This is a genomic window from Streptomyces sp. NPDC047017 (genome assembly GCF_040644175.1).
GTDB lineage: Bacteria > Actinomycetota > Actinomycetes > Streptomycetales > Streptomycetaceae > Streptomyces.
On the sequence record NZ_JBEYVW010000014.1, the window covers coordinates 113,234 to 212,489 of the forward strand.

Below are 99,256 nucleotides of genomic sequence, written 5' to 3' on the forward strand. Positions count from 1 at the left end.
GCCTGGAGCGTGAACCGCCGGGCCAGCCGGGCCGGGTCGGTGACCGGCTGCGGCGCCAGGACCGCCCGGGCCTGCCGCACCACCGCCCGCACACGCGGGCGGAGTTCCACGGCGTAGGGGGTGGGGACCAGCCCGCGGCCGGCGCGTACCAGGACGGGGTCGCCGAGCACCCCGCGGATCCGGCCGAGCGTCCGGCTCACGGCGGGCGCCGACAGCCGCAGCCGCGCGGCGGCGCCGGTGACGCTCTCCTCCTCCAGCAGCGCGTCCAGCGTGACCAGCAGGTTCAGGTCGAGCGAGCCGGGGAGGGGCGGTTCGGCGGGTGAGCGGACGGTCGGTGTCACCATGTGACTCCCCTCACGGGACAGCCGACCGGGTTCCGCCCCCGCCAGCTCGTTTGCGTCTGACGCACACCATTCTTGCCTACCTTGCACTGGAGTCAATCGGCGTACCTTGCCAGGCTGCCGGTCATGACCAACACACCGAACGTCACCCGTTCTTCGGCCGCCCCGGCCGCCGCCCTCGCCGCCACCACCCGCTCACCGAGGACCGGTGACGTCCTCGCGGTGGTGAGCCAGGGCAGCTCCTCCGTCACCTTCTTCGACGCGGTCGGCCATGGCCGGCTGGGCGTGCTTCCCCTCCCCAGCCAGCCGCACGAGTTGTGCTTCGACCGGGCCAGGCGGCTGCTCTATGCCAGCATTACCTACCGCTCCGGCTACTACCACGCGAACTCGGGCCGGGCCCGCGAGCTGGTCGTCATCGACCCCGACGCCCGGCGGATCGTGGACACCGTGGACCTCGCCCCCGACCACGCCCCGCACGACATCCGACTGGACCCCGTGCGCGATCTGATCTGGATCAGCGTCGAGGCCACCGACGAGGAGACGGGCGGCTTGATCGCCCTGGACGCCACCACACGCGAACGGGTACGACGGGTCCCGGTGCACGCGCCGGGACCCCACTGGTTCGCACTCACCCCGGACGGCCGTCGGGCCTACTCCGCCAACAAGGAGGCCCCCTTCGTCTCCGTCGTGGACCTGGAGACGGGCGACCCGCGGGACCGTATCGAGGTCCCGGGCAGCGAGGGCATCGACATCTCGCCCGACGGCCGGTACGTGTACGTCGCCGCGCCCAAGGGGGACTACCGGCCGGGCACGGTCCCGGAGGCCGGCGTCCGGATCATCGACACGGCGACCGGCCGTACCGTGCGGACGCTCTCCACCGACAACGTGGTCTTCCCCGTCCACACGACGTCCCAGGGCCTGCTGCTGGCCGGCGAACTCCGGGTCAGCGGCGGGTCCGACGGCGCCTCCCTCGGCACTCAGCAGGGCGGGGTGCTGCACATCCACGACGCCCAGGGAGAGCCGCTCGGCCAGGTCCCGGTCGGCGCCTTCCCCCTCACCATCACCTCGTCGCCGGACGGCCGGCTCGGCTATGTCGCCGCCATCCTGGACAGCACGGTGACCGTGGTGGACCTCGTGGCCGCCAGGGTGGTCACGACCCTGGAGGTCGAGCAAGAGGGCGAATCGGGCGCCCACGGCCTGGCGTACATCACGGCACCCTGACAAGCGTCCCCCCGCTCGGAGATCCTCCCGCACCGACCTCCGCACCACCGTGCGCCCGGCCGGGGTCACCCGAAGCCGAACGGATCGCTTGGTTCGCGTGGTCCTGACAGACGTTGTTGATCACGTGGCTGTCGGCTCGGCCGCGCGTTGGTCGGGTCGTGGGGACGCATGAGTCGCGGCCGTGGACCGTGTCGGACCAACTGTGGTCGCTCATCGAGCCGTTGCTGCCGGACCCGGCTCCGAAGCTGGTGGCGGGCCGATCGCGCGTACCGGACCGGCAGGCCCTGTGCGGGGCCCTGTTCGTGCTGCACACCGGGATCCAGTGGGAGTAGCTACCACAGGAGCTGGGCTTCGGTTCGGGGATGACCTGCCGGCGGCGTCTGGCCGCCTGGAGCGAGGCCGGCGTGTGGGACCAGCTGCACCTGCTGCTGAGGAGGCTGCGGTCGGCGAGGCAGCTCGCCTGGTCGCGGGCGGTGATCGATTCCTCCCGCGTCCGGGCGGCCCGCCGGGGCCCGAAAGCGGGCCCAGCCCGGTCGGCCGTGCACGGCCGGGCAGCGAGCACCATGTCCTCACCGATGGCCGGGGCGCCCCGCTCGCAGTGTCGCTGGCCGGCGGAAACCGCAACGACGTCACCCAGCTGCTGCCTCTGCTCGACAAGATCCCGTCGGTTGCCGGCGTAGTCGGCCGCCCCGGACACCGGCCTGGCGCGCTGCTTGCCGATGCTGGTCAAGCACATGGTGCCGCTGGCCCCCGAGCCGGCGGTGTTCGAGGGGATGCTCGAAGGCTGGGCCCGTCAGCAGCGGCAGGTCAGTAGCCGCGGTGGCGTCGGGGGGAGTCGTGGATACGCCGGACCGACGACTGGTTGTCGGGGGCGTCGAAGGGGGCTTCGGCGATCATCCCGCCAGGACAATGAGGGTGTCGCCCAGGCTCGTTACCCGGTGGCACCCGCCGGCGTAGGGCGTCGATCGCCCGCTGCCGGAATCACCGGGCAACACCGGCCACTCAGGCCGCCGCCGAGCACTCGCCGGTGTGCACCGCGTCCACGTCGGCGCGGTCGAGGCCGCACCGGATCTGCCAGTTCGGTGGGGTCGGCCGCGTTTCCACGGCGCGGCGCTGCTCCGCCTCACGCTGTTCCTCGCCCGTGATCCGGCCGTCGTCCCGGGCCGCGAGGTCTGCTGTTCAGCGAACGCGCGATCTGTTGTCAGTGCCGTGCGCTTGGATGGGCCGCATGACTGTTCACGACATTGCCGAGGCGCTTCCTGACATCCCGACGCTGCGGGACCGGTGTCGATCGATGGCCATGCTGGAGGCCGTGCTGAACCCTGACGGTGAGCGCTACTACTCGTTCAACCGGGCGTGGTCCGAGACGGAGGAGATCGCCTCCATGCGTAACGGCTCGGGGGACGAGTTCGATATCATCTTCTCCCCGGCGGGCGCGTATGTCCGAGGCTTCGACCACGAGTCGGCGATGAGCCCATATGTCGACGACGCGCCCTGGCCAGGCGTAGTGGACTCGGTTCCCGAGGTGTTCCGCAACTGCGTCGAAGAGCCGGCCTTCACGGACGACGGGATGCCCAGGGTGACGGCCTGCATGTGGCGTGAGGCGGGTAGCGGGCACTGGCAGGCAGGAGAGATCGACTTCCCCGAGGGCAACGCCGACCCTGACGGCTCGGGTTGGCTGTTCCAGCTACTGGTCGACCCGTCGCCGGAGGCATTCCAGGAGTTCGCGCAGGACTACTACGAGATCCCGGTCGACATGCACGCGGTGCGGCAGGTGTATGCCCTTCGTCCACTGACCCAGGACGTGGTCACCGCGCTGAACGACAAGGTATCCCTGGCGAACATGGCCGACGCAGCCGCCGCGATCGGCTATGCCATCGCAACCGGCTCGGATTGCTGACCCGAGCCCTGTCGCCGCCGACGTCCGTACTCAAGTCCGTACTCAAGTCCGTACTCAAGAAGGCCCAGCTCGAAGGCTGACAGCGCGGCGTTCCCCCGCACGCGCCCCGGTTTTGAGGGCGGCGGCAAGTCCGGTGACCAGGTACTCGTGCGGCAGGTGCCGGTCGAGGGCGTGATCGTCCGGTTCGTCCGGCCGGTGGCGCCCCCTTTCTCGGCCGGTGGCGGCGGCGTGCTGGTGAGCCCGGACGATGGTGGAGTCGGTCTGCACCATCCAAGTCGATGTCACCCGCGGCGTCCGCCTGGGCCTGGATCTGCTGGAGAGCGCGGGTGAACGCGCCGTCGAGGGCGTAGCGGCGGAAGCGGGTGGAGACCGTCTGCCACGGCCCGTGGCGTTTCGGCAGGTCACGCCACGTGACTCCAGTACGGATCTTGTAAACCATCCCGTTGATCACCCGCCGGTCCTCCACCCGCGGCCGGCCCGTGGCGGCGCGAGGTATCAGCGGTGCGAGTAACTCCCACTCCCGGCCGGTGAGTTGATGACGACGTATCACCCCACCGTGATCGAACACTTGGTGATCTTTGAAGACGGAGCCCAAAGGCTGTCCCGTAACGGATCATTGGCGCACGAGAGTGGTCGGCTGAGATCGGATGCTGGGTCCCACCCTTTGAGAGGGGCGCCGACCTCGGTTCCCCTGTGACCGCAGGACACAGCAGGGGATGGCAGGGGCCGTCCTCCCGGCAACGTGTGGATCCACCCGCCCGTGGAGATGAGCAGGACCCCTGTTATCGTGCGCCGATGTCAACGATCAAGCAGTTCCAAGTGACCTTCGACTGCGCGGAACCTGCGCGCCTCGCCGCCTTCTGGTGCGAGGTGCTGGGGTACGTCGTACCGGCAGTCCCAAAGGGCTTTGCCACGTGGGAGGAGTACCACCACTCGCTGCCGTCTGAGGAGGAGATCTACTTCGCGTGCACTGATCCCTCGGGTGTGGGCCCGCGCGTGCTCTTCCAGCGAGTTCCCGAGGGCAAGGTCGTCAAGAACCGGGTGCATCTTGATGTGCGGGTCGGCACAGGGCTCGTGGGTGACGAGCGCCTGGCCACACTCGAGGCCGAATGCGCACGGCTGATGGCGCTCGGCGCGAAACACCTGCTGACGCAGCGCGCCGATGGCGTCAACGAGTCGTGCATCACGATGCAGGACATCGAGGGCAACGAGTTCTGCCTCGCCTGATTCTCCTCCGAGACTGCGAGAGGGGGGCCGTCTCCCGGGGACCGTCGCCCTTGAGACGGCAGCCGCGGAGGATCTCCCAGGTCCTCATGCGGGCGAAGACGTGCTCGACCCATGCCCGGCAGTCGTTGCGATCGCCGGGCAAAGGCTCACCGACCACAACGACCAGGCGGGTATCCGCGTCAAGGACGATCTGGTGGTTGGTGGAGTACCGGCAGTTCTTTGACTGTTCAGCGATGCTGTGGTCCGGGGTGGGCACCAGGGTGCCGTCGACTACAGCACGGTGTCCTTGGCGAACCGGCGCCGAGGCTGGAATGCGATGCGCGGGCCGAGCTGGTCGATGACGCGGTCGGCCGCCGACTTCGAGATGCCGAACAGTGGAGCTAGTTGGCGCGCCGTCAGATCCGTGCGCCGGTAAGGACTACCAACAGCACCCGGCCCTCCAGCGGCAGACCCCACGACCGCCCCTGACCCGGGGAGCTGGCGGCCTCGCGGCGAAGCGCGGTCACAACTTGCCGAAGACGCGCGGGCTCAGCCCGGTGAACGGGGCTGTCCAGGACGGTTCCGACGCCGTGATCACACCTGACACGATCAAGATCATTGCAGAGCGAGATCACTTACGGGACAACCCCGCGCGGACGAGTCGTCGTGGGGCGCTGGGCGGCCAGTCCTCCTGAGCCATGCAGACGGCTGAGTCACGTGAGTTACACCCGGGGCGCTCTGGATTTCTGGGCACTCTCGCGAGCCGAGCTGTCGGAGGCGGCTTGTACCCTGCACTCATTCGACGATCGGACGATCACGGGTACGGGCACGGGGGCACGGGGCCCGGGTGTCCAGGGGCGGGAGCGCGGGGACTTCAATGAGTGACGCACATCCGATACAGAGCCGCAGACCGAGCCTCTCGGTCGGTGCGCGCATCATTGCCGTGGTCGTCCTCGCCGTGATCGGGGTCGTCGGTGCCTGGCTCCAGCACGACGCTCCCGGCCGGAGCGCGGAGCCCCGTACGGAGTTCACCGCGAACAACCCGCCCGCCGGTCTGCCCACCGCGCTCACCACCGGTCAGCACCTCCACTGGTCCCGCTGCACCTCGCCGCCCACCGCGCGCACGGGCTACGACTGCGCCGTGATGAAGACCCCACTCGACTACCGGAAACCAGACGGCGGGACGATCGACGTCGCCCTGATCCGACGCAAGGCCACCGGCGCGAACGACCGGCGCATCGGCTCGCTCGTCCTCAACTTCGGCGGCCCCGGCGTGTCCGGCGTGAGCGGACTGCCTGAACTCCTCAACCAGTACGCGCCGCTCCTCGACCGCTACGACCTGGTCTCCTTCGACCCGCGCGGCGTGGGAGCGACCATCCCCGTGCGCTGCGGGAAGACCGCGGACGACACCGGCTACGACGGGGCCGCCGCCTGCGCCGAGCACTCCGGTGCGCTCCTCCCGTACATCGGCACCTCGCACACCGCACGCGACCTCGACCTGATGCGCTACCTCCTCGGCGACGAGCGGCTGCACTACTTCGGCGTCTCGTACGGAACGGCGCTCGGCGCGGTCTACGCCCACCTGTACCCGTCGCACGTCGGACGGCTCGTCCTCGAAGCGTCCGTCGATCCGACCGAGGACTTCGACGAGAAGCAGGTGTCGCAGGTCAAGGCGGTCCAGGCGGCGTTCGACCGGTTCGCCGCGTACTGCGCGGCCCGTATCCGCCACTGCCCGACCGGCGACGGGCCCAAGGAGGCCGCGCGACGCATGGCGCGCCTGGCCGACCGCCTGGAGAAGCAGCCCGCCCCGGCCGGCGGCGGAAGGAACCTCGATGCCGACGACCTCGCGTACGCCGTCAGCGACCATCTCGACCTCGGCACAGACGGCTGGTCGCCGCTCGCCAAGGCCCTCACCGCGCTGATCGAGAACAACGACGGCCGTCCGCTGAGCGAGGGCGCGGACGACATCGGCTCCGCCGACCACGCGGCGACCCCGCGCGACAGCAGCCGCGCCGCCCAGATCGCGATCACCTGCGCGGACTCCAGCCTGCGACCCGGCTTCGAACGCCTCGACAAGGACGAGGCCCGCGTCAAAGCCGCCTCACCCGTCTTCGGCGCGGCCTGGTCCACCGGCGTCTACCTCTGTTACGACTGGCCGTTCGGCGGCGAGCGCGCCACGCCCCAGGTGAACGCCGACGGCGCGGTCCCCGTCCTCGTGGTCGGCGGCACCGGCGACCCGACTACCCCATACCCCGGCGCCCGCCACATGGCCCGCGCCCTGGGCGACGGTGTCGGCGTGCTTCTGACGGCCGAGGAGGAGGGTCACGGCACATACCCGCAGAACCGCTGCGTCGCGGAGACGGTCGACCAGTACCTCCGCACGGGCCGCGCCCCGGCCCCGGGGACGGTGTGCCGGGGCAGCATGTCCTGAGACCCGTAGCTGACGACCTCAACCGCAGGTCATTCCGCAGGTTCTGACAGCCGGACTTACCAGCGGCCCCGCCCGGGTCCTGGTGGCGAACGGTCGGCCGGGCGATGCCGATGACGGCGCCGGCCGGCAGGTCGCGGCCGCGGACCGAGGCGGGCGACCATCGGCAGGCGCAGGGCGCGTCGAGCCCGTGATCGTTGATCACCGATGTGTGGTGGGGACGGGTCTCGCGCAGTGATCGTCACCGATTTGATCACCGGAGGGGGGACCCGTCTGCCCCGGTCCCGGCGCGGTCGGCGGCGCCGCAGGCCGGGCAAGTTCCATGGCGACAAGGGCTACGACTACGACCACCTGCGGCGCCGGCTACGCGGCCGCGGCAGCACGCCGCGCATCGCCCGCAAGGGTCAAGGGTACGGACTCCAGCCGGCGACTCGGCCGACACCGCTGGACCACCGAACGCACCATGGACTGGCTCGCGGGATGCCGGTGTCTGCACCGCCGCTACGAGCGTGGAGCCAGCCACTTCGCGGCCTCCACCAGCATCGCCTGCACCCTCATCTGCCACCGCGGACTCACCGATCGAGATGACTTCTCTGGGCTCACTGCGAGGGCGGCGCGATCGTGCGAATGGCGCGCATCAAGTTCTCGACCGACTCGACGCCGACTGTGTGGCCGGCCGGCGGGGATTCGCGCGAGTGGGGGAGGAAGACGACCCGCACTCGTGGTCGGTGCTGAAGCGACGCGAGAGCCCCGGCACCCGTGACAGCGCACCCGATGAGGCGAGTCTCGGGCACCGCTGTGAGGAGGCGGGCGGCGCCACTGCGTACGCGCAGTGTCCTTCCCCGGGAAAGAGTTCCTTCGGGAAACACGCAGACGCAGTGGCCGGCCCGGAGCGCCTCCACCGCCGCGTCCAGGCCGCCGCCCTCCCGTCCGCGTTCGATGGGGATCTGCTGGAGACGGTCGAGCACGGCGCCGAGAGGCGGCCGTTCCCACAAGGACCGCTTGGCCAGGAACCGGACCTGCCGGTGCCGGCGTGCCGCGACGCCGACCACCAGAGCGTCCAGGGGCGTGTCATGATTGGAGATGATCAAGGCGGGTCCGGAGCGCGGAATGTGGTCCGCCCCGTCGACACTCAGCGGTCCGCGCCCTTCCACCACGACTCGGGCCGCGGCCAGAGCAAGGCGGTACGAGAGTGTCACGTGCGTTCCTCCTGGGCGTGAGGTGAAGGGGCGAGGACGCGCAGGGCACGGGACACAGACGTGAACCGCAGGCAGACGCGGTGCCCCAGCGGATCGCCGTCGACATGTACGGGCACGGGTCGGTCGGACTGGACGGTGAACTGGTCGACGTCATGCGCGAGCAGCTCGCCGGAACAGGGCTTGTGCGGTGTCCGGCCCGCCATCCGGGCGACCGAGCGGATCAGAGCGAGTGGGTTCGTCGTCCGGCGTCCGCAGAGGTCGAGCCGTGTGTCGAAGGACGCGTGAGGCGTGGCGCGCAGCGGACGGTGGCCCACATAGGTCCAGGGATCGCTGTTGGCGACGATCAGCCACCGTAGGCCGTCGTACGGCGGGAAGCCCGCCCGTTGCAGCCGCAGGCCCGGTGACGGGCGAGCGAGGAGATGGCGTGCCGCCGTGCCCGCGGTGCGCGAGAGGCTCGACCGGCGCCCCCGCGCACGTTGCTCCTCCACGGCCGTGACGATCGCGGCATCCGGGCCCACTCCCGCGGCGAAGAGGAAGTACCGCTCGTCGACACTGCCGACCCCGATCGTGCGGTATTGCGCCGTGCTCAGATGCCACCGCAGGGCGTCGGTCGCGGCCCGGAAGTCCCGGGGGAGTCCCAGGGAACGGGCGAAGACGTTCGTCGCACCGGCCGGGACCACGCCCAGAGCCGGGATGTGGCCGTGGACCCCGTCGGTGAGGAGGCCGTTCGCGACCTCGTTCGCCGTGCCGTCGCCGCCCAGCGCGACCACCACATCCATCTCCCGCCCCCGCATCGCGTCCCTGGCGAGCGTGACGGCATGACCTCGGCCGGTCGTCTCCACCGTCTCGGTCCGCGTGACGCCGCGCAACGTTTCGAGGAGACAGTCGCGCCGGGCGCGGTCGACACCCGTCGCGTGGGGGTTCACCACCACCAGTGCTGTCATCGAGGCAGAGTACGGCGGGCCGAGGGCGGTTTGCCGGGTGAAAGCCGATAATCTTTCAAGGCAGGTTCTCACATCGGCATACCACTGTCCGTGGGTGTTCCCCGTGGGACATGATGGTTCGCTCCATGCGGCCGGTGCAACGGAGCCCCGTCCGCGCGTGCTCGGCGGGCGGCGATGGCGGAGCTGGCAAGGGATCACCTGGGGCGCATGACGTTCTCCAGCGCGAGGGCCGCTCTCTTCGTGAGTCTGCGGGCACCTCTCTACGCTTTCAACATCGTCTCCGCGGAGGGCTGGGTCGAGGACCGCCCACTCGTCCTCGCGATCACCCTTCTTGCCGCGGCGGTCGACGCGGAGGTCGCCCGGCGACTGCACCGTTCGGGGCGCGACCTCATGAAGGCGCGTGTTCCGCTCGACCTGGTCTACGCGTCCCTGGGAGCGCTCGCCGTGCCCCCGACATGGCCGTACTCCGGCGTGCTCCTCTTCCTGGTGCCGACTGCCATCGAGCTCATCGCCGTACGGGGACTGCCGCTCGGTGCGCTGTACGTCGCCACGGTGGACGGCGTCATGTACCTCACCCGGATCGCGGCCGGCGCCGACCCGTACGTATTCGAGCTTCTCTTCTACGGCGGGTGGATGCTGGTCATCGGGGCCGCCGCGTTCGCGGTGACCGAACTCGCCGGACGGCAGCACCAAAGACGTTTCCTGACGGAGCGGGAGGCCTTCCGTAACATGGTCACCCTACAGACGCGCAACGACCTTCTCCTCGGCCGTGGCGGAGCCGTGGTGGAGTCGCTCAACAGGATCTGGTACCAGCTTGAGTTGACGGTGGGGGACACGGCACGTCGAGCCCACCACGCGTTCCGCCGCGAACAGGAGCACCTGTCCGACAGCACCCGGAAGCAGGCCAGGTACCTCGCGGACATTCTCCTGGAGACGGCGGCGGCACAACGCCTCGGACGGCCCGCCGTCGCGGAGCACCTGCACTTCACGATGGACAGGGAACAACGCCTCCAAGTGCTGACACCCGCCCAGGCAGGGGCGTTGACGGTCCAGCTCACCGCCCTGGACCTGACGGGGCGGCACCGAGCGGAGGTCCTCTTCAGCGACCCCGTCACCGGTGAGGCCCGGCTCTCCGTGGGCGGCCGGACGCTGCATGTCCCGCCCGCGAAAGGACGCAAGCTGGCGCTCGTGCCCGCGGCCGTGATCTTCGGCTCCGGTTCACTGCTCGCCCTCGTCAACCCGATCTACGCGGACCTGCCCCTGGCTCCTGTCCTTCTCACCATGGCGACCACGGCTGCGCTGGGCCTCGTGGCCGAGCGACGCAGAAGACGCAGACGGGAGAGGGGCCTCGGGGCTGGGATACGCGCGCTCTGGCTCACCACGCTACTTCCTGCCCTCCTCGTCCTCGGTATGACGGCCGTGCTGCCCGTCCACTGGCAGCTTGCGGACGGCCGGATCATCGTCCCCGCGATCATCGGGCTGACGGGCACGCTCTACATGGTCGGCATCATCTGGCCCGAGCTGCCGTCCCGCCTGCGCTGGTGGACCGTCGCGTTCTGTCTGGTCTGGACGTTCGTCGCCGTCCAGATGAATCCGTACGGATCTCCACCCCTCCGGTCGGTCATCGGCGCTCTGATCATTCCCGCCAGTGTGGTCATGGCGGTCCTGGCCTTCGACAACAGGAACAGGGACTTGGGCCTGCGCCTCCACGAGCGGTGGGTGGAACAGCTCCAAGCCACCGCCGAGGACATCAGGGCTCGTTGCTTCAAGGAGGAAATCGATCTGATGCAGCGTCAGATCGCGCAAGCCGCAGTCATGGTGGGCCGTGCGGAAGGCGAGCACGATGTGGCGGTTCCCACCCGGCTGCTCGCGGAGGCACGGTCCTCCCTCGAAGTTCTGCGCCATCAGAGCGCGGTGCGTGCCGCCTAGGTCAGGAGCTCACTGATGGACCGCGTAGTCATTCTCGCCCTCGGATCCCGTGGGGACGTCGAGCCGTGCGTCGCTCTTGCCAAGGCGCTGCGCCAGGACGGCTACGACGTGGTGATCCACGCGCTGGACGACTTCCGGGACATCGTCGACCGCGGGGGCATCGACTTCGTGTCCATGCGGGCGAGCCTCCCCCGGCCGGGGCGGGCGTCCCGGCAGTTGGACTGGGCGATGAGGCACGCGCACCGCCATCCGTCCGTGGCCGTGGCGGGCGTGGGCCTGTGGTTACGGGGCGTCGCGACCGACATCGCGCGCTCGGTGACGCGCCAGGTCCGCCCCACCGACACGGTCATCAGTGGAATCCTGACCCTCGACACGGCGCTGGCGCTCCGCGCGGCACTCGGATGCCGCATCGCCCTGGCGCTGTTCGCCCCGTGCCTGCCCACGCGCGATGGGCCCAGTCTCATCCAACCGCTCAGGCCCGCGCGCGCCAGCGTCCTCAACCGGGCCGGAGGCACCCTGGCGTGGGCGGCGGGCGTGTGGTGGTCCCGACCGGTCGGGGCCGTCGCGCGGCGCGAACTGGGCCTGCCCGGGCGGCGTACCGAGCGTTCCTTCCTCGCTCCCCCCGACGTTCCGGTCCTCCTCGCCGTGAGCCCCCTCCTCGTCCCCGCGGCTGCGGACTGGGGTCCCGGGGTACGGTTGACCGGACCGTGGCACATGCCCGCGCCCGACGACCACAACGTGCCCGATGACCAGAACGTGCCCGAGGACCTTATGAGGTTCCTTGACGACGGCCCCGCGCCGGTCTTCGCGAGCTTCGGCAGCGTCGGCCTGCTCTCCGACATCCCGCTGTTCGTCGAAGCCGCCGCAGCTGCGGGGGTTCGCCTGGTCACCACCGTGCCCCGCGGCTTCGGCACCGCACCGGGCCGTATCGGCGCGACAGCCTACGCGGTGGACGAAGTTCCGCACGCCTGGTTGCTGCCCCGCACCGCCGGAGTCGTTCACCACGGCGGGGCCGGCACCACGACGACCGCGCTGCGCGCGGGCGTCCCCTCCACCGCTGTCCCGCACCAGTTCGACCAGCACTACTACGCCCGTCGGCTCGCCCTGCTCGGTGTCGGACCCGCCCCAGCGCCTCGACGGGAGCTGGACAGCGCCGGGCTCGCGCGGATGATGACGGCGATGACCCGCGCGCCCGAGGCGGCGGAATACCGGCAGCGGGCGATCCGGACCTCCGTGGAAGCCGCGAGGGAGCGGGGCACCGAGGAGGCAATGCGTGTGCTGAGAACCGCACGGCTGATCTGAACCCGGCGGGGGAGACCGGAGCCGAGGCCGGCCCCGGGCGCAGCGAGTGTCGCGGCCCGCCGTTCACCTCATCCACTCGTCGTGGCGTCGATGGACACGGGCAGTACGACGTGCGGGTAGGAGCGCAGGACGGGATAGAAGGCCCGGAAACGACGGGCCGATGAGGGGGCGGCTCCGCAGGACCGGAGGAACGCGACCCACTGTTCGACGTTCCGTGCGTGATGGGCGACCCCGATATCGTCGTGCGCGGCGTTGTTCAGCACGTAGTCCCAAGCCCGCCAGCACCATCGTCCCACACGTGTCTCGGGTGCGTCCTCGATGACGACGACCGTCGACCGCGTCACCCGCAAGACCTCGCGTACGAGAGCCTCGGGGCGCTCGGCGTGGTGCAGCACGAACACGAGCAGCGCCGCGTCGAACGACTTGTCGGGGAACGGCAGTCTTTCCCCGTCGTAGAGCCGCATCGGCACCTCGGTGACGTTGTGGTCGACGACGTCCACCGCTGTCACCGAGAACCGTCCGTCAGCACCCAGCAGCTCCGCGACGCGACATCCTCCTGCCCCGACATCGAGGACGTTGCCCCCGGCGGGCAGATGCGGCCTGATCCGGTCGACAAGGGGCTCCTCCCGCCAATAGACCCGGGAGAAGGCACGTCCCACCCAGCCGAGAACACGCATGAGGCCACTATGAGGTGGCTGATTCGACGACGGCAATGCCGCCTCGGCAGGCCGAACGCGGCCACCTGCACCGCTGCCCCGGACGGAGTCCCGTCTCCGTCCACGAGCGAGCACCTGCGGCTCACTGGTCGCTGTCACAGGTGCCGCGAGGATCGTCCGTCGCTCTGAGTCCGAGCAAGCGCCGCAGAAGAGGCCGCAGTTCCTTGCCGTGCGCGAGCCGGCGCCGCTCGCCCGTACGGAACAGCGCGACCGGCAGGAGTCCCCCCAGTGTCTCGCGCAGGCGCCGGCGTTCGTAGGGAGACACCCCCGCGGACGAAGCGCCGCCCGACACCAGCGGAGGCGTGGCCCTGCTGTTCTCCGCGGCGGCCAGCGCCTCCCCGATCCGCGGTGGCGCGACGAAACCGGCGGCACGCCAGTCGACCGGCTTCCGGGGGCCCATGTCCAGGGGGGACTCCACCGCGCGGACGAAGTGCGCTGAGGACGGCACATCGAGGTAGTCGAAGGCGTAGTCGACCCCGGCCTCCTGGCACCGCAGGGAGAGTTCGGGATGCGTACGCGCGTACGAACTCACCAGGATGATCACGGGCCGCTCCGCGCCCACCAGTTCACGGATGCGCTGCGCGACCCTGGGTCCGAGGAAGCGGTCGGGCAGTTCACCGTGGCCCATCAGCACCGGATACTCCCGGTCGTCCCGGCCGTCCAGTACGACAGTGTCGAACCGGTGCCAGTCCGTCTCCTCGAACGCCGCCTCGAAGCTGTAGCCCACAGCGGTGTGCCCGGCCGTGCGCAGCCAGCCGACACGGCCGTCCAGGACATCCTCCCGCTCGTCCACCACGGCGACCCGCACGCGTACCACCCCCCTGTCCCGCACTGTAGCGGCCGGCCCGCCGGCCGGAGTCCGGCGCGTGAGAAGCGGACGGTCACCGGTCGCAAAAACCACCCCTCTGTATTGCGAACGCCCAAGTCCAGTCTGACTCCAGACGCATCGCGCAGTCCCGCTCACGGGCTGGCGAAGCACCGTGCTCCGCCGGATCTGCCCACTCCGGCCGAACCGAAAGGATCTGTCCTATGACCGGCCCGCGCAACCAAGCCCTCCTCTCGCTCCGCGCCGCTCTGATCCTCCTGCTCAGCCTGTTGGCTGCCGCAGTGGCCGGAGGCCTGACCTATCTGAGTACACACCACGTTCCCGACGCCCTCATCGCCGCGGGCGCCGCGGCGGGAGGCGCGCTGGCTCTGTTCAGCACGATCATCGAGTAAGCCGGCACCTCACGACTTCCGGCACCCGGCCGGCGTGATCCCCGATCAGGCGGGCCGGATGCCTTTCCGGTCCGGTCCGGTGGATCAACGTCGGGTCGCGGCTGCGGTGGCTGTGCCGTGGAAGACATAGGCTCTCCTGTCGTAACGGGTGACGACCGCCCGGGAGTTCTTGAGCCGGTTGATGACCCGCTGGTCCCCCCCCGCTCCGGGACCGTGTGCTTGATCCCGCGTCTTCGCAGGTAACTGCGGTTGCGGCGGGAACGCGCGGGGGCGGTCCGGGCAGTCCGGGCCGTCCGGTCGCTCACGGCGCGCGGGTCGGACCCTGCGAGCCGCACGGCAGGGTGGAACTGGGTCCACCCCTGTGGGGGTGCTGGACCGCTCGCGGGCCGAACGGGCCGTTCATAGCGTTGTGTTCATGATGAATGACACGAACGAAGAACGAAAAGGTGCCACCCGGCGGACGGCGCTGCGTGGGCTGGGACTCGCGGTGGGAGGCATGGCGCTGGCCACCGGGCTCGGAACCTCCCCTGCCGCGGCGGCCCCGCGTCGCGGGCTCGGAACGTACGTGCTGGTGCACGGTACCCACAGCGCCGGCGCGTTCTGGATGCCGATTGCGCGGGAACTGGTGCTGCGCGGCCACCGCGTCGTCATGGTGGACCAGCCGCGGCACGGCGCGGAGGCTTTCGTGGCGGAGTCGTACCAGCGGCAGGACCTCACAGCGATGGCGGTCGAGCCCTCCCCGCTGAAGGGCCTCGGGCTGGACGACTACGAGGCGCGCGTCACGGGCATCGTGCGGCAGGCCGCACGGAACGGCCCGGTGGTGCTGGTCGGGCACAGCCTGGGTGGCGTGTCGGTCAGCCGTGTCGGCGACGCCGTCCCGCACCTGCTTCACCACATCTGCTACATGGCGGCCTTCTGTCCCAGCCGCGTCCTGCCCACGGCGGACGCCTGCACGGCGGCACCCGAGAACGCGAACGCCGTCAGCCCGGTGGAGCTGACGGTGGGTGACCCGGACCGGCTCGGGGTATTGCGGCTGAACTTCCGTACCGGTGTCAGCGCTGAGTTGGCCCTCCTGAAGGAGATGATCTGCGCGGACTACCCCGACGCCGACTTCCGCCGGATACTGGCCGGCATGCAGACCGACGAGCCCGTCGCCGCCTATGCGGACCGAGCGGTCGGCCGGGCCGGCCACTGGGGACGCATTCCCCGCACGTACCTGCGTTTCGGCAGGGACCGTACGATCGCCACCGCGCTCCAGGACAGAATGATCGCGGAAGCCGACGCGTCCACACCCGGCAACAGCTTCCGCGTGCACGATTTCCCCGGGGCGTCACACGTCGGCCCTCTGGATCCCACCCCGGTTGCGGACGTCCTGGACACGCTCGCAGGGCAGGGAGGCTAAGTTCTGTCCGGCGGATCATGTGACCGTCCGATTGGGCTCGGCTGCTGGAGCACATCCAGGTCCGCGACGACGCGGTCGGGGCGGTGGAGTGGACGGTCTCGGTCGACTCCACGATCAGCCGGGCCCACCAGCACGCTGCCGGTGCCGGCACAAAGGGGCGGGCGCCGGGGACGAACTGGAAGATCCGTCACGCTCACCAGGCTCACCAGGCGCTCGGGCGGTCCCGCGGCGGGCTGACGACCAAGGGCCAGCTCGCCGCCGGCGGACGGGACCTGCCCCTGGCCATCATGGTCACACCCGGAACGTCAACGACAAACTCGCCGACCACTACCTCGCCGGGCTCCGCCTCGCCTCACTCATCCTCTGGCTGCGACGATCATGATCATTCAGCAGACAGAACCTGGTGGTCCGAGTCAGAGATTCGTCGGCAGTGGGCGGCGACTTCGTCGAGGATCCCGTCGGCGGTCTTCGTCCAGACGAAGGGACTGGGGTGTTCGTTCCAGTCGGTCGCTCCACCGGGTTCAGCCAGGACGCGCCGGTGGGCGTGAAGTGCGGGTGGAACCGCGGGTGAGCCAACAACCACTTCTTGAAGTCGGGTGTCTTGTGGGTCGTGTGGTGGGCCGGGATCAGATGCACCAGCACATACGTCCGCCACACCGACGACCGGGGCATCCACCCGGAGCCGCGACACCGCTACACGCAGCGCCGCCACCCACACGGCCACCCGGCACGGCGACCACGGCGCCTTCGCCTCCCACCAGTCGGACACCGTCGCCCTGCTGGCCCTGCTGGCCCTGCTGGCCCTGCTCGCCGGGACGTGAGCCGCCCTCCCCGCCAACACGCCGACCACCGCGGGGCGACCGCGGCCATGTACGGGGGCCTCTCGTTTGGATCAGCGGTCGGACCAGAGGAAGATGCCGCCTGTGATCCTGTGATGTGGAGTCCGGCCAGGTGGTGGTCGCGGTCCTCCCGTAGCGGGTGGCACTACCACGCCAGCGCTTCAAGCGGTCGCTGCACCGCTCGACGATGTTGCGCTGTTCACAGGCCGCGCGGTCGAAGGCGGGCGGCCTGCCGCCGACCGGTCCGCGCCGGGCCGGTCGGCCCGCTGGCCGGCCAGGTGCCGTCGACCGCCCAAATCCGCAGCCGGTTGGAGACGCCCCCCATTGTCCTACTCCTCCAGCAGGCGCACATCCACCGGGTCCCGGTCCGAAACTCGCAGGCGGTCGCGCACCCCGAATTACGGACCGTCCTGAGCGAGAGCCAGCTGCTGGTCGATCCGATGGACGACGACGAACTCCGCGCCTCGATCGAGGAACCGGCGGCCACCGCGCAGCTGGAACTCGAGGACCAGCTCACCCCCCTCATCCTGAAGGACCTGGGCCGGGCGACCGGCGGACGGTCCCCCGCGGAGGCGATGCCCCTCCTGTCCCACGTGCTGCAGGAGACCTGGAAGGAGCGCGAGGGCCTGCGGCTCACCGTCTCCGGTTACCTCACCACCGGCGGTTTCACGAAGGCCGTCGCCACCACCGCGGAGAACGTCTACCGCCGGCTCGACACGGCCGGCCAGGAGGCCGTGCGTCTCATGCTGCCCCGGCTGGCCCGGGTGAGCGAGGACGCCGCCGATACCGCGCAGCCCGTCGAATGGCCCGTACTCCTGCACGGGGTGACCGACGAGACGGTCGCCCGGGACGCGATCGAACGGTTCGCCGACGCCCGGCTGCTCACGCTCGACCTCGACACCGTCAGAATCAGCCATGAGGCGCTGCTGGGCGCCTGGCCCCAGCTGTCGCGGTGGATCGACGAGGACCGTGATGTGCTGCGCGCCCGCCAGCAGCTCTCCTCCGACGCGGCATCGTGGGAGCGCTCCGAACGGGACCCCTCCCTGCTGTACCGGGGCAACCGGCTCGCCGCGATGCGGGAGCGCACCGCCGCCCCGGGTGCCCCGCCGCTCGGCCCGGTGTCCGCCGCGTTCATGGAGAACTCCTGGCGCCGGCACACGCGCGAAGGCCGACGTCGCCGTGCCGCGTTCACCTTCTTCGTCGTCCTGGCCCTGCTGGCGACGACCGGTCTGGTCGGCGCCGGGATCTACTGGCGGCGGGCCGACCAGGCCCAACAGCGCGACCTCGCACGGTACTTGGCCGCCGAGGCCGAGGGCCAGCGCGAGCTCCATCCCGGCCTGGCCAAGCAACTCAGCCTGCTCTCGTACCGGATCGACCACGAAGCCGGCCACAGCGCCCTCCTCAACAGCCAGCGCACCCCCGGCGTGATCAACGCCGACCAACCGGCCTACGACCTCTCCTACAGCGCGGACGGCCGGGTGCTCGCCATCTCCACCGGCGACTCGATCGTGCTCCGTACCCGCAACGGTGACGGAAGGATCAGCGCCATCCTGTCCGGCCCGATCGCGGTGACCGCCGACGGCACCGTGCTCGCCGCGGCCACCTACGACGACGAAGGCTCCACCTCGGCGACCGTACGGCTGTGGGACATCTCCCCTCCCGACCACCCGCGCGAGCTGGCCGCGCCCACGACGTCGGACACGGTCACCGCGCTGGTCTTCGGCACGGACCAGAACACCCTCTTCGCCGGCACATTGGCGGGCCGGGTCCTCCGCTGGGACACCGGTGACCCGGCGGCACCGCACGCCCTGTCCGCGCTGCGCGGCCACACCGAGCAGGTCGACTCCCTGGCCGTCTCCCCCCAGCGCGGACTGCTCGCGAGCGCGAGTGTCGACGGGCGGGTACGGCTGTGGAAGACGACCGGCACCACACCCGTCGCCACGCTGCGCGCGGCACCGTACAAGACCGGCTCCCTCGGACGCACCCGGCTCCCGCACCGCATCGCCTTCGACAGTGCGGGCGGACTGCTGGCGGCACCGGCCGAGGAACCGAAGGGCGAGGACACTCTCGCGTCCCATGGCGACCTGGCCCTGTGGACGCTCGACGACCCGCGGGCTCCCCGGCAGGTCGTGGCGGCGGACAAAGGCGTGTCGAGCGGCTCCACCAGATGCGTGGACAGCGTGACCTCGATGGCGTTCGCCTCGAAGAGCGAACGGATCGTGGCGAGTTGCCCCGGAAGCTGGAAGGTCTGGATCTACGCCTACGGAACCGACGCGGTCCTGCCGGGTGCGGAGGTCACCGACTCCCGCTCGGACGGCGGGGCGGCGGCCCTGTTCGTCCCCGGCAACGCCGAGCAGCTGCTCAAGGCCACCGACCGCGGTGTCCAGGTATGGGACCTCTCCAACGGTTCCCAGCCGGGGGCGGTGGGCTTCATCCCGCCGGCGCCCGGCACCGGAGGCCGGCTGTCCCTCGCGATGTCCGGGAAGAAGCTGCTCCTCGCCTACCAGGGCGTGGGCACGAACTGGCTGCGGGATCTCAGTCTGCAAACACGGCGATCCAACCCGTTGGTCAAGACGCCCTCCCCCGACATGTTCACGGGGCAGGACATCGCCCTCAGCCCGGACGGCAAGCTCCTCGCCGACGCCGAGGTCTACACCCAGGGCATGGACACCTACGTCCATCTCTTTCTGCGCAGCACCGCCGACCCGAAGCAGAAGACGGGCATGATCGAAGTGGACAACGGTGTGGGGGCACTGGCGTTCAGTCCGACCAAGCCCCTCCTCGCCGTCTCCGACTACAACGGCCTCGTGGCCGCCAACCACAAACTCCAGGTCGTCCGGCTCTACGACATCGCCGACCCCCGGCATCCGCGGCACCTCGCCACGATCGGGGCGATGGGATACGGACTCGGCTTCTCCCCGGACGGCAGATCGCTGGTCATGAGCGGGGACGCCGAAGACGGCCCGAAGGCGGGCCGCCCGTCCGCCGGTGCGGTGGTGCGCAGTTGGGACGTCACCGACCCCGCGCATCCGTCCCCGTCGTGGTCCGTGCGCCTGCCCCTCGGCACCGACTACGCCCATGCCGCGTTCCGCCCCGACGGGAAGCTCTTCGCGCTCTACGACGACTCCGGGACGCTCCGGCTGTGGAACGTCCGCCATGACCGCCTCGACGGTCCTCCCGTCAAGGCGTCCATCGGCAGGCTCGGAGGCCCGCTGGCCTTCAGCCCCGACGGGACCCGCCTCGCGCTGATCGCGACCGACGAGGAGTACGAGAGCCGTCCCGAGGTCTGGGACGTGGGCGATCCGGACTCACCCGCCCGGCAGTTCTACATGCCGACCGCGTCGGGCGGCTTCTACTCCCTCGCCTTCACCCCCGACGGCAAGGCCCTCGCCGTCGTCCGCGCCTCCGCGGGCATCGACCTGTGGGACGCCGACCCGCAGCACGTCATCACCGACCTCTGCAACGCGGTCGGCGACCCCATCTCCGAGCAGGACTGGAAGAAGTACCTGCCGGACCGTCCCTACCGACCGCCATGCCAATGACGTGGATCACTGCGGTTCCGGTCTGCCGGTCCGCAGCGTACGGGCTTTCGGGTCGAGCCGCCGCAGGGTGTGGAATGCCTGGGCGGCGGTGAGAGATTTCATGGTGGTGCCGGCCACGCCAGGTGCGGCCCGCGAAGTGGTCCAGGCGCAGGCCGTGCTTGAGTTCCCGGCAGTCGTGCTCGATCCGCCGGCACATCCTCGTCGGGCTGGTGACCGGGCTGCTCGACCAGCAAGTCCGCAGTGGCAGCACACCGTCCCGTCGGCTGCGTCCGTCAGCCGCTTCCTGAGCGGTTCGTTGAGCGGCTGGTGCCGGATGAGCTGTGGGAAAAGGGGGAGCTGACAGGCCCGACTCCCGGGGACCGGGGCAAGTACGGCTCGAAGTTCCATTCGGTCACGGGGTGGACCGGTCCGCCCCTGTCCTTCGGTGTGCCAGGGTCCACGACGGCTCCGACAACGCCTGGGCCTACACCAAACACCTGGCGCGACACCTGCCGCGAGGCGGGCATCAGCCCCCGCTGGACCAGGCACTGGCGCCCGCAGACCAACGGCAAGGTCGTACGCTTCCACCGCGCCCTGCCGGCGGAACGGGCCTGTATCCGTCATCGAACGGGCGTCGATCCGATGGGGAAGGCGACCCGCGCTCGGCGATGAGAGCGCGGGTCGCCCGGTTACCCGATGGGATGCTGTGACGCACCTCTTCCCACTGACACTGACGCTGCCGTTGACGGCATGAGGCGTCGGGTGTGCCGGTCAGCTGGGGTCACTCGTGGAAGGCGGCCGTGCCGTTCGGGGTGCCGAGTCCGGTCGGACCGTCGTAGCCCTTCTCGGCGGTGCAGAAGTACGCCGGTGAGCACTGGCCGTTGTCCCCGCTGGTGACGTCGTTGAGCGCGTCCTGATGGGTGTACGGGAACGATGCCGGGTTCGAGCCGGAGGGCGGGGCGCCCGCGTCCGCGTAGACACCGGCTATGACCGGGGTGGCCGCGCTGGTCCCGCCGAAGACGCCCCAGCCGTTCTTCTGGTAGCTGTCGTAGACCGCGAGGCCGTGGGCCGGGTCGGCCACGGCGGCGACATCGGCGGTCATGCGCTTGGCGCAGCCGGTGTCCTTCTGCCAGGCGGGCTTGGGTTCGTACGCCGAGCAGCCGGACCCGGTTCCCTTGTCGGACTCGCTGTTCCAGACGGTCTCGTTCCAGCCGCGCTCACCGGAGGACCTGACCAGCGAGGTGCCGCCGACCGAGGTGACGTACGGCGAGCTGGAGGGGTAGCCCATCCCCCAGGCGTAGTTCCAGTCACCGGTACCGGCGACGACGGCGACGCCCGGGTGGTCGTAGTACTGCTTGTCGTAGGAGGGGTCGGACGAGGACTCCTTGAAGATGTAGCTGTTGGAGACGAACTTGGCGCCGAGGGCGACGGCCTGGTTGACGGCCTTGCCCATCTCGGTCAGGGTGCCCTTCGACGCCTCGACGAAGAGGATCTTCGCCCGGGGTGCGACGGCGGAGACCAGATCGAGATCGAGGGAGTCCTCGGCGCCCTGGTTCGCACTGGCCTTGGACGGCAGGGGGCTGGTGTTTCCCGATGAGTTGACCTTCTTGAAGCAGCCGTTGGACGTCGTGCAGGCGGGCAGGCCGTACTGCTTGCGGTAGGTCGCCAGGTCCTTCTCGGCGTTGGGGTCGTCGTAGGCGTCGATGACCGCGACGGTCTGTCCCGTACCGCCGTCGGCCGGCAGCTTGTAGGCGCTCTGGAGGTCCGAGGGACCGTAGCCGGAGGGAGCGGCCCCGGCTGTCACGCCGAGCGCGGCGACATGCTCGTGCGGCTTGTCGACCTCCAGGACGTCGCAGGAGGCGAGGGTCGTGGTGGGTGTGGCACAGAGCGGGTGCCAGACAGGCGCCGCGGACGTGCTGTGCGGGGTGTTGGCCTGGGCCTGCCCGGTCAGGGTGAGCGTGGAGACGGTGAGGAGGCCGGCCGCGCAGGCGGACAGGGCGATCACCGTTCGTCTGTCGGTGTGGTGACGCATGGAGGCTTTCCTTTCGGTGTGGGCGGATCAGTTCTTCTGGGGAAAGGGGGGTGCTGCGGAGAAGCGCGCCGACGCAGCTGTCGGCGGACCCCCGTGCCGGTCGTCGCGAAGCGTCATGCTCGCCGACGAACAAGTGCCCTCAAGGGCTGGGCAGTCGGTCGGCCACCGGGCGTGCCGTGGCCGATCACGTCCTCTGCCGGCCGGGCGGCGCCGGGGTGTCGTGGTCTGCCGGCGGTCCGGCTCAGCTCAGGGCGCCGTCGTAGTCCGGGAGCTTGAAGCCCTTCTCGTAGTGGCCGCCCTGGAAGTCCGTGGACCGGTTGCCGACATCGGCCACCAGTGTGTAGCCCTTGCTCTCGTATTCCTTGCGGCAGTTGAGTTTGACGGTGGCCTTGTCGGTGTGGCCGCTCTTGGGTTTGAGGCAGAGTCCGTCGACGGTGTATCCCGCCGAATTCAGCTGCCGCGTGGTCGAGTCACGCGCGTCCGCGTCGCGGTAGGAGGCGAACAGGATCGCGGCGCTGTGCTGGTGCGCGTAGCGGGTGGCGTCGAGGATCGCCTGCACCGGCTTGCCCGGCTCGTAGTGGGTGGCCAGAGAGGTGTTGTCGATGTCCAGGACGACGGCGAGGTGGTCGCCGGGACGCGCGCCACTCAGGCGTTGTTCGAGGTAGCTCTGGAGCGATGAGGCGACGGGTGCGACGTCGGAGAGCCACTGGTTCTCGCTGGGGGCGGCGGCCGCGGCCGCGCTGGGAGCGGGTGTCGCCCAGGCCGGGGCCGTGGCCGACGCCATGACGGCGGCGCAGGTCAGGACGCCTGCGAGCGCGATCCGCTGCTTCGCATGCATGAACATCCTCCTTGGGGCCCGGGGCGGCTCGGTGCGCGGCCCGGAACCTGTCGATGAACGGTGGGGAGAACGGGATGTGTGGTCGTGAGGCGCGCGGGGAGGGCGACGCGGCTCGGCGGAGGCAGCGGACCTCGACGCCGTAGCGGTTTTGACCAGACCGCTCACTGTTCGCTCAGGCGTAGTTGACGGACGGTCGTCGTCCACAGCGTGCTGACTTTGCCGGTGCTCACGCCAGTGGGCGGGCCGTGGTGGGTGGCGCTCTGGCCGGCCAGGGAGTGGCGGGACACATCGTGCGGCGGTCGGAGCCGAAGTGGACGGGATCGCCGCCGACGCTGGGGGCGAAGCGGCCGGGGACATGCTCGATCCGCACCGCTTCGCCGGTGCGAGTGATCACCGCGGCCGAGACGGCCGGCAGCGTGGTGCGCCGACAGCGAGGGACGTTCACCGGTCACTCCTCGGGTGGGGGAAGCGGAGGCGCGGGGAAGAGGCAGGACGGACAGGACCTGGATGACCCGTGCGGGCGGGCCGGGGCGGTCGACGCCCGAACGGAAGCAGGGAGAACGCGTCGTCCGAGCGGCTCCTGCCGTACCTTGTGGCGCCGGACAAGACTCTGGCCCCGGCCGTCGCACGTGCGCAAGGCATGGCCGCCGAGCAGATTTCTACGACTGATGGCACAACTGTTGATGAACGACGGCTGATTCTGGTTCGTACGTGTGGCAACCTCTACGCACGCCGAAGCCCGGGTTCGGAGTGCCGGGTCAGGGCGGAGTGCGGGAGAATGGCGCTGTGCCGCCCCCCTTCGTCCGTGACCGGAGCAGAGGCGATCTTGATGACCCGTCGGCCGACACCTGAGACGGACGAGTTCGCACGGGTGCTGCGCACGGCCCTGCGGCTCAGCGGTCTGCCACTGAGCCGGGTCACCGCCCGTCTCGCAGCCCGCGGTGTCCCGTTGAGCACGGCGACACTCAGCCACTGGCAGCGCGGTCAGCGCCGCCCCGAACAGGCGGCCTCGCTGCGGGCCGTCGAGGAACTGGAACCCATCCTCGGCCTCGCCGCCGGAACCCTGACCGGTGTGCTCGGGCCGGTACTGCCCCGGGGCGCGGGGCTGCTGCCGGACGTCGATCCGGCGGTGATGCGGCGTTTGCTCGGATCCGGGTCGCCCGCCGAACAGGCCCTGGGAGTGCCCGTGGAGCGGCTGAACGAGCACCTGCGGCCGATCAGCATCCGTGACGTGGTCCACCTGGACCGGGAGGGGCGCGTGCACAAGCTCGCCGTCACCCACGTCATGCGCGCCCTGCGCGGCGGGGTCGACCGGATGACCGGGGTGTTCCAGCTCGACGAGGGGCAGGACCCGCTCGCGGGCATCGTCGTACGCTCCGGGAGCCTCGTATCGACCCGTTTCGAAGTGGTCCCGAACTGTCTGGTCGTGGAGTTCGACCTCGGACGAGTCCTGGCCCGCGGCGAGACGTCGATCGTCGAGTACGAGATGCTGGTCGGCGGCACGGACGCACCCCCTGTCAGCTCCCATGAACGGGTGATCAAGGCTCGGTTGCGGGACCTTGTCCTACAGGTCCGCTTCCATCCGGGGACTGTGCCCGCCCACTGCTCCGTCCACTACAGGCGACGGCTGGACATGGCCCCCGAGAAGGGCCGTCGTATCGCCGTCGACCAATTCCACCAGACGCATGCCGTCCTGAGCGATGCCGAGCCCGGAGTGCACGGCATCTCCTGGACCTGGCCGCCCGGCTTCCCCTCTTCCTGACTGACCACGGGTGCGGCGGCCGGGAGCGCGTGCAGGGACGGCCTCGGCCGGATCAGCGTGGTCCTGGCCCCCCCCCGGTCCTGATACGGGCCGGCCGCAGCCTGATTGCCGCGCTCCGTACGCCCACGCACTGCGCCCCCACGTCCGGCGATCCCTCCCTCCAGGCCGAGGAGATGCCCCTGCCCGCCTTCGCCGCACAACCGATGACCGCGGCGAGAAGCCGGTGCGCGCGGCCGGGGAGCAGCAGCAAGACGGCGGCCGAGACGATCGCGGTCAGAACCGGGGGCGGTCGCCTTGCCTCCGTCCAGACACCCGGCGACCGGTGCGGACGGTGGGGTGTGGTCGAGCAGGGCGTGCTCGACCGGCGGTGCGAGGGGCATGGCGTTGCCTGCCCAAGACAGGGCATTGGGGTGCGGGACGGCCGGGCCGGAGGAAAGTCGAGTGCGGCGCGGTGACGACGAGGGTGACAGCGCCGGTAGCCCGGACGCGAGCGTCCCGCCGACGAGACAAGGCCGCTGAGCTGACGGCGGGCAGCGCCAAGGTGTGGGCCGTAGCGCTCGCCGAGATGCCCTCGGAGCCCACCCGCCACCTGCTGCTGGCGAAGCCGACCGACGGGGACCACACCTTCAGCTCCGCAAGCACCCGCCATTTCACGGCACATGGGGCGAAGGTTCCGTTCGGTGAACTCCCGGCGTTCTCCCTATGGCAAGGTGATGCAGATCGACTCCACCCCGCTGGACACGATGGTCCTGCTGGACGGCGGCGTCCCGGGCCGGGTCGAGCTCCCGGCCGTGATCCACGTGGCCACCCGGACGCTGAGGCGGCAGTGCCGCGGCCCACCACGAAGGCGGTCGACGCGAGTGTGCTGCTGGCCCACACGGTCACCCGGGAGCCGATGCAGCCCGGATGTACAGACGCGCCGAAGATGTCCCGCTCGGTCCTGCCGCACCGCCGGCTGCTGAGCCTGGACGAGTGCCTGGAGCACGCCGCGTCCCGGCCGGTCATCTTCCCGGAGATGACCGGCTGCCATCACGGCAAGGAGTTCATCTCCGGCAACCTCAAGTCGTCCAACCGGTTCCTGGAGATCGATTTCCAGCCTGGACGAGTGCCCACAGGATGCGGGTGTGCGGGTCGGTGGGTTCGATGACGACGACGGTTGCTTTGTCTGTCGCTACGGAGGCGATGCTGGTGCCGCAGGTGTGGATGGGGTAGGTGTGGCGGGTGCCGTCGGTGTCGAGGGCGAGGGTGGTTGCCTGTCCTGCTCCGCTGCACTGGAAGCTGACGCGGTATCGGGCGGATGGCGCCGGGTCGATACGTACGGTGGCCGGCAGGCCGGGCTGGGACATCCCCGTGCGCAGGGGAATCTCGGAAGATGTCCGGCGAGCAGGGCGCTCCGGCGCCACTCCGCATGGGAGGCCCATTATGGATCAGGCTGATGACACAGTACATCCCGACTGGCAGCGAGGAACTTCTGCAACGGCACAAGGCCGTCATGGTGCCATGGCTGGAGCTTTTCTACGAGCATCCCAGAAGCGGAAGCCGTCCTGCTGGCCGCCTTCTCCCAGACGATCGCTCGTTTCAGCAGCAATCGGGACTTCCTGCTGAACCTGCCGGTGTTCGAGCGTCCGGCACGGCATCCCGACATCGGACTCGTCGTCGGGGACTTCACCCGTCTTCTGCTGGGCAGCTTCGCCACCACGGCGGCCGGCAGCCTACGAGAACTGGCCGGCGCGACGGATCACGAATGGCACACAGCCCGCGAGCCCCAGTTCACCGCAGGATCGACAGCTTTCAAGGAGCTGGCCCGCGACCGCCGCGAATCGCCCCCGCCGGCGGGCGTCGTCTACACCGGTCTACTGGACCGCGAGTGGACCACCCCAAGGTTCGAGCAGCACTTCGGCACATTGGCCTGGATGGTCAGCCAGACGCCCCAGGCGTGGCTGGACTGCATCGCTTGGCTCCGGGCGGACGGGGTCTGCTTGTCCTGGGACGCAGCGGAAGACCTCTTCCCTCCGGGGATGCTGGACGCGATGACCGAACTGTGCGGCGACCTGCTGCAGGCGTTCGCCCACCGGAACTGGGACGAGGCACTGCCCGTGAGCCTGCCCGCGGCCCAGCAAAGGACGCGCGACCGGGTGAATGACACGGCTCGTCCCGAGAGCGGCCGGCTTCTGCACGAACGCTTCTTCGACCTCGCCGGGACCAGTCCCGATCGGCTCGCGCTGATCAGCGAGGATGTCACAGTCAGCCGCGGTCGCGTCGCGGAACGGGCGCTGCGCGTCGCGGCCTCGCTCCGTGCCCGAGGGCTGAGTGACGGAGATCCGGTGGCCGTCTGTCTGTCTTCGCCGCTGTCGCAGATACCGGCCGTACTCGGCATCCTGGCAGCCGGAGGCTGCTACGTCCCTATCGGCCCGGATCAGCCGCTTGAGCGAGGGGAACGCATCTGCCGCAGTGCCGGTGTGCGCTTGGGGATCGATGACGGCCGGGGCCAGAAGGCGCTGCCCTCGTGGGTCACTCGGTTCACCCCGCGGGAGGCCGAGACGGCGAGACCGCTGCCCCGACCCCGCTCCGTCGCTTCGTCGTCTTTGGCCTACATCCTTTTCACCTCGGGCTCCACGGGCCAGCCCAAGGGCGTCGAGATCACGCACCGATCCGCTGTCGACACGGTGGAGGACATCAACGAGCGGTGGTCGGTGGGGCCGGCTGATCACGGGATGCTCGTTTCCGGCCTCGACTTCGATCTTTCCGTCTACGAGATCTTCGGGCCGCTCATGGCCGGCGGCGCGGTCGTCTTCCCCCACCCGGCGAACTCCCGGAACCCGCATACGTGGTTGGACTTGGCCGGTGACCATCACGTCACTCTCTGGGACTCCGTGCCCGTGCTCCTCGACGTGCTGGTCACCGCCGCCGAGAGCGGTGACCGCGCACCGAGCAGTCTGCGGCTGGTTCTCACGGGAGGGGACTGGATCGGGACCGACCTGCCGGATCGGTTGCACCGGCTGGTGCCTGACTGTCGGTTCGTCGCCTGCGGTGGTGCCACAGAGGGGACGATCTACTCCAACTACTGCGAGATCGATCACCTCGACCCGCAATGGCCGTCAGTCCCCTACGGGTGGCCGCTGAGCAATCAACGCTACCGAGTGATGGACATGTTCGGCCGCGACTGCCCGGACTGGGTGACCGGAGAGCTGTGGATAGGCGGCGTCGGTGTCGCACGGGGTTATCGCAACGACCCCGGGCGTACGGCCGAGCGCTTCCTGGAACGGGACCACTGCCGGTGGTACCGCACGGGAGATCTCGGCCGATATCGGCCCGGAGGAATAATGGAGTTCCTGGGACGGGCGGATCATCAAGTCAAAATCAACGGCTACCGGGTCGAGTTGGGAGAAGTGGAAGCCGCGTTGAACTCGCACGACCACGTCAAGCAGTCCGTCACGATCGTGACCGGTCAGGCCAGCCAACGGCAACTGGTCGCCTATGTGATGCCGGCCGGAAAGACGATCGACATCAGCGCGGTCAAAGAGCATGCCGAATCCAGACTGCCGGAGTATGCTCGCCCGGGCCACTACCGTGTTCTTCCCGAATTCCCCCTCAGCGGCAACGGGAAGGTCGACCGCAAGGCCCTCGCTTCCTGGTCGGTGCCCGAGTACCGGTCCAGTGCGGCCGAACCGCCGAGTACGGACATCGAACGGGCTCTCGCCGACGAATGGGCGAAGATTCTGCAACATCCCGTACGGTCCCGGCGCCAGAGCTTCTTCGAACTGGGAGGTGACAGCCTGCTGGCGATGAAACTGTCCATAAGCATGAGCAAGCGCTTCGGACGCTGCCTTTCACTGCGCAAACTGCTCCTGTCCCCTACCGCCGCGGGCATGGCCGCACTGCTGGAGGACGGTGAGCAGCCTCCGGAGACTGTGACGTGACCACGGACCCAGGTTCGCAGGCACGCCTTGGAGGGCCAGCTGATGTCTGGCTCCGGCGGATCGACCGCACCGGCATGGACGGCGGCGTCAGACTCGTGGCCTTTCCGCATGCCGGCGGGGGCCCGAGCGCTTATCAAGCCTGGCTGCCCGCCATCCCGCCCGGCGTCGAGCTGTGGGCGGTCGCGTACCCCGGCAGAGAAGACCGCTCCGGTGAACCACCACTGACCAGCATCGAACAAACAGCCCAGGACATCGCCGTCGCCCTGCAATGGATATCGGACACCCCCTACGTCCTTTTCGGGCACAGCATGGGCGCCGTCGTAGCCTATGAGACGTGCCATGCACTCGCATGTATCGGTGCCCCCCGTCCCGGGCACCTCTTCGTCTCCGGGAGTCCTTCACCGCCCCGAGCCGCACGCGATGCCGCCGCAGGCCGTACGGAGTACGAACTTCACTGGCTGAAGGAAGAACCGCTCCACGACTGGGCGCGCGCCGAGTTGCAGGACATGGTGAGGGACACCATTGCCTCGGACCTGCGAGCGCTGGCCGGCTATCGCGATCCCTCGGCATGGAGGACCACCACCCCTCTCAGCGTCGTCTACGGCTCCGATGATGCGGATCTCGACGACGAGGAGGCCCGGCGCTGGTCCGATTTCACCGCCGGCGACTTCAGTGTCACATCGCTTCCCGGTGACCACTTCACCTGCTTCAACCGCCCCCACGACATGCTGCAGGCGCTCAGGAACGCACTGCCGGGGTGACCCTGGCCGGGGCCGGCACCGGCCAGGTCGTCGAACGCCTCGGAGACCCTCGTCGACAACACCGGACTGCTGCCGTTGCGTGCGGTTTTTCGAACGTTTTCGGGAGGAGCGCGTACGGCGGCCGTATCCGTGTGGTGAGAGGTATGCGGATGGGGGCGGGCCTGGCCCCCGCGGGACGTCAGGGGAAACCAACCGGATGCGGGTGGCTGAGCTGTTCGAGCAGCAGATCGAGCCACCGGATGTGGCACGACGCCTGCGGATGAGCCCGAAGTCGGCCCATCGGTGGGCCCGGTCAACGGCTGGCGACGCCCCGGGCGAGGGCCGTCACGCTCCCTGCCCGGGGCGCCTGGAGCGTACGGGCCTTGGTCCAGGGCCGGGGCGGCAGGGTGGCGGCGTCGGTGCGGGAGAAGACCAGGTCGCTCATCTCCGTGACGGGCCCGTGGCACCGCACTGGCGGCACGGGCCGGCGCAGGGCGGCCGGGTAGCTGGCCGCGGCGTAGTCGTTGGGCGGCCGGTAGACATGGAAGCCATGCTCGGGCAGCGGGCCGAGGACGTCGTCAACGGCCTGGCCCTGCTTGGCCGGCAGCCTGGGGGCGACCTCGATGACCAGCTCGGCGTCGTGACGGAGCCGGCCCAGGACCGGGGCGAGCCCGCGCACGGCCGCGGCCTCGCCGCCCTCCACATCGACCCCATGGAACAGGGCGGGATGCCAGGTGGCGTTGAAGGCCGATGTGGCGAGACTGGTGACCGGGGCCGATCCGACGCAGGATGTCGTGTGAGACGGCGGTCAGGCGGGCCGTGTCCCGCTCGGAGCGGGATCCGTAGAGGCGGGTCTTTCAGGCTGCGTGGGGGTGCAGGCGTGCGGCGGTGCGTCCCAGTCGGATGGCTCCGGCCAGCGGGATCACCACGGCGATCAGGAATGTGCCTATGAGCGCGGCAACGCCGAGGCCGCCGGCGATGGCGAACGGTGCGGCAACCGCGGGGGTCACCAGTAGGGGTGAGAAAGCGCAGAGGATGCCCAGGCGCTTGTCCCGCCTGGTCCAGGCTGTAGAGCGCCAGATCCGCACGGCGGCAAGGACGGCCACGACGAGGCCGATACCGAGGACCCAGAAGAACGGGGCGCCCAGAACCATCATGCCCAGGGTCCGATTGGTGCGCGCGTCGCTTTCCGGCTGCAGCGCGTTGACGCCGGGCTCTTCGGCGATCGCGGCGGCGGCGATCTCCCGGGGGGTGCCCAGCTGGTCCAGGGCCTGCTGGACCGTCGCGTCATCGGCGTCCTGCGGCAGCACGGACTCGATGTGCTCGCGCAGGTCCGCCACCAGGTCACGGCGCCGGTCGTCGGACAGCACTGCTGCTTCCCTGTCGACCGAGGCCAGGTAAGCGCGAACCAGCGGGTGGGTCAGGGCGTTGCTCATGATTCAGCTCCAGAAACGAGGAAACGGTCAACAGCGTCACGGAAACCGGGCCAGTGCCCGGAGAACTCCTCCAGGGCCTGCCGGCCCTGGTCGGTCAGTTCGTAGTACCTACGAGACGGCCCGCTGGCCGACTCCACCAGGGAGGTGTCCGCCAGGCCACTTCTGCGCAGACGGGACAGGAGCGGATACAGCGTCCCCTGGCTGGTCGCCATGACCGGCGTATCCGCAAGAGCCTCCAGCAGCTCCACCCCATAGCGGGGCCTGTCACGCAGCAACGCCAGGACGCAGTACTCCAGCACGCCCTTGCGCAGCTGGCTCACACCGCGGGCCTCCACGTGATTGCTTGCTTTGCCAGCTACCATGCAATGCATACTACCCCAGCGTGTCAACTCCGGTTCCCGATACGCCAGGAACACGCCACGGGATGATCTCGAACGTCTGACGGGATCAGCGGCGGATGTCGGCGGTGAGGGTGTTGACGCGGTTCTCGTACGCGCGGCGGGCCTTGCGTTGTGCGGGGACGGCCGGGGCTCCCTGGGTGCCGTCGAGGGGCTGGCAGTGGACTTCAGGTGCGGCGCTGACGCGCAGGGGGTAACCCTGGCCGCGCCGTACGGTCATTCCCTGGTCGAGCGCGGCCCGCTCGGCGGGCTCCAGGTCGGCGGCACGCAGGAAGTCCGCGACCTTGCCCGGCATGTCGAGGACGACCGGCAGCTCCGGGGCGTCCTGGTCGACGGCGGTGTACTCGGGCAGGAGGTCGGCGACAGCGGTACGGATGGCCCCGCGGCTGACGTGGTGGTCGCGGGGCCAGGCCGGCGATGGACCGGCCGCCCAGATACGCGGCGCGTACGGCGGCGGCCTTCCCTGCCGTGACGGCCGGGCGTCGGGCGCCCTTGTCGCGCCCTTGGCTTCAGCGGCCCGCAGTCCGTCGTACGTCATCTCCCGCTGGAGGTCGTGCTGGAGTTCGCCGGCGGCGAGGGTCTGCACCATGAACTTCACCGTGGACAGCAGCTCGCTGGTGCGCGGGTGGCGGGCGGCGAGGTCCATCGCGGAGAACGCGCCGTCGTGGACACGCAGGGCGAGAGGGTCACGGTGGTGGACACGCAGGGCGAGAGGGTCACGGTGGAGGATGTCGAGCACGTCGAGGATGTGCCCGGTGCCGCGCACGAGGCGGAACATCTCGGAGATGTGCACGGTATCGCCCGGCCGCGCGTACCTGAGCAGCTCGCCGAACTTCGGCCGCTCCAGCGGGTGGAGGCGGCTGGAGGTGCCCGGCGTCCTCCTCGAAGACGACCGGGTCCTCGATCCCGGCCACGTCCAGGACGAGGTTCTGACGGCCGGTCGACTGCTGGTCGGTCGACACCCGCTTGTAGACCAGGCCAGATTGGCCATGCCGCTCTCCGCTGTGGTGGTTGCATCCGACCCTGACTGTCAGCAAACCCCGTCATCAGCCACCATCGGATCTGATGGGATCCGAGCCCCGAAAAGTCCGGGTTCATTGGACGCCCGCCGCGCCTGTCGTCATTCGCTCGTTCGACGACAGGCAGGGTTTCGCCGGGACACGGACGGGAGTCACTCGGCTCCCACGTCGAGGACACCGCGCACCGCGTCTCGGATATTCAGGACCATCACGTCGTCGATCTTCTCGATGCCGCCCTCACCGAAGCGGACCCATAGCGGGAAGGCGCCGGCGTCGCGGGCGAAGACGAGCTTCTCGGCAGAGGCCGGGTTCGGTGCGGAGTCGATCTCGATCACGAAGTTCGGCCCGCAGGGAATCCAGATCACCCACGTCGGCCCGGCCGTAGCGGCCCTTGCCCTCCGGTACTGCGGGTAGCCGCAGTACCTTGTAGGCGCGGGCGTAGGGGGCGAGCGGGCTGTCGCGCACCAGCTCATCCTTCAGGGAGAGCATGACCTTGGTCAGGACTCGGGTGACTTCGGCGGTTGAGGGCGGCCCGTACCCCTTCGCGCGGTCGGCGGCGACGGCTTCGGCGGCCCGCTGGGACCAGGCGGCGAGGATCTCGCCCAGGAGCCGAGCCGTGTTCTCCAGGTCGTCCTTGTCCACCCTGCGGGCCGCGCGGCCGGTGAGCTGGTGGAGCTGGCCCTCGGCCCAGTGCGCCTGGTCCAGGAGCCGCAGCACCCCGCCGTGGGCCACCGCGCGCCCGGCTTCCTCCTTGGCCGGCAGCGGCCGGGCGGCCATCTCGGTGACCTGGGCCGGCATCTCGTCAGTGCGGCCCTCCCCGCCCATCGGGAGCTTGGCTGCCCACCACCGCCACTCGGTGACCAGCGGCGCGGGGACCTTGGCGGGCGCGGGGACGGCGTCCAGCAGCGTGCCCGCGCGCCCGGCGACGGCCTTCGCGGCGGCCGGCAGCTCCTTCTTCAGCCGCTTCTCGATGGCCTGCCACCACTCCTGCCGGCACTTCCAACAGCGTCCCCGCTTCTTCGCCGCGGCCTCAGGGGTGACCCACGCGGTGTGCCCGCGGTCCGGGTGGGTGAAGGAGACCTTGTACGCGACGCACTCACGGCAGGCCGCGACGTCGCCCCCTTCCACTTCGGCAACGTGGTGCGGGTGGAGATGTTCTCCTCCCACTCGTGCCCGGCCGCGCACCGTCACCACACCTTGACCTGGATCTTCGGCGTCGCCTTCGCTGACGTCAGCCCGCCGTTGCGCTCCTGCAACCACACCGGAGCAGCCCGCCCATGCGTTGCGACGGGCCGGCCCCGGCCGCCTCATCCGGTCCGACTGCCCCGGCCGCCGGACAAGGCTGCACCGAGGGCGGATCGGAGGCCCAGCACCGCCATCTCCTGCCCGAGTGCGTCCATCTCCCGCCGCTGGGCGCCGAGATCGACGAGCCGGGCACGCGGCACCGGAGCACGCTCGACCGCGCGCACCCGGCCATCCCCCCGCTCCTCGACCGCGACGCCCCTCACGCCCGCCGCCCCCCGTCGACCGACAGCGCGATCCCGGTGACGTACGAGGCGGCGTCCGAGCAGAGCCAGACGGCCGCCGCCGCGGCCTCCTCCGGCGCGGCCAGCCGGCCGAGCGGCGTGATCGCCTCCTGCGAGGCGACCATGTCGGTGCCGGCCGCCACCGTCTCGAACCCGGGCGTGCGAGTCGGGCCGGGACAGACGGCGTTGACCCGGACACCGTCCGGCGCGTGGTCGACCGCGGCGGCCTTGGTGAGCCCGACGACGCCGTGCTTGGCGGCCACGTAGGCGGGGGCGTGCCCAATCGCGTACAGGCCGCCGTTGGAGGCGATGTTGACGATCGCGCCGCCTCCCGTGAGCAGGGGCAGCTCGTACTTCATGCACAGGAAGGTCCCGGCCAGGTTGACGTGGACCACGCGCTCGAACTCGGCCAGGGTCATCCGGTCCAGCCGCCGGTGGTGCGAGGCCAGGCCCGCGTTGTTCACGGCGAAGTCGAGGCCGCCGTACACCGCGACCGTACGCTCGACGGCCGTCCGCACGGAGTGTTCGTCGGCGATGTCGACGGTGACGGCCAGTGCTTCCCCGCCGTCCTGCCGGATCAACTCGGCCGTCTCGGCCGCCGTGCCCGCGTCGATGTCGAGCACGGCGACCGCGGCACCGTCGCGCGCGAACCGGAGCGCCGCCGCACGGCCGATCCCGCTGCCCGCGCCGGTCACCAGCCCCACCCGCCTGGGGTCTGCGGTCCGGGGGGCCGCGGGCCGGCGGTCCGCGTTCTGGGACACGCCGCTCATGCCAGCGGCTCGTGATTCGCCCAGGCGACCTTGTACGGGTGCCGCGACTGCCAGTGCTCGATGACCTCGTGCAGGCCGGGCGCGGTGAACGCCTTCGCCAGCGCGTCGATGCCGGTGACGGCGATCTGCACGATCGCGGTCGCGATCAGCGCCGGGATGGCCTCTTCGCCGGGAACCGGGAGGTGCCGCCGGGCCGCGACCGACTCGACGAGACCGGTGTCGAGCATGGCCCGTTCGATATCCGTGAGGTATCGGTTGAGGTCGGCGTCGGGCAGTGGCGGATCGAAGGACACGATCATCGTGTGCTGAAGTGCGGTTTGGGTCACGTCCTGCTCCACGTCCTGCTTCATGTCCTGCTTCATGTCCTGCCTCCTGAGTTCCCCGTGCTCCATGTGCTCGGGCATGGCTCGATTCTCGGCGGCGTACACCGCCGGCGTCCAAGACCTGTTCGCCATCGGGCGATAACCTGGAGGCATGGTTGAACTGGAGACCCGCGAGCTGGAGTACTTCCTCGCCGTCGCCGACGAACTGCACTTCGGCCGGGCCGCCGCACGGCTCTCGATCGCCCAGCCGGCGCTGTCGAAGGCGATCCGGCGGATGGAGACCCGGCTCGGTGTCCCGCTGTTCACCCGCTCCAGCCGGCACGTCGGACTCACCCCGGCCGGCGAGGCGTTGCGGGAACACGGGCGGCACGCGCTCAACGCGGTCGGCGCCGCCGTCCAGCGGGCCCGGCGCGCCGGCGCCGCCCAGCCCCATCTGCGGCTCGTGCTCAAGCCCGGCGGCGACGCCGGCCTGCTGTCGCAGATCCTGGCCGAGTACGCCCAACAGCACGACGCCCGCCGGGTGGACATCCTGTTCAGCGGCCCCGCCGACCGCACCGACTTCCTGCGCGACGGCCGGGCCGACGTCGGCCTGCTCTACGCGCCGTTCGACGACCTCGACGGCCTGGCCCACCAGACGCTGCACGCCGAGGACCGCGTCGCCATCGTCCCGTCCGGACACCGGCTGGCCGGTCGGACCTCGGTGCGCATGTCCGACCTGGCGGGGGAGACGCTGCCGCGCTGGAGAGGGATCCCCGGCGGCGACGGCACCGGCCCCGAGGTCGTCGACGTGGTGCAGCTGTTCCAGCTGATCACGGTGGGCCGGATGATCGGTGTCCTCCCGCGCTCCCTGGTCGAACCGGCCCCGCCCGGCCTGACCTGCGTCCCGGTGACCGACGCCCCGCCCAGCCGCCTCGTCCTCGCCTGGAACGAACAGGACCGCCGACCGGCGGTCGCGTCCTTCGTGACCGCCGCGCTCAGATCCCGGCCGCGCGATGATGCCATGGACCCGGGGCCGTCCTGAGTGCGTCCTGAGTGCGATCCTCGCGGCCTGACCACCGGACCACGGACCCAGGCCGAACGGGACGCGATCCCGGTGGAGACCGGCTACGCACTGCTGAGCGCCGGGGCTTCCTCGGCGCGGCCGTGTTCGCGGCGATCGCCGGACCGGCCGCCGCGTCAGTCCCCTGGCCCCGCAGCCGGTCCGCCCGTCAGATAGCGGGTGAGCATGGCGACCAGTTCTTCCTCGAACCGCGCGGTGTCGACCTGGCCGGGCCCCGCCATCACCCTGTGCACCACCGTCTCCACCGTGGAGACGACGAGCCGGGCGGCGACGTCGACGTCCGCGACCCGCACCTCCGGATGGTTCCGCAGCAGCCTGCGGGTGTAGGCGATCCGCCGCAGCTCGTCGCGGGCGATCCGCTCCAGCAACTCCGGTGCACGCGGCCCCTGTTCCTGCATCACGCGGAGCAGCTGCGGATCGTCGCGGTGGTTCTCGATCACCTTGCGCACGTGGAAGCGCAAGATGCCCTCGATGGACTCGGGCAGCGGCTCGTCCCCCTCCAGCGGGGTGGCGGCCATCCCGGCGTCGAGATGCCGGGTCAGCAGCTCGACCAGGATCGCGTCCTTGTTCGGGTAGTACTGGTACAGCGACCCGATCGACACCCGGGCGCGCTCCGCGATCCGGTTGGTGGTCCCCGCCGCGTACCCGTACTCGGCGAAAACGTGAGCAGCGGCGTCGAGAATGCGCTGCCGGGTCAGCTCCGCCCGGACCTGCCGGGGCTGTTTACGTGGCTGAAGTCCACGGCGGTCGGACGTCATGGCACCTCCTGCGCCAGGCCGTGAATGCGAGTAGCGCACGACCTGAGTAATTGCTCACAATACTGTCATGAACTGCGGTGATGCGGAGCCGAGTGTCCGCAGCCGCGTGCCGTCGCCCGGTTAAGGAAGTCGCCATGACGCACGCCCCCACCCGCCCTCGAAGGGTCTCCCCGGACGAGGTACTGGCACGGATCGGGCAGCCCGAGCCCATGATCAGAGCGAAGGTGAAGGACCGTATCGACGACTACTTCCGCTACTTCATCGCCCACTCGCCGTTCCTGATGATGGCCACGGCGGACGCGGCCGGACGCGCCGACTGCTCGCCCCGCGGCGACTATCCGGGCTTCGTGAAGGTCCTCGACGAGCACACCCTCGCCCTCCCCGACCGCCCCGGCAACAAGATCGCCGACTCCTTCCACAACCTCCTGGAGAACGACGGCGTCGGCCTGTGCTTCCTGATCCCCGGCATGCGGGAGGTCCTGCGCGTCAACGGCAGCGGTTACGTCACCGACGAGCCCGACGTCCTGGTCCGGATGCGCACCGAGGCCAAGCAGCCGGAACTGGCGATCGTCGTCGAGGTGGACGAGGTGTTCTTCCACTGCGGACGGGCCCTGCTCCGCTCCCGGCTGTGGGACCCCGCCAGCCAGGCACTCGCCGAGGAGATGCCGCCGTTCGCCGAGATCGCCGCCGCACAGTTCGGCGACGTCGTCGCACCGGAGGTGCTCGAAGGGGCCCTGGAGGACAGCTACCGGAAGCTCTACTGACCGGGGCCGGTAGGACCTATACGGGCCGATACGGACGAAGGAATACCGGTATGCACCGATACATGCGATACGTGCCGATCGGACTATGGGCCGATCAGACCGCCGCCGCCCCGCCCCCGCCGTCGGCGGCCGCCGGAGGATGAGGATCACCATGCAACAGACCGTCGTCGAGCACATCGACCGGGTCGCCGAGGACGTCGTCGCCCTCACCCTGCGCGCCCCTGCCGGACAGCTCGCACCCTGGGAGCCCGGCGCCCACGTCGACCTGTCCCTGCCCAACTGGCTGACCCGGCAGTACTCGTTGTGCGGAGACCCCGCCGACCGGGACGCCTATCGCGTCGCCGTCCGGTACGACCCGCTCAGCCGGGGCGGCTCGGAATACGTCCACCGGTTCCTGCGCCCGGGCCGCGCCCTCGCCGTCTCCCTGCCCCGCAACCACTTCCCGCTGGTCCCCGCACCGGGCTACCTGTTCCTCGCCGGCGGGATCGGCATCACCCCGCTGCTGCCGATGCTGCGCGCGACGACGGCCGCCGGACTCCCCGCGACCCTGCTGTACGCGGGCCCGTCGGCGGACAGCATGCCCTTCTCCGCCGAACTGCGCCGCGGTTACGGGGACCGGGTGCGGATCGTGGAGACGAAACGGGAGGGCAGGCCGGACCTGGACGCCCTCGCGGCCACGCTGGAGCCCGGCACCCTGGTCTACTGCTGCGGCCCCGCAACCATGCTGGCGGCGGCCGACGCGGCGTTCCCCGCGGAGCGGCTGCACAGCGAGCGGTTCCAGCCGGTGACCCGGGCCTTCGGCCCCGACACGGCGTTCGAGGCGGTGTGCGCCCGGTCCGGGGGCACGGTCGCCGTACCGGCCGACGAGTCGCTCCTCGACGCCCTCACCCACGCCGGCCACCCCCTCCCCTCCGGCTGCCGCGAAGGCGTCTGCGGCAGCTGCGAAGTCGCCGTCCTGGACGGCACACCCGAGCACCGGGACGACATCGGCGCTCCCGAGGGCCGGATGTACCCCTGCGTGTCCCGGACCCTGTCGCCCCGGCTCGTCCTCGACCTGTGACCCGCCGGGCCGCGGATCCCCGCATCCCCGCATCCCCGCATCCCCGCATCCCCGCATCCCCGCATCCCCGCATCCTCCAACCGTCCCTACGGCTGGTGCTGATGATTGTCAGTGGTCGCGGTTAGGGTGACGATCATGAGTCTGACAGCAGTGATGATTACGGTGGATTGTGCGGAACCGCGGGAGCTGGCCCAGTGGTGGGCCACCGCGCTGGGAGGCGAGATCGCCCAGGACCACGGCGACTTCGTCATCGTCAGAGCGCAGCCTGTGGCACTGGGTTTCCAGCGTGTGGCCGAAGAGCGACGGGGCAAGAACCGCGTACACGTCGACTTCGCCACCCCGCCCGGCACGGGCCTGGCGGAGGAGGTGGAGCGGTTGGTCGCTCTGGGCGCGAGCGTCATCGGCGAGCACAGCGTTCCGGGCCTGACCTGGACTGTGCTGCGGGACCCGGCCGGCAACGAGTTCTGCGTCCACTGAGGAACTTCGATCCTGCGTCGGCGCAGGCAGGAGCGGTTTGCCCGGGACCCGCGGGCTGTTGTGCCGGTGCCCGGCGAGATGGTCTCCCGTTCGCACGATCCCCTCTCGTGGTCCTTACCACTGGTCTGGCACCGGCCATTGTGCCGGGGGACTGCGGCGGGGAACATCCACGCTGCTTCGGCAGGCGTCCGCAGCTTCCGCTGAGGTCGGTCCGCGTAGGCCCGGCACGCACTCAGCAGTCCGCGCTGTAACGGACGCAGCCGGGCGGCGGGGAGTGGCTGTGGTCCCACTCCTGCCGCGCGTCCGACAGCAGCCCGCCCGCCAGGAGAGCCACCAGCAGGTGCGCGACCACCGTCCAGCGGGCACGGAAGACACAGGCGAGAACCGCCAGGACGAGCAGCACGACCAGCACTGTCCGGAGCCGCCCCATGTAGGCGAGGGCGGCCGCGTCGATGTGTGCCTGGTCGCCCTGCGCCGCCCAGACGTCCAGGCCGTAGCCGTAGATCGAGTCCACCGCGAGCCACGCGATCTCCAGCAGGAGCAGCGGGATCGCGAAGGCGAGATCCATGCCCAGGCGTGTCCGGCACGACCAAGGGCGTCGGCGTCGGGCGGCGGCTGGAGAGGTGTCCGTCATGTCTGCAGGCTGCCGCGACTGGTGGTGGCGCGCATGAGTATCCATACTCAACCGCGGTGAGTGCGGTGCGGTGCGGCCGGGGCGGTAGGTTGCCCGCATGTCTTCTGCACTTGTTGTCGGCTACGACCCGCAGGCGATCCCCGGAGTCGACGGTGAGGCGCTTCGCGCGGCCCTCGACGCGGAACTGGCCCGGTTCGGCGAGCACGGCATCGAAGCGGACATGACGCTGGTCGCCTTCGACGCCTCGGCCGAGCCCGCCCTCGTCGCGTCGCTGACCAGGCGCCCGTGGGACGTCGTGGTCGTCGGTGGCGGCATCCGCAAGACCGAGCCGTTGCTCCCGCTGTTCGAGCAGGTCCTGAACCTGATCCGGCGCCATGCGCCGCAGGCCGCCATCGCGTTCAACACCACTGGCGGAGACAGCGTGGAGGCGGCACAGCGGTGGCTGTGAGTCAGGGCCGTCCGAGCACGTCCGAGCACGTCCGAGCACGCCGGTCTCAGTCGGTCCCGTCCCCGAACGGGCCGCTGTCCCCGAACGGCCCGCCGTTCCCGAACGCGAGGCGGGCGAAGTTCTCGCCGATGCGGTGGTGTGCCGCGGGATCGGGGTGGATCTCGTCGGGCAGCGGCAACTCGGCGTAGTCCTGCTCGCCGTAGAGGCGGCGGCCGTCGAGGTGGTGCAGGTGCGGGTCGTCGGCGGCCCGCTGCTCGACGATCCGGGCGAGTTCGTCGCGGATGACGTTGAGCGTCAGGCGCCCGGCGGCGCGTTCGGCCGGATCGCCCGTCGCCTTGAACCGCAGGGTGCCGCCGGTGAAGTCGGGCGCGAGAGGGCCGGGGGTGTCCTCCTGGACCGGGCACAAGATGGGGGACACCACCAGCAGCGGCGTGGTCGGATGGCCCTCGCGGAGGGTGTCGAGGAAACCGTGCACGGCGGGACCGAAGACACGCAGGCGCATCGCGTCGCTGTTGGCGATGTTGATGCCGACCTTCAGGCTGATCAGATCCGCGGGGGTGTCCCGCATCGCGCGGGCGGTGAACGGGTCGAGCAGCGCGCTGCCGCCGAAGCCCAGGTTGACCAGCTCCACGCCGCCCCGGGCCGCGGCCAGGGCCGGCCAGACGGCGGACGGCGAGGCGGCGTTCGAGCCGTGGCTGATGGAACTGCCGTGATGCAGCCACACCCTGCGCCCGCCCTCCGCCGCCCGCTCGACGGGGGCGTTTGTGCGCAGGGCGATCACCTCGGTGATCTCCGTGTGCGGAAGCCAGATCTCGATGTCCTTGTCCCGCGCCGGAAGGCCGGTGAAGCGGGCGGTGCCGGGCGGTCCCTCGGTCAGTTCGGTGGTCTGGGCGGCCAAGTCGGTGATCGTGCGGACGTTCCCGCCGGGCACGGTGGCCTGGGCGGCGAGACGCCCGTCGACCAGCAGGTCGTACACACCGTCCGCCGGGGCGGGCAGGCCCCGGTAGACCCGCTTGGTGGGCAGTGTGTCCAGCTCGACGGCGGTCGCCCGGGTGCGGAAGACCAGCCGTACGCCCGAGGGCTGCGCCTCGGCCACGGTCAGTAGCTGGTCGGGGATCTGCCGCCGGGCCCGCGCGGGCAGGCGGTGCGGCAGCAGGCCGTGTGCCGTCGTCTCCGCGTCGAGGTGGCCGCGCAGCATGTCCGCGGTGACAGGTGTGGTGGTCCAGTCTCGTTCCGTGTACATGGTTCCCGAACCATAGCCTTGTTCCTGTCTGCCTACAAGTTTTAAATTTATGCCTAATACTATTAGGAAGGCTCTTGGGGGCGCGTTGGGTGGCACGCACGGAGCGGAAATATTCCGCTGACGGATCGTCGGCGGCATGGTTACGATGCCGGGGATGAAGAACTTCTCCTCGTACCGATGGGGGGATTCGTTCGCACAGGGTGAGTGCTGATGGCGCATCACCTCGCGAACGAGACTCCCGCTCGCCTTCTGATGTGGCAGCGCGTACGCGAGTACGCCGTGCCACCGTCCATGATCGAGACCGCGACCGCGCGGCGTACGGCCGGTGACTGGGCCGGAGCCTGCGCCGCCGCCCGCATCGACGTCGACCTCGATCTGTGCACCGTGCGCGACCGCCACGGCAGCGACCTCGCGGCCCGCCTGCGTGCGGATCTGCGCCGGCTGGCACCCGATCTGCTCCGCTGGCACATGCCCCGGATCGCCCCCGACGGACGGCTCCGCCCCGGCCTCACCCTCTCCCTGGCGCGTTACGCCGATTCCGACGGCCCGCCGCTGCACCTGGTGGTGCGGACACCGCCGGGATGGGCGGACGCCGGACAGCGGATGTCCCTGGCCCTGTGGGGGGAGGGGACCGGGCACGATGCCTTCGCCGGGCACCATCCGCGTCCGCATCAGCATCCGTATCCACGTCCGCATCCGCATCCGCATTGGTATCCGCACCCCCACCCGCATCCCGATCGCCGTTTCCGCCTGGACCTGCACCGCCACCTCTGGGACTCCGGGCGGAGCGCCGAACTGGCGTGGCGATCAGGTGTGAGCGGGACGGCGTCCCCGGCACCTCCCGATCGCACCGGCCTGCCTCCGTGGGCCGCGCCGAGGTGGGCCGCCGAGGCGGAGACGCTGCTACGGGCCGAGGGGCGCCGACCGCGCGGCGCCTTCACCGTGCGGCTCGGCGCGCGGAACCGCGCCGTGCTCGAACTCGTCGCCCCCGACGACAGCCACGCCCCGACGCTCCGGCCGCTGCGCGAAACGCTTCCGGCACAGGAAGTGGCCGCCCTGCCGGTACTGCCGGAAGCGGCGGCCCGGGTCCTCCCGGACCTGGAACTGCTGCGGGCCGGACTGGTCACGGCCGAGCGGTTGCATCCACTGGTCGCGGCGGCCCTGACGGCGAGCGGCGCGGTCCACGGACCACGAGGCCGCGCACCGCGAGGCCGCGCACCGGGGGAGTGGCGGGAAACCTCGTCCGGCCCCGGCCCCGGCCCCGGCTCCGCGTCCAGCTCCGGCCCCGGGCCCGCCGACCCGCACCGGGTGCAGTGCCGGGGCGAGGTCCACCGGATCGCGCTGCGGGACGGCGTACTGGCGGCGATCGATCACGCCCCGGACCAACTGCGCCGCGAGGAACTGCTCGTGGCGCTCGGCGGGCCACCGCTGCCCTGCCTGCGCGCGATCGACGACGTACACCGCGACCCGCAGGCACTGCCCGCGGTCCGGGAACGGCTCGGCCACGGTGACATGACCGGCGCGCTGGCAGCCGTCGAGGGACTGCTCGGCCCCGGCGCCGTCCTGCGCGACGGCCCGCTGCGGGAGGCACTGGAGTCGGCGGCCGCCCGGCGCGTCGAGCACGGCCTGTTCCGCTCGGGTCTGGCCGCCGCACACCCCGCGGCCGGAGCGCCGGCAGCCGGAAACGCCGGCGAGGGCCGCACGGCGGCGGACCGCCGTCCCCTGTCCGACCGGCGTCCTCGGCTGGACCGCCATACCCCCCTCGCGATGCGCCGCAAGCGGACCAGCCGGGCCCGCCCCCGCACCGGCCAGAGCACCTGACGTCCTCACCGCCTCACCCCTCACCACCTCACGGCGCGTTCCGCGCCGCACACACGCCCGTACGCCGGCCTCCCCACATGCACGCCCTCACACCCGTACACCGGCCTCCACCCACGCACGCCCTCACGCCCGTACGTCATCCAGGACGGCCCGCCCTTTCCCGCCCCCTCAACCCACCCCAGGTGATGCCCATATGACCTCCAGCACCCTCCTGCCCACCCCGCACCCGGCCGCCGATGCCGAGGTGTTCGCCCCCACCACCGCCCCCAGCGGACCGGAGACCGGCGCCCGTCTCGCCGTCGCCGGTGACCTCCTGACCCTCCTGCGCGCGACCAGCACGGAGCCGCGCCCCGACGAGCAGCTCGAAGCACTCACCCTCGCTGTCGCGGCCGACCTGCCCGTATTGCTCTGGGGTGAGCCGGGCATCGGCAAGACCGCGGCCCTCACCCAGCTCGCCGCCTCCCTCTACCTGCCGCTGACGACCGTGATCGCCAGTGTCCACGAACCGTCCGACTTCTCCGGGCTGCCCGTCGTGGGCGACGACCCGGCGGTGCGGGGGGTGCCGATGGCGCCGCCGCAGTGGGCCGTGGAACTGGTGCGGGCCGGGCGCGGGCTGCTCTTCCTGGACGAACTCTCCACCGCCACACCCGCCGTCCAGGCCGCCCTGCTCCGGGTCGTCCTGGAGCGGAGGGTCGGTGCGCTGCGGCTGCCGGCGGGGGTGCGGATCGTGGCCGCCGCCAACCCGCGCGCGTCCGCGGCGGACGGATGGGAGCTGAGCCCGCCGCTGGCCAACCGCTTCGTGCATCTGCACTGGGTGCACGACCGCGAGGTGGTGGTGCGCGGGCTGGGCGGGGTGTGGCCGCGGGCGGAGCTGCCCCGCCTGGTGCCGGAGCTGCTGCCGGAGGCGGTGGCGCACGCCCGGCGCGCGGTCTGCGGCTTCCTGGAGGCCCGCCCGACGCTGATCCACCGGCTGCCGAGCACCGAGACGCGGCGCGGCGGTGCCTGGCCGTCGCCCCGGAGCTGGGAGGCCGCGTTGACGCTGCTGGCCTTCGGCACCGCGGCGCGCGTCTCCCAGGACGTACTGGCCCTGCTGGTGCGGGGCGCGGTGGGGGACGGGCCGGGTCTCGAACTCCTCGCCCACCTGGACCGGATGGACCTCCCGGACCTGGAGGCGCTGCTGGCCGATCCGGACCGCGCCGAGCTGCCGGAACGCGGCGATCTGCGCCAGGCGGCACTGGAGGCGGTGGTGGCCGCCGTCGGGGCGCGGCCGGAGCGGAAACGGTGGGAGGCGGGCTGGGCGGTGCTGGTCCGGGCCCTGCAGACCGGCGCCCCGGACCTGCTGGTCGCCCCGGCGACGGCACTGGCCGCGCTGCGGCGCGACGAGTGGGAGGTCCCCGAGGCGGTGGAACGGCTGGCCGCGGTGATCGGGCTCGCCCAGCGGGCGGACCGCTCGGTGACCCGTTCCACCACACCGGCCACGGCCACAGCACCGGCCACGGCCACCGAGTTGTCCTCCCGGTGGGGCACGGGCCGGGGCACGGGAGCGCCCCGATGACACCCGCCGCGAAGCGCCCGGCCCAGGACCCGGCGCCCAGGCCCACGCCGCCGCGCCCAGGACCGCGTAAGGCGCCCCCGCCACCACAGGCTGTCCCCGCATCCGACCAACCCACCGTCCCCCTCCCCCTCCCTCTGGACATGGACAAGTTGCTGGCCGCCCGGCTGCACGCCGTGACGGTCCGTCCCTACCTGGCCAGTGCCCTCTTCGCGCTGCACGTGGTCGAGGACCGGTCCGTGCCGACGATGGCGGTGGACATCCACTGGCGCTGCTACGTCTCACCCGGCTTCGTGGCGCGCACCCCGGTGGAGGACCTGGCGGGCGTCTGGGTCCACGAGGTCTCCCACCTGCTCCGCGACCACCACGCACGGGGCGAACGCCATGCGCGCGAGCATGGGGAGTACGGCCCGGGCGAGCGGCTGCGCCGCAACATCGCCGCCGACTTCGAGATCAACGACGACATCTACGGCGACGGTCTGTCCCGGCCCGCCGGAGCGGTGGTGCCCTCGCTGCTGCGCCTGTCCGACGGACTGCTGATGGAGGAGTACCTGCGGACGGCGTCGATGTCCGGGCTCGCCGCGGAGCCGGCCTGGCTGGACTGCGGCAGCGGCGCGGACGGACAGGTCCGCCCCTGGGAGCTGGGGCCCGACGGGGCGAACGGGCTGACCAGGCAGCAGCGCGACGCGGTCCGCTTCCGGGTCGCGGAGGGGATCAGGGGCCGGCCGGGCGAGGCGCCGGAGGGGTGGCGGCGCTGGGCGGACAAGGCGTTCCACCCCCCGCAGCCCTGGCGGCAGTTGCTGGGGGCGGCCGTCCGCGCGGCGGCGGGCGCGCCTGGGACCGGTGAGAACCACAGCTACCGGCGGCCCTCCCGGCGCTCCGCCGGCGTCCCCGGGGTGCTGCTGCCGAGCCTGCGCCGTACGCCGCCCCGGGTGTGCGTGGTGATCGACACCTCCGGTTCGGTCAGCGACGCCGAACTGGGCGGCGCGCTGCTGGAGGTGGCGGCGATCTCACGGGCGGTCGGCGGCCGGCGCGACCTCGTCTCGGTGATCTCCTGCGACGCGGCGGCCGGTGTCGCCGTCCCGCTCTGCCGCGCCGAGAGCATGGAACTGATCGGCGGCGGAGGCACGGACCTGCGTTCCGGTTTCGCCCGGGCGCTGCGCTCCCGGCCGCGCCCGGACGTGATCGTCGCTCTGACGGACGGCCAGACCCCCTGGCCCTCGGCGCCGCCGCCCTGCCGTACCGTCGTCGGCCTCTTCCCCCGCCCGGCGCGCCTCGTGCACGAGCGGGACCCCGAGTACGTCCCGGACACCCCGCCCTCCTGGGCCCGGGTCGTCACCATCGGCTGAGCGGGCGCGACAGCGCACCAGGGGCGGAGGCGGGGGTGGGGGAGGAGTCGGAGGTGAGGACGGTGTCCGTGGCGGCCCGGACCAGCCCCGTGACCGCCGCCGAACGGCTGTGCGGAGGCCAGGCGATGACCGTGGTGACCTGCGGGGCGTCGGGCACCGGCACGGCGGTCAGGCCCTCGCTCAGGACGGCGCGCCCCGACTCCGGTACGACCGCGCAGGCACGGCCGAGAGCGATGAGCTGGGTGAGCTGGGTGTGGTCGCGGACCTGCGGGCCGGGACCGTCCGGGAAGCTGCCGTCGGGACGCGGCCAGCGGGGCAGCGGCAGGTCGGGAAGGCCGGTGACCTCGGCGAGCCGCAGTCGGGAGCGGACGCTGAGCGGGTGGCCCGACGGGAGGATCGCGATCTGGCCCTCCGTGCGCAGATCCTCGGTGTCGAAACCGGCCGTGTCGTCGAACGGCCGGTGCAGCAGGGCCACGTCGGCCCGCCCGTCGCGCAGCACCCGGGCCTGCTCGCCCGGCCCGCACAGCACGACGTCCACGGCGACCGCGCCGGGCTCGGCGGCGTAGGCGTCGAGGAGTTTGGCCAGCAGCTCACCGGAGGCGCCCGCCTTCGCGGCGAGGACCACACCGGGCCGGCCGGTGGCGGCGAGGGCGGCCCGGCGGGTACGCCGCTCGGCGGCCTCGACGGCGTCCAGCGCCGCCCGCGCCTCCCGCAGCAGCACCGCCCCGGCCCCGGTCAGGACGACGCCCCGGCCGCCGCCGCGCTCCAGCAGGGCCGCGCCCAGACGCCGTTCCAGCGCGCTGACCGCCCGCGACAGCGGGGGCTGGGCGATCCCGAGCCGCTGCGCGGCCCGGCCGAAGTGCAGCTCCTCGGCGACCGCGACGAAGTACCGCAGCTCACGTGTCTCCACCCCACCAGCCTAACGCTGCGGCCAGCGGCGATACCCGCACGGTATCGCCATCCACCCGATCGGTCTTGGACACCCCGCGGCACACGGGCGCAGCATCGGAGACATGAGCGAGACGAACACCACCGACGAACAGAAGACCGCGCGGGAGACGAGGCAGGAGTCCGCGCAGGAGGCCGGGCAGAAGTCCGCGCAGAAAATCGCGCTGGTCACCGGCGCCAACAAGGGCATCGGCTACGAGATCGCCGCCGGGCTCGGAGCCCTCGGCTGGACCGTCGGAGTCGGCGCACGCGACCAGGAGCGCCGCGAGGCCGCCGTGGCGAAGCTGCGCGCGGCCGGGGCCGACGCGTTCGGCGTGCCGCTGGACGTCACCGACGACGCGAGCGTGAGCGCGGCGGCCCGGCTGGTCGAGGAACGAGCCGGACGCCTCGACGTCCTGGTCAACAACGCCGGCATCACCGGCGGCGGACCGCAGGAACCCACCACGGTCGACGTGGACCGGGTACGGGCGGCCGTGGAGACCAACGTCATCGGCGTCATCCGTGTCACCAACGCCCTGCTGCCGCTGCTGCGCCGCTCGCCGTCGCCGCGGATCGTGAACGTCTCCAGCAGCGTCGGCTCCCTCACGCTCCAGACCACGCCCGGCGCCCAGACCGGCCCGATCTCCGTCGCCTACGCGCCGTCGAAGACGTTCCTCAACGCCGTCACCGTCCAGTACGCCAAGGAACTGACCGACACGAACATCCTGATCAACGCCGTCTGCCCCGGCTACACGGCGACCGACCTGAACGCCTTCCAGGGAGTACGCACCCCGCAGCAGGGCGCGGCCTGCGCGATCCGCCTGGCGACCGTACCGGACGACGGCCCGACGGGCCGCTTCTTCGACGACGAGGGCGAAATCCCCTGGTGACGCCCGCACCGGCACGGACGCCGGCGCGTCCGGCCGCCATGCCCGCCGAAGCGCCGGTCAGCCGCCCTGGCCGGCGCTGCCGATCGGGCCGACCGTGACCGGGGTACCGCCGCCGCTCTCGGTGATGGGCAGGGAGGGGGCGCCCGGCCAGGCGAGGGTGACCGTCTTGGTCTCGTCCGGCGGGGTCACCAGCAGCCCGGTGACGCGGATGCCGGTGCCGCCCGTCTTGTTGGCCGGGTAGTGGATGCCGAAGTACGTCGACTGCCCGGCCTTGAGGACGGACCGGTCGGCCTTCTCACCGCTGCGCTTGGCGGACAGGGAACCGTAGTTGGTCTTCAGGTCGACACCCGCGTACCCGGCGAGCGTGCAGTCCCGGCCGCTGTGGTTCTTGAACTGCACCGCCACGGTGAGGTCGGGATCGCCGCCGATGGTGGCGTCCGCCGCCGTGATCGTCAGATCGCCGGTACGGCACTTGCCGGACCCGCCGGACCCGCCGCTGTGACCGGACCCGGAGCCGGACCCGGTCCCCGAGGTGGTGCCCTGCCCGCCGGTCTTCCCGGCGGAGCTGTTCCCGCCGGAGCCGCTTCCCGCGGACTCCTGCGCGCCGCCGCCCGAGGAGGACGCGGTGGCCGCGGACGACGGGGCGCTCTGTCCCGTGTCGCCGTCGTCGTTCTGGCAGGCCGTGAGCGAGAGACTCGCGGCGACAGCCAGGGCCGCGAAGGTGACCTTGTGAACGCGCATCGTTTCTTCCTCAACATGGGTGGGGACTGTTCTGACCACTCTTACCAGGGGACAGCCCTGCCCCAGCCGCACGTTCCACCTGGCCGCCGCCTAGTACATTCCTGTTACACGCACAACCGACTCACAGGACCCCCGGCGGGCACGGCATGACATGGCAGGAATGCCGGACGGGCTTGAGTCTCGCGTAGGGGGAGACGTCAAGGCAGGGGCATGAGAGGGAAGGCGACACGCTCTACTCGATCGGTGAACTGGCCCGGCGGACCGGTCTGTCGGTCAAGACCATCCGGTACTACTCCGATCGCGGCATCGTGGCGCCGAGGGACCGCAGCCCGGCCGGTTACCGCCGCAACGCACGCCGACGCCCTGGCCGTACAGATCCGCGTGCTGCGCCTGCGGCATGCCGTACTGACGGCGGTGGCCGAACGCGGGCTCACCGCTGAGGAAACGGATCTCATGCACCAGCTGGCCCAGCTCTCCGAGGACGAACGCCGCCGTCTGATCGGGGACTTCCTCGACGCCGTCTTCGACGGACCACGCGCCGACCCCGACCCCGACCCCGACTCCGCCCCCACCTCCGCCCCCACCTCCGCCTCCGCCTCCGCCTCCGCCTCCGCCTCCGCCCCCGACCTGGGACTCCGACTGCGCTTCTGTCTCCGGCTCCGGCGACACGCTCGCGGGAATCAGACGCTCGCTGACGCCCGAAGTCACCGACAGCCCCGCGGCGGAACAGGTCCGGGCCTGGGCGGAGTGGGCCGAACTGGCCATGGACCCGGATTTCCGCGCCGGCCTGCGGCGTACGGTCGAGAGCCATGCGGCCGAACAGGCGCGAGGCGGCGGCTCCATGGGGGGCGGCGGTGGCGGTCCGCGCCGCGATCTCGGTGCGGTCGTCTGTGAGCAGGTCGGCCCCGCCCTGGCGGCGGGCATCGCCCCGGCCTCGTCCCGAGCCGAGCCGATCGTCGCGGCGCTCGCGGCCCACCACGCACAGGTCCTCGGCCGCCCCGACGACACCGAATTGCGCCGCCTGCTGCCGGCCCGGCTGGAGAGCATGAGCGACCCACGCCGGGACCGTCACCTCCACCTGCTCGCCGTCATCAACGGCCGGCCCGCCCCCGAGAGCCTGTCCCCGGCGGTCGACTGGTCCGTCCGGGCCGTGCGCCTGCGAACGGGACCGTAGTGGCGGACCGTTGTACGGCGGCGGCGTACAGGCAGAGCATGGCCGCATACGATCGGCCGGTGAACGATCCCGTCATCCTGCACGCGGACGCGACACCGTCCGCTCCGGCCCTCGTCCTCCGCCCCTGGCGCACACAGGACGCCGCCGCCCTCATCGACGTGTTCCGGGACCCCACACTGCGCCGCTGGATCAGTGCGGACGTGCGGAACGAGGCCGATGCGACGCGGTGGTTGCGGGGCCAGGAGGGCGGGTGGGCGACGGGGGACCGGTACGGGTTCGCGGTCCTCGAAGCGGGAACCGGCGCCGTACGCGAGCGACTGGCCGGCCATGTGGTCCTCAAGGGCGTGGCCGCCGGGAAACCCTCGGCCGAGGTGGGCTACTGGACCGCGGCGCACGCGCGCGGTCGAGGCGTGGCGCCGCGCGCCGTGCAGGCCCTCAGCGACTGGGCCTTCGACGTCGCCCTGAAGACCGGGGCGTCGGAGCGGCTGGAGCAGTTGGAGCGGCTGGAACTACTGCACCAGGTCGACAACCTGGCCTCCTGCCGCGTGGCCCACAAGTGCGGCTACGACCTCGACACGATCCTGACCGCCGCGCCGCCCGCCTTCCCCCGCGAGGGCCACCTGCACGTACGGCGCAGGATCACTCCCGGAGGGCGGAGTCCTGAGCGACGCCGGGGTGCTGACTGATGCGGGGGTGCTGAGCGATGCTTCCAGCCGCGCGGGCCAGTACGTCGGCGGTCCGTGACCCCGCCTCGACGGCGTGGCCGGCGGTGCTGGGCAGGCAGCGCTGGTGCGCGAGGACGTACTCGGTCATGATGACGCCCGCGTGATCGGTCCCGACCTCGTCGAGCGAGACCGGCCAGCCCCGTTCCTCAAGTGCCGTGCGCAGCTCGCGTGAACGCTCGACGTCCACCACCGGATCGGCGGTGCCGTGCACCAGCCACACCGGCACGGGCGGCGGCAGGCTGTCGCCCCGGCGGAGATCGTCGAGCGGGGCGGTGCCGGTGGTGGGTGCGGCCGATCCGTACGCACCGGCGATCCCCACGACGGCGCCCGGCCGCCAGTCACCGAACGCGGCGGGGCGCACGGCGACACCCACGGCGGCCTTGGCGCCCCGCGACCAGCCGGCGAGCACGATTCGGTCCGGGTCCCCGCCGAAGCCGGCCACGTTCCGCCGCGCGAAGTCGGCGGACTCCGCCAGGTGCGTCCGCCCGCCGTCCGAGGCGTCGGGGTGCCAGTCCGGCACCAGGACGACGAGACCCCGCTCCGCCGCGGCGCGGGCGACCGGCGCGAGCACGTCCCGTTCGTCGGGGCCGCTGCCGTGCCAGAACAGCACCGCGGGCGCGGGAGCCGACGTCCCCGTCGGCCGGTAGACGTCCATGAGCCGGCCACCGGTCCCGTACCCGAGCCCCGTCCTGACGACGACCTCCGCGACCTCTACGGCCACCTCGACACCCCCGACTGGTCACACCACGCCACATCACGCCACATCACGAACCACCTCACGCTATCAACGCCGGCGTTCGACATGGAGCGCACTCCCCTACGTATACGTAGCGCCCTGGGTTCCGACCTACGGGCCGCCACCTCGGGCTGTCCGAGGCCGGCGCGCGGACGCGGCTTCCTCACCGGCCGCTACCGCTCGGTCGAGGAGATGGCGGAGACCGACGTACGGCGCAGCCGGCCGCGCTTCACCGACGGCAACCTCGAAACGCACCCTCGCGATCGTCGCGGAGCTGGACGGGCCGGCCGCCGCGAAGGGGGTCACCGCCGGTCAGCCGACGCTGGCCCGGGTGCGGCACCGGGGCGGGCGGGGACGTCGGGCCGATCCCCGGCACCAGTCTCACCTTCGTCGGCCGCTGAGCGGAACGTCAGCCGCCGGTCCCGGCCGGCTGGTCGAGGCCGAGGTCGAGGTCGAGGAGGGCCCGCTCCTCCTCGGTCAGGCGGAGGGCGCCGGCGGCGATGTTCTCGGTGAGGTGCGCCGGGTCGGCGGTGCCGGGGATGGCCAGGATGTGCGGCCCGCGGTGCAGGGTCCAGGCGAGCCGTATCTGGGCGGGCGTCGCGCCGTGGGCGCGGGCGACCGTGTGGAGGCGAACGTCCCGTTCCCGCGCCGCGCCCGCCTCGCGCCGCTGCCCGGAGATCGCGAAGAACGGCACGAAGGCGATGCCCAGTTCCCCGCACAGGTCCACGAGCCCGTTCTCGTCGGCGCGGCGCCAGTCGAGGCCGTAGGAGTTCTGCACGCAGACCACGGGCGCGATCTCCCGGGCCTCGGTGACGTGCCGCGGCCGGATGTTGGAGAGCCCGAGGTGCCGGATCAGGCCCGCCGCGCGCAGTTCGGCGAGGGCGCCGAAGTGCTCGGCGATCGAGTCCATGCCGTCGCTCCGCAGGTTCACCACGTCCAGGTGGTCCCGGCCGAGCTGGCGCAGGTTCTCCTCGACCTGCCCGCGCAACTGGTCGGGGCGGGCCATGGGCAGCCACTCACCGGACGGTTCGCGTCCCGGCCCGACCTTGGTCACCACGACCACGTCGTTGCCCCGCCAGGCCGCGAGGGCCCGGTTGATCAGCTCGTTCGCGGAGCGCAGCGGCGAGAAGTAGAAGGCCGCCGTGTCGACATGGTCGACGCCCTGCTCGAACGCGCTGTGCAGCAGCCGTACGGCGGCATCGCGGTCGATCGGCGTACCGTCGGAGTTGCCCATCATGCCGTTGCCGGTCAGCCGCATCGCGCCGTAACCGACACGGTTCACCTCCAGATCCCCGAGCTTCCAGGTCCCCGCTGCCGCCGCCGCGCTCATCGTGCTCCTTCATCCGCTTCACCTGCCGGTCCGCCAGGTCCTGGAGTATGGGGCGGGGGCCGGGCACCGCGACAGGCCGAACAGCTGGGCGAAACCTCACATCCGCATCGGGAACGAATCGCCTCGGCACCGGCGTTGGACGTACTGAGAGAGGCTGGTCAGGACGTCGGGTGCCGGGTGCCGGGTGTCAGGCATCAGGCATCAGGCATCGGGTGCTGGGCGTCGGTGCTCCGGGTCCGGGTCCGGGACGAAGGCGGGGAGCGCGGCGAGGCTGCGGCGCACGGCCTCGCCCCCGTACGCGAACATCTGCCGCTCGTAGTCGTCGACCGCGCCGAGGAGGTCGTGGCGGCCCTCGGCGGCCTCGATCAGGCAGCGGCGCAGCAGGTCGGCGTCGCGCAGGGCGGTGTTCGCGCCGTTGCCGCCGGTCGGCGAGGTGGCGTGGACGGCGTCTCCGAGCAGCGTGACCGGACCGGGCGCCCAGCGTTCGCGGGGCTCGACCACCCGAATCGACAGCAGGGTGCTGTTGTCCGGGTCGGCCTGCTCGATGAGGGCCCGCAGGTCCGGGTGCCAGCCGTTCATCCGGGACAGCGCGGCCTCCTGCGCGGTCAAGGTGCCGAGCGAGCCGTTGGGCGGCAGGATCATGGCCCAGCGCACATAGTCATGGATGTCAGGGAGTGTCACTTCGGGGGCCAGCCTCTCCGCCGCCTCCCTCGGCGGAACGGGGAACCGCATCGCCCCGAGCAGCAGGCTCACTCCGTCCCCGACGATCTTCCCGCCGTACGCCCGGGACAGGCCGGCGAACCGCTCCGTCAGCGGCGTGCGGCCGATGACGAACCGGACGCCGGTGTCCGTCGGGATGGTCTGCGGTGTCAGGGTCCGGCGCACCGCGGAGCCGACCCCGTCCGCCCCGACGAGCAGGTCGGCGGTGGCCGGATCGCGCCGCGCGAACCGGGCTCGGACCCTGCCGTCGTCCAGTACGTCGTAACCGGTCAGCGCGGCCCCGGTGTGCACGGTGAGCCCGGTCAGCAGCAGGTGCCGGAGTACGTGCCGGTCGACCACGATCCCGCTCCTGGCAGGACCGAGTTCACCGATCGTGTTCAGCTGGGTGTCCAGGGCCAGGCGCTCGACGCGGGCGTTGCTGACGACCGCGTCCAGCAGCGGGTGCCAGCGCCGCGGCAGACAGCCGCGCAGCGCCTCGAATCCGACCGGCTCCAGTACGAGCCGGTACCCCTGGAACCGTGCGGTGATCGCCGGGTCCCGCTCGTACACATCGACCTCGATGCCGGCGCCACGCAGGCCCTGTGCCAGGCACAGACCTCCCAGACCGGCCCCGACCAGGGAAACTCGCATCACACACTTCCCGGAACGGAACGAACGGAACGAACTTAGTTCGTTTCTGACGATCTAAGCTCTACTCGGTGAACTTAGATCGTGTCAAGCTATAGTGACCGTCATGCCCTCCGACCCACGGCAACGCCGAGCAGCTCGTCACGCCCAGCCCGCGGGGGAGTCCTCAGCGGCGGCACCGTCACGGTCACCGCGCAAGAAGCCCATCACGGTCGACCGGATCACCGACGCCGCTCTGCGGGTCGTGGCCACCGAGGGCTACGACGCGCTGACCATCCGCCGAGTCGCCGCGGTGCTCGGCACCGGGCCGTCGTCGCTGTACGCGCACATCGTCAGCAAAGAGGACATCGACGATCTGCTCGTCGGCCGGCTCTGCTCCGAGGTCGTACTGCCCGAACCGGACCCGGCCAGGTGGCGCGAGCAGACCCTCGACGTGTACGCGCAGCTCCGCGACCAGTACCTGAAATATCCGGGAGTCTCCCGCGCCGCGCTGGCCGTGGTCCCGACCAACCTCTCCACGCTGCGGGTCAAGGAGGGGCTTCTGGCGATCCTGCTCGCGGGCGGAATCGAACCGCGGCGCGCCGTCTGGGTGCTCGATGCCCTGTCGCTCTACGTCAACGCCTACACGTTGGAGCAGTCGCTGGTCCAGCAGCGGCGCAGCCATCCCGACCAGGAGTGGGTCCTCGGCCGCGAGGAGCTGATCCGCCGCTTCACCGCACTGCCGGCCGACACGTTCCCGCAGACCCGGCGCTACGCCGCTGAGCTGACCTCCGGCACCGGCCACGACCGGTTCGAGTTCACGCTCGGCCTGGTACTGGACAACCTCACCCAGTCCCAGTCCCAGTCCCAGTCCCAGTCCCAGTCCGAGTTCGAGGCCCAGTCCTAGCCCGAGTCCCGGCCCCCGCCCTCGCCTCTGTCTTCGCCCGCCCGGGAAGCCCGCCGCAGGCATCGCCGTAGTCAACAGTTATCCGTACCTCTGTTGAAAACGGAATGGTGAACGCATCTTGAACAACCCGGCTGGTCCGGGCCAGAGTTCGGGCAGCGGCGCACCCCCCAATACGCCGCTGGACCGGCATCTCGCGTCCCACCGACGGCTGTCCCCGAGCCCCAGGAGACATTCCGGCATCCCCACATGCGGACGGTGACGTGACATGCCCATGCAGAAAGGAAAGCTGTGCGCGTTTCTCGCATATCCCTGATGGCCACCGCGGTCGGCACGCTGCTGTCGGCCGCCGTCGTCACGGGCGCCGCTCAGGCCACCGCCGCCCCCACCGCACCCCGCTACCAGCCGGCGATGATCGCGGCGCTGGCCCATTCCCTCGGCGTCAGCGAGGACGCCGCCGTGGCCCGGCTCGACCAACAGGCCGCTCAGCAGGGCGAGTTGACCGAACTCGGCCGCTCGGGCGTGGCGACGGACGGCGCCTACTTCACCGCGGACGGCAAGCTGACGGTGAACGTCACCTCCGCCGCCGCGGCCACACAGGTCAGACAGCACGGCCTGACGGCCCGCGTACCGCGGCGCGGCGAGCACACCCTGGACCGGATCAAGGCGTCGCTCGACACCCAGGCCCTGCGCGACGCCCCCGACGGCGTCACCTCATGGTCGGTGGACCTGCCCAGCGACACCGTCACCGTGCACGTCGACCCCGCCCGTACGTCCGCGGCGGCGAAGTCGTTCCTCAAGGCGGCGGCCTCCCACGGCAGCGCGGTACGGGTCGTCCGTGACGGGCGGCGCCTCGCCCCCCAGTCGACGGTCTACCCGGGCAGCAGCATGTCCTGGACCAACAGCCAGGGCAGCTGGGTCTGTTCCGTCGGCTACGGCGCCCACGACTCCTCGGGGCGCCAGTACCTCGTCAGCGCGGGCCACTGCGTGGCCGACCTCACCGACCTGTACTTCAACAACGCGCACTTCGCGAAGGGCGTCCACAGCCGCTACGCGCTCGGCCGCCGCAGCGTCGACATGGGTATCGCCCAGGTCGACACGGACGACTCGATCGCCACCCAGGTCGGCACCTGGGGCCAGGGCTCGAACGTCGCCGTCAAGGGCGGCAAGCGTGCCGCCTCCGGGGCCTCACTGTGCAAGTCGGGCCAGACCACCGGGTGGACCTGCGGCGCGGTGAAGTCGTACAACGTCTCCGTCACCTACACCGACGAGCACGGCGGACCCGACACCGTGGTCACCGGACTGGCCAGTTCCTCGGTGTGCACGGAAGGCGGTGACAGCGGCGGCGCGTACATCTCCGGCAACCAGGCGCAGGGCATGACCTCGGGCGGCCCCACCGGCCAGCAGTGCTCGGGCACCAACTCCCGCGGCTCGTCGTACTTCCAGCCCCTCGACGACGCCCTGTCGTACTACGGCCTGACGCTCAACACCAACTGACCGGCAATCCGGAAGACGGAAGACGGAAGCCGGAAGTCGGAGGGCGGGTCCGCTGAGAGCGGGGCCGCCCTCAGTCAGGCGTATGATCCCGCACCACGGGACGCGCACCACGAACGCGCACCACGGGACGCGCACCAGCGACGCGGAGGCGCCATGAGCAGGCCGTACGAGGCCGAACCCCCCTTCGCCGCCGCCTTCGCCGCCGCCTTCCGGGACGCCGTCCAGCGCCGCGGACTCTCCCTCGACCGGGTCCGCGAGCGGCTGGCCGCCCAGGGCATCAGCGTCAGCCTCGCCACCCTCAGCTACTGGCAGCGCGGACGCAGTCAGCCGGAACAAGCACGCTCGCTGCGCGCCGTGGACGCCCTCGAAAGCATCCTCGACCTGCCGTCGGGCACCCTGCGCTCCCTCATCGGGCCGAGCCGGCCCCGCGGCCGTATCACCAGCGAAGCCCCCGGACTGGACGTGTCGCGCCAGGTGTTCGGCGAGTGCTCCCACATCGAGCTGGCCCTGGGCCCGGAGTTCCCCCAGTTCAACAGCGACCTCGTCGCGCTCTCCATCCACGAGACGGTGCAGATCGACGCGCACCGCCGGTGCCGGGCCGTCACCGTGAAACAGGTGATGCGGGCGACGCGGGACGGGGCGCGCCACATCACCGTCGTGCACGACGAGCTGTCCGCCGAGTCCGCGACCGTCATCGCCCACCACGGCCGGCTCGGCACCGTGCGCAGGCTGCCGGAGCTGCGGACGGTCGTCGCCGAGCTGGAGTTCGGCAGGCCGCTCGCCCGCGACGAGACCGCGCTGATCGCCTACACCCTGCGGTACGGCCCCGAACCTGCGGAATGCTCGCACTACGAGCGGCGCGTCCGCACCAGCCCGCACGAGTTCCTGCTGCACGTCTGCTTCCAGCCCGACGCGCTCCCGACGAGTTGTCACCGCTACTTCAAGGAGCGGATCGGCGCGCCCCTGCGCTACGAGCGCCGTATCGGCCTGGACGTGTCGCACGCCTCGCACATGCTGCTCCACAAGTGCCCGCCCGGCGTGCACGGCATGTCCTGGGAGTGGCCCCGCTGATCGGCCGCCGGGTCGTGGCGGCCGTCCGGTGTGTGGCGGCTGTCCGGGGCGTGGCCGCCCTGCGGATCGTGGTTCTGTGCGGCGACGGCGCCGGCGGGCTTACGCGTCGCCGTCCGGGCCGCCGGTGCGCGCCCTGCGGTGGGTGAGTACGGCGAGGAGGTTGTCGACGAGCCGCTCGGCGTCGGCGTCGGTGTCCAGCGGGCTGCCCAGCAGGGCGTGGGTGTAGGCGGGGGCGAGGATCAGTTCGAGGACGTCCTGGAAGTCGAGTTCACCGGTGCCGGCGGCGGCCAGCATCGCCTCGACCTGGCTGGTCCGGGGCTCGACGTACTGACGGAGCCCGCCCAGGCCCTCCACGCCCGAGCGCATCGCGGCGGCGAGGGCCCGGGCGAGGACGAGGTTCTTGTCGGCGCGCAGGTCCGCCAGGAGGTGGCGGGCGTAGACCAGCATGTCGGCGCGCAGGTCTCCGGTGACGGGCAGCGGTGAGCGCCGGCTCAGCTCCTCGAAGAGGGTGTCGAGGACGAGGCCCTCGGGGGTGCGCCAGCGCCGGTAGAGGGTCGCGGGGTGCACTCCGGAGCGCTCGGCGACCTCGGCCACGGTGATCGTGCCGTCCGGGGAGGCGTCGAGCAGAGCCCGGACCGCCGTGTGCACCGCGTCGCGCGTCCGGGCGGATCTGCCGCCCGGACGGACCGTTCCAGCTGCCTGCGTCATGGACCCCATGGTGCTCATGTTACTACCGCGACACTCTCGCGTTAGCCGTACCCGTCGTGCCCGCCGCACCAAGTAACGCGAGGGATTCGCGTTAGAGGCTCGGTCGGTGTACGCTCCAAAGCGACAGATTCGCGTTAAGGGAGGTGGGGCATATGTCTCGGGTGCTCGTGGTGGGTGGAGGGATCGCGGGGGACACCGTCGCGCTCATGCTGGGCCGGGCCGGCTGGGAGGTCACCGTCGCGGAGATCGCCCCCGCGCTGCGCGGCGGCGGCCAGTCCGTCGACCTGCGCGGCGACAGCCGTGAGGTGCTCGCCCGGCTGGGCCTGCTCGACGAGGTCCTGTCGAACCTGCTCGACCAGCGCGGCGCGGCCTGGGTGGACGGCGACGGACACCCGCTGGCGACCATGCCCGTCGAGGCGCTCGGCGGCAACGGCTATGTCTCCAAGGAGGAACTGCTCCGCTCGGACCTCGCCCGCATCCTGCACGACGCGGCGTCCGCGCACGTCACGCATCTCTTCGGCGAGACCGTGGAGGAGCTGGCGGACGCCCCGAACGGCGTGTCCGTACGGTTCCGCCACGCGCCCCCCGCCGAGTTCGACCTCGTGATCGGCGCGGACGGCGCGCACTCGCGGGTACGGCGACTGCGCTTCGGGCCCGAGGACAGCTTCCGCCGCCCCCTCGGGCTGGCACACGCCTGGTTCACCATGGACGAGACTCCGGCGACCCCCGCGATCGACGGCTGGTTCCTCACCCACAACGCCCCCGGCAGCCGCTCCGTCGAGGCACGGCCGGGACACCCCGGCCAGCAGGAGATCGGGTTCACCTTCGCGACGGCGACGCTGCCCGCTCGGCACGACCGCGAGGCCCAGTTCGCTCTGCTCGACCGGGTGTTCGCGGACGTGGGCTGGCGCACCCGGGAGCTGCTCGCCGCCGCGCGGCAGGCGCCCGACTTCGCCCTCGACACCTTCGACCAGATCCACCTGCCGAAGTGGCACGACGGCCGGGTGGTCCTGATCGGGGACAGCGCCTGGTGCGCGAGCCCTCTCAGCGGCCTCGGCACCGCCCTCGCGCTGCGCGGCGCGGCGGCGCTGGCCGACGCCATCGACACGGCCGACGCCCAGCGGCTGCCGCACCGCCTCTCGGACGCCTTGACCGCGTACGAGGCCGCCATGCGCCCGCGCGTCCAGGACGCCCAGCGACTCTTTCCCGGCCGGGTGCGCCAGGCGGCACCCCGTACCGAGCTGGGTATCCGCGCCGCCGCATGGGTGATCCGCCAGATACAGAAGCCCCACCTGGCGAAGGCCTTCACCCGCCTGGCGGGCGAGCGAGGACATGGACGGCCCCAGGCGCAGCCGGCGTGACACACGACCGGTGGGCGGAACGCCTACCGGACTGAGGCCGATGCCGTGCCGATACCGATACCGATATCGACGCCGGTGTTGATGCCGGTGCCGGTGCCGGTGCCGGCGGGCTCAGAGCCGCCAGGCCCGCAGCGCGTCGGCGACGGCGTACACGCTCAGGCGAGCGTCCCGGACCTTGCGGACCAGATCGGACAGGGCGCCGTACGGCGGGTCGATCCCCTCGCCCGCCTGCTCCATGTACTGCGCGGCGACGAACGCGGCGAAGAGGCTGTTCCGGTGCGGCAGCGGCTCAAGGCGGGCGACGGTGTGCAGCAGCGCCGCCGCGCGCCAGGCGGCATCCGGGTCGGACGTCTCGAGCGTCGGCATCCTGGTCTTGTGCCGTGCGACGGCCGCCACCAGGCCCGAGTAGTCCGTCACCGTCACGTCCTCGTGCCCGAGGGCGGCCTCCTGGACGTCGAGCAGCCAGGAGACGTCGATGTGCAGGACCATCAGGCGGCCACGGTCCCGTCGCCCCGCCGGGAGGGGGGAACCTCGTCGGGGAACGCCTCGTCGAACTCGCCGCGCAGCCTGTCGGCCCAGGCGGTGGCCCCGGCGACGAACCGCCTGCGGTGCATCTCGCGTACGCCGAGATCGTGCAGGTACTGCTTCAGGCTCTTGCCCTCCGCGGCGGCGGCCGCGCGGACGCCTTCCATTTCCTCGTCGGAGAAGGACACGTTCAGTGATGGCATACCCTGATGGTACCTACTTGGTACCTGGCTCGCCAGGGCCGACCGTTCGGCCGCCGGGGAACGGGAAAGGGGCCTTCCCCGGAACAGCCCGGGAAGGCCCCTTTCCACGGCTCCTGAAAAAGAAGCGGCATCCGTGTTCGGGTGTCAGCGCTTGAACACGTCCTTGGCCTTCTCCTTGGCCTCTCGCGCATCACCCTTGCTCTTCTGGGCCTGCCCCTCGGCGGCCATACGGTCGTTGCCGACCGCGTCGCCCAGCGCCTCCTTGGCCTTGCCCGCAGCCTGCTCGGTCTTCGCCTTGGCCTTCTCGCCGGCAGTCATGGAACGCGCCTCCTCGTGGTTTTCGTGCCGCTGTTCTGTCGCGGTAGTCCGCTTGTGCCCCGGCGATCTCCAGAGAAACAGGGTGGCAACGAGAATGTGTAAGGAATTCCGGGGAAAACGGAGGGTCAGGAGGTCGATAACTATGGTTCCTTTGCTGCTCGTTCTGCTTCTCGCCCTGGTCCTGTTCGGGATCGGCTTTGCCGTCAAGATCCTGTGGTGGGTCGCCGTCATCGTTCTGGTGCTGTGGCTTCTCGGCTTCGTCATGCGCTCCACGACGTCCGGTGGCGGCCGGGGCCGCTGGTACCGATGGTGACCTGAAAAAGCACGCGGACCACGCGCGCGCACCGCACGCGCACCGCACCCGCTCCTCTGCGGGATCTGCCGGGCCCCGGCCGTCTGACGGCCGGGGCCCGGCATGCGTGTGCGTGCGGACGCGGCCGGAGACACAGGACGGCATGGACCGCCGACGACGACGGGCCGGGAGTGGTTCATTCGGCGGCGTGCGGTGTTCCTCACCCGGCGCCGCCGGAAAACCGGTACCGGCGGAACCCCAAGATCACATAACATTCAGGGGCGAATTGATCAACTATCGCGGTCACTCGTCTAGTTGGAGAATTCTCCATGTTTCGACCAAGGGTGACCGCGTGCGGGGGAAGGAAGAACCCACGATGACGTCATCCAGTCTCCGCCGGCGCGTCGCCGGAACCGCGGCCACGGTTCTCATGATCGGTGCCGGCGCCCTGGTGGCCGCGCCCTCGGCGTCGGCCAAGGCCAACCTGCTGTCCATCGACAAGGTGACGCGGCACGCCCCCGGCCTGCAGGTGAAGGTCACCTACTCCTGCGACACCGGCATGGATCACGAACTCGTGGCCAACGCGACGACGCTGAACCACAGCGCCCACGACCAGTCCATCGCCGCGGGCACCATCAAGAAGGACCAGCTGGTCTGCGACTACAAGGACCATGTCGCGCTGGTGACCCTGCGCCCGGCCGCGGGCGCGCACTTCGACAAGGGGGACAAGGTCAAGGTCACCGTCTTCTACTTCGACAACGACGGGTTCAGGTACGGCGACGCGGAGACGGTCGCCGCCCTGTAGGACGGACCGCACTTCAGTGACCGGCGGACCCGGTCCGTGCGGGCGCGGGCTTCACAGCCGGCCCGTGCGGACCGGGTCCGCGCTCGCTGTGCGCACCGGCGGGGAGAACCGATCCGGATCGCCGCAGCCGGCCGCTCCCCTGCTCAGGAGAGGGCCGCGAAGCCGGTGCAGAGCAGGCGGACGCTCCGCGCGAACTTCTCGTCCGCGCTCAGGCGCAAGATCAGCGGCCCCGTCACCAGCGGGAAGCGTGCGCACAGGTCGGCGTACAGCTCGGGGCTGACGTCCGGGGGTGTCGTCGGCTGGTTCTGTTCCTGGAGCGCGAAGCCGGTGACATGGCTGAACAGGGTGTCGGCGGCGATGCCGCAGTGGCCGGCGGGCAGGCCGGCGTCGGCGAGGGTGCGCAGCAGGCGTTCCATGAGGCTGAGGGCACCCTGGCTGAGCATGCCGGGGCTCTCGGCGAGGAGTTGGGCGCCGCCGGGGTGCTCCTTGATGCTCAGGCGCAGCGCGGTGACCTGGGCTTCGACGCGGTCCTGCCAGGGGGCGTCGGGCGGCAGGGCGGTGAGGGCGGCGGTCCCGGCGTCGTACGCCCGGCGGCAGACCTGATCGGCCATCAGGGAGAGCAGTTCGTCCTTGCCGCGTACGTGGTAGTAGAGGCTGCCCGCGTGGGCGTCGAGGCGGTCGGCGACCTGGCGCATGGACAGGTTCTGGTAGCCGACCTCGGCGAAAACGGCCATCCCCGCATCGACGATGCGCTCCTTGGTGAGCTTCATGCGTCCCACCGTACGCCTCTTTCCAACACCGTTCGAAAACTGTGCTAGGTTTGCGCCATCAGGTTTTCGAACGGTGTTGGAAAACGCCGTGACAGGGGGGAGGGGCCGGCATGGAGGCGATCGTCTTCAACGTGACCACGGCCGCGCTGATGGTCATGATGGTCAACTGCGGATTGGGCGTCGTCGGCCGCGACACCCTGCGCGGACGGCCGCTGCCGTGGGCGGCGATCGCCCTGACCGCGCTCGCCGTCAGCGGCGTGCTGCTCCAACTGGCCTGGCCCGGGGCGATGGACGCGCTCGACGCGGACCCCGCCAGGTCCGGCTGGTGGCGCGAGTTCACCTCGGTGTTCATGCAGAACGGCGGCTTCTTCGGCGGCCTGTGGAACCTCGTCACCCTCGCCGCCGTCGCCGCGCTCGCCCAGTGGTACTGGGGCGGCTCGCTCACCCTGGTCTTCTTCCTCGCGGGCATCGTGCTCCCCGGCCGCGTCGACACCCTGCTCGGCCTCGGCGACGGCCCCAGCACCGACCCCCGCAACTTCGCGGGCAGTTCCGGCGCCACCTACTTCCTGGGCGCCACCCTCGCCCTCGCCTTCCTCACCCGCACCCGCCTCCCCAAGGAGATCGCCCTGGCGGTCGGCGTCCCGGCGCTCGGCCTCGCCATGTGGCTGGCCCAGGACAACGGCCACGGACTCGTGTCCGTCTACGGGTTCGCCCTGGCGGCGCCGGTGTGGGCCGTCCGCCGCCGACTGGGGCGACCGGCGGCCACGGCAAGCGAATCCGCGAGTGCGGGGAAGAAGTAGGAAGACAGAGAAGGAACAGAGAAGAACCAGGAAGACCGAGTGGGAAGTCGCAGCAGGAAGCAGAGGGGCGGACCGTCAACGCGTTGACGAACGGCTTGCGCCACCACCTCATCGGGACGCACCGGCCGCTCAACCGGCGGACACGGGACGGCGGGCGGGTTCCAGGCGGAGCATGGTCTGTTCGTCCTGGCTGCCTGGGGCCGCCTGGTAGACCACCATCCGCTGACCGCCCGTCCGGGCCAGCCGCATCACCTCGTACGTCAGGGTCATCGAGCCGACGGCCGGGTGGCGGAAGGTCTTCTGTCCGCCACCACGCTCGCAGACCTCGTACCGTTCCCAGATCCGTGTGAAGTCAGGCGACTTGAGGAGCAGTTCGCCCACCAGCGTGGTCAGTTCCGGGTCGTCCGGGTCGGCTCCGGCGACCGCCCGCAGGTGTGCCACCGAGTGGGAGACCGTCTCCTCCCAGGGGTCGTAGAGGGTGCGGCCCACCGGGTGGAGGAAGAGGTAGCGGGTGAGATTGCGCTGTTCCTCCGGCCAGTCCCACAGGCCCGGCAACAGCCGCCGGCCGGGCGGGTTGGCGGCCAGGACACGGTTGTGGCGGCTCACCACGTAGGCGGGCAGCGGGCGTATCGACTCCAGCATCCGCAGGACCGAGTCACGGACGGTACGGTCGGCGCAGGCCGGCAGTTCCGAGACCCGGCCCGAGGCCAGCTCGGCGAGTTCGTGCAGGCGCTCGTAGCCGTCGCCGCGCAGCCCCAGAGTGCGGCCGAGGGCGTCCACCACGGCGGGCGATGGATTGGTCTCCCGGCCGCGCTCCAGGCGGATGTAGTAGTTCACGCTCACCCCGGCCAGCGCGGCCAGTTCCTCCCGCCGCAGCCCGGGAGTACGGCGCAGCCCCGCCCCGCTGGGTAGGCCGACGTCCTCCGGGCGCACCTGCGCCCTACGCGCCCTCAGATACCTGCCGAGTTCGGTTCCCCGCCCGTCTGCTGCTGTCATCAGGCCATTGTCGCAGCCCGTCAAGGCACGTGAGGGGGTGTGCCAGGGCCTGGAACGCGACGCCCCGTAACAGCGCGGTCTGCCGAACGGGCGCTCCATGGTGGAGAGTCTTTACCGGAGCGGGCGGCCGGAGTCGGCCACCGGGGCCCAGGGGGTGCACGACACCGGACCGCGGCCCGGTGCCACCACGGCCGCCCGCCCACCCGCCATACCGCCGGCACACCCGGCCCGCCGTCAGGGAGTTCACCATGCCGTCCACTCCACGCCTCGTCCCACCGCCGCCCTCCATACCCGTCTCCGCGTCCCTCCGGCAGTCCGTCTCCGCGTCCGTTCGCGGGTCCGTCCGGCAGTCCGTTCGCGCCTCCGTCCGCGGGCGCGATGCCGAGCCGGAGACGAAGAACCGGCAGCGCAAGGGTGTGGAGCTGATCGCCGCGCTGCTCGGCTTCACCGTGATCACCATCGACGTCTCGGCGGTGAACATCGCACTGCCCGCGATCCGCGACTCCCTCAGCGGGGGGATGGCCGGACTCCAGTGGGTGGTGGACGCGTACACCCTGATGTTCGCGGCCCTGATGCTGTCCGCCGGCGCGCTCGCCGACCGTGCCGGCGCCCGCCGCGCCTATGCCTGGGGCGTCGCTCTGTTCACCCTGGCCTCTCTGGCCTGCGCGCTCGCCCCCGGCATCGGCGTCCTCGTCGCCGCGCGCGTGGCGCAGGGCGGTGCGGCCGCCGTCGTGATGCCCGCCTCGCTGGCGCTGGTCCGGCAGGCCTACGACGACGCCCGGGCCCGCGCTCGCGCCATCGCGCTGTGGACGGTCGGCGGTTCGGTGGCGATGGCCGCCGGTCCCGTGCTGGGCGGACTGCTCACCGACGCGGCCGGCTGGCGGTCGGTCTTCCTGCTGAACCTGCCCGTGGGCGCGGTGATCCTCGGCCTGCTGACCCGGGTACCGCGCTCCCCGCGCCGCCCCGCCGCACTGGACGCCGGCGGCCAGCTCACCGCCGTACTGGCCCTGGCCGGGCTGGCGTTCGCGGTGATCGAGGGGGGCCACCTGGGCTGGACCAAGGCCCCCGTGCTGGCCGCGGGCGCCCTCGCCGTCGTGTCCGGCTTCGCCTTCCGTACGGTCGAGGCCCGCCACCCCATGCCGATGGTGCCCCTCGGCATGCTGGCGGACCGGCGGGTGAGTGTCGCACTCGCCGTGGGCTTCGCCCTCAACGCCGCTTTCTACGGCGGGATCTTCATCCTCGGGCTGTACTACCAGCAACTGCGCGGGATGTCGGGCATCGAGGCCGGACTCATGTTCGTGCCGATGTCGGCGGTGGTGACGGGCACCAATCTGGTCTCCCCCCGGCTGGCGGAACGGGTCGGACGCCGACGGGTCATCGTCGCCGGGCAGTTGATGTTCATCGTCGCGATGGCGGCCATGCTGCCGCTGAGCGCGCACACCCCGGTGTGGCTGGTGCTGGTGCTCCTGCTGCCGCTGAGCATCGGCGGGGCGATCGCGGTGCCGGCGTTGACCGCACTGCTGATGGACGCCGTTCCCGCGGAGCGCGCGGGTACCGCCTCGGGGCTGCTCAACGCCCTGCGGCAGACCGGCGGCGCCCTCGCGGTCGCCCTCTTCGGCAGTCTGCTGGTCGGCACCGGCGACGGCTTCTCCCTGCCGGGCATGCGCATCGGCCTCCTCGCCGTCGCCGTCGTCCTCCTCGTCACCTCCGCGCTCACCCGGGTCCTGCTGCCGCGCGGCTGAGGCCGGGCGCGGGCGGGCGGCGAAGCCGGCCGGACCACGGCGGCCGTCGAGGAGCCCGCGGAGCGCATCGACCGCGATGCGCAACCGCGTTCCTCGTCGCCGTTCCTCGGCCCGGATCGCGACCGCCTTCCGCGATCGCGATCCCTCTTCCCCCCGCTATGGTCTCCCGGTGACCGAACTCGACACCCTGCACGCCACCCGCCAGGCCTACGACGCCGTCGCCGCCACCTACGCGCGCCAGTTCCACGACACCCTGGCCGGCCGCCCGCTGGAACGCGCCCTCCTGAGCGCCTTCGCGGAGCTGGTGAGGGCGGACGGTGACCGCGCGGTCGCGGACCTCGGCTGCGGACCGGGCCACCTCACGGCCCATCTCCACGGACTGGGCCTGAAGGCGTTCGGCGTCGACGCGTCCCCCGTGATGGTCGAGCTGGCTCGCGAGGCCAACCCCGGGCTGCGGTTCGAGGTCGGCTCGATGGCCGCGCTGGACATCGAGGACGGCGTCCTGGGCGGGGTGCTCGCCCGGTGGTCCGTCATCCACACCCCACCGGAGGACCTGCCCGCGATCCTGGCGGAGATCGCCCGGGTCCTGGCCCCCGGCGGACGCCTGCTGATCGAGTTCCCGGCGACGGACGGCCCGCACGAGCAGACACAGGCGTACGACCACACCGTGGCGACGGCCTACCGCTGGTCCCCCGACCACCTCGCCGGGCTCCTGCGTGACCAGGGACTGGTGGAGTCGGCGCGTCTGGTGATCGAGCCCGAGCCCACCGACCGGCGGCAGTTCCAGGAGGTCCAGCTCCTCGCGTACAAGTGCGAGGCGTAGCTGCGAGACGTAGAGCGGGGGAGGGGAGGCCAGTCGGCCGCCTCGGGGCTACGGGGGTTCATGGCCACATGGCGATGTGATCAGTGGCTCAGCGGGGCTCGCCGAACCAGTGGCCGAGCGCCGCTTCCAGGCCGTCCGCGCCGGCCCAGCACACGTACCCGTCCGGCCGGATGAGCATCGGCTCGGCGCCGCCGCCCTGGCCCACCCGGTCCCCCCGCTCCACCCGGTCCAACCCCTTCTCCACCCGGTCCACCCGGTCCGACCAGGGGGCGGCGGTCCTGGCGAAGGCCCCGGCCGGGTCCAGCAGGATGCCGCGCCCGGACCGCAGCAGTTCGTGCACCCGGGCCGGCCCGAGGCCCGGGTCCAGGTCCAGGTCCAGGTCCGGTGCGGGCCGGCCGATCAGCGGATGGGTCTCGGTGCCCGGCATCGGGTAGCGGACCGCCATCCCGGACATCAGGTCGGCGAGATGGCGCTGGACATTCGGGAGCCGGGCCATGTCCCTGAAGATCTCCCGGGCCGCCAGCACGTCCGGATCGCGGGCGCCGGCCCAGTCCATCAGCAGGCTCTGCGCCCGTACGTTGCGCAGGACGGCGGCCCCGGCCGGATGCCGTTCCGCATGATACGTGTCGAGCAGGTCCTCCGGTGCCCAGCCGTGCACCGCCGCGCCGAGCTTCCAGCCGAGGTTGAGCGCGTCCTGCATCCCGGTGTTCATGCCCTGCGCGCCGAGCGGAAGGTGGACATGGGCGGCATCGCCCGCGAGGAACACCCGCCCGTGCCGGTACTGTTCGACCTGCCGGGACGCGTTGGTGATACGGCGGGCGTAGAGCAGTTCGAGCAGCTGCACCCGTGTGCCGAACACGGTGGTCAGGCCCTGGCGGATCTCGTCCTCGGTGACCGGGACGTCCCTCGGCAGTGAGCGGCCCGGTCCGCCGATGACCAGCCGGCGCAGCCGCCTGCCCCGCGGATCGGTGCCGAGCGGGAACAGCGCCGCCCAGTGCCCGTCCTCGTTCCAGGTGTGCGAGGCGAACGCGTCGTCGCCGTTCAGCCGTACGTCGGCCGCGGTGATCGTCAACGTACCGGCCTCACCGGGGAACGCGGCCCCCAGGAGCCGCCGTACGGTGCTGTGGGCCCCGTCGGCGGCGACGAGGTACCGGGAGCGGAGGGTGGTGCCGTCGGCGAAGGCCGCGGTGACCCCGTCGCCGTCCTGGGCGAGGCCGGCCAGTTCGTGGTCCCGGCGGGCCCGAAGGCCGTGCGCGGCGAGGTGCTGCTCGAAGAAACCCTCGATCACCACCTGCGGCACGGACCGCCACGGCAGCCGGTGCCGGCTGGACTGGAGCGGGAGCGGGATACCGGCGAAGTGGCCGGTGGTGACGGGGTGATCTCCGGTGGCCAGCAAGGGCTCCAGCAGCCCCCGCTGGTCCAGCGCCTCCAGCGTGCGGGACTGCACGCCACCTGCCTTGGACAGGTCGCTGCGCCGCGACAGCTTGTCGACCAGTACGGTCGACACCCCCGCCAGCAGCAGCTCGTTGGCCAGCGTCATTCCGGTCGGGCCGGCGCCGACGATGAGGACATCGGTGTCCATGGACTCTCCTGTGGCCGTGTCGATCAGGACAGGAGCAACGCTCCGCCCGCCGAGCCGCCCAGGCCAGAAACCGGCACGATTGCGCAGACATCCGACACGCTCTAGCCTCATCTCGGTGGAATCCGACTACGACGAGCTGGACCGTCGGCTCGTACACGCCCTGCAGATCGACGGCCGCGCCCCGTTCAGCACCATCGCCGAAGTGCTCGGCGTGTCGGACCGCACCATCGCCCGCCGGTACGCCCGGCTGCGGTCGGCCGGGGCGGTACGGGTGCTGTGCGGGGTCGATCCGACCGCGCTGGGGGCCGTGCTGTGGCTCCTGCGGGTACGGTGCGCGCCGGCCGCGTCGCTCCCGGTCGCCGAGGCGCTGGCCGGACGCCCCGACACGTCCTGGGTGAGCCTCGGTTCCGGCGGCACCGAGATCACCTGTGTGGTCCGTACCGAGAGCGAGGCGGACAGCGAGGCACTGCTGCTGGCCAAACTGCCCCGCACCCCGCGGGTGGAGGGCGTGACCGCGCACTGCCTGCTGCACGCCTTCTACGGCGGACCGGACAATCTGGTCGGAAAACTCGGGTCGTTGGACGCGGCGGCGGTCGAGCGGCTGCGGCCGCCTCCGGTGCCGCGCCGGCCGGGACCGGTGCGGCTCGACGACGGCGACCGCAAGCTCCTCGCGCTGCTCGCCACCGACGGGCGGTCCGGGTACGAGCAGTTGGCCGCGGCGACCGGCTGGTCGCCGACGACGGTGCGGCGCCGGATGACGGAACTGCGCGAACACGGACTGCTCTATCTCGACATCGACGTCGACTGGCGCATGTTCGGCGTGAACACCCGGACCCAGCTCTGGCTCTCGGTCGCCCCCGCGCATCTGGAGGAGGCCGGCCAGGCGCTGGCGGGGCACCCGGAGATCGCGTTCGCCGCCGCCACGACCGGGCCGACCAACCTGTTCGCCAGCGTGGTGTGCGCCAACCAGCAGGAGCTCTACCGGTACCTGACGACCCGGGTCGCCGCGCTCCCGGCCATCACGCATCTCGAAACGGCACCGGTGATCAGGACCGTGAAGCAGGCCGCGAACCGGCCGTAGTGACCGTCGCCGGCGCCGATACCGTCACCGGCGCCGATACCGTCGCCGGCGCTGTGCGGCCTGGAGTCGGCTCAGTCGATACAGAACTCGTTGCCCTCGATGTCCTGCATCACGATGCACGAGTCGTCGCCGCCGTCGTACAGGAGCTGTACGCGTACCGCGCCGAGCGGCACCAGCCGGGCACATTCGGCTTCGAGCGCGGCCAGGCGCTCTTTCCCCAGGAGCCCGGTACCGACCCGCACGTCGAGATGCAGCCGGTTCTTGACGGCCTTGCCCTCGGGCACGCGCTGGAAGTACAGCCGCGGGCCGACGCCTGACGGATCGACACAGGCGAACCACGCATCCCGGTCCTCGGGAGCCCGGGAGCGGTGGTAGTCGTCCCACGTGGCGAACCCCGCCGGTGGCGGCGGTACGGCGTACCCCAGCACATCGCACCAGAAGCGAGCGAGACGCTCAGGTTCCGCGCAGTCGAAGGTGACTTGGAACTTCTTGATCGTGGGCATCGGCGCAACATATCAACGGCATTGGTTGTCGGCAGCCCGGTTTCTTGCCCGGTCCCTCTCCTTCACCTCGCCGGTGACGACGGCGTTCTCGGATTCCCTTGTCCGAGCCTGGAACCGGAAGCGTCCCCCATGCATCTCACCGATATGAATGCAGGTCCTCGCCACGCCGCTGCCGCAACGCTCGCTCTCCTCACCGGGGTTGCACTCGCGGCATGTGGCAGTGCGGCCGACACCATGGGCCCGGAGACGCCACACTTCGCGACAGCGCAGTCCATCACTCGGGCTGTCGTCCTCGGGCCGGACAGCCGGACCATCACGACGGTGATCGCGGTGGGCGGATGCCAAGAGGGCCGACTGACGGGCAGCGAGGCCGACTCAAAGGTCACCTTGGTGCTGTCCCTCATCACGCGCGAGCCGGCCGGCCAGGTCTGCGCAGCCGACGTCGGACTCGACCGTGTGAGTTACCGGTTACGAACCCCCTTGGGCGACCGGGAAGTGATCGACAAGGCGACGGGTAAGCCGCTGGAGGTCGTCGACAAGGGTGTGCGGCGGTAACGGCGTTCCTCTCCGTGACCGTGGTTCCTCGGCGTACCCGTGGTCAGGTGGGGGTCAGCGGCGCAGCCACTCCAGCAGTTCGTCATGGCGTATCTGGTACACCGTGCCGGCCGATCTCAGCAGGCCGCGTTCATGGCACCAGCGGAGGAACGCGGTCAGACGCCAGGGCAGCTTTCCGCGGGTGGCCGAGATGAGGCCCAGGTACTGGCGGCTGGTGACCGAGACGAAACCGGGCCCGGCGGCCACCCCGCAGGCCAGGGCCGTGGCGACGGCGAGCGGCCAGGGCGCCCGCAACCACTCGACGCACAGGGTCCCGTAGAGGGCGAGGGCTACGGCGACGGCTCCGGAGACCAGCCCCGCCATGGCGTCGTTGCGCAGGGGGGACAGCGGCGTGAGCACTCCGGGCGGGTTCGGGTCCGGGTCTCCGCCGTCGTTGCGCCGGGCGGCGCGCAGTCCTGCGGGCACTCCCACCGTCAGCCCGATCGCCCCGGCGCCGCAGCCCGCGGTGAGACCGATGAAATCGCCGAGCCGGCCGGCGAGGAATCCGGCCGCGACGGTCACCGCGAGGGCGGCCGGGGTGCCGGCCGCCATCAGATGGCGGCGGTCGATGTCCGCGCGTACCGACAGCGCCAGGCCGAAGCCGAAGACGGCTGCGAACCCGGCACCGGCGGCCAGCGCGAAGCCCGGACCGAACAGGGGGGTCAGCGGCAGCATGAGGAGGCCGCCCAGGGTGGTGCCCAGGGCGACCCGGCTCCAGCCGAGCCTGCCGCGCAGCCGTTGGAACTGGATGCGGCGGGGCTGGACGTAGCGTGCGCGTGCGTTCCAGGCCGACAGCAGCGGTGCGGGGGAGAGGAGCACGAACAGTATCGCGCCGGGCAGGGGCAGGGCGTGGTTGCGGTGGAGGCAGACCGCCAGGGCGAGCAGGGCGGGGAGCCAGCAGACGAGAGTGATCGCCGCAGTGGCGTAACGGGCGCCGCGCGGTCCGGCGACCGGCCACAGGGTATGGAGGGCCAGGTCCCGGGACGGTACGACGGCTCCGCCACTCCCACTCGCACTCCCACGGCCACCGCCATCGCCACCGTCGGGCGGTGCCGCGTGGCCGCCGCGCAGGCTCGCGGTGAGCAGCCGCAGCCACCGTGTGACGGCTTGCGCCTGGTAGGGCCGGCGCCGGTCGGCCGGGTCCGGCTCGCACAGGGCCGGGATGAACTCCTCAAGCAGCGCCGCGTGCAACTCCTCCTGCCCCTGGCCGCCCGTGTCCGGTACTCCGATGAAGGACCGGAGTCTGGCGGCTCCGGCTTCCGTCTGCGATGCCAGTGACGCCAGCGTGAGCATCCACGGTGAGGACAGCACCGCTCGCGTGGCCGTTCCCGGCGCGAAGAGACCGTCCTTCCACACGGCGAGCCGGGACCTGTTCCTGGTCCGTTCCTCCAGGAACCGCAGCCCGTCGACCGGCTGGACCTCCTCGATCCGCGCCCTCGCACAGTCCAGCAGCCGCTGCTCGGCGCGGCCGAGTTCGTCGTACTCGTCCGAGCGGCAGGTCAGCGCCAACGGGCCTGGAAAACGGTTGAGTTGGACGAGCGCGGCGACGGCTCTGGGCCGTCCGCCGTACGGCGGGTCCATCTCGTCGAGGCCGTCCAGGACCGGCATGACATGCCCGAACGCCAGCAGGTCCCGCGTCGTGGCCTGGGAACCGCCCAGGTACTCCTGGCCCAGGCGGGCGCTGAACCAGTCGGCGAACGGCACGCCGGTGTCCCACTCCGACAGGCCGACCGGCACCGGCACCGGGCCGTCGTAGTGCTTGCGGGCGAGGACCCGATGGACGAGTTCGAGAGCGAGGAGTGTCTTGCCGGAGCCGGGGCCGCCCGTGATGACCAGGCGTCTGGGCCGCAGCCCGTCCAGGTAGCGGGCGATGCGGTCGAAGTCGCCGCGCGGCCAGGCGCTGTCCGCGTCCCGGCCGTCCTGCGGGACGGTGACGAAGGTGACGTTGATGGCCTTGCTGTCGTTGCCCAGCAGTTGCCAACGCCGTCGCTCCACCTCCCCCCGGACGGCCTGGCGCAGCCTGTGGACCGCAGCTTCCCGGCCGGCCCCCGGTGACCGCGGGCCACGGAACCGTTCGATGCCCCACCCGGCCAGCAGGCCGGAGAGGGTCGATCCGATCGGCCACGTGGCGCCCGACGCGGGCGGGGAGAGGGCCAGGAGCACCAGGATCGTCATCGCCCCTCCCACGGCGGGCACCAGCAGCTTCGCCGAGCGGCGCCGTGAGGAGGGCGGCGGTGGGGTGAGGGGCGCGTACTCCGCGTACTCGGGCTCGTCGTCGGGCTCCGGCGGCTCCCCGCCCACATCCTCGGTGACGAACCGGACGCCCTGGGCGCGTAAGGTCTCCTCGAATCCCGGCAGTCGGGCCAGGACGCTGACGGGCACTGCCTCCAGCACACCGGGCGCGAAGCTCTTCTCGGTCGTCACGACCGCGATCAGCAGCGGTCCGCACAGGAGCCCGGTACCTGAACTGCCGTGCCACCCCGCACGGTTCGGCACGATACCCACGTCGACATGCACCGTGGTCATCCCCGACTTCATGCCGTGCAACGGGTCCACATGGCCGCGTATCGGCATGGTGTCCCGCGCGTGGTCGGGACGCGCGACCGCGTCGGGGAAGCCCAGGCCGAGGCAGGGCACGCGGTGATCGCCCACGATCCGCCCGAACCGCACCGGCTCGGTCACCGGCGGCCGCCAGCGCGGCCCGGTGATCCGCAGCAGCGCGGCGTCCGCGTCCGGCGACACCTCCGCAGCCGCTGCCTGCGGCAGCCACACCAGTTCGGCGGCCGTCCAGTCCGTACGGGCCGCCGGGTCCAGTTGACGGACCTCCACGCCACCGCGCATCCGGACCCCGGCCAGGACGTGGCGCGCGGTGAGCACCAGATCGTCACCGATCAGGTATCCGCTGCCCGACTTCCCCCGGACCGGATTCCAGATCTCCATGACCCGCGCCTGGTCCATCCCCCGTCCTGCTCCTCATCCGGCCTCGCCCGGCCTCGCCCGGCCTCGCCCGTCGGGACGCGCGCGTCACTTCGGGCGCTGCGGAGAGTCGGCGGAGATGCTCAGATCGTCGCCGTCACCGTCGACCGGCTGGAGGGTGAGCTTGACACGGTGGGTGCGGCCCACACTCGCCGCACCATGGGCCTCGACCGTCCAGGGCAGAACGAAGACCTTCGCCTTGGCCCCGCCGTCCTTCCTGACCTCCACGGTGAACTCCAGTTCCACCGGCCCGGTCCTGAACTTCAGGGACTCCTCCCTGCCCGCGTCCAGGGCGCTCTGCAACTCGGCACGGATCGCGCTGATGGTCTCCCCCAGCTCGGCCCACGGCTCCTGCGGCATGTCGTTACCCCCTGCTGACTGACCCTGACGCCAGGACGGCGCACAGCCGACGCCCGGCGAGCGTGCCCGGCCTCGCACCGCCGACCCCGCACCGTCAACCCGCGCCGACGCGCCGGCCCGCTCCGGTGCGAACCGTATCCGCTCCCGGTCTCCCCTGGGGCCCGGACCAGCAAACACCTGCCGGCGGAACCCTCTGTCCGCCGCGTCCCGGTTCGGCTACGGACAGGTCTCACCGAACTTGACCACGGTGAACGTGACCGGCCGGCCGTTCAACGCGCTGCCGGCCGCGGGCGTCTGGGCGCAGACCTGCCAGTTGCTCTCCACCAGCACCCACCGGCCGTCCGAGGAGGCGTCCTTCACCGTGATCGACGTCCCGGAGTCCAGTGCCGCTCGCGCCGCTTTCACGGACTTGGCCTTGAAGTCCGGCATTCTGCCGCCCGAGGCCGTCGGCTCCTTCTCGTCCTTCGCGGGGCAGGTCTCGTCGAGCTTCACCGCTCCGAAGTCCAGCGTCGTGTCCGCCGGTACGGTTCTGCCGGCGGCCACGTTCTGCGAGCACACCTTCCAGTTCCGGTCGAACGCCTGCATCCGGGCGTGGCCGAGCGCGTCGTGCGACTTCAACGCGTAGAAGCCGTCCGCCTGCGCGGCGTCCTGCGCCGACTGCAGCCCCATCCCGACGTAACTCCGCACCGCCTTCGGAGCGGCACCGGCCGGTTTGCCGTCCGGGGACGACGAGGCGCTCCTGCTCGGTGCCGCCGACGAGTTGCCGCCGCTCGTGCCGGAGCCGTCCTCCGGCCGGCAGGCGACGGTGAAGCCGGCGGCGGCGCAGAGCAGGACGGCGCTGATGACGCGAGTACGCATGGGTCTCCCCCCGGGGAAACGAGTACAGGCGGAACATGCTGGACCACGCGTGGAGAAGAGGTGAACGCCTGTCGCCGGTCCGTGACCTCGGCCTCGATGGCCCCGACCCCGACGTCCCCGACGTCCCCGACGTCCCCGGCGTCCCCGGCGACAGCGCCGGCGGCAGCGACGGCCTTCAGCGCGTCACGGCTCGCGTTCGGTGTCGCGGTCGTCGCCGCCACCGGCAGCCGGAGGGTGAGGTGAGGCCCCCTTGCCCGCCCGGACGGGACGTCAGATACGGCCCTGGGTCAGGCGGGTGAGCGGTCCGTACGACTGGCGCTGGGCCCGGCGGCCCAGCGCGTACGAGGTCGCGGTCAGCGCGGTCAGGCCCGCGCCCACCCCGGCCGCGATCAGCTTGCGCTGGGCGAACACCGTCCACGCCGTCTTCGCCGTGGACGCGACCTGCCCGGACGCGGTGACGATCGCCTGGCGTCCCGACTCGACGCCCCGGGCCGCCGTACGGGCCGCGGCGTTGGTCGCCCCGACCACCCGCGCGGTCCCGGCCTGGGCCGCCGACGTCGCGTCCTCGGTGGCGGAGGCGGCCTGCTTCGCCGCCCGCGCGGCGGGCGCGGTGGCCTTGCCGGCCGCCTTCTCGGCCTTCGCCGCGGTGTGCTTCCGCGCCGTGTTGTTCCGGCTGCTGCCGTGGGATTCAGTCATGAACCTCGCCTTGCCCGCACTTGCCCGGGCAAACGTCCGACCCCCGGGTACCCCGCCGGAACGCGCTCCAGGACGCCGCCCGCGAACACGTCGTACAGCGGCAGGGTTTCGAGGTGGACATAGCCGATGTGGCAGTCGCAGGCGGTGAGCGGGCAGGGGCGCGGGGCGAGCGCCTGCCGGTAGGAGCCGTCGTACAGGTTGCCGAGTTCGTCGCGCACGAAGTGGCAGCGGCGCACGGTGCCCTCGCCGTCGACCGAGATCACCGACTCCCCCGTCCGGCACGGCAGTCCGGCGCTGGCGTGCGGGTGGCGGCTGTACGGGAAGAGCGGGTCCAGGTCCGTCCACACGGCGGCGTCCGCGTCGTCGTAGGTGTGCCCCTCGGCGGCGTTCACCCACAGGTAGACGTGCTCCGGCAGGTCGGCACGCAGCCGGCGGGCGTGGTCGAGGTGCTCGGGCAGGCCCACGATGCCGACGCTGTACCGGATGCCGCGCTCCGCCAGCTCCCGGCACTTGCCGAGGAAGCGGTCGTACGGCGTCTGGCCGGGGTGGTACGTGCACCACAGGGCCACCGTCTCGGGGTCGGCGTCCGCCAGCCAGTCCGTACGGCAGCTGAGGTTGGTCTGGATCGCCACCCGGCGGACGTGCGGCAGCCGGGACAGGTCGACCAGGGCGCGGCGGTACCAGGAGCGGACCAGGCCCTCGCCCCAGGGCGTGAACAGGACCGACAGCCGCTCACCGCGCTGCGCCCCGGCCCACCCGGTGAAGCGCGCCAGCGCGGCGCGGTCGGCCCGCAGTTGGGCGGTGCTGTCGCGCCGCTTGGCGAACGGGCAGTAGGGGCAGTCGTAGTCGCAGGAGGCGAGCGGACCCCGGTAGAGGATCGTCAACTCCCTCTGGTCCCTCTGGTCCCTCTGGTCCCTCTGGTCTGTCGGGTCCCTCTGGTCTGTCAGGTCCATCGAGGGCCGCCTACTTGCGTGCGTACGCGGCCATGGCGGCCCGTACGGCGGGAGAGAACAGGTCCGGCCCGATCGCGTCCGAGTGCGCCAGCCCGTCCGGTGTCAGACGCAGCCGGTCGCCGTCCGCCGCCAGCCAGCCCAGTTCGCCGAAGCGGTCCAGCTCGGGCCCGAAGTCCGCGGCGGGCGCGGTGCCGAAGCGGGCCCGGTAGCCGGTGACGGACAGGCCCTCCGCCTGGAGCAGGGACTGCAGCAGATGGCGGCGGCGCGCCTCGTCCGGTGTCATGGGGCGGCCGTACTCGGCGTGCGCGAAGTCGGCGGCCGGGCGGGAGACGTAGTCGTCGATGATGCCGCGGATCCGGTGCATGCCGACCGCGTAGTCGAAGGAGTAGTGCAGGGCGGCCGTGTACGAACGGGCGCCGCAGCCGAGGCCGATCATGCCGTCGGTCTGGCAGGCGTAGTCGTCCGGGCCCTCGGGCGGGGCGTCGGCGCGCCGGAACATGCGCATCGACTCCTGGACGTACCCCTGGCTCAGCAGGTGGTCGCGGCCCAGCCGGTACAGCCGCAGCCGCTGCTCGTCCCAGTCGGGGTCCGGGCCGGAATCCAGGCCGGGGCCGGAGACGGGGCCGGGGTCGGGGCGGCGGCGGTCGAGGCCGGTGAGGGGGCGGACGTAGAGGGGGTAGAGGTACAGCTCCTCGGGGCGCCAGGCGAGGGCGGCGTCCAGGGAGTGCAGCCAGGTGGCGTCCGTCTGGCCGTCGATGCCGTAGATCAGGTCGACGTTGAGGACGGGGATCGCCGCGTCCCGGACCCGGGCGAGGGCCGCTTCCACGTCGGCGCGGCGCTGCGGGCGTACGGCGGCACGGGCCTCGCTGTCGACGAAGCTCTGCACGCCCAGGCTGAGCCGCGTGGTGCCGCGCTCGGCCAGCACCGCGAGCCGGTCGGCGGTGGCCGTGGCCGGGGAAGCCTCCACGGAGAGCGGCACGGCACGCAGGTCGGCGCCCATCCGCTGCTCGGCGATGTCGCACAGGCGGGTCAGTTCACCGGCGGTGAGGAAGGTCGGGGTGCCCCCGCCGAACGCGGCCGTCGCGAAACGGACCTCCCCCGTGTCACCGAGGGCGGCGCGGACCGCGGTCGCCTGGCGTTCCAGGGCGTCGAGGTAGGCGGTGGTGAGCCCGTCGGGGGCGCCGATGCGGGTGAACAGGTTGCAGAAGCCGCAGCGGACCTCGCAGAACGGTATGTGCAGATAGAGGGAGAGCGCGTCCTTGGGTTCGCGCGCCCACAGGTCACCGAGCAGGGGGCGGTCGTCGAGGCGGCGGTAGGCGGTCTTGTGGGGGTAGGCGTACACGTAGTTCTGGTACGGGCTCGCCTGCGCCGGCCGCCGGGTTGCGAGGGTCATCGGACGGCCTCCGTGGCCGCCGGCCGGTCCTGTTCGAGGAAGAAGTGGGCGTAGGGGACGGTCCACACCGACGCGTGGCCCAGGCGGTGGCCGGTGTAGCCGTCGTCGCCGTAGGCGGTGCCGTGGTCGGAGCAGACGATGGCGAAGCAGCGGCGCCGGCTGCTCGCCGCGGCGAAGAGGCGGCCGATGTGCCGGTCCACGTACTCCAGCGCGGCGGCGTGGCTGGCCCGGCTGTCCCCGGCCTCGCGGGTCGCGCCGGGCCGGTGGAACCAGTTCGGCTGGTGCAGCGCGGACACGTTGACGAAGAGGAACAGGCGCTGGTCGGCGGGGAGCCGGCGGACGACCTCCTCGGCCCGGGTGACCTGGGCCTCGAAGGAGGTGGGCGAGGTGACACCGAACTCCGGCTCCCAGTGCGACTCCTGGAACAGGCCGGGCAGCACCGAGCCGAGCGGCCCCTGCTGGTTGAAGAAGCCCACTCCGCCGATGCACACCGTGCGGTAACCGGCCTGCGCGAGCCCCGAGACGAAGTCCGGGGTGTCGTACACGAACGTGCCGTCGGCCGTGGTCTCGCTGCCCGCGAAGCGCGCGGCGAACAGGCGGGGGTGCGGGCCGGGGGCGGCCGGGGTGGGCAGGAACCCGGCGAAGATGGCCTGGTGGGAGGCGTAGGTGAAGCTGCCGGGCGCGTGCCGTTCCTCCCAGCGGCCGGCGGGCAGCCGCCGGGCCAGGTGCGGGATGCGGCCCGCCGCCGCCAGCTCGGCCGCCACGTCGTGGCGCAGGGTGTCGAGGGTGACGAGCAGGAGGTCGTGGGTGCCGATGATCTGGTTCATGTCCGGCTCGGGGTGCCGCTCGCGGTGCTGTTCCCGGACTTGCTGCCGGTCCGGCTCCGAGCCCGGCTCGCCGGTCCGGCCCGGGGGGTGGTGTGCGGGTGGCGGGTCAGTCGGACACATGACGGGATTCCGTTCCGTTCTCGTGCGGGTGGTGCGGGTGGTGCGGGTGGTGCGGGTGGTGCTGGTGGTGCAGATGGTGGGACTGGTCGCTCGGGGGCGCGTGCCGGGCCAGGGTGGCCGCGACCTGTGCCGTGTACGTGTCGAGGCCCTCGGCTCCGCTGCCCGGCAGGCCGGTCAGCCGGGGCAGCAGGTCACCGAAGGCGTTGACCTCGCCGACGGCCACGCGGCGCCAGCCGATCGCGGGCAGCAGGTCGACGCCGACGCACAGGGTGCGCGGGAAGCAGGCCGCCGCCCGCTCGCACACGGCCAGCACGTCGGCCCAGCGGCCGCCCGCCGCGGTCACGGCGGCGCGGACCTCGTCGAGGTCGCCCCGCCGGCCGCCGAGGTGGAGGTTGGTCAGCGGCCCGGCGCTGGTCCGGACGACGGCATGGGTGGCTCTCCCCGCCACCACGAGGACGCGCAGATCGGCGGCGCGGCCGTGCTGGGAGGCCTTGGGCAGCCAGCGTTCCAGGTGCAGGCCGTCGGGGGCGAGGGTGTCCACGATGGCCGCGATGTCCCGCTCGTCGTCGTAGCGGCGGACCCGCAGCGAGTTGAACAGCCGTCCGTCCGGGGTGAGTTCGACGGAGGTGGTGGCGCGGACCCGGCCGCCGGCCGCGGACTCGACCGCGAGCACACCGGACGCGGACGAGCCGTGCGCGAGCTTCACGAACAGCCGTGGCATCCGGTGCCGGGCCATCAGCGCGCGTACGTCGTCCCAGCCGCGCACCGGTGCCGCGTCGGGCCCGGAGGTGGGCGAGGCCGGGACCGGTACGCCCGCGGCGGACAGCACGGCATGGCAGCGCCGTTTGTCGAACAGGACGGCCAGCTCCTCCGGGTCGTCCAGCCGGACACCGCCGCGCAGACCGCGCAGCGCGGTCAGGAACCCGGTGTACCAGCGCGCCGAACCCTCCACCCGGGTCGGGTCGTCGGTGCCGCGCAGCAGCCGGTCGACGTCGGCGTTCTCACCGGGGGAGTCGAGCCGTACGATCTCGTCGGCGGCGAAGTCGGCGCCGCCCGCCCGCAGCACCCGCGCCCAGGGCAGGACGCGCGGTGCGGGCAGCCCTGCGGCCCGCACCGCCTCGGCGAAGAGCGCGACGCGCCGGTTCTCGGGGTTGCCGACCACGGCGAGGCGGGGCGCTCGGCCCGGCTCCGGAGCCGACTCCGGAGCCGCAGCCGACTCCGGAGCCGGAGCCGCAGCCGAGGTCACAGCCGCGCCCTGCGCCCGGACCTGCGCCTGGACCTGGACCTGGGCCCGGACCTGGACCGGGGCCGGGGCCGAGGCCGGAAGGATCGTGGACACCTATTCCCCCACGGCCACATAGCGCCAGACCGTACCGTCGCCGTCCTGGTCCTCGTCGGCGTCGTCACGGTCGAGGTCGAGTTCCACGCCCGCGGGCTCCAGGGTCTGCCGGAGGCGGTCGAGGAGGGGAGCGCCGATGTAGTGGTGGTGCAGGTCGAGCTTCTTGAGGTGGGTGAGGGGCTGGCCGTCGAGGAGGGAGGCGGCGCCCTCGTCGGTCAGGACGCCCATGGAGAGGTCCAGCACCTCCAGACGGGACACGACCGGGGCGGCGGCCACGGCAGCGGCGACGGCGTTCTGCATCTCGCTGTTGCGCAGGGCGAGATGGCGCAGGCGCGGCAGGCGGGCGCCGGACAGGACGGGCTCCAGATCGGCGGCCTCGCTGTCGCCGCCGTAGTCCGAGGTGCCGAGCCACAGGTCGAGGTGGACCAGGGCGGGCAGGTCGCTCGCACCGACTCCGCGCACCACGCCGGCGGGCAGCCCGCCGGACTCGATGGTCAGCCGACGCAGGTTGTCGTGACGGACGGCGGGGAACTCCAGACCGTCGCCGCCGCGTATGCCCAGTTCCTCCAGGGCGGGGAAGCCGGTCAGGAGCGGGGTGACGTCGGTCTGGTGGATCCAGGAGATCTCGCACTCCTCCATCACCATGTCACCGAGGAACAGCGCGCGCAGCGCGGGCAGCCGGTCCCTGGCGGCGAGCAGCGCCTCGACGACGGGGCCGGGATCGGTCTCGTACGCCTCCTGCCAGGCGCCGACGACCAGGGCGCTCACCCGGGTGGTGTCGACGCGGTCGAGGAAGCGGGCGAAGGCGGCCTCCCACGGCTCGTCGGCGTCGTAGACATCGCTGGTGACACGCCAGGCGTACGCGTCCGGCTCGGGCAGGTCGCCCTCGTCGTCCGGGCCCGGAAAGGCGTACACGGGCAGCCGGTGGAAGGTCTGCAGGTGTTCTCCGATGGTCATGCGGATGCTCCCGGGTGGAGTGGAACGAAGGCCGGATCGACCGACCACGGGCCGTGATCACCGAATTTCTACCAAGGGGCACTGACAACGCGGTCCGCAGGGGCGGAATGCGTCCGGGGTGGTGAAGTGAACGCGCTGGTCCGGGGCGCACAGGCGGCCGGTCGCCCAGCCGGAGGCGCGGACGGCGAGCCGCCACAAGGCGACGGCGGACGGCGGAAAGATCGGGTCATTTCGCCGGTGTCCCACGAGTCCGTCCGGCGCCGTCCGCAGGGTTGTGGCAGGCTGCCTGGGGGCCGGAGGCGGCTGTTGAGCGAGTCGTCGGCCGGCACAACGTACGGGTGCGGAGGCTTGATTCGGCCATTTCCTCCCGGTACCGCGTGCCAAGGCGCTCAGGTGATCCCTACGGTGGGTCCTAGCGGTGTACGAGCAGCGACTGGAACATCTGGAACATGGGGGGAACCGGTGGAAGCCGAGATGATGGCTCTGGCGGCCTTGTGCGCCAGCAGCCTCACGGGACTGGCCCTGCAGGATCTGTGGGGATGGGGCAAGAAGCGGTTCGCCAAGCTCCTGGGCCGTGGAGCCCCCGCCGGACAGGCCGCCGCGGAGGACGAGCTGGAACTCCTGCGGCGGCAGTTGCTTGAGGCGCGCCGCACCGGGGACGAGGACGCCGTGCAGGCCGTGCAGGCCGCGTGGATGCAGCGCTTCCAGACTCTCCTTGCCGAGCGGCCCGAGGCCGCCGACCGGATGCGGGTGATCGTCGGAGAGGTGGTCGAGCGCAGCCCCGCCCCGGTGGCATTCGCCAACATCCTGCACTACGTGAACAACTCCGCCGTACTCCAGGCGATGAACGACTACTGGGCACGGTGCACCGCCGCGCACCGGATGACGGCGATGTTCCTGTGCGGTCTGCCGGGAGTGGGCAAGCGCACGACGGCCCGCCAGTGGCTCCAGTCCCACCGCGGCGCACTGCCGGGAGATGTCCTGCATGCGGACCTCGCCGCGGACGACACGGGCCGCCCCGCCGACCTGGCCTCGATTCTGGAGCGCTGGCTGGAACAGCTCGGGGTGCCCCGCGAGGACCGCCCCGCCGACCTCGGTGAGAAGGCGGCCGAGGTGAGACGACACCTGCGTCGCAGGCCGGTGGTCATGCTCCTGGAGAACGTGACGAGGCTGGCCCAGGTGCGGCCCCTGATCCCGGACTCGCCGCTCACCGTGCTCCTGATGACCGGTCAGCAGGTACCGGCCGGACTGGCGTCGGTACTGGACTTCGACCCGGTGGAGGTCGAGCCGCTGAAGGACGAGCACGCCCTCGAACTGCTCGTGAGGGTCAGCCGCAGTACCGAGCGCCCCGAACGGCTCCGTCCGCTGGTACAGCAGGTGGGCGGTCTTCCGCTCGCCCTGCGCCTCATCGCCGGGCAGCTCAAGTCACCGGTGCCCGGCGTCCTGGAGGACCTCACCGCCCGCCTGGCACACCGAACTTCGCGACAGGAGCTGCTGGCCGTGGACGACGTACCGGACCTGCCCTATGCGCTCGACGTCAGTTACGCCGGCCTTGTCCCCCAAGCGGCGGGGCTCTACCGGCGGTTGGGCATCCTGCCCCGTGCCGACTTCCAGATCGACACCGTGTACGCGCTCACTCCGGACTGGGAGCCCGTCGAGACGCGTCGTGGTCTCCAGGCGCTGATCTCGGCCCGGCTCGTGGAGTGCGAGGGCGTCGACACCTACCGGCTGCATCCCCTCGTCCACGACCATGCCGCGATCGCCGCGGAGACGGAGGAGACGCAGGCCCAGCGGTACACCGTACGCGGCTGGATCGTCCGCCACTGCCTCCGCTTCGTCGAATCGGCGGAGGCGACGCTCTCTTCCTGCTGGCACCACGACCCGATGCACGTCTACGTGGGCGACGTGCGGCCGACGCCGGAGCACGCGGCGTACACGGAACGCGAACTGGGCCGCAGGCGCGCGGGACTGCTGGCCGCCGTCCATCTGGCCCATGACAGCGGGATGCACATGGAGGCATGGCGGCTGTGCCAAGGGCTGTGGACCTTCTACCTGCGCACGGCGAGCCACGCGGAGTGGATCGAGTCCCACGAGGTGGGTCTCGCCTCGGCTCGGGAGTGCGGCGACACGATGGCCATCGCACGCATGTGCTACCAGCTGGGCTTCGCCCACCTGGACCGGTGGAGCGTCGAGAAGGACGACCCGCGCCGGGCGCGTGAACTGTTCACGTGGGCCTTGGACTTCGTACGTCCCGGGTCGCCTGACCGGAGCGAGGGCGAGCGCCGTACGCAGTCGAGCGCACTGGAAGGCATGGGAGTCCTGGAACAGAAACTCAAGCGTCCGCAGTACGCCCTCGCCCACTTCGACCGAGCCGCAGCGGCGCTCGACGGGGTCGACCACCCCCGGGGGCTCGCCCTGCTCGCGTATCACACGGCGCCCTCGTACACCGCGCTGCACCGGCACGGCGACGCCGAGCGGGTCCTGCGGGACGCCCGGGCCCGTTTCCGGGCGCTCGGTGAGGGAAAGGACATCGCCCTCAATATCGGCAAGGCCTGGATGCGGTATGCGCAGGACCGGCTCGCCTGCATCCAGCCGGACGCCGCGCTCCGGGCCCTGGACGCGGCGATCACCGAACTGGCGAAGGCCGACTCCGCCTACGTCCTGGCGGCGGCGCATCTGCTGCGGGGCGACGTCCGCCGTGACCTGAGCGACGATCGCGGTGCGGCCGACGACTGGGAACGCGCCCGGGAACTGTTCACGGCGGCCCGGAGCAACCGGGCGGAAGAGGCGACGGAACGGCTGTCCGGGTCACAGGGCGTGGACGAGCTCCAGTAGGCCAGGACCGAGGTGCTCGCCTGCGCGGACCTGGAGCCGGGACGGAGCCGGGTACGGGTATGGGGACGGGGCCGGTCGGGAACGGCGTGCGCCGCACCGCTGCGTCCAGGCGTGGACGGCCGAGGCGGCGACGGAGAAGGAGGCCCAGGGCGGACGGTCGATCCAGCGCGCTTGCAGCCAGGTACCGTCGGCGAGCAGCACCCCGCAGCCCTCGTCGGCCTCTTCCCACGCGAGCAGACCGCACCCGGGGAACCGGGCGGTGAACTCCGACCACTTCACCGCTCCGGGCCGGGGGCACCGCTCGCGCGGCAGCAGCAGGACGTCGGCGGACCGTGGCCAACGGGGGTCGGGGTCGTCCGGGTCGGCGGCCAGATGCGCACCGCCGAGGTGACGAGCGTGCGGGCGCTGGAGCGCACCGGGGAAGCGGCGTACGGACACGATCGGTTCCTGGCCGCTGTCGTCCACCGTCGTGGCGACGAGCATGGCGGGCAGCTGGGGGAGCCGGTGACCGGGCCTCGCCGGACGGGCCGGGACGGGAATCGGCCGGGTCGCGGCGGGGTGAGCGGGCTCGGGGAGGTCCAGCCAGGAGTAGAAGAGCCGGCGAAGGAGAGCGGCCGACCGGCCGGGTTCCGAGGTGACGCTCCGCCTCAGTGAGGTCAGTTCCGGGTCGTGGGACTGGTCGTCCCGGGCGCGCGCGAGCTGGTCGGGCAGGGGCTGTGCCGAAGTGAGCCGGGGCAGGAGTTCTCCCAGGCGCCGCATGGGGGACCCGGGGGCCACGACGGACTCCTGGAAAGCGCCGATGACGCACGGAATTCCGAGCGCGCATCCATACATGGTCAATGATCCGTGGTCGCCGATCAGGAAATCGGCCGCGCACAGAGCTGCTTTCCATGTCTCGGTTTCCGGGGTGGGAAGAACGAGTCCCGCGTCGAGCAGCGGAGCGAGCCACGAGTGCATCTGCCACGATCCGTGGCCGTACCACGCATTGGGGTGTACGGCGGCAAGGACACGGAATTCCTCGGCGGGCAGCTCCGCGAGGGTGCGCCGCAGCACATCGGCCGACGGGGAACCCAGGACCGATCCCCGGCCCCAGGTCGAGGACACCACCACCAGGCGCTGGCCGGGCAGCAGGCCGAACGCCTGCCGGTAGGTGTCACGGAAGGCGAGACCGGCGTGCAACTGGTCGAGGCAGGGGTCACCGGCGACATGGGCCACGGGCAATGCCTGCGGGCAGCCATCGGCAAGCCGCCCGAGCTGCTCCTTGTGGGACAGGACGACTGCGGAGGGAATCAGTCTCCCCTCATGCATCAGCCATTCATCCGTCAGGCCGAATGCTCCCGCCTCCCGGCTCCCGGCTCCCGGCTCCCGGCTCAATTGTTTGTTGTACCCGGCTCCATGCGGCGCGCTTATGAGCGGGAGAGGTATTTGATGCAGATCTCCGCCCCGACTGGTCGCAAGAGCAACGTCGAAAGGGCTGGAAATTGCTTCCTGCCATGGAAGATGGAGCATACCTCGCGAGGTGAGGAATTCTATCGTGCCTTCGTCAAGTGCCGATGAGTCCGTGCACGAAAAGAAGACCTGTATCCGCTCGTCGCCATCAAAGCCGGACAACAGATCCAGCAATCGTGTGGCTGAGGTGATGTTATGGACGATCCCCAGAACGCTGCGCTGGGCGAGCACCGTGCTCCAGCGCCGTCCGTCGTCGCGCAGCGGCACCGGCAGGCGTCCTGACTCCCCCATGTGCGCACCTCACATGATCGTCGAACCTTGTCGGGTCACACGATAGCGATACGGACCTCGCGGAATCCTGCTCGCCTCGCACACCGGGAACGAGGCCGGCCCCTGACCGGTTCCGGTCTGGCACCCCAGGGCCGGGACCGGAAGGCTGACCGGGCGATCGAAACCAGCCGACCTCCGGAGGCAGCCCCATGGGACACCCCCTGAACCCCTCGTCGAGACATCTGTCGCTGCCCTTGGCACTGACGGGCACCGGCGCGGCACTGCTGACAGCGGCAGTGCTCGTGGCGGCCGCGCCCCCGGCACAGGCCGCGCCCTCCGCGCCGGCGTCGATCGCCTCGACCTCCACGCACTGCCCGACCTCGACGTCCATCGCCCTCCTGCCGGCCGGCAGCGGCTACCTCTTCCCGAATCTCATCGCCTCGGTCTCGGCGTGCGGCTTCGTGGACAGCGGGGCGCCCTACCACTTCACCGTCGACACGGCGACCTCCAACGCGCAGACCCCGTCCGGCCCCAGGACCTACGTCGTCCACAACCTCTCGGTGACGTGCTCGGCGGTGACGGTGAACGGGGACTCGCTTCTGGCCACCGGCTGCGCGCCCTGAGCCGAGGGCCCTCCGCACCGACCGTCCGACCGTCCGTCCGGCGCGGCCGCCTGCCACGCGTGCCGTCAGCAAAACCGGACGCGCGTGCCGTCATCGGGACCGCCGCGCATGTCCGACGCACGTCAACCGGCCGAGCATGGACGGCCGGGCAGCTCACCCGCGGTGTGAAGTGAGTGGTATCGGCCGCCCGAACGGGACGGACCAGACTACGGCCTGCGAGGCCGTTGCCGGACCCGTCAGATCTGCTCGTCCTGACGGGCCCGGCGCCGGTACGCGGCGGCGTTGACCCTGCTGCCGCAGCCACGCTTCGAGCACCAGCGCCGGGTGCCCGCCCGGGAACGGTCGACGAAGAGACGGGTGCACGGCTCACCCTCGCAGCGCCGAATGAGCAGGCGGTCCGGCCCGCCGAGCAGATCACTGGCGGCCGCCCCGAGGGTGGCCAGCACCTCCCGTACTCCGCCGAGGCGTTCGACGTGGCCCAGCGCCCGGAGCGTGGGCCGGACCGGCGGGTGCGCGGCGGCCTGCCGGATCCGGGCGATGTCCTGCGGGAGCCGGTCGGCGTCGCGCGGGCCGGCCGGCTGTGCGCTGCCGCCGCCGGCGGCGGCTGCCGGTCGGTAGATCGCCTCGCGCAGCGCAAGGGCCTCGGCCAGGTCCGCCTCGCTCACCGCCTCCAGCCGATCGACCACTCCCGCCGCGACGGCCCACCGTGCGAAGTCCGCGGGCGCGGCGAGGAGTTCCTCGGGGCGGGTGGTGCGCCAGGACACGGTGGCGGTGAAGTCCAGGGCCAGGTGATCACTGACGAAGGCGAAGGTCACGCCCCGAGTATGCGCAGCGGCGGCACGGGATGCACATGATGTCATACCTCAAGGGTATGACGGATGAGAGGGGGCGGGGTCGCGTCGGGCGGCCGGGACGCGGATCGGGCTGGAGGCGGAGAGTGCGTACGCGGACGCCGTTGGAACGGGGAGCACACTCGGACACGCGCAAGAGGTGGGTACTGGCCCGCTACTTACCGGTGGCCCTGCTGGTCCGCCTCGCCGCCGAGGGGGCACGGGTCGGCCTGGTGGTGCTCGCCGTGGACCGTACGCGCAGCGCCGGGTTCGGCGGCGCCCTGGTAGCGGCCCTGCTGGTGCCCAGCGTCGTCGCCGCCCCGCTGGCCGGCGCCCTGGCGGACCGGGTCCGGCGCCGTCGGTTGTTCCACGCGGGCTGTCTGGTGTGCTACGGCGCGGGACTGACGGCGGTGGCAGGGCTGGCCGGACGGGCACCCGCCCCGGTCGCCCTGGCCGTGGCCGGCGCCGCGGGCTGCTGCACACCCATGCTGACCGGCGGCCTGACCAGCCTGCTGGGCGACCTGCTGCCACCGGCGGCGCTGGACCGGGCGTTCAGCCTGGACGCCGTCTCCTACAACCTGGCCGGGATCGCCGGACCGTCGCTCGCCTCCGTCCTGGCGGCGGCGTACGGTCCCGGCCCGGCCCTCATGACCCTGGGCGTCGGAGCGGTCGCGGGCGGTCTGCTCGTATCGGCCCTGCCCCTGCGACCCCGCCTCGGGCAGGGTGCCGCACCGCTCCCCGCCGACCTGAGCACCGCCGCGGTCCTGCTCGTCCGCGACCCGCCGCTGCGCTCGCTCACCTGGGCCAGCGCGGTGGGCCAACTCGGCATCGGCGCACTGCCGGTGGTCTGCGTGCTGCTGGCCGCCCGGTACCACACGCCGTGGGCCGCGGGCGGCCTGATGACCGCCATGGCATTCGGATCGCTCGTGGGTTCCCTGGCCTACACCTGGCGGCCATGGGGCACCCGGCGCCCCGAACGCACCGTCATCACGCTGCTGTTGGCGACCGGCGTGCCGCTCGCCGCCGTGCCCTGGGCGGACAGCGCGACCACGGCAGCCGGTGCTTTCGCCCTGGCCGGTTGCTGCACCGGCCCGCTCTTCGCCGCGCTGCTGGCCGGCCGCGACCGCTACGCCCCCCAGGACGCCCGCACCCAGGTGTTCACCCTGGGAGCGAGCATCAAGAGCACCTTCGCAGCAGGCGGAGCCGCTCTCGCGGGCGCCTGGCAGGCCACCGGACCGGGAGCCCTGCTCCTGGCGGTGGCCGCCTGTCAGACCGCGGCGGCGGCGCTGGGCGCGCTCCTGCTGAACGGAAAGGGGAAGGGGATCGGGGAACGGGGATCGGACCCGGGCCGACCGCACAGTTCCTGAGAAGGACGGGTAGCGCGGGGTTCCCTGGCGGGGAGCCCCCACTTGGGCTCATGCAAAATCCGATTGGTCAGTCGGTCAGTCGGTCAGTCGGTCTATCGGTCTATCGGTCAGTCGGTCTGTCGGTCAGACGAAACTGAACCAAACGATGTTCACGTATTCCAGAGAATCCTCGTACGGGGCAACCACTAGAGAGCCACCAACCGCCCACTGCGCCCCCGCAGCCGGACCGAGGCCAGGGTGCCGCAGGTGAGTGCCACGCCGGCGAGTGTGCCGCAGGCCGCCGTCGCGGTGTGCGTGTCGCCGGTGAGGGCGGCGTGCAGGCCACGGGCGGCCCAGTAGCCGGGGGAGGCCGGGGCCACGGTCGCGACCCAGGCCGGCAGGGCGCTGAACGGGACCAGCGCGCCGCCGACACTGCTGAGCAGCATGCCGCCGATGTCGAAGGCGGCCGAGAGTTCGCCCATGCTGCGGGCCAGCACGCCGAGCAGTGTCCCGAGGCCGAGCAGGGTGCAGCTCCAGCTCAGCAGGACGGCCAGCAGCAGGATCGGATGCGGCGCCCTCAGCCCGAGAACGCACACCCCGAACCCGACGATCAGGACCTGCTGGGCGAGCAGCGCCGCGAAGACGGGGACCGCCTTGCCGATGAGCATCTGCGCAGGATGCAGCGGTGTGCCGCGCAGGCGGTCCCAGGTGCGGCCGAGCCGTTCGGTGAGGATCGCGCTGCCGGAGATGCTGAGCGCGAGCAGCGAGAAGGTGACCAGTGTGCCGACGACCGCCTGTTCCGTACCGGCCGTCCGGCCCTGTGCGGCCAGGTAGAGCGGGCGCAGCAGGGTGATGAAGACGAGCGGCAGGATCATCCGGCTCAGCAGCGGGCCGGGCTCGCGCAGCATCAGCAGCGTGTTGTGGCGTACCAGGACACTGAGGCGGGCGGCGGACTCACGCGGCGACATCACGGGGCTCCGTCTTCTGCTTCTGCTCGGTCGCTGTGGCCTCGTCGGTCACCGTGGCCTCCAGGGAGTGGTAGAGGTCGTCCAGGCCGGGGCGGCGGACGTCGACGGAGACGGGTGTGCGGCCGGCGGCGAGCAGGGCCGCCAGGTCGGCGCCGGCGTCCGTGGTCGGCAGGCGCAGTTCGGGCTCGGCCGGGTCGGCGAAGGCGAGCCGGAGTTCGCCCGGCAGGTGGCGGGTGAGTTCCTCCTGCGTCCCTCGCGCGATCACGCGCCCGGCTCGGGCCAGCGCCAACGTGGCATCCAGGTCCACGAGTTCCGGCAGGTAGTGAGTCGTGTAGACGACGGCGGTGCCCGCTTCGGCACGGGACTTGACGGCGGCCAGCAGGGCCGAGCGGGTCTCCGGGTCGGCCCCGGCGGTCGGCTCGTCCAGCAGGAGCAGCGGTGGAGAACCGACCATGGCGGTGGCCGCCTGGACACGGCGGCGCTGCCCACCGGACAGGACGCCCACGGGACGGTCCGCGACGGCGGCCAGCCGAAGCTCGTCCAGGACCCGGGCGATCTCCGCGTCCCGTCGCCGCCCGCGCAGCCCGGCCAGTCCGGCGAGCAGCCGCAGGTTCTCCCGCGCCGAGACGCTGCCGTACAGGGCCAGCTCCTGCGGAGCCACGCCGAGAAGCCGCCGCGCGGCCCGCCCGTCCCGCAGTGCGTCATGCGCCCCGATGCGTATCCGGCCCGCGTCGGGACGTACGAGACCGGTGACGATCTCGACGAAGGTGGTCTTGCCGGCGCCGTTGTGCCCGATCAGGCCGACGATCTCGCCGGGTGCGACCGTCAGATCGAAGCCGTCGAGCGCGCGACGGCGGTCGTAGCACTTCACCAAGCCTTCCGCGGCGAGCATCCCGCCTCCGCCTCCCATAGTCTACGCCGTATACGTCTACACTGTAGACCCATGAGTGGCAGACGGGAAGAGATCCTGGACGCGGCGCTGGCGATCGCCGACGAACACGGCATCGAGGCTGTTTCGATGCGGGCCCTGGCCGACCGGGTGGGCGTCACACCGATGGCGTTGTACCGGCATGTCAAGGACAAGGGCGCGCTGCTCGACGGCATGGTCGGGCGCCTGCTCACCGCGCTCCTGCCGCCGGAAGCCGACGAGGGCCGCACCTGGGAGGAGCGGCTGGCCGACCTCGCGCACGCGTCCCGGAGGGTGGCCCAGCGCCACCCCTGGGCCGCGCACCTGCTCTTTTCGCGACCGGCCGTCACACCGGACGCCGTACGCGCGGTGGACGTGATCTACACCGCGCTCATCGAGGCCGGGGTGCCCGAGCCCGAAGTGCCCCGCCTGGAACGCCTGGTCAGCACCTTCGTGATCGGGTTCGCCGCCTCCGAGGCATCGGGCCGCTTCACCCCTGGCACCCTCGACCCGCGCGGCCGCCGCGGCCAACTCCCGGACAGTGAACTCCCCGGCCACACCAGACTCGCGCCATGGCTGGACCTGCCCGTCGATCTCACCGCCGAGTTCGAGGCCGACCTCGACGACATCCGGGAACTGATCAAGGCGGCCGCACGACGACACCTGACGCCCCTACCCGCGAAATCCCTCACCCGTTGACCGAACTCGGGAGCAGCCGGTGGACGTCGGCTGTTTCGGTGCCCACGGGCACGTTCGGCTGCGCGTGGCCGCCCGCACGGACCGCCGGGCCGGCCACGGGGCTGTGAAGGCCGGGGCCAGGGACTCGTCCAAGGCCCGGCGGCAGCCCGGACTACCGGGAGCCCGCCACAGGCTGCCGCTTGTAGAAGGACTCTTCCAGGTAGGCGGCCTCGTGCGGCTGGTAGGGCTCCTCCAGGTAGGCGGCCTCGTCCTCGTCGAGTTCGACGTCCACCGCGGCGACCGCGTCGGCCAGCTGGGCCGGCTTGGTGACCCCGACGATGGGCGAGGTCACCACCGGGTTGCGCAGGACCCAGGCCAGGGCGACCTGGGCCGGGGACAGACCCCGCTCGCCCGCGATCTCGTGGACGCGCTCGGCCACTGCCTGGTCCTCGTCGCGGTAGAGGATCCTGCCGCCCGGGTCGGTCTCGGCACGCGCCGTGGCGGTGTTCCGGGCCCGTGTCAGCCGGCCCCGCGCCAGCGGGCTCCACGGGATCACGCCGATGCCCTGGTCGGCGCAGAGCGGGAGCATCTCCCGCTCCGCTTCCCGGTGGATGAGGTTGTAGTGGTCCTGCATCGACACGAACCGGGTCCAGCCGTTCAGGTCGGCCAGGTACAGGGCCTTGGCGAACTGCCAGGCGTACATGGAAGAGGCTCCGATGTAGCGGACCTTCCCGGACTTGACCGCGTCGTGCAGCGCTTCGAGGGTTTCCTCGATCGGGGTGTCGTAGTCCCAGCGGTGGATCTGGTACAGGTCGATGTAGTCGGTCCCCAGCCGCTTCAGGGAGGCGTCGAGCTCGGTGAAGATCGCCTTGCGGGACAGCCCGGCACCGTTCGGGCCGGGGCGCATCCGCATCCAGACCTTGGTGGAGAGAACGACCTCCTCGCGCCGGGTGAAGTCCTTGACCGCCCGGCCGACGATCTCCTCGCTGCTTCCGGCGCTGTACCCATTGGCCGTGTCGAGGAAGTTGACGCCGCCCTCGATGGCCTGCTTGATGATCTCCCGACTGGCGTCCGCGCCCAGCGACCAGGGTTCGCCGCCCCGGTCCGGCTCGCCGAAGCTCATGCAGCCGAGGGCGATGGCGGAGACTTCCAGTCCGGTCGTTCCGAGTCTGATGTATCGCATGCCTTCGAACCTACGAGTCGGAGCGCACTCCAACGCAATACGCTCCGGTCCGGAATTCGGAGAGGTGGGGTACCACTCAGCCCCCCGGGCATCTCTTACTCGGTGAAGTCCGAGTGGCTCGATCACTCGCGCTCGTGGCGCGAAGGGAGTGCTGGAGTCAGGCGCCTGCGGAAGGAGGCGCCGACCTGCGCGGCAGCCACTGGCCGAGCGTCCGGCGCGGGGGCCGCACCACCACCTTGCCGTGGGCCTTCTGGCCGACCAGTTCGACGCGCAGTACGGTCGGTGTGCCCGAGGGCGTCCGCGTCCGCATGCGGCGGTGCTTGAGCTTGCAGTGGGCCAGGGCGAGGCCGTCGACCTCCACCTCGACGCCCGGCCTGGTGACCAGCGTCAGGCTCCTGCCCACCATGGCCACGTCGATCCGCAGGGTGTCCTGCGTGATCACGGCCTCGGTGAGGTCGAGCGTCACGTCGCACCAGGTCACCGCGAGTTCCAGCCGTCGTGGCGGCACCCAGCGGCCCGTTCGCTCGACCGCGCCGCCGGACACCTGCTCGATCCGGACGACGTCCTTGACCTGTGCGGCCTCTGCCGCTGTGCCGTCAGCGGCGCCCGACGCGCCCGACGCGCCCGACGCGCCCGACGCGGTCGGCAAGTCGGCGGTGAGCACGGCCAGTTCGCTCAGTGTCCGCGCCGACAGGGCGATCTCCAGGCGCTCGTCCAGCTCGTCCGCGGTCAGCAGCCCGTCCCCCGCCGCGATGCGCAGCACATCCACCGTCCGGTCCCGGTCCGCGTGAGAGGCGCGCGGCTCGGGCGCCGAGCCGGGGCCCGAGCGCTTCCCGGTGGGTGAAATCTCTCCCGACAGGCTTCCGTCCCGGTCCTGTCGAAGGTCTCCGCGCGGCACGGGCAGCGGCGCAAGGAGAAGACTGACGCTATATCGCGATACGGGCTTCGGCTGCCGGAGTCGAACGCTCCGTGTGGACGACGCCGCCCGGCTCGGGTACGGCAGGTCCGAACTCATCGAGATGATCAGGGGGATACCGTCAACGACCGCACAGGGTCGGGCCGCGGGGCGCGCTGGGGCAGCGTGGCGTGGACGGCGGGCACCGCCGCGCTGGTCGCCCGGCTGCCGTGGGCCGCGAGCGGACGGCTGCCGGACAGGCCGGCCACCCAGGGGAAGCTCGGGGGCGATAGGGCCCCGACGGTTCGATTGTGCGGGAACACCCGCAAGGTCCCGTTCTGGAGACACCCGAGGGGCAGCGCATGGTGTGGCTCTCCCGGACGGCCAACCCCTGGCTCCAGTCGCTGGCCGCGGTGACCGGCCTGATGGCCGTGGCGGCGGTCGTCGTCCCTCGTCAGGGGCTGCGCGGAACCGAGGGCGTTCCGGGGGCTGTTCACGCCCTTCGTGTTCGTCTCCCTCGCCGTGGTCAGCTGCGCGGTGGTGCAAGCGCGTGTGTCGGAGCCGGGGTCCGGAAGTGGCGTTCGGGCCGTTCGGCCGGCCCATGCGCCGCTGGGACGCGGCGGACATCGAGTCCGCCCGCACCGAGGACCGCACCCCCCCGCGCCGGTGGGCGGCTGGGGGTACGGGCTCAGCGGCCCGGGTACCACGGTCATGCCGCGCAGCGGGCCATGCCTCGTCATCCGCGCGCGGGGCAGGGAAAAGGACTTCGCCGTCAGTGTCGACGACGCCGAACGCGGCGCCGCCGAGCGCTGGTTCGACCCGCGTCAACCCGTGGTGACGGAGAACACCACCCGCTCTCCGACTGTGCTGTTGATGCGCTCGTTGATGCCCCACAGGCGCTTGGCGGACGGTGAGTAGCCCAGGTCCTCGGTGAGTACCGGAGAGGTGCTGAGGACGTGGGGTGCCTGGTCGGGCTGGGTTTTGTGGATGCAGGAGTACGGCAGCGCGTCTCCCGAGCCGCCGCCCACTCCGCCCGGGCAGTCACCCGCGATGTACCAGTTGGCGCCGTCGGTCGCGGCGCCCTGCATGTGCCAGACCGGGGAGACGTACCCGAGGGTGGGGTGGGTGAGGCCGATACCGGAGGGGTCGGTGGTGGCCGGCAGCGCCGTCCGGTAGTTCAGGGGCCAGCGCAGTACCCGGCCGCCGCCGGCGTTCTTGTCGGAGAACTCCGCGGAGACCAGGCCGTCCTGGCCGGACCGGTCGAGGCTGAGGGAGTTGAGGCAGGGGCCGGTGCCCGCGGTCGAGGCGCACGCGGTGTTGTCCGAGGAAGTGGTCCGGTAGCGGCCGGTCATCGGGAGGGCGTAGTCGTAGCCGCGCGCGGAGGAGGCGCCGCCGGATATGCCCACGGACTGCTGGGTGGAGCTGACCTTCCATATGTGCTGGAGGTCGTAGACCTGCAGCCAGCGGCCGCTCGCGACGAAGACCTTGTTGCCGTACCAGACGACTCCGTCCGCGTGTGTGTTGGGCGCGGCCGTGAAGTTGCCGCCGGCCGAGGCGTCGCCGGTGGGCTGGACGAGCAGCAGGTGGTTGTAGGTGATCGCGCCCTTGTCGGCGTTCACCAGGGTGACCCGGGCGAACTCGTTCTCCTTGGCGTCGGCGGTGCCCATGTCCTGGTCGAAGTGCCAGGAGGCGAGGTAGGCGGTGTGCGCGGTGGTGCCGTCGCCCCAGGAGCCGTTCGGCTGGGCGTCGTACGAGCCGGTGATGCCCTGCGGGGTCCAGCCGCCGGCCGCGGTGTAGGAGTCGGAGGTGTCGTCCGGCTTGGCCCAGCAGAAACCGGTGGGGCTGAGGCTGCTCGCGAGCCCGGTGCTGTGGCACAGCCCGGTCGAGCCGCGGGTGCCACCGGAGACGAGCACCTGGTCGGCGTTCTCCACGGTGACATCACCGGCGGCCTCCACCGCGGCGATGGACGTGCCGAAGTCGCTGAACGAGGTTCCCGGATCCAGGGAGAACTGGCTGAGCGTGGACGCGGGCAGCGAGGCGAAGGGCGTCGCCGCCTGCGCCTCACCGCCGGTGCCCACGACCGTCGCGGCGACGGCGAGCAGACCACCGGCGAGGAGCGCCAGGGCACGTCCCGGTTTCCGTTTCATGGGTGTGGGTCTCCTGAGTTTGCTGAGGGGCGAGGTGTGCGGTGTGCGGGCGCCGGAGGGCGAGCAGCGAGCGCTGCCCGTCGCCCTCCGGCGCGCCGGCGTCCCGCTGCGCGGTGGAGGTCACCAACCGCCCTGGCTGACCAGCGAGCCGGCGTTCACGGTGCCGTCGCCGTTGCCCGCGTAGTCGTGCAGGCTGCTGTCCGACCAGGCGGCGAGCAGGTCCGCCTTGCCGTCGCCGTTCAGGTCGCCGGCGGCCAGACTGTGTACGGTGGCCCAGGTGGTGCCGCCGAACAGCGCGCCGCTGGCGGCGTTGACGTTCCCCGCTCCGGTGCCGGTGTAGAGGTGGAGGCTGCCGTCGCTCCAGATGGCCATGAGGTCGGTCTTGCCGTCACCGTCGAAGTCGGCCGCGGTGAGCCCCTTGACGCTGGTCCAGCTGGTGCCCCCGTACAGGTTTCCGCTGCCGGCGTTGATGGTGCCGTCCCCGTTGCCGGTGTACAGGTGCAGCGAGCCGTCCTTCCAGACGGCCATCAGGTCCTGCTTGCCGTCCCCGTTGAAGTCGCCCGCGGCGATGGCCTGCATGGTGCTCCAGGTGGTGCCGCCGAACAGCGCGGGCCCCGCGGCGCCGATGTCGCCCTTGCCGTCGCCCGCGTAGAGATGCAGGGTGCCGTTGGACCAGATGACCATCAGGTCCCGTCTGCCGTCGCCGTTGAAGTCACCGGCCGCCAGGCCCTTGACGTCGTGCCAGCTGCTGCCGCCGGACAGCTGCTTGCCGGGACCGAACCTGCCGTTGCCCAGGCCCGGGTACGACCACATGCGGTCGGCGGAGTCCAGGGCCACCATGTCGGTCCGGCCGTCCCCGTCGAAGTCACCGAGCGCCGTGCGCGCGGCGGACTGCCAGGAGGAGGAGACGGTGACGGCGGTGCCGGCCGCGATGGTGCCGTCCCCGTTTCCGGCGTAGTCGTGGACCGTGCCGTCGTACCAGACCGCGGACAGGTCGGTCCTGCCGTCGCCGTCGAAGTCCCCGGCGGCCAGGCCGTGGGCGGTGCTCCAGGTGGTGCCCCCGAACAGCGCCGCGCTCGGGCCGGTGAGGTCGCCGGAGCCGTTGCCGCGGTAGGTGTGCAGGGTGCCGTCCGCCCAGATGCCGGCCAGGTCGGCCTTGCCGTCGCCGGTGAAGTCACCGGCCGTCAGGTCGGACACTCCCGCCCAGGTGGTGCCCCCGTACAGCGCGGGACCTGCGGCGTTGACATTGCCGGTTCCGGTGCCGGTGTAGAGGTGGAGGGTGCCGTCGGACCAGACGGCCATGAGGTCGGTCTTGCCGTCGCCGTTGAAGTCCCCGGCGGCCAGGCCGTGGATCGTCGTCCAGGTGGTGCCGCCGTACAGGGCGCCGCCCGCGGCGTCGACGGTGCCGTCACCGTTGCCCGTGTACAGGTGGAGGGTGCCGTCGGACCAGACGGCCATGAGGTCGGCCTTGCCGTCGCCGTTGAAGTCGCCCGCGGCCAGGCCGTGCACGCCGTTCCACGAGGAGCCGCCGTACAGCTGCACCCGAGCCCCGTACGTCCCGGCGGTGCCGGTGCCCGGATACAGCCACAGCCGGTGCTCGGTGTCGATGCCGACCAGATCGGTCCTGCCGTCGCCGTTGAAGTCACCGGCCGTGGTCATCACCAGACCGCTGTACGGTGCCGAGGCGGAGCCGCCGTCGGTCCACAGATAGCTGACGTCGACCGAACCGCCGTCGCCCAGGCCCAGATCGGCGGCGACGCCGTCGCCCAGGTCGATGCCGGCGTTGTTGAGGACCGAGCGATTCCCGTCGTCCCGGCCGCCGTTGTACCCGCTGTCGTACGCCGCCTGCGCCTCCGGAGTGCCCTGGGCGAGGTCGGAGAACTCCTCGCGCACCCCGGAGGGGTTCCAGTAGTCGTCCCTCACGTTCCAGGGGCCGATGTCCCACACCGGTGCCGTCTCGCAGGTCGAGGTGCCGGCCTTGCACACCCTGACGGAGTACTCCGTGCCGCCTTCACCGGACAGCGCCCGGCCGGAGGGCAGCGCGACGAAGTGGTCGTTGCTCTGGATGACATGCCCGTTGGCGGTACGCCCCCCGACGAGGCCCTCACGGGTGGCGTGCACCCGGTAGGTGAGCGGCGTCGCGGCGGCGTCCGCCGCATGGGGGGCCATGGTGCGACCGCCCGTGGCGTCGGCGGTGGTGCTGAGCCCGGTGACGGCCGGGGAGACCCCGCCGGAGCCGGCGACCAGGATCAGCCTGGCCTGCACCGTGGTGACGGCTGCGCCCAGCCGGGCGGTGCCGGAAGCGTCGGCCGGCTGCCACTCGGTCCAGCGGCCGTCGCCACGCCTCCCGCGCGCTTCCACGGTGACACCGCTGCCCTGCGGCGCGGTGTAGGTGACGGTGAAGTGCACGGCGGTGGCCGGCGTCGTGAGGTGACGCTCGGGCAGGTCCCTGACGGCGGTGGCGGGCCGGCCCCCTTCGGGGGTGCGGCGGGCGGCGCGGTCACGTATGCGTATCGTGCCCCGGCTGTACGTCGTGTTGTCGTCGGGGCTGGCCTTCGCCAGGTCCTCGTGCCAGGTCGCGACGGGGTGCGCGTCACTGGCGGCGCGACCGGGCCCGGGTGCGGTGGAGGCGGCCGGCGCGGTGTCCGCCTGGGCGGGCAGGGCCGCGAAGCCGGTGAGTGTCGCCGCGGCGAGGACCGCGGCGCCCAGTGTGCGTCTGGCCGCACGGGATGAGGTGAACACGTGGGGTCTGCCTTTCGGGGCCGCCGTCCCGGTCCTCGCGACGGGGACGGCGGCGTGGTGGGTGATCAGGGACGCGTGTCGTGCGGGCGGCGCGTGCGCCTCGCGGACAGCGCGGGCTTCGCGGACAGCCGATGGGGGGCGGCTCACCGACCGCTGTGGCCGGTGAGCCGCCGCCCGGTGGCCGCTACCAGCCGCCTTCGCTGATCAGGGAACCGGAGTTGATGGTGCCGTCGCCCTTGCCGGTGTAGAGGTGGAGCGAGCCGTCCGACCAGTCACCGACGAGGTCGGTCTTTCCGTCCTGGTTGAAGTCACCCGCCGCGATGGAGGCCATGGTCGACCAGGTGGTGCCGCCGAAGAGGGCGCCGCTCGGGGCGTTGACGTTGCCGGTTCCGGTGCCGGTGTAGAGGTGGAGGGTGCCGTCGTTCCAGATGGCCGAGAGATCGGTCTTGCCGTCGCTGTTGAAGTCACCGGAGGTCAGGGCCTTGATGCCCGTCCAGCTCGTGCCGCCGTAGAGAGCGCCGCCTGCGGCGTTGATGGTGCCGTCGCCATTACCGGTGTACAGGTGGAGGGTGCCGTCGCTCCAGATGGCCATGAGGTCGGACTTGCCGTCACCGTTGAAGTCGCCGGCCGCCAGCCCTTGTACGGTCCCCCACGTCGTACTGCCGTAGAGGGCGCCGCCCGCGGCGTTGATGGTGCCGTCGCCGTTGCCGCTGTACAGGTGCAGTGAGCCGTCGCTCCAGATCGCCATCACGTCGGCCTTGCCGTCACCGTTGAAGTCACCGGCGGCCAGACCCTTGACGTCCTTCCAGGAAGTACCGCCGTACAGCTGCTTGCCTGCCCCGAAGCGGCCGTTGCCCAGACCCGGGTAGAACCAGGCACGGTTGCCGCTGTCGATGGCGATCAGGTCGGACTTGCCGTCGCCGTTGAGGTCTGCGGAGACGGACTGCGCCGCGCTGCGCCACGATGAGTCGGGGGCGGCGGTGACGCCGGCGTCGATGGTGCCGTCGCCGTTGCCGCTGTACTCATGGAGGGTCCCGTCCGACCAGCCGCCGACGAGGTCGGTCCTGCCGTCGCCGTCGACGTCGCCCGCCGCGATGGAGGCCATGGTCGACCAGGTGGTGCCGCCGAAAAGGGCGCCGCTCGGGGCGTTGACGTTGCCGGTTCCGGTGCCGGTGTAGAGGTGGAGGGTGCCGTCGTTCCAGATGGCCATGAGGTCGGTCTTGCCGTCGCCGTTGAAGTCGCCGGAGGTCAGGCCCTTGATGGCCGTCCAGCTGGTGCCGCCGTAGAGGGCGCCGCTCGGGGCGTTGACGTTGCCGGTTCCGGTGCCGGTGTAGAGGTGGAGGGTGCCGTCGTTCCAGATGGCCATGAGGTCGGTCTTGCCGTC

General features: G+C 71.6%; 88 protein-coding genes and 10 pseudogenes (1 of these 98 only partly in view). 44 read left to right on the top strand and 54 right to left on the bottom strand.

Going from position 1 to position 99,256, the window contains the following annotated elements:
• Positions 1-344 carry the beginning of a LysR family transcriptional regulator gene (locus ABZ858_RS23485; RefSeq protein WP_361381825.1) on the bottom strand. 637 nt of this gene lie to the left of the window's left edge, so the window shows 344 of its 981 coding nt (coding positions 1-344); its start codon is at positions 342-344; its stop codon lies off the left edge, out of view.
• A 123-nt stretch (positions 345-467) separates the two neighbouring features.
• On the opposite strand from ABZ858_RS23485, the gene ABZ858_RS23490 reads away from it, so the two are divergent.
• The 3 genes and pseudogenes from ABZ858_RS23490 to ABZ858_RS23500 all read left to right on the top strand — a co-directional run bounded on the left by ABZ858_RS23490 (position 468) and on the right by ABZ858_RS23500 (position 3,462).
• A complete protein-coding gene (locus ABZ858_RS23490; protein WP_361381828.1) occupies positions 468-1,562 on the top strand; it encodes a YncE family protein in 1,095 nt (364 codons plus the stop codon).
• Between the two features lie 158 nt (positions 1,563-1,720).
• Positions 1,721-2,289 (top strand): annotated as a pseudogene (locus ABZ858_RS23495) (IS5 family transposase); the annotation flags it as partial.
• Positions 2,290-2,790: 501 nt separating this feature from the next.
• On the top strand, positions 2,791-3,462 hold the full coding sequence (locus ABZ858_RS23500; protein ID WP_361381831.1) for a hypothetical protein: 672 nt from the start codon (positions 2,791-2,793) through the stop codon (positions 3,460-3,462).
• On the opposite strand, the gene ABZ858_RS23505 is transcribed toward ABZ858_RS23500, so the two are convergent.
• Complete coding sequence (locus ABZ858_RS23505) at positions 3,371-4,030, bottom strand: transposase (RefSeq protein WP_361381833.1); 660 nt, start codon at positions 4,028-4,030, stop codon at positions 3,371-3,373. The two genes, ABZ858_RS23500 and ABZ858_RS23505, sit on opposite strands and share 92 nt — an antisense overlap.
• A gap of 227 nt (positions 4,031-4,257) precedes the next feature.
• Here ABZ858_RS23505 and ABZ858_RS23510 point away from each other — a divergent pair, with 227 nt between their 5' ends.
• Positions 4,258-4,689, top strand: coding sequence for a VOC family protein (locus ABZ858_RS23510; protein ID WP_361381836.1), 432 nt, complete (start codon positions 4,258-4,260; stop codon positions 4,687-4,689).
• Here the strand turns inward: ABZ858_RS23510 and ABZ858_RS23515 are convergent.
• A pseudogene (locus ABZ858_RS23515) lies at positions 4,646-5,275 on the bottom strand (transposase family protein). The gene ABZ858_RS23510 and the pseudogene ABZ858_RS23515 overlap by 44 nt on opposite strands.
• 270 nt (positions 5,276-5,545) lie before the next feature.
• Between ABZ858_RS23515 and ABZ858_RS23520 the strand changes: the two are divergent.
• Together ABZ858_RS23520 and ABZ858_RS23525 are read left to right on the top strand one after the other, a co-directional pair.
• Positions 5,546-7,099, top strand: coding sequence for an alpha/beta hydrolase (locus tag ABZ858_RS23520; protein WP_361381839.1), 1,554 nt, complete (start codon positions 5,546-5,548; stop codon positions 7,097-7,099).
• 285 nt (positions 7,100-7,384) lie between these two features.
• Positions 7,385-7,613: pseudogene (locus ABZ858_RS23525) on the top strand (IS5/IS1182 family transposase); the annotation flags it as partial.
• A gap of 82 nt (positions 7,614-7,695) precedes the next feature.
• On the opposite strand, the gene ABZ858_RS23530 reads toward ABZ858_RS23525, so the two are convergent.
• Complete coding sequence (locus tag ABZ858_RS23530) at positions 7,696-8,295, bottom strand: lysophospholipid acyltransferase family protein (RefSeq protein ID WP_361381842.1); 600 nt, start codon at positions 8,293-8,295, stop codon at positions 7,696-7,698.
• Positions 8,292-9,239, bottom strand: coding sequence for a diacylglycerol kinase family protein (locus tag ABZ858_RS23535; protein WP_361381845.1), 948 nt, complete (start codon positions 9,237-9,239; stop codon positions 8,292-8,294). Before ABZ858_RS23535 ends, ABZ858_RS23530 begins: the two co-directional genes overlap by 4 nt.
• 207 nt (positions 9,240-9,446) lie before the next feature.
• Here ABZ858_RS23535 and ABZ858_RS23540 point away from each other — a divergent pair, with 207 nt between their 5' ends.
• Both ABZ858_RS23540 and ABZ858_RS23545 read left to right on the top strand, forming a co-directional pair.
• Entirely contained in the window at positions 9,447-11,168 is a 1,722-nt protein-coding gene (locus ABZ858_RS23540; RefSeq protein ID WP_361381848.1) for a hypothetical protein, read from the top strand.
• Positions 11,169-11,183: 15 nt separating this feature from the next.
• Positions 11,184-12,470: a nucleotide disphospho-sugar-binding domain-containing protein gene (locus ABZ858_RS23545; protein ID WP_361381851.1), complete on the top strand. Its 1,287-nt coding sequence runs from the start codon at positions 11,184-11,186 to the stop codon at positions 12,468-12,470.
• A gap of 68 nt (positions 12,471-12,538) precedes the next feature.
• Here ABZ858_RS23545 and ABZ858_RS23550 read toward each other — a convergent pair whose 3' ends face one another.
• Both ABZ858_RS23550 and ABZ858_RS23555 read right to left on the bottom strand, forming a co-directional pair.
• The gene (locus tag ABZ858_RS23550; protein ID WP_361381854.1) at positions 12,539-13,147 is read right to left on the bottom strand and encodes a class I SAM-dependent methyltransferase; all 609 of its coding nucleotides are present in this window, start codon (positions 13,145-13,147) and stop codon (positions 12,539-12,541) included.
• A gap of 121 nt (positions 13,148-13,268) precedes the next feature.
• Positions 13,269-13,994 (bottom strand): hypothetical protein, encoded by a 726-nt coding sequence (locus tag ABZ858_RS23555; protein WP_361381857.1) that lies wholly within the window; start codon positions 13,992-13,994, stop codon positions 13,269-13,271.
• 221 nt (positions 13,995-14,215) lie between these two features.
• Here ABZ858_RS23555 and ABZ858_RS23560 point away from each other — a divergent pair, with 221 nt between their 5' ends.
• Positions 14,216-14,404, top strand: coding sequence for a hypothetical protein (locus tag ABZ858_RS23560; RefSeq protein WP_361381860.1), 189 nt, complete (start codon positions 14,216-14,218; stop codon positions 14,402-14,404).
• Between the two features lie 84 nt (positions 14,405-14,488).
• Here the strand turns inward: ABZ858_RS23560 and ABZ858_RS23565 are convergent.
• Positions 14,489-14,664 (bottom strand): annotated as a pseudogene (locus tag ABZ858_RS23565) (IS5/IS1182 family transposase); the annotation flags it as partial.
• Positions 14,665-14,813: 149 nt separating this feature from the next.
• Here ABZ858_RS23565 and ABZ858_RS23570 point away from each other — a divergent pair.
• Positions 14,814-15,806: an alpha/beta hydrolase gene (locus ABZ858_RS23570; RefSeq protein ID WP_361382163.1), complete on the top strand. Its 993-nt coding sequence runs from the start codon at positions 14,814-14,816 to the stop codon at positions 15,804-15,806.
• 95 nt (positions 15,807-15,901) lie between these two features.
• A pseudogene (locus ABZ858_RS23575) lies at positions 15,902-16,051 on the top strand (IS5/IS1182 family transposase); the annotation flags it as partial.
• Positions 16,052-16,188: 137 nt separating this feature from the next.
• Here the strand turns inward: ABZ858_RS23575 and ABZ858_RS23580 are convergent.
• Positions 16,189-16,442 (bottom strand): annotated as a pseudogene (locus ABZ858_RS23580) (IS630 family transposase); the annotation flags it as partial.
• A gap of 317 nt (positions 16,443-16,759) precedes the next feature.
• Positions 16,760-16,894, bottom strand: a pseudogene (locus ABZ858_RS23585) (IS5/IS1182 family transposase); the annotation flags it as partial.
• Positions 16,895-16,953: 59 nt separating this feature from the next.
• Between ABZ858_RS23585 and ABZ858_RS23590 the strand changes: the two are divergent.
• Positions 16,954-20,187: a WD40 repeat domain-containing protein gene (locus tag ABZ858_RS23590; RefSeq protein WP_361381863.1), complete on the top strand. Its 3,234-nt coding sequence runs from the start codon at positions 16,954-16,956 to the stop codon at positions 20,185-20,187.
• 6 nt (positions 20,188-20,193) lie between these two features.
• Here ABZ858_RS23590 and ABZ858_RS23595 read toward each other — a convergent pair.
• A pseudogene (locus ABZ858_RS23595) lies at positions 20,194-20,374 on the bottom strand (IS701 family transposase); the annotation flags it as partial.
• Between the two features lie 259 nt (positions 20,375-20,633).
• Between ABZ858_RS23595 and ABZ858_RS23600 the strand changes: the two are divergent.
• A pseudogene (locus ABZ858_RS23600) lies at positions 20,634-20,763 on the top strand (IS481 family transposase); the annotation flags it as partial.
• A 184-nt stretch (positions 20,764-20,947) separates the two neighbouring features.
• Here the strand turns inward: ABZ858_RS23600 and ABZ858_RS23605 are convergent.
• Together ABZ858_RS23605 and ABZ858_RS23610 are read right to left on the bottom strand one after the other, a co-directional pair.
• Positions 20,948-22,198 carry a S53 family peptidase gene (locus ABZ858_RS23605; RefSeq protein WP_361381866.1) on the bottom strand — a complete coding sequence of 417 codons (1,251 nt, stop codon included), beginning with the start codon at positions 22,196-22,198 and terminating at the stop codon, positions 20,948-20,950.
• Positions 22,199-22,439: 241 nt separating this feature from the next.
• Positions 22,440-23,036: an HAD family acid phosphatase gene (locus ABZ858_RS23610; RefSeq protein ID WP_361381869.1), complete on the bottom strand. Its 597-nt coding sequence runs from the start codon at positions 23,034-23,036 to the stop codon at positions 22,440-22,442.
• A gap of 829 nt (positions 23,037-23,865) precedes the next feature.
• Here ABZ858_RS23610 and ABZ858_RS23615 point away from each other — a divergent pair.
• From ABZ858_RS23615 to ABZ858_RS23630, 4 genes are all read left to right on the top strand, one after another.
• Entirely contained in the window at positions 23,866-24,798 is a 933-nt protein-coding gene (locus ABZ858_RS23615) for a hypothetical protein (protein ID WP_361381872.1), read from the top strand.
• 826 nt (positions 24,799-25,624) lie between these two features.
• Positions 25,625-25,945: a hypothetical protein gene (locus ABZ858_RS23620; protein WP_361381875.1), complete on the top strand. Its 321-nt coding sequence runs from the start codon at positions 25,625-25,627 to the stop codon at positions 25,943-25,945.
• 466 nt (positions 25,946-26,411) lie between these two features.
• Positions 26,412-28,718, top strand: coding sequence for an amino acid adenylation domain-containing protein (locus tag ABZ858_RS23625; protein WP_361381878.1), 2,307 nt, complete (start codon positions 26,412-26,414; stop codon positions 28,716-28,718).
• On the top strand, positions 28,715-29,479 hold the full coding sequence (locus ABZ858_RS23630) for an alpha/beta fold hydrolase (RefSeq protein WP_361381881.1): 765 nt from the start codon (positions 28,715-28,717) through the stop codon (positions 29,477-29,479). Before ABZ858_RS23625 ends, ABZ858_RS23630 begins: the two co-directional genes overlap by 4 nt.
• A 292-nt stretch (positions 29,480-29,771) precedes the next feature.
• Here ABZ858_RS23630 and ABZ858_RS23635 read toward each other — a convergent pair whose 3' ends face one another.
• The 7 genes from ABZ858_RS23635 to ABZ858_RS23665 form a co-directional block, all read right to left on the bottom strand.
• The gene (locus tag ABZ858_RS23635; protein WP_361381884.1) at positions 29,772-30,161 is read right to left on the bottom strand and encodes a hypothetical protein; all 390 of its coding nucleotides are present in this window, start codon (positions 30,159-30,161) and stop codon (positions 29,772-29,774) included.
• Between the two features lie 154 nt (positions 30,162-30,315).
• Positions 30,316-30,894 carry a hypothetical protein gene (locus ABZ858_RS23640; protein ID WP_361381887.1) on the bottom strand — a complete coding sequence of 193 codons (579 nt, stop codon included), beginning with the start codon at positions 30,892-30,894 and terminating at the stop codon, positions 30,316-30,318.
• A complete protein-coding gene (locus ABZ858_RS23645) occupies positions 30,891-31,256 on the bottom strand; it encodes a PadR family transcriptional regulator (protein ID WP_361381890.1) in 366 nt (121 codons plus the stop codon). Before ABZ858_RS23645 ends, ABZ858_RS23640 begins: the two co-directional genes overlap by 4 nt.
• An 85-nt stretch (positions 31,257-31,341) precedes the next feature.
• On the bottom strand, positions 31,342-32,085 hold the full coding sequence (locus ABZ858_RS23650) for a hypothetical protein (protein ID WP_361381893.1): 744 nt from the start codon (positions 32,083-32,085) through the stop codon (positions 31,342-31,344).
• 463 nt (positions 32,086-32,548) lie between these two features.
• Complete coding sequence (locus tag ABZ858_RS23655) at positions 32,549-33,439, bottom strand: hypothetical protein (RefSeq protein ID WP_361381896.1); 891 nt, start codon at positions 33,437-33,439, stop codon at positions 32,549-32,551.
• Between the two features lie 376 nt (positions 33,440-33,815).
• On the bottom strand, positions 33,816-34,607 hold the full coding sequence (locus ABZ858_RS23660) for an SDR family oxidoreductase (RefSeq protein WP_361381899.1): 792 nt from the start codon (positions 34,605-34,607) through the stop codon (positions 33,816-33,818).
• Positions 34,604-34,906: a hypothetical protein gene (locus ABZ858_RS23665; protein WP_361382166.1), complete on the bottom strand. Its 303-nt coding sequence runs from the start codon at positions 34,904-34,906 to the stop codon at positions 34,604-34,606. Before ABZ858_RS23665 ends, ABZ858_RS23660 begins: the two co-directional genes overlap by 4 nt.
• Before the next feature lie 175 nt (positions 34,907-35,081).
• Here ABZ858_RS23665 and ABZ858_RS23670 point away from each other — a divergent pair, with 175 nt between their 5' ends.
• A complete protein-coding gene (locus tag ABZ858_RS23670; protein ID WP_361381902.1) occupies positions 35,082-35,951 on the top strand; it encodes a LysR substrate-binding domain-containing protein in 870 nt (289 codons plus the stop codon).
• A gap of 72 nt (positions 35,952-36,023) precedes the next feature.
• Positions 36,024-36,146, top strand: a complete 123-nt coding sequence (locus tag ABZ858_RS23675) for a hypothetical protein (RefSeq protein WP_361381905.1) — start codon at positions 36,024-36,026, stop codon at positions 36,144-36,146.
• Here the strand turns inward: ABZ858_RS23675 and ABZ858_RS23680 are convergent.
• The gene (locus ABZ858_RS23680) at positions 36,107-36,748 is read right to left on the bottom strand and encodes a TetR/AcrR family transcriptional regulator (RefSeq protein WP_361381908.1); all 642 of its coding nucleotides are present in this window, start codon (positions 36,746-36,748) and stop codon (positions 36,107-36,109) included. The genes ABZ858_RS23675 and ABZ858_RS23680 overlap by 40 nt on opposite strands.
• 134 nt (positions 36,749-36,882) lie before the next feature.
• On the opposite strand from ABZ858_RS23680, the gene ABZ858_RS23685 reads away from it, so the two are divergent.
• From ABZ858_RS23685 to ABZ858_RS23695, 3 genes are all read left to right on the top strand, one after another.
• Positions 36,883-37,512: an MSMEG_1061 family FMN-dependent PPOX-type flavoprotein gene (locus ABZ858_RS23685; RefSeq protein WP_361381911.1), complete on the top strand. Its 630-nt coding sequence runs from the start codon at positions 36,883-36,885 to the stop codon at positions 37,510-37,512.
• Positions 37,513-37,663: 151 nt separating this feature from the next.
• Positions 37,664-38,572, top strand: a complete 909-nt coding sequence (locus ABZ858_RS23690) for a PDR/VanB family oxidoreductase (RefSeq protein WP_361381914.1) — start codon at positions 37,664-37,666, stop codon at positions 38,570-38,572.
• A gap of 135 nt (positions 38,573-38,707) precedes the next feature.
• Complete coding sequence (locus tag ABZ858_RS23695; protein WP_361381917.1) at positions 38,708-39,049, top strand: VOC family protein; 342 nt, start codon at positions 38,708-38,710, stop codon at positions 39,047-39,049.
• A gap of 232 nt (positions 39,050-39,281) precedes the next feature.
• Here the strand turns inward: ABZ858_RS23695 and ABZ858_RS23700 are convergent, their stop codons facing one another.
• Complete coding sequence (locus ABZ858_RS23700) at positions 39,282-39,782, bottom strand: DUF6234 family protein (RefSeq protein ID WP_361381920.1); 501 nt, start codon at positions 39,780-39,782, stop codon at positions 39,282-39,284.
• Here ABZ858_RS23700 and ABZ858_RS23705 point away from each other — a divergent pair.
• A complete protein-coding gene (locus ABZ858_RS23705; protein WP_361381923.1) occupies positions 39,781-40,131 on the top strand; it encodes a hypothetical protein in 351 nt (116 codons plus the stop codon). The genes ABZ858_RS23700 and ABZ858_RS23705 overlap by 2 nt on opposite strands.
• Positions 40,132-40,177: 46 nt before the next feature.
• Here ABZ858_RS23705 and ABZ858_RS23710 read toward each other — a convergent pair whose 3' ends face one another.
• Positions 40,178-41,374, bottom strand: coding sequence for an SGNH/GDSL hydrolase family protein (locus ABZ858_RS23710; protein WP_361381926.1), 1,197 nt, complete (start codon positions 41,372-41,374; stop codon positions 40,178-40,180).
• A 210-nt stretch (positions 41,375-41,584) separates the two neighbouring features.
• On the opposite strand from ABZ858_RS23710, the gene ABZ858_RS23715 reads away from it, so the two are divergent.
• The 3 genes from ABZ858_RS23715 to ABZ858_RS23725 all read left to right on the top strand — a co-directional run bounded on the left by ABZ858_RS23715 (position 41,585) and on the right by ABZ858_RS23725 (position 46,096).
• Positions 41,585-43,195: a hypothetical protein gene (locus ABZ858_RS23715; protein WP_361381929.1), complete on the top strand. Its 1,611-nt coding sequence runs from the start codon at positions 41,585-41,587 to the stop codon at positions 43,193-43,195.
• A gap of 193 nt (positions 43,196-43,388) precedes the next feature.
• Positions 43,389-44,750 carry an AAA family ATPase gene (locus tag ABZ858_RS23720; protein WP_361381932.1) on the top strand — a complete coding sequence of 454 codons (1,362 nt, stop codon included), beginning with the start codon at positions 43,389-43,391 and terminating at the stop codon, positions 44,748-44,750.
• 140 nt (positions 44,751-44,890) lie between these two features.
• The gene (locus tag ABZ858_RS23725) at positions 44,891-46,096 is read left to right on the top strand and encodes a VWA-like domain-containing protein (protein ID WP_361381935.1); all 1,206 of its coding nucleotides are present in this window, start codon (positions 44,891-44,893) and stop codon (positions 46,094-46,096) included.
• Here the strand turns inward: ABZ858_RS23725 and ABZ858_RS23730 are convergent.
• Positions 46,083-47,006 (bottom strand): LysR family transcriptional regulator, encoded by a 924-nt coding sequence (locus ABZ858_RS23730; RefSeq protein ID WP_361381938.1) that lies wholly within the window; start codon positions 47,004-47,006, stop codon positions 46,083-46,085. The genes ABZ858_RS23725 and ABZ858_RS23730 overlap by 14 nt on opposite strands.
• 103 nt (positions 47,007-47,109) lie before the next feature.
• Between ABZ858_RS23730 and ABZ858_RS23735 the strand changes: the two genes are divergently transcribed.
• The gene (locus tag ABZ858_RS23735; RefSeq protein ID WP_361381941.1) at positions 47,110-47,913 is read left to right on the top strand and encodes an SDR family oxidoreductase; all 804 of its coding nucleotides are present in this window, start codon (positions 47,110-47,112) and stop codon (positions 47,911-47,913) included.
• 57 nt (positions 47,914-47,970) lie between these two features.
• On the opposite strand, the gene ABZ858_RS23740 is transcribed toward ABZ858_RS23735, so the two are convergent.
• Entirely contained in the window at positions 47,971-48,654 is a 684-nt protein-coding gene (locus tag ABZ858_RS23740) for a DUF4232 domain-containing protein (protein ID WP_361381944.1), read from the bottom strand.
• Positions 48,655-48,893: 239 nt separating this feature from the next.
• Between ABZ858_RS23740 and ABZ858_RS23745 the strand changes: the two are divergent.
• Positions 48,894-49,828 (top strand): annotated as a pseudogene (locus ABZ858_RS23745) (MerR family transcriptional regulator).
• Positions 49,829-49,887: 59 nt separating this feature from the next.
• Positions 49,888-50,514, top strand: a complete 627-nt coding sequence (locus ABZ858_RS23750; RefSeq protein WP_361381947.1) for a GNAT family N-acetyltransferase — start codon at positions 49,888-49,890, stop codon at positions 50,512-50,514.
• On the opposite strand, the gene ABZ858_RS23755 is transcribed toward ABZ858_RS23750, so the two are convergent.
• The 3 genes from ABZ858_RS23755 to ABZ858_RS23765 all read right to left on the bottom strand — a co-directional run bounded on the left by ABZ858_RS23755 (position 50,468) and on the right by ABZ858_RS23765 (position 53,969).
• Complete coding sequence (locus ABZ858_RS23755) at positions 50,468-51,274, bottom strand: alpha/beta hydrolase (protein WP_361381950.1); 807 nt, start codon at positions 51,272-51,274, stop codon at positions 50,468-50,470. The genes ABZ858_RS23750 and ABZ858_RS23755 overlap by 47 nt on opposite strands.
• 424 nt (positions 51,275-51,698) lie before the next feature.
• Complete coding sequence (locus tag ABZ858_RS23760) at positions 51,699-52,619, bottom strand: aldo/keto reductase (RefSeq protein ID WP_361381953.1); 921 nt, start codon at positions 52,617-52,619, stop codon at positions 51,699-51,701.
• A 201-nt stretch (positions 52,620-52,820) separates the two neighbouring features.
• Positions 52,821-53,969, bottom strand: coding sequence for an NAD(P)/FAD-dependent oxidoreductase (locus ABZ858_RS23765; protein WP_361381956.1), 1,149 nt, complete (start codon positions 53,967-53,969; stop codon positions 52,821-52,823).
• Positions 53,970-54,072: 103 nt separating this feature from the next.
• Between ABZ858_RS23765 and ABZ858_RS23770 the strand changes: the two genes are divergently transcribed.
• The 3 genes from ABZ858_RS23770 (at position 54,073) to ABZ858_RS23780 (ending at position 57,417) form a co-directional block, all read left to right on the top strand.
• Positions 54,073-54,852, top strand: coding sequence for a TetR/AcrR family transcriptional regulator (locus ABZ858_RS23770; protein ID WP_361381959.1), 780 nt, complete (start codon positions 54,073-54,075; stop codon positions 54,850-54,852).
• 312 nt (positions 54,853-55,164) lie between these two features.
• Positions 55,165-56,346, top strand: a complete 1,182-nt coding sequence (locus ABZ858_RS23775; protein WP_361381962.1) for a S1 family peptidase — start codon at positions 55,165-55,167, stop codon at positions 56,344-56,346.
• Between the two features lie 153 nt (positions 56,347-56,499).
• Entirely contained in the window at positions 56,500-57,417 is a 918-nt protein-coding gene (locus tag ABZ858_RS23780; protein WP_361381965.1) for an XRE family transcriptional regulator, read from the top strand.
• A 99-nt stretch (positions 57,418-57,516) separates the two neighbouring features.
• Here the strand turns inward: ABZ858_RS23780 and ABZ858_RS23785 are convergent, their stop codons facing one another.
• On the bottom strand, positions 57,517-58,125 hold the full coding sequence (locus ABZ858_RS23785) for a TetR/AcrR family transcriptional regulator (protein WP_361381968.1): 609 nt from the start codon (positions 58,123-58,125) through the stop codon (positions 57,517-57,519).
• Positions 58,126-58,277: 152 nt separating this feature from the next.
• Here ABZ858_RS23785 and ABZ858_RS23790 point away from each other — a divergent pair, with 152 nt between their 5' ends.
• Positions 58,278-59,486 (top strand): FAD-dependent monooxygenase, encoded by a 1,209-nt coding sequence (locus ABZ858_RS23790; RefSeq protein ID WP_361381971.1) that lies wholly within the window; start codon positions 58,278-58,280, stop codon positions 59,484-59,486.
• A gap of 111 nt (positions 59,487-59,597) precedes the next feature.
• Here ABZ858_RS23790 and ABZ858_RS23795 read toward each other — a convergent pair whose 3' ends face one another.
• The 3 genes from ABZ858_RS23795 to ABZ858_RS23805 form a co-directional block, all read right to left on the bottom strand.
• Positions 59,598-59,975 (bottom strand): toxin Doc, encoded by a 378-nt coding sequence (locus ABZ858_RS23795; RefSeq protein ID WP_361381974.1) that lies wholly within the window; start codon positions 59,973-59,975, stop codon positions 59,598-59,600.
• The gene (locus tag ABZ858_RS23800) at positions 59,975-60,214 is read right to left on the bottom strand and encodes a hypothetical protein (RefSeq protein ID WP_361381977.1); all 240 of its coding nucleotides are present in this window, start codon (positions 60,212-60,214) and stop codon (positions 59,975-59,977) included. The genes ABZ858_RS23795 and ABZ858_RS23800 overlap by 1 nt, the downstream gene beginning before the upstream one ends.
• A gap of 144 nt (positions 60,215-60,358) precedes the next feature.
• Positions 60,359-60,532, bottom strand: coding sequence for a CsbD family protein (locus ABZ858_RS23805; protein WP_361381980.1), 174 nt, complete (start codon positions 60,530-60,532; stop codon positions 60,359-60,361).
• Between the two features lie 142 nt (positions 60,533-60,674).
• Here ABZ858_RS23805 and ABZ858_RS23810 point away from each other — a divergent pair, with 142 nt between their 5' ends.
• Together ABZ858_RS23810 and ABZ858_RS23815 are read left to right on the top strand one after the other, a co-directional pair.
• Entirely contained in the window at positions 60,675-60,845 is a 171-nt protein-coding gene (locus tag ABZ858_RS23810) for a hydrophobic protein (RefSeq protein WP_361381983.1), read from the top strand.
• A 355-nt stretch (positions 60,846-61,200) separates the two neighbouring features.
• Positions 61,201-61,629, top strand: a complete 429-nt coding sequence (locus tag ABZ858_RS23815) for a hypothetical protein (RefSeq protein WP_361381986.1) — start codon at positions 61,201-61,203, stop codon at positions 61,627-61,629.
• A gap of 143 nt (positions 61,630-61,772) precedes the next feature.
• Here the strand turns inward: ABZ858_RS23815 and ABZ858_RS23820 are convergent, their stop codons facing one another.
• Positions 61,773-62,399, bottom strand: coding sequence for a TetR family transcriptional regulator (locus tag ABZ858_RS23820; protein ID WP_361381989.1), 627 nt, complete (start codon positions 62,397-62,399; stop codon positions 61,773-61,775).
• Positions 62,400-62,509: 110 nt separating this feature from the next.
• On the opposite strand from ABZ858_RS23820, the gene ABZ858_RS23825 reads away from it, so the two are divergent.
• Positions 62,510-63,199 (top strand): hypothetical protein, encoded by a 690-nt coding sequence (locus ABZ858_RS23825; protein WP_361381992.1) that lies wholly within the window; start codon positions 62,510-62,512, stop codon positions 63,197-63,199.
• Between the two features lie 129 nt (positions 63,200-63,328).
• On the opposite strand, the gene ABZ858_RS23830 is transcribed toward ABZ858_RS23825, so the two are convergent.
• A complete protein-coding gene (locus ABZ858_RS23830; protein WP_361381995.1) occupies positions 63,329-64,195 on the bottom strand; it encodes a helix-turn-helix domain-containing protein in 867 nt (288 codons plus the stop codon).
• A gap of 248 nt (positions 64,196-64,443) precedes the next feature.
• Here ABZ858_RS23830 and ABZ858_RS23835 point away from each other — a divergent pair, with 248 nt between their 5' ends.
• Positions 64,444-65,937: an MFS transporter gene (locus ABZ858_RS23835; RefSeq protein WP_361381998.1), complete on the top strand. Its 1,494-nt coding sequence runs from the start codon at positions 64,444-64,446 to the stop codon at positions 65,935-65,937.
• Between the two features lie 169 nt (positions 65,938-66,106).
• Positions 66,107-66,760 (top strand): class I SAM-dependent methyltransferase, encoded by a 654-nt coding sequence (locus ABZ858_RS23840; RefSeq protein WP_361382001.1) that lies wholly within the window; start codon positions 66,107-66,109, stop codon positions 66,758-66,760.
• An 88-nt stretch (positions 66,761-66,848) separates the two neighbouring features.
• On the opposite strand, the gene ABZ858_RS23845 is transcribed toward ABZ858_RS23840, so the two are convergent.
• Positions 66,849-68,342 carry an FAD-dependent monooxygenase gene (locus tag ABZ858_RS23845; RefSeq protein ID WP_361382004.1) on the bottom strand — a complete coding sequence of 498 codons (1,494 nt, stop codon included), beginning with the start codon at positions 68,340-68,342 and terminating at the stop codon, positions 66,849-66,851.
• Between the two features lie 115 nt (positions 68,343-68,457).
• Here ABZ858_RS23845 and ABZ858_RS23850 point away from each other — a divergent pair, with 115 nt between their 5' ends.
• Positions 68,458-69,423 (top strand): Lrp/AsnC family transcriptional regulator, encoded by a 966-nt coding sequence (locus ABZ858_RS23850; protein WP_361382007.1) that lies wholly within the window; start codon positions 68,458-68,460, stop codon positions 69,421-69,423.
• A gap of 71 nt (positions 69,424-69,494) precedes the next feature.
• On the opposite strand, the gene ABZ858_RS23855 is transcribed toward ABZ858_RS23850, so the two are convergent.
• Positions 69,495-69,926 (bottom strand): VOC family protein, encoded by a 432-nt coding sequence (locus ABZ858_RS23855; RefSeq protein WP_361382010.1) that lies wholly within the window; start codon positions 69,924-69,926, stop codon positions 69,495-69,497.
• A gap of 129 nt (positions 69,927-70,055) precedes the next feature.
• Between ABZ858_RS23855 and ABZ858_RS23860 the strand changes: the two genes are divergently transcribed.
• Positions 70,056-70,481, top strand: a complete 426-nt coding sequence (locus ABZ858_RS23860; RefSeq protein ID WP_361382012.1) for a hypothetical protein — start codon at positions 70,056-70,058, stop codon at positions 70,479-70,481.
• 54 nt (positions 70,482-70,535) lie between these two features.
• On the opposite strand, the gene ABZ858_RS23865 is transcribed toward ABZ858_RS23860, so the two are convergent.
• The 9 genes from ABZ858_RS23865 to ABZ858_RS23905 all read right to left on the bottom strand — a co-directional run bounded on the left by ABZ858_RS23865 (position 70,536) and on the right by ABZ858_RS23905 (position 80,999).
• Complete coding sequence (locus tag ABZ858_RS23865) at positions 70,536-73,478, bottom strand: hypothetical protein (protein WP_361382015.1); 2,943 nt, start codon at positions 73,476-73,478, stop codon at positions 70,536-70,538.
• A gap of 66 nt (positions 73,479-73,544) precedes the next feature.
• Positions 73,545-73,856, bottom strand: coding sequence for a trypco2 family protein (locus tag ABZ858_RS23870; protein ID WP_361382018.1), 312 nt, complete (start codon positions 73,854-73,856; stop codon positions 73,545-73,547).
• Positions 73,857-74,072: 216 nt separating this feature from the next.
• Complete coding sequence (locus ABZ858_RS23875; protein WP_361382021.1) at positions 74,073-74,714, bottom strand: hypothetical protein; 642 nt, start codon at positions 74,712-74,714, stop codon at positions 74,073-74,075.
• A 270-nt stretch (positions 74,715-74,984) separates the two neighbouring features.
• Positions 74,985-75,410, bottom strand: coding sequence for a hypothetical protein (locus tag ABZ858_RS23880; RefSeq protein WP_361382024.1), 426 nt, complete (start codon positions 75,408-75,410; stop codon positions 74,985-74,987).
• Complete coding sequence (locus ABZ858_RS23885; RefSeq protein ID WP_361382027.1) at positions 75,407-76,294, bottom strand: STM4011 family radical SAM protein; 888 nt, start codon at positions 76,292-76,294, stop codon at positions 75,407-75,409. Before ABZ858_RS23885 ends, ABZ858_RS23880 begins: the two co-directional genes overlap by 4 nt.
• Positions 76,295-76,373: 79 nt before the next feature.
• Positions 76,374-77,756: an STM4012 family radical SAM protein gene (locus ABZ858_RS23890; protein WP_361382030.1), complete on the bottom strand. Its 1,383-nt coding sequence runs from the start codon at positions 77,754-77,756 to the stop codon at positions 76,374-76,376.
• On the bottom strand, positions 77,753-78,583 hold the full coding sequence (locus ABZ858_RS23895; protein ID WP_361382033.1) for an STM4013/SEN3800 family hydrolase: 831 nt from the start codon (positions 78,581-78,583) through the stop codon (positions 77,753-77,755). Before ABZ858_RS23895 ends, ABZ858_RS23890 begins: the two co-directional genes overlap by 4 nt.
• A gap of 106 nt (positions 78,584-78,689) precedes the next feature.
• Positions 78,690-79,865 carry an STM4014 family protein gene (locus ABZ858_RS23900; protein WP_361382169.1) on the bottom strand — a complete coding sequence of 392 codons (1,176 nt, stop codon included), beginning with the start codon at positions 79,863-79,865 and terminating at the stop codon, positions 78,690-78,692.
• 177 nt (positions 79,866-80,042) lie between these two features.
• A complete protein-coding gene (locus ABZ858_RS23905) occupies positions 80,043-80,999 on the bottom strand; it encodes an STM4015 family protein (RefSeq protein WP_361382036.1) in 957 nt (318 codons plus the stop codon).
• 474 nt (positions 81,000-81,473) lie between these two features.
• Between ABZ858_RS23905 and ABZ858_RS23910 the strand changes: the two genes are divergently transcribed.
• Positions 81,474-83,834, top strand: a complete 2,361-nt coding sequence (locus ABZ858_RS23910) for an NB-ARC domain-containing protein (protein WP_361382039.1) — start codon at positions 81,474-81,476, stop codon at positions 83,832-83,834.
• Here the strand turns inward: ABZ858_RS23910 and ABZ858_RS23915 are convergent.
• Positions 83,808-85,142 carry a hypothetical protein gene (locus ABZ858_RS23915; RefSeq protein WP_361382042.1) on the bottom strand — a complete coding sequence of 445 codons (1,335 nt, stop codon included), beginning with the start codon at positions 85,140-85,142 and terminating at the stop codon, positions 83,808-83,810. The two genes, ABZ858_RS23910 and ABZ858_RS23915, sit on opposite strands and share 27 nt — an antisense overlap.
• Before the next feature lie 620 nt (positions 85,143-85,762).
• Between ABZ858_RS23915 and ABZ858_RS23920 the strand changes: the two genes are divergently transcribed.
• Positions 85,763-86,176 (top strand): hypothetical protein, encoded by a 414-nt coding sequence (locus ABZ858_RS23920; RefSeq protein ID WP_361382045.1) that lies wholly within the window; start codon positions 85,763-85,765, stop codon positions 86,174-86,176.
• A 236-nt stretch (positions 86,177-86,412) separates the two neighbouring features.
• Here the strand turns inward: ABZ858_RS23920 and ABZ858_RS23925 are convergent, their stop codons facing one another.
• Positions 86,413-86,991: an ABATE domain-containing protein gene (locus tag ABZ858_RS23925; protein ID WP_361382048.1), complete on the bottom strand. Its 579-nt coding sequence runs from the start codon at positions 86,989-86,991 to the stop codon at positions 86,413-86,415.
• A gap of 140 nt (positions 86,992-87,131) precedes the next feature.
• Here ABZ858_RS23925 and ABZ858_RS23930 point away from each other — a divergent pair, with 140 nt between their 5' ends.
• Positions 87,132-88,373 carry an MFS transporter gene (locus ABZ858_RS23930; protein WP_361382052.1) on the top strand — a complete coding sequence of 414 codons (1,242 nt, stop codon included), beginning with the start codon at positions 87,132-87,134 and terminating at the stop codon, positions 88,371-88,373.
• 185 nt (positions 88,374-88,558) lie between these two features.
• Here the strand turns inward: ABZ858_RS23930 and ABZ858_RS23935 are convergent, their stop codons facing one another.
• Positions 88,559-89,320 carry an ABC transporter permease gene (locus ABZ858_RS23935; protein ID WP_361382055.1) on the bottom strand — a complete coding sequence of 254 codons (762 nt, stop codon included), beginning with the start codon at positions 89,318-89,320 and terminating at the stop codon, positions 88,559-88,561.
• Positions 89,307-90,212 (bottom strand): ABC transporter ATP-binding protein, encoded by a 906-nt coding sequence (locus ABZ858_RS23940; RefSeq protein ID WP_361382058.1) that lies wholly within the window; start codon positions 90,210-90,212, stop codon positions 89,307-89,309. The genes ABZ858_RS23935 and ABZ858_RS23940 overlap by 14 nt, the downstream gene beginning before the upstream one ends.
• Before the next feature lie 51 nt (positions 90,213-90,263).
• Between ABZ858_RS23940 and ABZ858_RS23945 the strand changes: the two genes are divergently transcribed.
• A complete protein-coding gene (locus ABZ858_RS23945) occupies positions 90,264-90,926 on the top strand; it encodes a TetR/AcrR family transcriptional regulator C-terminal domain-containing protein (RefSeq protein ID WP_361382061.1) in 663 nt (220 codons plus the stop codon).
• Between the two features lie 151 nt (positions 90,927-91,077).
• Here the strand turns inward: ABZ858_RS23945 and ABZ858_RS23950 are convergent, their stop codons facing one another.
• From ABZ858_RS23950 to ABZ858_RS23970, 5 genes are all read right to left on the bottom strand, one after another.
• Positions 91,078-92,088: an aldo/keto reductase gene (locus tag ABZ858_RS23950; RefSeq protein ID WP_361382064.1), complete on the bottom strand. Its 1,011-nt coding sequence runs from the start codon at positions 92,086-92,088 to the stop codon at positions 91,078-91,080.
• 157 nt (positions 92,089-92,245) lie between these two features.
• Positions 92,246-92,947, bottom strand: a complete 702-nt coding sequence (locus tag ABZ858_RS23955) for a DUF1707 domain-containing protein (protein ID WP_361382172.1) — start codon at positions 92,945-92,947, stop codon at positions 92,246-92,248.
• A gap of 860 nt (positions 92,948-93,807) precedes the next feature.
• Positions 93,808-95,130 carry a hypothetical protein gene (locus ABZ858_RS23960; RefSeq protein WP_361382067.1) on the bottom strand — a complete coding sequence of 441 codons (1,323 nt, stop codon included), beginning with the start codon at positions 95,128-95,130 and terminating at the stop codon, positions 93,808-93,810.
• A gap of 120 nt (positions 95,131-95,250) precedes the next feature.
• Complete coding sequence (locus tag ABZ858_RS23965; RefSeq protein ID WP_361382069.1) at positions 95,251-97,872, bottom strand: VCBS repeat-containing protein; 2,622 nt, start codon at positions 97,870-97,872, stop codon at positions 95,251-95,253.
• Positions 97,873-98,056: 184 nt separating this feature from the next.
• On the bottom strand, positions 98,057-99,256 hold a 1,200-nt coding region (locus tag ABZ858_RS23970), incomplete at its 5' end, for a VCBS repeat-containing protein (protein WP_361382071.1).

Coding starts and splice junctions, on each gene's coding strand:
- ABZ858_RS23490 (WP_361381828.1), top strand. CDS start 468: ATGACCAACACACCGAACGTCACCCGTTCTTCGGCCGCCCCGGCCGCC.
- ABZ858_RS23500 (WP_361381831.1), top strand. CDS start 2,791: ATGACTGTTCACGACATTGCCGAGGCGCTTCCTGACATCCCGACGCTG.
- ABZ858_RS23510 (WP_361381836.1), top strand. CDS start 4,258: ATGTCAACGATCAAGCAGTTCCAAGTGACCTTCGACTGCGCGGAACCT.
- ABZ858_RS23520 (WP_361381839.1), top strand. CDS start 5,546: ATGAGTGACGCACATCCGATACAGAGCCGCAGACCGAGCCTCTCGGTC.
- ABZ858_RS23535 (WP_361381845.1), bottom strand. CDS start 9,239: ATGACAGCACTGGTGGTGGTGAACCCCCACGCGACGGGTGTCGACCGC.
- ABZ858_RS23540 (WP_361381848.1), top strand. CDS start 9,447: ATGACGTTCTCCAGCGCGAGGGCCGCTCTCTTCGTGAGTCTGCGGGCA.
- ABZ858_RS23545 (WP_361381851.1), top strand. CDS start 11,184: ATGGACCGCGTAGTCATTCTCGCCCTCGGATCCCGTGGGGACGTCGAG.
- ABZ858_RS23550 (WP_361381854.1), bottom strand. CDS start 13,147: ATGCGTGTTCTCGGCTGGGTGGGACGTGCCTTCTCCCGGGTCTATTGG.
- ABZ858_RS23560 (WP_361381860.1), top strand. CDS start 14,216: ATGACCGGCCCGCGCAACCAAGCCCTCCTCTCGCTCCGCGCCGCTCTG.
- ABZ858_RS23605 (WP_361381866.1), bottom strand. CDS start 22,198: ATGCGTCACCACACCGACAGACGAACGGTGATCGCCCTGTCCGCCTGC.
- ABZ858_RS23610 (WP_361381869.1), bottom strand. CDS start 23,036: ATGCATGCGAAGCAGCGGATCGCGCTCGCAGGCGTCCTGACCTGCGCC.
- ABZ858_RS23615 (WP_361381872.1), top strand. CDS start 23,866: ATGACCCGTCGGCCGACACCTGAGACGGACGAGTTCGCACGGGTGCTG.
- ABZ858_RS23640 (WP_361381887.1), bottom strand. CDS start 30,894: ATGAGCAACGCCCTGACCCACCCGCTGGTTCGCGCTTACCTGGCCTCG.
- ABZ858_RS23645 (WP_361381890.1), bottom strand. CDS start 31,256: ATGGTAGCTGGCAAAGCAAGCAATCACGTGGAGGCCCGCGGTGTGAGC.
- ABZ858_RS23660 (WP_361381899.1), bottom strand. CDS start 34,607: ATGAGCGGCGTGTCCCAGAACGCGGACCGCCGGCCCGCGGCCCCCCGG.
- ABZ858_RS23665 (WP_361382166.1), bottom strand. CDS start 34,906: ATGATCGTGTCCTTCGATCCGCCACTGCCCGACGCCGACCTCAACCGA.
- ABZ858_RS23670 (WP_361381902.1), top strand. CDS start 35,082: ATGGTTGAACTGGAGACCCGCGAGCTGGAGTACTTCCTCGCCGTCGCC.
- ABZ858_RS23680 (WP_361381908.1), bottom strand. CDS start 36,748: ATGACGTCCGACCGCCGTGGACTTCAGCCACGTAAACAGCCCCGGCAG.
- ABZ858_RS23685 (WP_361381911.1), top strand. CDS start 36,883: ATGACGCACGCCCCCACCCGCCCTCGAAGGGTCTCCCCGGACGAGGTA.
- ABZ858_RS23690 (WP_361381914.1), top strand. CDS start 37,664: ATGCAACAGACCGTCGTCGAGCACATCGACCGGGTCGCCGAGGACGTC.
- ABZ858_RS23695 (WP_361381917.1), top strand. CDS start 38,708: ATGAGTCTGACAGCAGTGATGATTACGGTGGATTGTGCGGAACCGCGG.
- ABZ858_RS23705 (WP_361381923.1), top strand. CDS start 39,781: ATGTCTTCTGCACTTGTTGTCGGCTACGACCCGCAGGCGATCCCCGGA.
- ABZ858_RS23700 (WP_361381920.1), bottom strand. CDS start 39,782: ATGCGGGCAACCTACCGCCCCGGCCGCACCGCACCGCACTCACCGCGG.
- ABZ858_RS23710 (WP_361381926.1), bottom strand. CDS start 41,374: ATGTACACGGAACGAGACTGGACCACCACACCTGTCACCGCGGACATG.
- ABZ858_RS23715 (WP_361381929.1), top strand. CDS start 41,585: ATGGCGCATCACCTCGCGAACGAGACTCCCGCTCGCCTTCTGATGTGG.
- ABZ858_RS23720 (WP_361381932.1), top strand. CDS start 43,389: ATGACCTCCAGCACCCTCCTGCCCACCCCGCACCCGGCCGCCGATGCC.
- ABZ858_RS23725 (WP_361381935.1), top strand. CDS start 44,891: ATGGACAAGTTGCTGGCCGCCCGGCTGCACGCCGTGACGGTCCGTCCC.
- ABZ858_RS23735 (WP_361381941.1), top strand. CDS start 47,110: ATGAGCGAGACGAACACCACCGACGAACAGAAGACCGCGCGGGAGACG.
- ABZ858_RS23740 (WP_361381944.1), bottom strand. CDS start 48,654: ATGCGCGTTCACAAGGTCACCTTCGCGGCCCTGGCTGTCGCCGCGAGT.
- ABZ858_RS23760 (WP_361381953.1), bottom strand. CDS start 52,619: ATGAGCGCGGCGGCGGCAGCGGGGACCTGGAAGCTCGGGGATCTGGAG.
- ABZ858_RS23765 (WP_361381956.1), bottom strand. CDS start 53,969: ATGCGAGTTTCCCTGGTCGGGGCCGGTCTGGGAGGTCTGTGCCTGGCA.
- ABZ858_RS23770 (WP_361381959.1), top strand. CDS start 54,073: ATGCCCTCCGACCCACGGCAACGCCGAGCAGCTCGTCACGCCCAGCCC.
- ABZ858_RS23775 (WP_361381962.1), top strand. CDS start 55,165: ATGGCCACCGCGGTCGGCACGCTGCTGTCGGCCGCCGTCGTCACGGGC.
- ABZ858_RS23780 (WP_361381965.1), top strand. CDS start 56,500: ATGAGCAGGCCGTACGAGGCCGAACCCCCCTTCGCCGCCGCCTTCGCC.
- ABZ858_RS23785 (WP_361381968.1), bottom strand. CDS start 58,125: ATGACGCAGGCAGCTGGAACGGTCCGTCCGGGCGGCAGATCCGCCCGG.
- ABZ858_RS23790 (WP_361381971.1), top strand. CDS start 58,278: ATGTCTCGGGTGCTCGTGGTGGGTGGAGGGATCGCGGGGGACACCGTC.
- ABZ858_RS23795 (WP_361381974.1), bottom strand. CDS start 59,975: ATGGTCCTGCACATCGACGTCTCCTGGCTGCTCGACGTCCAGGAGGCC.
- ABZ858_RS23800 (WP_361381977.1), bottom strand. CDS start 60,214: ATGCCATCACTGAACGTGTCCTTCTCCGACGAGGAAATGGAAGGCGTC.
- ABZ858_RS23805 (WP_361381980.1), bottom strand. CDS start 60,532: ATGACTGCCGGCGAGAAGGCCAAGGCGAAGACCGAGCAGGCTGCGGGC.
- ABZ858_RS23810 (WP_361381983.1), top strand. CDS start 60,675: ATGGTTCCTTTGCTGCTCGTTCTGCTTCTCGCCCTGGTCCTGTTCGGG.
- ABZ858_RS23815 (WP_361381986.1), top strand. CDS start 61,201: ATGACGTCATCCAGTCTCCGCCGGCGCGTCGCCGGAACCGCGGCCACG.
- ABZ858_RS23820 (WP_361381989.1), bottom strand. CDS start 62,399: ATGAAGCTCACCAAGGAGCGCATCGTCGATGCGGGGATGGCCGTTTTC.
- ABZ858_RS23825 (WP_361381992.1), top strand. CDS start 62,510: ATGGAGGCGATCGTCTTCAACGTGACCACGGCCGCGCTGATGGTCATG.
- ABZ858_RS23830 (WP_361381995.1), bottom strand. CDS start 64,195: ATGACAGCAGCAGACGGGCGGGGAACCGAACTCGGCAGGTATCTGAGG.
- ABZ858_RS23835 (WP_361381998.1), top strand. CDS start 64,444: ATGCCGTCCACTCCACGCCTCGTCCCACCGCCGCCCTCCATACCCGTC.
- ABZ858_RS23845 (WP_361382004.1), bottom strand. CDS start 68,342: ATGGACACCGATGTCCTCATCGTCGGCGCCGGCCCGACCGGAATGACG.
- ABZ858_RS23855 (WP_361382010.1), bottom strand. CDS start 69,926: ATGCCCACGATCAAGAAGTTCCAAGTCACCTTCGACTGCGCGGAACCT.
- ABZ858_RS23860 (WP_361382012.1), top strand. CDS start 70,056: ATGCATCTCACCGATATGAATGCAGGTCCTCGCCACGCCGCTGCCGCA.
- ABZ858_RS23865 (WP_361382015.1), bottom strand. CDS start 73,478: ATGGACCAGGCGCGGGTCATGGAGATCTGGAATCCGGTCCGGGGGAAG.
- ABZ858_RS23870 (WP_361382018.1), bottom strand. CDS start 73,856: ATGCCGCAGGAGCCGTGGGCCGAGCTGGGGGAGACCATCAGCGCGATC.
- ABZ858_RS23875 (WP_361382021.1), bottom strand. CDS start 74,714: ATGCGTACTCGCGTCATCAGCGCCGTCCTGCTCTGCGCCGCCGCCGGC.
- ABZ858_RS23880 (WP_361382024.1), bottom strand. CDS start 75,410: ATGACTGAATCCCACGGCAGCAGCCGGAACAACACGGCGCGGAAGCAC.
- ABZ858_RS23890 (WP_361382030.1), bottom strand. CDS start 77,756: ATGACCCTCGCAACCCGGCGGCCGGCGCAGGCGAGCCCGTACCAGAAC.
- ABZ858_RS23895 (WP_361382033.1), bottom strand. CDS start 78,583: ATGAACCAGATCATCGGCACCCACGACCTCCTGCTCGTCACCCTCGAC.
- ABZ858_RS23905 (WP_361382036.1), bottom strand. CDS start 80,999: ATGACCATCGGAGAACACCTGCAGACCTTCCACCGGCTGCCCGTGTAC.
- ABZ858_RS23910 (WP_361382039.1), top strand. CDS start 81,474: ATGATGGCTCTGGCGGCCTTGTGCGCCAGCAGCCTCACGGGACTGGCC.
- ABZ858_RS23915 (WP_361382042.1), bottom strand. CDS start 85,142: ATGCATGAGGGGAGACTGATTCCCTCCGCAGTCGTCCTGTCCCACAAG.
- ABZ858_RS23920 (WP_361382045.1), top strand. CDS start 85,763: ATGGGACACCCCCTGAACCCCTCGTCGAGACATCTGTCGCTGCCCTTG.
- ABZ858_RS23935 (WP_361382055.1), bottom strand. CDS start 89,320: ATGTCGCCGCGTGAGTCCGCCGCCCGCCTCAGTGTCCTGGTACGCCAC.
- ABZ858_RS23940 (WP_361382058.1), bottom strand. CDS start 90,212: ATGCTCGCCGCGGAAGGCTTGGTGAAGTGCTACGACCGCCGTCGCGCG.
- ABZ858_RS23945 (WP_361382061.1), top strand. CDS start 90,264: ATGAGTGGCAGACGGGAAGAGATCCTGGACGCGGCGCTGGCGATCGCC.
- ABZ858_RS23950 (WP_361382064.1), bottom strand. CDS start 92,088: ATGCGATACATCAGACTCGGAACGACCGGACTGGAAGTCTCCGCCATC.
- ABZ858_RS23960 (WP_361382067.1), bottom strand. CDS start 95,130: ATGAAACGGAAACCGGGACGTGCCCTGGCGCTCCTCGCCGGTGGTCTG.